Source organism: Brachybacterium sp. AOP25-B2-12 (assembly GCF_052378625.1).
In the GTDB taxonomy this organism is placed as follows: Bacteria; Actinomycetota; Actinomycetes; order Actinomycetales; family Dermabacteraceae; genus Brachybacterium.
The window spans coordinates 1-112,436 of the sequence record NZ_JBQSXW010000006.1 but is presented as its reverse complement, the minus strand read 5'-3'; the positions used below and the strand labels follow the sequence as shown (position 1 = coordinate 112,436).

Genomic DNA, 112,436 nt, shown 5'->3' with positions numbered 1-112,436 from the left:
CTCCTCATGGGCAGGCACGAAGATCGGTGTCCCTCGTGCAATGACAGTGCGATGATCGGTACCGGCCGTGACTTTACCCTCTCTTGACCCCGCCTTGGCAAGACCTAGGGTTGACCGAATCTCGCACGGCCGGACAGGGTCGCGATCATCGACGCGATCCGGGGATCGCGCGCTCGCGGACCGGGTCGCGCGCATGTCGACTCCCCGACGAGAGGCCCAGGGCCAGCATGATCACGCCCAGACCGACCGACGAGCGGGACATGTTGCTCTTCAGCGAGCCGATCCTGCGCATCGTCGCGCGACAGCGATTCCTGGACGACTCCGCCGACCTCGTGAGCTGCTGGGAGTTCGACGGGAACCTGGACGCCGCGCTCGCGTGGTGCGCGCACCTCAGCGAGCGTGTCCTCGAGGGTCCACACCTCGTTGAGCTCTTCGCCTGCACCCCCGACGACTCGCAGCCGCCGCCCCGCGGCGTGCCGTCGCCCCTGATCTGCCTTCTGCTGCGGAGCTGACGCGACGGGTCCGGGATCCCGGTCAACTCCGCCGGGGGTTTCGGAGAGCAGGTTCCCGGCTCCGAGGCGTCCATCGGGGCCTCGATCATCGGACCGTGGACGGATCCGCCGACCTCTTGACGTTCTACAACCATTTGGTTGTATATTGAACGCGTGATCGACGCCGCGGAGGACCGCACGGACGCGCTCTTCCATGCCCTCGCCGACCGCACGCGCCGTGACATCCTGCGCCGCGTGCTCGTCCAGGAGCAGTCGGCGTCCTCGCTCGCGCCGCAGTACGACATGAGCCTGACGGCCGTGCAGAAGCACGTCCAGGTGCTCGAGAGGGCCGGACTGGTCACCAAGCGCCGCCGTGGACGAGAAGCCCTCGCCCGCGGCGACGTCTCGGCGGTCCGCTCGGCTCTGCAGCTCCTCAGGGAGCTCGAACAGCAGTGGCGGGACCGGATCGGGCGCATCGACGCGCTGCTCGAGGCCGAGCCCGCGATCGACACGACTCCCCCCGCCGCCCCTCTCCCGAAGGAACAGCCATGCCCGTCACCTCCATCCACCACGACCTCGACGCCCTCACCCTGACCATCGAGGCGCAGTTCGCCGCACCCGTCGAGCGCATCTGGGCGATCTACGCCGACCCGCGTCAGCTCGAGAAGATCTGGGGCCCGCCGGAGTACCCCGCGACCTTCGTCCAGCACAGCCTGACCCCCGGCTCCCGCTCGACGTACTACATGACGAGCCCCGAGGGAGAGCGCTTCGGCGGCTTCTGGGACATCCAGGAGGTCGACGAGCCGCACTCGTTCACCTACCTCGACGGCTTCGCCGACGCGGACCTGAACCCCAACCCCGACATGCCCACGGCCACCAACGTCTCGACGTTCACCGCGCACGACGGCGGCACGAAGGCCGTGTACGTCGGCACCTACGCCTCCCGCGAGGGTCTGCAGCAGGTGCTCGACATGGGTGTCGAGGAGGGTTCGACCTTGGCGATCAACCAGATCGACGCGCTCGTGGCCTGACCTGCCACGACGTGGGACGGCCGTCGACGGAGCACGGAGCTCGGTCGACGGCCGTCGTGCGTCTGCCGGGCGCGAGGGACGGCGGTCGCGTCGTGGTGAGGTCGTGCGTCCGCGCGACCCGCGGAGTCGCGGAGTCCCGAAGTCCCGAAGTCCCGAAGTCCCGAAGTCCCGGAAGCATCGTGGCGAAGGCGTGCGTCCTCACCGTCGAGCCGTCGGCCGCACCCCCGGGCTCGCGGGCGTCGACCGCGTCCTGGGCTCGCTCCGCCTCAGCCGCGCTCGGACGCCGCGCGAGCGCGCCGCACGAGGTAGCCGCCGGCGGCGATCAGCGCCAGGGCGCCCACCACATACGGTGCGACCTCGAGGCCCGTGCGGGGCAGCGCCCCGCGACCGGAAGCCACGGCCGCCGCACGGGAGGCCGTCGAGCCGGATGCGGAGGGGACGCCCGCGGCGCCCGACGTCGTGCCGGTGTCCGTCGCCCCGGATCCCGTCGGCGTCGCGGCGTCACCGGAGGGCGTCGCACTCGGCGTGCCCTCGCCGTCGCCATCCGTGCCACCCGACGAGCCCTCGGCGCAGTCCACGGTCAGGCGGGTCCCCCGCAGGGAATGCCCATCGGTGTCGTTGTCGTCCGCGAACCACGCCGCGCGCGAGCCGTCGGTGCACTGCGTGGACGGCTCCAGGGCCACCCCCTCGTTCGCGACGTCGGGCATGCCGTCCGGCCGGGCGAGCACGCCGCCGGCCACGACATCGGCGGCGTTCAGGTCGTATCGGACGCTCTGTCCGTGGCAGACCTCGTCGCAGAACGCCCACAGCACCCCGGTCGAGGGGTCGTGGTCGAGCGCCATGAGGCCGGGCAGCGGCGAATCCAAGGTGGCCACGAGCACGGCCGCGCCCTCGGGCAGCAGGTCCAGCGCCAGGACGTCCCCGGTGTCCTCGACGGCCACGAAGGCGTGGGCGACGGGGGCGGCCGCCGCGGCGCGGGCGGCGGGTGCCGCCGTGCGGGGCAGGTGCGCGAAGGCCGATGCCGGGACGATCTCGACGGCCTCGATGCCCCCGTTCGGGGCGGTGGCAGGGATGACGCCGGTGAGGTCCCACTGCGCGGTGGCGGTGAGCTCGGTGGCCGTCGCCTGCGGGTCATAGCGCAGGATCGTGTTGCGGCTCGTGTCCTTCTTCGTGTTGTCGCGCTCGGCGGCGACGTAGATCGCGCCGTCCTCGGCCACCGAGACGCCCTCCGCATCGGGCTGGCCCGTGCCGTCGGCGAAGCGCAGCTGCGCGCCCCCGGTGGGCCACCCCGGGGACTGCACCCAGGGACCCTGCCCGCCGTCGCGCCGCAGCTTCGAGAGCTGGCCGGTGGTGTTGTCGACGCCCCAGAGGATCTGCCCGGAGCCCTCACCCTGGAGGTCGAGGCCCGAGAGGTCCCCGGGCCACTCGTCGGCATGGTCGGCGACGACGGTCCCGCCCACCGTCGCCACCTGCGTCGCCGGTGCCGTGGGCTCCCCGGTCCCCTCGGGCGCCGCGGCGCAGTCGTTCGCGGCGCCGGGGGTGGCGGTGGTCTGCTGCACGGGCTTGCCGTCGCAGAGCCCCAGGCTGGAACGCACGTGGTCCTGCCACGACAGCTCGCTCACGAGCACCCCGTCGGGGGTGAACAGGCGCGCCTGGTCGGGGTTGCCCAGGCCGAAGCCCAGGGCGTCGAAGACGACGTAGCCATCGGCAGGCACGGACGTGCCGGCGGGGATGGTGAACGCGTGGTCGTCCTCGGAGTCCTTGAGGACGTAGCCGCCGGCGTCGACCACGGTGGTGCCGGTGTTGTGGAGCTCGATGAAGTCGGTGCCCTGCGAGGCGATCTCGCTGATGACCAGCGGGGACGATGCCGCGGACGTGGGCGCGGCGGTGGTCGACGGCGCGTCGGTGGGGCCGGAGGTGGTCGGGGACTCGGTGGGGGCGGCGGTGGTCGCCGTGCCGGTGGGCGCCGTGGTGGCGTCCGGGCAGGTGTTGGCCGCGCCCCGCGTCAGCGCGGCCGAGGCCACGAGCCGTCCGCCGCACACGATCCACGAGGTCTCCCGCGCGGTCTCCCAGGCCACGGAGCCCACGGCGGTGCTGCCGTCCGGCAGGAACACCCGCACCTGGTCCGCCTTGCCGAGCCCGAAGGTCAGACCGCCGGGCACCCCCTCGCCGTCGATCACGTCGTAGGCGCCGGGCGCGATGCTCGTGCCGCTCGGCACGGTCCAGGTGTCCTTGTCCTTGTCGTCGCGCACCACCCAGCCGGAGATGTCGACGGCCTCGGTGCCGCTGTTGACCAGCTCGACCCAGTCGGTCCCGTTGACCTGCACCTCGGAGATGTGGACGGGCGAGACGCCGGTGGGGGCGGCGAGCGCCGCGGGCAGGGTCCAGACGCCCGCCGCGGCGAGGCCGACGGTCAGGACACCTCCCGCCGCCAGTGCCGCAGGGAGCCTGCGCGATCGCGGGGCGGAGGACGAGGAGGTGTGAGGGCGCACGCGGGCTCCTGGGTGGGGAGGGGAGGGCTGGGGGGAGGGGCCGTTCCGGCGCGCAGTCCGCACGGGGCCCGTCGCACCCCATCACCACGGCGTGACGCGGAGATGTCGTCCGGGGGAACACCGGGGGTCCTCATCGGGGCGACGGGATCCCGCGGCTGCTCGGCGCAGGGTCACGTGCGCACGGCCTCTCGCGGCGTCCGGGCCGGGGAGGCGTGCGTCCCCGGCCCGGGAGCGATCTCCTGTGCGTCGGCCGGTCGTGGGAGACTCACGCGCATGGAACTCGACGGGCCCTGGCAGGACGCCGCGCGCGGCGCCGGACTCTGGGCGGACGGGCACGTGCTGCCGACGGTGTTCGCACGGATGTCGGCGCTCGCCGCCCAGCTCGGCGCGATGAACCTCGGCCAGGGGTTCCCCGACACCTCGCCCCCGGCCCTCGTCGCGGAGACCGCCCGCGCGGCCATCGCCGACGGTGAGAACCAGTACCCCCCGGGACTCGGTCGCCTCGAGCTGCGCGAGGCCATCGCCCGCCACCAGGAGCGCTTCTGGAGCCTGAACTGGGACCCGGCCACCGAGATCCTCGTGACCACGGGCGCGACCGAGGCCATCGCCGCCGCGGTGCTCGCGCTCGTCCGGCCCGGCGACGAGGTGCTGACCCTCGAGCCCTACTACGACTCCTACGCCGCGATGATCGCGCTGGCCCGCGGCGTGCACCGCACCGTGTCGCTCACGGTCTCCGACGACCGCCCGCACGGCCTCGCGCTCTCGGTGGACCCCGCCGCCGTGCGCGCGGCGATCACCGACCGCACCCGGCTGATCCTCCTGAACACCCCGCACAACCCCACCGGGCTGGTGCTGGGGCGCGACGTCCTCGAGGCGATCGTCGCCGGGGCCCGCGAGCACGACGCGCTGATCGTCTCCGACGAGGTGTACGAGCACCTCACCTACGGCACCACCCACCTGCCGATCGCGGCGATCGAGGGCGCGCGCGAGTGCACCGTCAGCATCGGCTCGGCTGGGAAGAGCTTCTCGGTCACCGGGTGGAAGATCGGGTGGGTGACGGCGCCGGAGCCGCTGGTCAGGGCGATCACCGGGGTCAAGCAGTGGCTCACCTTCGCCACCGGAGCGCCCTTCCAGCGGGCCGTCGCCGCGGGCCTCGACCTCCCCGACACCGAGTTCGCGGCCATCGCCGAGGACCTCCGGGAGCGCCGCGACGCCCTGGTCGGGGTGCTCGCCGCCCTCGGCGCCCGTGTCGCCGTCCCCGAGGCCGGGTACTTCGTCGTCGCGGATCTCGCCCCGCTCGGGGAGCCCGACGCCGTCGCCCTGTGCGAGCGTCTGCCCGCCGAGGCCGGTGTCGTCGCGATCCCCGTCGACGCCTTCTGCCGCCCCGAGGCCGAGGGCGGTAACGCCGAACGCTTCGCATCCCTCGTCCGCTTCGCCTTCTGCAAGGACGACGCGACGATGGACGAGGCCGCCCGCCGCCTGCGCGAGTGGGCCGAGCGGCGATGACCTCCCTCATCGCGCTGACGGTCGCGGCCGTCGTCGTCATCTGCCTGGTCGACGTCGTCTCCCCCAAGGTGAAGGTCGCGCCGCCGCTGGTGCTCGTGGCCATCGGGATCCTCGTGAGCCTGATCCCCGGGATGCCCGCCATCCACATCGAGCCGGACCTCGTGCTCGAGGTGATCCTGCCGCCGCTGCTGTACGCCTCCGCCGTCGCGATGCCCGCGATGAGCTTCCGCCGGGAGTTCTCGAGCATCTCCGGGCTCTCGGTGTCCCTCGTGGTCCTCAGCTCCCTGGTGCTGGGGGTCCTGTTCTGGTGGCTGGTGCCGGACCTCGGATTCCTCTGGGGCGTCGCGCTCGGGGCGATCCTCTCCCCCACCGACGCCGTCGCCACCTCGATCATCAAGGGCCGCGGCGTCCCGGACCGCGTGGTCACGATCCTCGACGGCGAGAGCCTGCTCAACGACGCCACCGCCCTGGTGCTGCTGCGCACCGCCGCCGTGAGCTCCGCCGCGGCGTTCAGCCTGAGGGGCGCGATCGGCACGTTCGCGTACTCGGTGGCCATCGCCCTCGCGATCGGCGGGGCCGTCGGGTTCCTCAACTTCCTGGTGCGCCGTCGCATCACGAGCGCGAGCGTCAACACGATCCTGTCCTTCACCCTGCCGTTCATCGCCTCGGTGCCCACCGAGATGCTGGGCGGCTCAGGACTCGTGGCGGCCGTCGTCACCGGCCTGATCGTCGGGTTCCTGGGGCCGCGGCACCTGCCGCCCATGCACCGCCTGACCTCCGACGCGACCTGGTCGAGCATCCAGCTGGTGCTCGAGGGCGTCGTGTTCCTGACCATGGGACTCCAGCTCAAGGCCGTCCTGGACGAGCTGACCAGCGAGTCCGTGGGCACCGTCGCGGGCCTGGGCATCGCACTGCTGGCCCTTGTCGTCACCCTGCTCGTGCGGGCCGGCTGGGTGGTGCCGATGCTCCGCCACCTCGACGCCCGGGCTCGCCGCAGCCGCGAGATGAAGCCGCGCGTCGACGCGATGAAGAAACGCCTCGCCGCTCACGACGACTCCATGACCACCCACCCGCGGGGCTTCCGGGGCGGCAAGCCGCTCTCGGACCACGACATCGAGCGCTTCGCGACCCGTCTGCGCCGCGCGGGTGCCGACATCGGCTACCGGTTGCGCCAGCCGCTGCGCGGGCGCGACGGCCTGATCATCGTGTGGGGCGGGATGCGCGGCGCCGTCACCGTCGCCGCCGCCCAGACCCTCCCGGAGGACACCCCGCACCGGGCACTGCTCGTGTTCATCGCGTTCACCGTCGCCACCCTGTCGCTGCTGCTGCAGGGCGGGACCATCGGGATGCTCGTGCGGCGGCTGTTCCCCGCAGGATCCGAGGTCTCGGACGACCGCCACCGCGCCGAGGAGGAGGACGCCCTGCGCGGGCTCCTCCGGGCCGCCAACGACAACGTCGAGGAGTCCCTGCCCGAGGGCACGGACATGACCGAGCGGCGGCTCGCAATCGTGCGGGAGCAGCGCACTCAGCTGCTCGACGCCCGTGACGACGGGCTCTTCGACGCCGACACCAACACCACGATGCTCCACAAGCTCGACGCCCTCGAGATGGCGACCCTGCTGCAGGGGCACCGCGCCACCTGAGGTCGCGTGCGGCCCGCTGCCCTGCCTGCCAGCCGCGCTGTCGGCGCGCCGCACACTCGGCCCGCCGCACTCTCGGCGCACCGTGCTCTCGGCCCGCCGTGCTCCTGAGGCAAAGCCCTCGCCCTGCGAACCTCGCGCAGGTCCCCGTGAGCCCTCCTCTCCCGCCGATGATCCTCGCCGTGCCCGTGGTCGTGATCGTGATCATGCTCGTCGGCTGCCTCGTGCAGACGCTCCGGCTCCTGCGGCTCCGTCGCCTCACCACCTTCGGGTCCCGGGTGCTGGGCGTCGTCGTCGCCTCCGAGGTCATGGAGGATCCCGACGGGCCCCGGAACCGCCGCACCTTGTCCCTCAGCACCCGGCGCGAGACCCTCGAGTCCACCACCTCCTCCTGGCGGGTGATCCGCGGCCGGCCCGCGAGCTCCGACATCGGCGTCGTGGACCGCACCGGCATGACCGTCCCGGTGCTCCATGACCCCGGGTCGCCGCAGGTCTTCATCGCCCCCCCCGTGACGGCGAGCGCATCTCCGCCCGACGGACCCTGACCTCGATCGACCTGCAGCTGGTCCTGGCGATCGTGGCACTGGCGTTCCTCGTGATCGCCAGCGCGATGCCCGAACTGTTCGCGGCCGACCCGGGGGGGGCGGCTGAGCGGGACGCCGGGGTGGTGCCGGCGGGCGGGAGCACGGCGCCCGGCGGCATGGTCAGTGCCGTCGGGCGTGGGACGCGAGGGCGCTCGAGCCTGCTCGTTCCCGGCCACACGACGTCACGGGGCCGGCACGGCCTCCTTCACCTTGTAGCCTGCACGGAGTCCGCCGTCCACCGGCGACGTCCCCGCCCTCGCACCGCGATCGTCCTGGAGGTCCCCCTTGGGCTCGAGCTTCGGCCTGATGTTCAGCCTCGTCCCCGTCCTCGTCATCGTGATCGCGGTTGCGGGCTGCATCCGCCCCGCCATCTCGATGGCACGGATCCTGCGGCTGTCCTCGCGTGGGCAGAAGGCGCAGGGCGAGGTCATCAGCTCCCATCTGCAGGAGCATCGCAGCTCCTCGCGCAACGGGCGTACACAGGTCCACCGCTCGATGAGCGAGACCATCCAGTTCACCACCTCCCACGGCAAGGTGGTGCGCGACAACCCTGCCGCCTCCGACATCGGCACCGTCGACCGCACCGGCATGCCGGTCACGGTGATCTACGACCAGGAGCGCCCGGAGATCTTCGTGGCCCCGTGCGACGGCGACCGCGTCACGCCCTGGCAGACCCTGGCTGGGCTCGGATCGCGCCTGGTCATGATCGTGATCGCCGTGGTCCTCCTCGTCGTCGCCGGAGGGATGTCGGAGATGTTCGGGTCCTTCGGGAGGATGGGCTGACCCTGGGAGGCATCCCCGGGAGGTCGCCACGGGCCCGCCTGCTGCCCGGGGACCGACGCGCCTCGCCACCCGGGGAGGCACCGCGTCCGCGGCCCGGCTCCGCAGGTGTCGGCGGGGCCGCGACAACAACCTGACTGTGAGCGCCCATGCCCTCCGAATTCGGAGGGCATGGGCGCTCACAGTCAGGTTCGTGCACGTGCTCCCGGCGATGGGGCGTCGAGGACGCCTCGCGGACCCGGTGTCCGGCCCCCGGCACGGGCGGTCGTTCCGGCGTGACCGGCTGCTCCGGCCCGGCCTGCCATTCCGGCGTGACCGGCCGTTCCGGCACGTCCCGCCATTCCGGCGTGACCGGCCGTTCCGGCCCGGCCGACGGGCCCGGCACCACCGGCCCGACCAGCGCACCTGGCGCACCCGTCCCGCCGGCCGACCGCGTCCCTCACCACGAACCCGGCGCGACCGTCCCGTGCACCGCCCCACCTGCGACACGACGTCAGTGCGAGTCGTGCTCCCACCGGTACCCCGCCGGGAACAGCGGATCCGGGCTGTCCCCGGGGACGTCCTCGCGCGCGGCGCGCACGGCATCCATCGAGCGCGGGAGTTCGATGGGCAGACGACCCTCCGGTGGCGTCGCCCCGGAGATCGCATCGATCCAGGCCGCAGGGCCGACGCCGAACGTTCCGGTCAGCGCGTCAGCGATGGGCAGGAGCGGCGTGAGGACCGCAGCTCTGTCGAGATCGACGTCCAGCACGATCGGGCAGTGCTCGCGGATCCGAGCAAGCCGGACCGCGACCCCGGGCGCGTACTCGAGGGTGCCCTGGTGGAACCAGGCCTCGAGGAAGAGGTCATCGCGCGGCTGGAACGGAGCTCCGATACGGACGAGGGCGATGTCGGCGTCCTCCGGACGGTCGACGACAGTGCCCAGGCGGGAGGCTTCGGCCTTCGGGATGCCCTCGGCGTACACACGACGATCGACACCGGGTCGCAGGGGCAGCACCTCGGCAGTGTGCTGCAGAAGAACGACGGACCGTGCTTGGGTCCGTCGGCCCTCGACCACGTCCTCGGCACGCCCCACGGCGGCCGCGGCAGCGCCCTCGTCGACGAACGGATCGTCGAACAGTCCCAGTCGGAACTTCTCCCGCAGAAGCCTGAGGGCGGACTCGTCGATCCTCTCCTCGCTCACCCTCCCGGACCTCACGAGGTCCAGCAGCAGATCGGTGCATTCCTCCCCTCCGAACTGATCGGCACCTGCGGCAAGGATCGTGACCATGCGCTCGGCCGGGTCCAGCTCCTCGACGCCCCAGGCCCGTGCCGGGAGCACCTGGTCCCCGACGTGGTTGTCGTTGACGAGCTCCCAGTCCGTGACGATCACACCGTCGAAGCCGAGCTCCCCGCGCAGCAGACCGGTGAGCACCTGCTTGTTGTATCCGAAGCCGACGGCCTCGATCTCGACGCCGTCGACGACCAGCCCCACGGGTCGTCCGTAGTAGGGCATGATCGCGGGCGTCCCGGCGACGATCGCCCGGCGGAACGGCGCGAGATGGTCCTCGAAGCGCCCCCCGGGATACACCTGGTCACGGCCGTAGGGGAAGTGCGCGTCCTCGCCGTCGGCCTGCGGACCGGCGCCGGGGAAGTGCTTGGTGGTGGCCGAGACCGAGGGCTCTCCCACGCGGCCCTCGAGTCCCTCGAGATACGCCGCCGTCAGCTCGCCGACGAGGTCGGGATCCTGTCCGAGGCATTCCCGCTGGCGCGCCCAGCGGTGCTCCGTGGCGAGATCCGCAGTCGGGTGCAGAGCCGCACGGATCCCGACCGCCGTGTACTCGCGACGCACGGTATCCGCGAAGCGCCGCACGAGGTCCCGGTCGCCGATCGCCCCGAGACCCAGAGGCTCCGGCCATTGGGAGAAGAACGTCGCCTCCCACGAGGCGCCTGCATTCTGCGCCGAGGCATGCCGTGGATCCGTCGAGATCGTCACAGGGATCCCATGGCCGGTTCGCCGTGCGAGGCGCTGGAGCCGGTTGTGCCATGCGGCGGCCGTGTGCGCGTCGGGGAGGGCGTGCACGTTGAAGTGGTTCATGCGCTTGCCCAGGACCACTGCGCTGGTCGGCGACTTCGAGATCGCGCCGGCCTCCTCGAGCAGCTCCCCGTCCTTCCCGAGCTCGATGACCGTGTGGAACATCAGTCCGACCTTGTCCTCGAGGTCGAGTCTGCCCAGGAGGTCGGCGGCCCTGGCGTCGGGCGCGAGGTTCGGATCCTGGTACGGGAGACCCTGCGGGCGGTCGGTCGAGGCAGTGGAAGTCATGAGTTGTCCCTTCTGTGGACGTCGGGGATCGGCAGGGTCATTTGATGCCGGTGCCTGCGATGCCCTGGACGAAGTGCCGCTGGAAGATCAGGAAGACCACGAGGATCGGAAGCACTATCAGGGTCGCCCCGGCCAGCAGCAGGCCGTAGTCGGTCTGGTTCTCGCCCGTCGAGATCAGCGCCAGCGCCACGGGGAGGGTGTACGTGTCCTGCGACGAGGAGACGACGAGGGGCCACAGGAAGTTGTTCCAGGATCCGAGGAAGGTCAGGATCCCGAGTGTGGCGAAGGCGGGCCCCGCGAGCGGGAGGTAGATCCGGAAGAAGATCGCGATCTCGCCGACTCCGTCGATGCGTCCCGCTTCGAGGAGCTCCCGCGGCATCCCCAGGAAGAACTGGCGCATGAGGAAGACGCTGAACGGCTGGACGAGGAACGGCAGGATCAGCGCCGGCAGCGTGTCGGCCAGACCCATGTTCACGACGAGCACGTACTGCGGGATGAACGTGACGAGCCCCGGGATCATGAGGCAGCCGAGAACCGCGCCGAACAGGATCTTCTTCCCCGGGAACCGGAGATGTGCGAGGGCGTATCCGAGCATCGAGCTCAGCAGGAGGTTTCCGGCGGTGACGACGAGCGCCACGATCGCCGAGTTCGTGAAGAACTTCGCGAAGGGTCGCTCGAACAGGCGACGGAAGTTGTCCCAGGTGGGGTGCTCGGGCAGCCAGGTCGGAGGGACCTGCAACAGCTCCCCCTGGGTCTTGACGCTTCCCAGGACCATCCAGATGAACGGCGTGACGACGAGGAGCAGCAGCCCCGTCATGATCACGTACAGAACGGCGCGATTGCGCAGGGCCATCTCAATCCTTCTCCCGGGTGAGGCGGAACTGCAGGAAGGTCACGACCGCGATGACGATGAAGGTCAGGTAGGCCATCGCGCCTGCGACCCCGTAGTTCCCGAACCCGAACTGCTCGTAGGTGTACATCGACGCCGACACCGTCGAGTCGAGCGGCCCGCCCTTGGTCATGACGAACGGCTCCTCGAAGAACTGCAGGTACCCGATCGTGGTGGTGACCAGCACGAACAGGAGCGTCGGGCGGATTCCTGGGAGCGTCACGTGGAGGAATCGCTTCCAGGCGTTGGCACCGTCCAGGGCCGCCGCCTCGTGGAGATCCTTGGGCACGGCCTGGAGCCCGGCGAGGAAGATGATCATCGACGTCCCGAAGTTCCGCCACGTGGCCATGGCGATGAGGGAGACCAGTGCGGTCCGGGGATCGCCGAGCCAGTTGGGACCGTCGATCCCGATCCAACCGAGCACGGTGTTGACGAGACCGGAGTCCGGTTGGAGCAGGAAGCGCCAGACGACGGCGACCGCGACGATCGACGTGATCACCGGGGTGTAGAAGCCCATGCGGAAGACCGCCCGGAACCGGGTGACGCCCTTGTCCAGCACCACCGCTGCGGCCAGCCCGCACCCCATCGTGAGGGGGACCCCGAGCACGACGAACGCGACGGTGTTGACGGCAGCCCGCCGGAAGACGGGATCCTCGAACGCCGTCACATAGTTGCGCAGACCCACGAAGTCGACGGCGAACGGGGTGCGGATGTCCGTGATCCGCATGTCCGTGAACGACATGAACATCGACTGGAGCACCGGCCACGCGGTGAAGACGAGGAACAGCACGATGAAGGGCAGGCCGAGGATCAGTCCTGCGCGGGCCTCGGCGGAACCTCGCCGCCGCCCTCGTCGCGGACGACGCGCCGAGGTGCCGTCTCCGTCGGAGATGCGGACGGCCGTCATGTCAGACTCCCGTCCCGATCCCCGTGGCCTCCGTCTGGACGGTGGCCAGTGCCTTCTGCGGATCAGCGGCCTGCTTGCAGACCTGCTCGACCTGGGCATCGAGCTTCGAGGCGACCTGCTCCCAGGTCGCGATCGCCGGTGGGGCCACGGCGGTCTGGAGCTGCTTGTGGAAGACGGTGAACTTCTCGTTGCCCGCGATCTCCTGGTCCTCCCACGCCGCCTCGACGGCGGGGAGGTCGGTCGCCTGGTGGAACCATTCGATCTGCGTCGCGGGCTCGGCGAGGAACCGGACCAGCTTCCACGCGGCGTCCCGATTCTTCGACCCCTGGAACACGCCGAGGTTCGCGCCGCCCAGGAAGGAGATCGAGCTCGTCCTCGCCGGGATCTTGAACACCGAGTACTTCTCGGCGAAGCCGTCGCCGCCCAGCTTCTCGATGCTCGACATCATCCACGGGCCCGAGATGAACATCGGCACGGTCCCGGAGACGAAATCCTGTTCTGTCGTCCCGTCGGCGGGGGCCTTGTTCGCCACACCATCGGTGAAGAAGGACTGGTAGTACGCCAACGCGTCGACGTTCGGAGCGTCCTCGAAGGTGAAGGCGGAGTCGTCCTCGGAGACGACGGAGCCTCCGTTGGACCACACGAATGGCATGAGCGACTCCCAGGACCCCGTGCCACCGGGCTGGAGCGCTGTGCCCCAGGTGGCGCCGGCCTTGTCCTTCATGGCCTTCGCCATGGCGGCGAACCCCTCCCAGTCCGACGGGGGCTCCGTGATGCCCGCCTGCTCGGCGAGGTCGGTGCGGTAGTACACAAGTCGCGTCTCGACATACCACGGCACCCCGAACGCCGTTCCGTCGACCTGCACGGCGTCGGCCGCGCCGGCGAAGAACCCGGAGAGGTCGATCTCCTCGGGAGTGGGCTCGAGCGCCTTGAGTCCGACGAACTCGGCCATCCAGGTCGAGCCGACCTGGGCGACGTCCGGCGCGGTGCCCGCTGCGATCGCGGAGGTGAACTTGTCGTGCGCGGAGTCCCACGGGACGGGCGTCACCGTCACGGTGCAGTCCGGGTTCGCGCTCTCGAAGGCTTCGAGCAGCCCGGGCAGCTTCTCGCCCTCGGTGCCCATGGCCCAGACGGTGAGCTCGCCCTCGGCCTTTCCCTCGGCGATGGGCTGTGCCGTGGCATCGGCCGTGTCCTCGGTGCTGCGGCCGCACGATGCGACCACGCCGGTCGCGGCCGTAAGGCCGCAAAGGGTGAACAGGCGGCGGGAGATGGTGTTCATGAGGGCTCCTTCGCTCTCTTCCAGGGTGATGCCGGAGTGTCTCCGTGCGACTCAGTCGCCCGCGCATCCGCACGAGCCGCGGTGCACGATGCGCGACGCCAGGACGGTCGGGACGTCGTCGGGGGCTGTCCCATCGACGAGACCTGTGAGGCGCTGTGCGGCGAGCGCGCCGAGCGCACGCACGGGCTGGACGACGGAGGTCAGCCCGGGACGCACATATGCGGCGGTGGTCGTGTCGTCCCAGCCGGTGATCGCGATGTCGTCCGGGACCTGCACGCCGCGGTCCTGCAGATGTCGCATCACCGCGAGCGCGAGCTCGTCGTTTCCGCAGATGAGCGCGTCGTACGGCATGCCTTCGGACAGGAGGTGCTCTGCGGCGGCGACGCCCTGGTCCTCGACGGGATCGCACGCGAGGAGTCCTGGGGCCGGCAGCCCTGCGGCGGACATCGCGTCGAGCACTCCGAGGTGGCGCATCCCGAGATCAGAACCCCTCTCGGGACGGCCGATGAAGGCGGGGCGGACCCGACCTGCGCCGAGAAGCCTCTCCGTCAGCTCGCGGGCGGTCCTCCGGTTCTCGGAGAAGAGCGCGTCTCGCCCGGGGATCCGTGGACGTGCGATGGTGACCACGGGAAGGCGTGGCGCGGTGCGGGCGATGAGGTCGTCCGTGGCGGCGCTGCGCGCCATGAAGGCGATGCCGTCGACCTTGCTGGCGAGCCCGCGGACGGTGCCCTCGGCGTCCTCCCGGGGGTTGGCGAGCGTGATGACGACCGAGAGCCCCCGGTGGCTCGCCTCGATCTCGAATCCGACGAGCAGTTCTGCGTAGTAGGCACCGTCGACGTGCGGAAGGACGAGTCCGAGGGCGCGGGTGCGTCGTCCGGCGAGCGCGCTCGCCGCGGCCGTGGGGAGATAGTCCAGTTCTCGCGCCGCGGCGATCACCGCATCACGGGTCCCGGGGGCGACCTTGGTGCTGCCCGCCAAGGCACGGGAGACGGTCGCCGTCGAGACGCCTGCACGCTCGGCGACCGCGTAGATCGTCGCGTGGACGACTGGTTCTCGCGCGGATGCCATCTCGTGTCCTCATCGACTCGGTGCGTTGCTCGGAACCGGTTGCGCCTGCCCACCTCCCGACATTGGAAAGTGATGCACTCCTGTGCGCAGCCCGTCTCGCAACCGCTTACATTTCGGATGCAAGCGGTGACACTACGGGCCACGAGCGGGGAATGCAAGCGCTGTCATCCCCGAGAGCATGCCGCGTCGCAACGGGACCACTGGTCCCGTACGGGCTCGGTCCCGGACGCGTAGGCTCGTCCGGCGGCGACGGATCCACGCACCTCGCGTCGTGCCCGATGACGTCTCCGCCGCACCGTTCTGACTCTCTCACCGAGGAGGATCCATGTCCCAGCTCGTCGACCTCATCGACCCCGCCGCCATCCGTCTCGAGGTCGGTGCGGAAGATCGCACCGCTGCGATCCGCGCCGCCGGCGATCTCCTCACCGCGGTCGGCGCCGCCTCCGAGGCCTACACGGAATCGATGCTCAGAGCGGTCGAGCAGCACGGTCCCTACATCGTCATCACCCCGGGCTTCGCGCTGGCCCATGCCCGCCCTGACGATTCCGTGCACCGCACCGCGCTCTCCTTCGTCCGTCTGTCCCGGCCCGTGGAGTTCGGTCACGCGTCCAACGACCCCGTCACGATCGTGATGGGGCTCGCGGCCGTCGACGCCTCCGCACACCAGCAGGCCCTTGCCCAGCTCGCGACCGTGCTCGCCGACCCGGCCTCGCGTGCGGCGCTCGACACGGCCTCGAGTCCCGAGGAGGTCCTCACGACGCTCGCCGGGTCCGCGCAGCCGGAGCCGCCACGCCCGGCTCCCGTCGCGACACTCACGCACACCGGTCCCGCAGAACCCGATGCCGCCGAGCTCGACGATGCCGTTCCGTCCAAGAACCTCGTGCTCACGGTCTGCGGCAACGGGCTCGGGACGAGCCTCTTCCTCAAGAACACCGCGGAGCAGGTCCTCGACCGCTGGGGCTGGTCGCCTTACCTGACCATCGAGGCCACCGACACGATCTCCGCCAAGGGGCGTGCCGGCGAGGCCGACGCCCTCCTCACCTCGGGCGCGATCGCGCAGACCCTCGGGGACGTCGGCGTCCCCGTGGAGGTCGTCGACAACTTCACCTCCCAGGCCGAGGTCGACGCCGCCCTGCGCCGCATCTACGCCGTCTGACCTGCATCCACCGACCCACACCCGTTCGGAGCACCCGCCATGTCCGCGCTCGTCGCTGTCGCCCAGTTCCTCGTCAACGAGATCCTGAGCGTCCCCGCCTACCTCATCGGCATCATCACCGCCATCGGCCTGATCGCACTCCGCAAGAGTGTCGGCCAGGTCGCCGGGGGTGCCATCAAGGCCGTCCTCGGCTTCCTCCTGATCGGCGCCGGCGCCACCCTCGTGGCGGCCTCGCTGACCCCCTTGGGCACGATGATCCAGGGCGCCCTCGGCGCACAGGGCGTCGTGCCCACCAACGAGGCCATCGCGGGGATCGCCCAGGAGCAATACGGAGCACAGGTGTCCTGGCTCATGATCCTCGGATTCGTGGTCGCCATCCTTCTGGCGCGCTTCACGCCTCTGCGGTACGTCTTCCTCACCGGGCACCACCTGCTGTTCATGGCCACGATGATCACCATCGTCATGGCGTCCGCCGGCATGCCCACTCCCGTCGTCGTGATCCTGGGCGCCGTGCTGCTCGGCATCCTCATGGTGTCCCTCCCCGCTCTCGCGCAGCCGTGGACCCGAAAGGTGTCGGGGGACGACTCCATCGCCATCGGCCATTTCGGCACCGCCGGATACATCGCGGCGGGCACCATCGGTCGGCTGGTGGACCCCAAGGGGCGCAGCCGGTCGACCGAGGACATCAAGGTGCCCGAAGGACTCCGCTTCCTGCGGGACTCGATGGTCGCGACCGCGCTCTCGATGGTCCTCATGTACGTCGTCGTCGCCGTCGTGTACCTGGTCAGGGCGGGTGCCGACACCGCCTTCACCGCCTTCGAAGGCGGGGCCACGGACGTGGGCAACTACCTCATGCTCTCGGTCACGCAAGGTCTCCAGTTCGGGATCGCCGTGGCGGTCATCCTGTTCGGCGTCCGCACCATCCTCGGAGAGCTCGTCCCCGCCTTCCAGGGCATCGCCGACAAGGTCGTCCCGGGAGCCGTCCCCGCACTGGACGCACCGATCGTCTTCCCCTTCGCCCAGAACGCCGTGCTCATCGGATTCCTCTCGAGCTTCGCCGGCGGACTCATCGGCCTGCTCCTGCTCGGCACGGTCTTCGGTCCCGCCTTCGGTCTCGCGCTCATCCTCCCTGGCCTCGTGCCCCACTTCTTCACCGGCGGTGCCGCGGGGGTCTACGGCAATGCCACCGGCGGGCGGCGGGGAGCCGTCGCCGGCGGTCTCGTCAACGGCCTGCTCGTGACCTTCCTCCCCGCCGTGCTGCTCAAGGTGCTGGGCAGCTTCGGTTCGGCGAACACCACCTTCGGGGACACCGATTTCGGCTGGTTCGGCATCCTCATCGGATACGGAGCACGCCCGGGTGTCCTGCTCGGATCGAGCCTGCTCGCTCTGATCGGTCTCGTCATCCTCGCCGCCGCGATCCTGGTCCAGCGTCGCGTCGTGGACGGCGGCTGGGATCCTGCCCCCGCGCGTCGCGCAGTCGGGAAGCCCGATGCGTCGGGCGACGGCGCGGCATCGAGATCCCGCGCCGCCGGAGCTGTCGCCTCCCGCCGGAAGGTCGCGCCTCCGACCGGGGCACCTGTGCCCCCGGCGCCTCCGCGGGGCTGAACGCACCCGATGACGCGTCGACGACTGTGGAGCCCGGTCACCGGGGCCCACCGAGTCGTCGCGGTCGTCACCGTTCGCCCCCTGGGGCGATCTGCCCTCTGGTCGCGGCGACAGCGCGACAACGACCTGACTGTGTGCGCCCATGCCCTCCGAAATCTGAGGGCATGGGCGCTCGCAGTCAGGTTCGTGCAGGTGCTCCCGGCGAGGGGGCGTCCACGACGCCTCGCGCACCCGGCGTCCGGCCCCCGGCACGGGCTTTCGCCCCGGCGTGATCGGCCCGACCGGCGCCACCGGCCCGACCGCCTCCCCCGGTGCGCCCTCGCGCCGCTGTACCGCCGGCCTACTCACCTGCCCCCGCCGTGCCCGGCCCGTTCAGCACCGTCGCCGCATCCGACCCATCCGGCGCATGCGGCCCATGCGGCCCGACCGTCGCCGCATCCGTCCCACCCGGCGACACCACCCTGCCCAGCGTCACCACCGGCAGCGACGGTCGCGACCGCCACGGCGTCAGCAGCGCACCGATCCCGAGCAGCAGGACCACCGCGATGATCCCCGCGTGCGTGTCGATCAGCAGGCTCATCTCGCCCACCGTCGCCTCGGTGGCGACCAGGCCCAGCACCGTGGTCCCGGCGACGTTGAACACCGAGTGGGCGATCGCGGCCGGGATGGGGCTGCCCGCGGCGCGGTCCGTGATCGCCCCGAACAGGAGCGACATCCCGATGCACGGGAGGATGAAGAAGGGGATCGCGATCCACCGGTCGATGCCGGCGTAGTTGTAGCCGATGATCATGACGGGCAGGTGCCACAGGCTCCAGATCGCGCCACCGACGATCGCGGCCCGCACCGGTCCGAGAGGCTTCAGGGCCGTCCACAGCCAGCCGCGCCAGCCGATCTCCTCACCGAGGGTGAACGCCGTGGTCACGACGATCCCCGCCACCGTCACGAACAGGATCACCGCGACGAAGACGACTGGGGACACCTCGGTCCCGGCGGTCTCGGCGAACTGCAGCGTGCCGATCTCGAGCCATGTCCGCCCGGTGAGGTCGCCCGGGACCCCGCGCAGCACCATCGCGATCGCGGAGAGCAGCTGGACGGCGAGCACCGCCACGATCCCGACGCCGCTCCACGCGAGGATGCGCAGCCATCGGCCACGGAAACGCAGACCCACCCGAGTGCGCCAGGACGTCTTCTCGACGGCCTTGGACATGATGATCGAGGCGATCGCCGGGGCCCACATCCCCATGCCGATCACCAGCACGAACAGGGGGTGCGCGATCCCTTCGGCGAGGAACCAGAACGGCGCCGCGATCACGGCGAAGATCGCATAGGAGATGAGGGTGAACAGCCCCACCCGACGCCACGGCACCTTCTCGTACCAGAGGATCGGCGCGGGGATCCTGCGGGGCGCTGGGGTGTCGATCGCCGGCGGCGCTGTCGGGACGCCCGTCCCGGGAGCGGAACCGTCCGTGCGGGGCCCGCCGTGCTCGGCCGCCGGCGGCGAGGTCGCGCCACCCGTCCCGTCCGGGCGGGGCTCTCCGCCATCGCCGGTTCGCGGCACGGGATCGTGGCCCGTCCCGCCGAACTGCGGGGCCGACGGCGCCGTCCAGGCGCCTTGGGCGTGCTCGGGTGTGCTGGCTCCGGGTCCCGTCGGCGTGTTCATGGGATCCAGCAGACCCGGGAGCCGCGAGCCCGACAACCGCTGTGGCCGTCCCGCAGACCTCCGGCGCCCGCCCGTCGACGATCGTCGGGGTCTCCGTGCCCCTGTCTCCGGGATCACCGCCGAAGGTCGCGGTCGTCCACGACCAGGAGTCGTCGATCACAATGCAGTCGATGCAACGTTTCACCCCCTGCACTTTTCAGGGAATCCGGCCTAGCATCCCTTCTCGTGCGAGGCCCCTCGCACCGGCTCCTGTCGGCCCCGGCCGCCCAGCAGAATCGAAGACCAGCATGACCGCGACCACTGCCCCCGCTGCCGTGACCGGTACCCGCCCCGGCGGCGCCGTGATGACCCAGCGCCAGATCACCCTCGTCATCCTCGCCCTCATGGCAGGCATGTTCCTGTCGGCGCTCGACCAGACCATCGTCGGCACCGCGATCCGCACGATCGGCGACGACCTCCACGGCCTCGACCAGCAGGCCTGGGTCACCACCGCGTACCTCATCACCTCGACCATCGCGACGCCGATCTACGGCAAGCTCTCGGACCTCTTCGGCCGTCGCCCCCTCTACATCTTCGGCATCGGCGTGTTCATCCTGGGCTCGCTGCTGTCGAGCTTCTCGACGTCGATGATCATGCTCGCCGCCTTCCGCGGCTTCCAGGGCATCGGCGCCGGCGCGCTGATGTCGCTGCCGCTGGCGATCATGGGCGACATGCTCGCCCCCCGCGAGCGCGCCAAGTACCAGGGCTACTTCCTGGCCGTCTTCGGCATCTCCTCGGTCGTGGGCCCACTCATCGGCGGCGTCTTCTCCGGCGCGGACCAGATCCTGTGGATCGCCGGCTGGCGCTGGGTGTTCCTCGTCAACGTGCCCGTCGGGATCGTGGCGCTGGCGATGGTGCTGATCTTCCTGCACCTCCCCCGCTTCCACCGTGCCGAGCGCCCGCGCATCGACTGGTGGGGGGCGACATCGGTGATCGTGGCGCTCGTCCCGCTGCTGCTGGTGGCCGAGCAGGGCCGCGAATGGGGTTGGACCTCGGCGGCCGCGTTCATCTGCTACGCCCTGTCCGCCATCGGCCTCGCGGCCTTCCTCATCGTCGAGCGCCACATGGGCGACGACGCGATCATCCCGCTGAAGCTGTTCGGCTCGCACACCTTCTCGATGGCCACGATCCTGGGCTTCCTGGTGGGCTTCGCGATGTTCGGCGCGATGCTGACCATCCCGCTGTACCTGCAGATCGTCAAGGGCCTGACTCCCACCGAATCGGGCTTCGCGACGCTGCCGATGGTGCTGGGACTGATGATCTCCTCCATCGTCTCCGGCCAGATCGTCGCCCGCACCGGCAAGTACCGGATCTTCCCTGTGACCGGCACGTTCGTGACCGCTGCCGGGTACGTGGTGCTCACCTTCATCACGGTCGACAAGCCGCTGTGGTTCCTCATGATCGGCATGTTCCTGATCGGCGGCGGCCTGGGCCAGCTCATGCAGTCCCTCACCCTCGCGACCCAGAACTCGGTGGCCGGCCGCGACATGGGCGTGGCCACGAGCGCCTCGACGTTCTTCCGGCAGATCGGCGGCACGATGGGCACAGCGGTGCTGCTGTCGGTGCTGTTCACCGTCATGCCCACCAACATCCAGTCGGCCATGGGCGACCGGGACGACCTCACCTCCGCGCTCGATGCCGCCCTGACCCCATCGGTCGCGACGGCATCGGCCAACAAGGGCGTCATGGAGGAGATCTGGACGCCGATCACCACGCCGCTGACCGCGAACATCCAGAAGCAGCTGGACCAGGGCACGACCCAGGCGCTCGGCGCCGCCGACACGGCCGTGACCGATCAGGTCACCCAGGCCGTCCAGCAGGAGGTCGCCGCGGGCCGCGTCCCCGCCGCCCAGCAGCAGGCCGTGATCGACCAGCAGGTCGCCCAGGCCACGCCGCAGGCGCACGAGCAGGCGCTGACCGCCGCCGCGGACAAGACCCACACGACTGTCCAGGACGGCAAGCTCGTCGTGGACTGGTCGAACGAGGGCCAGCGCACCTACTGGGTGGACCAGGTGGCCCCGAAGCTGGCCGACCAGATCGCGGACCGCGACTCCTCGGGCAGCTCCTCGAGCGACCAGTCCAGCGACACGTCGTTCCTCAACGGTGCCGACGCGCGCCTGACCCGCCCCTTCATGACAGGCTTCAACGCCTCGGCCGTGACGATCTACTGGGTGGGTCTGGCCGTGATCCTCGCAGCATTCGTCCTCTCGTGGTTCTTCAAGGTGCCGCCGCTGCGTGACCGTTCGGCGCTGCAGGAGGCGGCCGACAACGCGGCCGTGGGCGACGACGGCGCCGACGACCTCCACGCCGCCGCCGCGCAGGCCGCGGTGACCACCGGATCTCCGGTCGTGCCCAGCACGGGCGAGATCCAGGTCCAGGACCCGGGTGCGAGGGCGGCCGGGGACGACGGGTCGGGTCGGGCCGGCGCCGGCGGGTCGCTGCGGGACACGGCGGGTCGCGACGCATCGCGCGGTGCCGAGGACAAGTCGGCGGACCGACCCGCCGGGACCACCGCGGCCGACGGCGCCTCCGTCACCGGGTCGGCCCCGGCCGCGCCGCACGACGGGACGCACCGCGGCAGCCCGGATCCCGAGGAGGGCGTGCACGCCCCCGCCGACGCGGACTCCCGCCCCGTCGGCACGCACGAGGCGCTGATCGATGCCGTGGACGCCGAAGTCTCGACCGGTGCCGAGACCACGGGACGGGTGCCGGGTGACCTGGACGCGCCGGCCACCGGGAGCTCGGCCCCCGCGCCGGGCAGCGACTCCCCGACCGCCGTGACCGGCGAGCACGCGGACCCGCGTGACCCCGGCGCCGACGACCGCCCGCACGGAACCCACCGGGCGTGATGCGCCCATGACCCACGCGGGTTCCGCACACCCGGCCGGGGCCACCGGCCCCGGCCGCGGCGGCGCGGCGGAGGAGCCCTCCTCCCTGCGCGAGCGCAAGAAGCTCCGCAACCACCAGGCGCTGCACGAGGCGGCCCGGGACCTGGTGCTCGAACGGGGCCTCGCCGACGTCAACATCGACGAGATCTGCGCCCGAGCCGGACTGTCGCCGAGGACGTTCTTCAACTACTTCCCCACCAAGGCCTCGGCCGTCATCGACTACGCCTCCCCCCGGGTCGGTCCCGAGGTGCAGCAGCGCTTCGCGGAGCGCTGCGACGCCGAGGGGCTCCTGGCCGGCACCTGCCTGCTCATCGCCCTGACGCTGCCGCACGACCGGCTGCGCTCCAAGGACCTGATGAGCCACCGCCCGGAGCTGGCCCCCGCGATCCATGCCTGGATGGCCGAGCTGCGCTCCTCCATCCTGGCGACCGTCGCGTCCCGGGCCGACGACGCCACGGCCCGCCTCGCGGTGGCCCTGGTCATCGCGGCGCTGTCCGTCGCGATCGAGCAGGCCCTCCCGGACGAGGGCGAACGCCTGGCCGCGAGCCTGCTGACCACCGTGCGCGCGATGCAGGCGCTGCGGGACTGAAGGGGTGCCCGCGTGCGGGGGGGGGGCAGGGCCTGGGGGCAGTGCCTGCGCCCGCTGGGTTGGTCGGCTCCGGTCGCGCGAGGGCGCTCGGCGCGTGCGTGCCGACCTGGGCGCACGCGGTCCCGGGTCGCCGTGTCGTCCGACGCGCCTCCGACGCGGCAGGCTGCCGTCGTCGCGTGCACGGACCTGACTCCCAGCGCCCGAGGCCCCCGAATTCGGAGGGCATGGGCCTCCACAGTCAGGTTCGTGCACGCATCCGCCGGGAAACCCACCCACGAGCTCGATCCACGAGCCCGATCCACGAACCGTGCCGCCACACGTGGCACGCCCGGTGCGCAGGCCGTCCGCGCACACCCGTACCGGTCAGGCCCCCGGCACCCGCAGGGTCGTCGCCCGCAGGTCGGCCCCCGTCAGGCGCAGGGACTCGCCGGCCGCGGGGTAGACCCGCACCGTCCTCGGCGTGCCGTGCGCAGGCAGCACCTCCACGAGGCTCGCGTCGACGAGCACGGTCACCGCCCCGCCGTCCACCGCGACCACCGTGTCGCGCACCGTGCCGTCGACGCCCACCAGCTCGACGCGCACGCCGTCGCCCGTGTCGACCTGGGCCGCGGCCGGGGTTCCGAGCTCGATCGTCGTCCCGTCGGTGGGCAGGTCCGCGCCGCGGAGGGCGGCGAGCTCGGCCGGGACGCGACTGACCAGCAGATCCCTCTCCAGTGCCAGCTCCCGGGGGAAGGTCAGCGTCCCCGCCCAGCCCTGTGCGTCGGTCTGCTCCTGGGTGCGGGCGGCCCCCTCCCAGGACCAGCCCCACAGCAGCACGCGGTCGCCATCCGCATCGACCACGGCCTGCGGGGCGTAGAAGTCCGGCCCCTCGTCGACGATCCCGCCGGCCGTCGGGGCGTACCGCACCTGCGGCATCCCGTCGGTGGAGCGCTCCACGTGCAGGTCACCGACGAGGTAGGCGACACCGCCGAGGGAGGACCCGCCGGCACGCTCCGGCTCCGTCCAGAGGCTCACCGACAGCACCCAGCGATCACCCAGCCGCACGAGCTGCGGGCACTCCCACAGGTCCGCGGGCGCCAAGCGCGCGGCGACAGCGTCCTCCCCGGTCAGGATCGACCCGAGGTAGCGCCAATGCGCGAGGTCGCTGCGGTCCCACGCGAGGATCGCGGGAATCGGGCGCACCGTGCCGTCGGCCTCGGTCCGGTGGAGCTCGGCGCCCTGGACGGCGAGGCGCAGGCCGTCGACCTCGAACAGGAAGGGGTCGCGGACGCCCACGAGCCCGGGCTCGTCGGGAAGGTCCGCGGCGACGCCGGGGAGCGCTTCGAAGGACGTCAGGTCCGCTCTGCCGCGCTGGACGACGACCCGCGACACGTGGTGATCCGCGCCGCTGACGCCCGAGTAGACGGCGTACGGCACGCCGTCCTCCACGGTCGCGACGCCGCTCCAGCAGCCGTCGGCGTCGGCCTCCCCCGGACGCGGCACGGGCCCCAGCGGCTCCTCGCGCCAGGTGACCAGGTCGTCCGAGGACACGTGCCCCCAGTGGATGCGGTCGTGGCGCGCCGAGTGCGGGTTGTACTGGAAGAACACGTGCCAGCGGCCGTCCACGCGGCAGACGCCGTTGGGGTCGTTGATCCATCCCCGGGGGTGCGTGCGGTGCAGGGCGGGGAAGTACGGGTCGGTCACGGACACTCCTGAGGTTGTCGAGGTGCGGTGCGGCGGTCCGGGAGGACCGGGCGAGGTGGGGGTGGGCGGTCAGACGGGGCAGCGCCTCCGGAGAGGCGGGAGCGACGCGAGGCGGCCGTGTTCCGGTGCCGGGGCGATACCCCGGCGCCGCGCCGGCGTCCGCACGCCGCGTGCCGTCGAACGCCCCGCACCCACCCACCTCACTTCGAGGACCCCGCCGTCAGACCCTCGCGCAGCGACCGCTGGCCGAAGAGGAACACGACCACCGCGGGGAGCATCGAGAGGATCACGCCGGCCAGCACGATGGAGATCGAACCGGTGCCGAGGTTGCCCTGGAGCGTCACCAGCCCCAGCGGCAACGTGTAGTTCTGCTCGGAGATCATGAAGATCAGGGGCCGGAAGAACTCGTTCCAGTGGAAGTTGAAGGCGAGCACCCCCACGATCGCCATGCCGGGGAAGGCCAGCGGCGCATAGATCGAGAAGAACGTGCGCCACGGGCTCGCGCCGTCGATCGATGCCGCCTCCCCCAGCTCGAGCGGCAGCCCGAGGAAGTACTGGCGCATGAGGAAGGTGCCGAAGGCGGTCGGGATCGCCGGCAGGATCAGCGCGAGCAGGGTGTCGGACAGCCCCATGCCGCGGATGATCATGAACACCGGGACGATCGTGACCTGGACGGGCACAATCATGGTGGCCAGCACGATCGCGAACGGGGCGTTCTTGCCGCGGAAGGACATGCGGGCGAAGACGTACCCGGCCATGGCGGCCGTGACCATCTGGCCCACGGCGACGATCCCGGTGACCAGCGCGCTGTTGAGCACCAGCAGCGGCACCTTGATCTGCTCGAACACGGCGGCGTAGCTGGAGAAGTCGGGGCTCAGCGGGAAGAAGCTGGGCGGGAGGCTGAAGGACTCGGAGGCGGGGCGCAGGGACGTGGTGAACGTCCACCACACCGGGCCGAGGGTGAGGATCGCGCAGACCGCGAGGACGGTGTACTTCGCGACGGAGGGCAGGCGGCGCTTCATCGGGGCTCCTGGGACTCGTGCGGGGAGGGCTGGCGGCGGCGGTGCCGGGAGCTCACTGGTAGAAGACGAACCGGCGCGACAGGCGGAACTGCAGCGCGGTGACGAGCATGATGAGGACCATCAGCACCAGGCCGATGGCGCTCGCGCGGCCGAACTCGAGCTCGCGGAACGCGCTCTCGAAGATGACCATGACGGCGGTGCGGGTCGAGTCGCCGGGGCCGCCGCGGGTCAGCACGTACGGTTGGTCGAACACCTGCAGCGCGGAGATCACGGCCATCACGGAGGCCACGAGGATCGTGGGGCTGACCAGCGGCAGCGTGATGTGGCGGAACTGCTTCCAGCCGGTGGCGCCGTCGATCGAGCCCGCCTCGTAGACGTCCCGGGGGATCGCCGCGAGGCCGCCGAGGAACAGCAGGAATGAGAACCCGAAGTTCTGCCAGACGTACACCGCGATGACGACGACCATCGCCCACGTGGTGGAGGTCAGCCAGGGCACGGCGGGGATGTTGACGAGCGACAGGAGCCAGTTGATGACGCCGAACCGCTCGTTGAACAGGTACTTCATGAGGATCGAGACGCTGGCCGCCGAGAGGATCAGCGGGAAGAAGAACGTCGAGCGGAAGAACACCCGCAGCCAGGCGGGCATGCGGGTCTGGACCAGCACCGCCAGCAGCATCGCGACGCCCAGCTGCGCGGCGACGGCGAACACGACGAACACGCCCGTGTTGGCGAAGGCGACGCGCACGGTGCGGTCGGTGGCGATGTCGACGAAGTTGTCGAGCCCCGAGAACTGCGGCGAGGTGATGATGTCCCAGCGGACGAACGCGAGGACCAGCGAGGCGATGATCGGCAGGACCACGAAGATCCCGACGCCGAGCATCGTCGGGGCGAGGAAGATCCAGGTCAGCAGGCCGGACTGGCGGGCGCGGGTCATGAGGGGTCCTCCTCGAGGACGGAGCGCAGATCCGCGTCCAGGGTGCGCAGCGAGGCGGTCACCTGGTCGGGTCCGCCGCTGACGGCGGTCGAGATGTTCTTGATGAGGGCGGTCTCCACGGCGGCCTGCTGCGGGGGCGCGGGGATCGGCCCCGAGGTCGGGAAGCGGTCGAGCGTCTCGTAGAAGCGCTCCCAGTGCTCGGGGCCCTTGCCGGTGTAGAAGCGGTCGTTGACCATCGAGCGCCGCGTGGGGGTGGTGGCGGGCGTGGGGAAGGCGAGCTCCATCGCCTCCTTGGAGGCGGTGTACTTGATCCACTCCCAGGCTTGGTCGGCCTTCGTCGTGGACTTCATGATGGCGTAGCCGGCGCCGCCGAACTGGTGGCGCTGGGAGCGCCAGCGGGGGAAGAACTGCACGTCGAACTGCGCGGGCTTCATGCCACCCTCGGCCAGGCCCTGGACCCAGTAGCCGCCGGCGGGCGTCGAGCCGATGCGCCCGGAGGCGAACAGGCCCACGAGCGTGTTGCCGCCGCCCTCCTCGGGCCGCACGGCCAGCCCCTCGGCGATGAGGGAACGCAGGTAGTCCACGCTCTCGTGCACGGGTTCGCCCGTCGCGTTCGAGGAGGTCCACAGGTAGCCGCCGGAGCGCTCGGTCTCCTCGGGGTAGAAGGTGTCCCAGATCTGTCGTCCGCCAGGCGCCTTCTCCTCCTTCAGGAACGAGGTCTCGTTGACGTACAGCCACGGGACGACGCCGCCGAACAGACGGTTGGTCCAGAAGTACGGCGTGGCGTCGCCCTGCATGCCGCGCAGGAGGTCGGTGAAATCGTCGCGGGTCCAGTCGTCCGGCGGCATCTCGAGGCCGTTGCGGGCCAGCACGTCGAGGTTCAGGTACATGTTGGCGGCGTTGAAGTCCAGGGGCAGCTGGTACAGGCTGCCCTTGTACATGAAGGCCTCGATGAGGCTCGGGTAGACGTCGGAGAAGTAGTCCTGCATGACGTCGGCGTCCCGCTGGACGAAGGTGTCGAGCGGGAGGGCCAGGCGCTCGGCGAACAGCTGCGCACCCTCGGTGGCGGTGTAGACGACGTCCGGGGCGGTGCCCGCGGCGACCATCGTCAGCACCTTGGCGAAGAAGTCGCCCCAGTCGGTGGCCTGGACGGCCAGGATCCGCACGGGGATGTCGGGGTGCTCCTCCATGAAGCGGGCGGCGATCTCCTGGCGGCCCGCGGCATCGGTGGAGTTGCCCAGGATGAGCACGGTCAGGGCGTCGTCGCGGCGACCGGGGATGTCGGCCGCGGTGAGGCGGGGCCAGGAGGCGGCCAGGGCGCCGGCGCCCAGGACGCCCGCGCCGCCGAGCAGGAGGCGGCGGGTCAGAGCGGAGTCGGGTGGCATGGGGTCCTCATCGTCGAGTCGTCCACGGCGCGGCTGCGCCGTCCGTCGCGGGGCGACGGCAGCGACTTGGACACGTGTCCAAGTCCGCCTCGAGAAGTATGCGGACCCAGTTCTACACGTGTCAAGCGATGGTCGGGACGATGACCGCGAATGCCGGCGTGAGCGTGGTCCGCGCGGGCTGCCACACGCGGCGGGACCAGGTCCGAGCAGGCGGCTCCGGCCGCGTGCACCCGGTCTGCGCGGGCGGTTCCGGCCGTGGCCACCTGGTCTGAACGAGCGGCGCCGCAGACTGCAGGTCCGTTCAGGTCACCCCGTGGACAGCGCTCAGGCCGGTTCCGGCGCCGCCGCGACCGTCCCGCGCTCGACGAGCGGGCAGGGCACGACCTCGACCCGAGGGACGGTCGGGCCCGCTCCGCCGTCCTCACCCGCGTTCCCGTCCTCGAGCAGGGTCAGCAGCGCCCGCATCGCGAGCGCACCCATCTCCTCGTGCGGGAGGGCGATCGTGGTCAGCGGCGGCGTGAGCTCCTCGGCGAAGAAGTCCTCGTCGTCGTACCCGATCACCGACAGCTCCCGTGGCACGTCGACCCCCGCGAGGGCGGCGGCATGGATCGCGCCCGCGGCCACACGGTCACGGATGCACAGCACCGCCGTGGGCGGTTCGGCACGCGCGAGCAGGCGCCGGGTCTCGCGCAGGCCGTCGGACATCTGCCATCCGGCCCGGACCACCTCGGGGCTCAGCCCCGCCTCCTCCATCGCGGCGCGGTAGCCCGCCTCGCGCTCGACCGTCGCGACGGCCGCGTCCCCGCTCGAGAGCATCACGATCCGTCGGTGCCCCACGTCCAGCAGACGTCGCGTCGCGCGAACGGCTCCCCCGCGGTCATCGGGCACGACCGCGAGCGCGACCTCGGCGACGCCATCGCCGTCGTGGAGCTGCTCGCCGTTGAGCATGACCAGCGGCAGGCCCTGCGGCACCGGAGGCAGGTCCTTGCGGGCATGACCCATCTCGGCGTAGACGAACCCCTCGACCTGGCGCGCGGCGAGACCGCGCATGGCCGCGGCCACGTCGGCATCGCGCAGGGAGAGGTCCACCGTGAGCACCAGGTAGTCCTGCGCGGCGGCCTCCTGGGCGGCCGCGCGGATCATCCGACCGGCCCACGGCGATGTCGAAATCTCGTCGGTGATGAGGCCGATGGTGCGGGTGCGCCGATCCCGCAGCGACAGGGCGATCGAGCTGCGGGTGTAGTCGAGCTCGGCGGCGGCCCGCAGCACGCGCTCCCGGGTCGCGGGGGCGACCGTCCCCTCGACCCGGCCGTTGAGCACCATCGAGACGGTGGCGCGGGAGACGCCGGCCCGGGCCGCGACGTCGGACGAGGTCGGGCGGCGCGCGGGAGGGGTCACGGCCCCAGGGTACGCAGGCGCCGACACCCGTCGATCCTCACGGCCGCGGCGCGTACGCCGTCACGAGCACGGAGATCGTCACGACCACATGCTCCGGGGACGGGCCCGTGCCCGCGAGGGCGGCGACGTCGAGGTGGCGCGCGCTGGGGGTCATGCCGATGAGGTCCCGAGCCTGCGCCGGGGTGAGGTCGATCGAGCGCTCGAGGGTCCAGGTCCGCTCCGGGACGAAGAGGGGGTCCAGCGCCCGGGCCAGGCGCTCCTCCTTCGCGGGGTCGATCGCGACCATGCCGGGCACGGCGTGGCGGAGCTCCGCGAGGTGGTCGACGGTGGGGCGGGCCACGACGAGCCGGCCGTCCGGACGCAGCACCCGCGCGAACTCGGCGGGGTTGCGGGGGGAGAACACGTCCAGCACCACGTCGACGCTCGCAGCGGGCACGGGGAACGTCTCGAAGGCGTCCCAGGTGGCCGCGAGGGTGCGGGGGTGCGAGCGCGCGGCGACCCGCAGGGCCCGCACGGAGGTGTCCAGGGCGATGCCCCGGGCCGTCGGCACGGCGTCGAGGGCCCCTGCCAGGTAGTACCCGGTGCCGGCGCCGACGTCGAGCACGACGGGATCGGGCGTGCCCGCGGGCACGGGCGGATCCGCGGGAGCTCCCGCGTGGGCGGTGGGTGAGGTGCGCCACGCCGCGCCCGGCGCAGCCGCGAAAAGCCCTCGAGCGGTCAGCGCGGCCGTCACGACGGCGTCGCGGAGAGGGGCGTACGCGCCCGTGGACAGGAACCGCTCCCGAGCCCGGGCCATCTCGTCGTCGTCCCCGCTGACGGCGCGCCGGCCGCCCAGCAGCGAGACGTACCCGTGCCGCGAGACGTCGAAGGTGTGGCGCGAGGGGCAGCGCAGCGCCGTCCCGGCCACCTCCACCCGCGCCCCGCAGACGGGGCAGCGCAGCAGCTCGGATGCGCCGCTCAGGACGCCCGGAACCAAAAGGTCTCCTCCTCGAGCGCCCCGGTGACGCGGAACCGCCCGGACTCGACGCCCTCTGCCGGGACCAGGAACGCCATGTCGAACTCCTGGCTCATGTTCTCGGTCATCTCGCCGTATCCGGCCGACCGTGGCACGGTCACCCACTTCTGGGGGAACTCCTCGCCGCTCTCCGTCTGGTACTCGATCTCCGCCACGGATCCGCCGGTGATCCGCCCCGCCCCGGTGTTGGTGACCTTCACCGGGATCAGGATGTAGACCTCGCCGTCCGGGGCCTCGTCCGTGGTGCGGCTGGCCTTGTGCAGCTCGGGATAGGCATCCCAGTCCGGGGTGCCCAGCTCGATGCTCGCAGTGCCCTGGGACGTCTTGACCGTGACGGCCTCGGTGCCCACCAGGTACGGGTGGGCATGGGTGCCGTCCGGAGGGACCTCCTCCTCGCGCAGGAAGTGCGAGGCACCCGCCCATCCGCCGATCCCCACGCCCAGCACGATCACGAGGCACACGGCGAGAAGTCCGGCGAGGAACCCACGGCTCAGCGGGCGACCCCGAGGGTCGGCACGATGGTCGGCGGTGACCGCCGAGCCCGATCCGTAGGGGTCGCCGTTCCGGGACGCGGCGCCCTGCCAGGCGGGACCGCTCTGGCCAGGAGTCGGTGCCAGCCCCTGCGGGGTGGCCGGGGCCTCGTGCTCGTAGCGCGCGTCGGGAGCCGACGCGGGATCATGGTGCACGGGCTGTTCCCACGTGGGGGCCGCGGCCGGGCGCTGCGGAGCGCTCCCGGGAGGCGGCGCCGAGGCGAGCTGCGCCGACGGGGGCTGGGCCGATGCGGGCTGGGCCGACGGGGGCCGCGCAGGACCGGAGGGGCCGGGCTGGGCAGGATGCGACATGGCGATGGGACGCGCAGGGCGTCACCCTCCTTCCCCCGATGGCGGGTCGTCGGGCCGTCCGTGTCGCGACGTGGGCGTCGAGGGGCGGCCGCCCCCATCGTAGGGTGCGCGATCATGGGGTGCGGGCGCCGCGACGCGGACGTGCGGACGGCCGCGCGCCTCACCCCGCGTCGACGTACAGGTAGTCCCCGTCCCAGGTCGACAGCGAGAGGACGGCCGATCCCGGGTCCAGATCATCCGGGACCTCGACCAGCACCTGCCCGGCGGCCGTCTCCCCGTCGGTGATGCCGCCCTGGCGCCACAGCGGCGCGGGGGCGATCGCGAGCGTCGGGTCGGCCATGTAGAGGTCCTCGTCGGTCTCGATGTCGAGGTAGAGCTGCTCCTCGAGATCGACGTGCCCGGGTCCGACGTAGCTGCCGTGCACGGTCACCAGCACGTATTTCGAGCCCTCGCTCGGGGGTGCGTTGTCGGGAGCGGCGGCGGCGACCGCGGCGACCGCGTCCCAGTCGACGGCATCCACGACGTAGGTGACCGTCCCGCCCTCGGCCAGCGGCCAGCTCAGGCCGTGCTCTCCCATCCGGGCGGGCGCGGTGTAGGTGCCGACTCCGGGCACCTCCTCGCCGTTCTCGTCGACGACGGTGCCCTGCGCGACCGGCAGCTCGTCGCCGCCGTAGTAGTCGTCCTCGAAGGACGTGGAGCCGAAGCCGTAGCCGGCGAAGAACCCGGCGCCGAGCGCCATCGCGCCCACGAACAGCAGGACGACGAGGGACCCGGCGACGATCGCGACGATCCCGCCCGTGCCGATCCGTCCCCGCGGAGGCACGATCGGGGGCGCGGCGACCGGCGGGGCCCCGACCGCGGCCCACCCGGGTGCGAGCGGCTGCGGGGCCGGCGGACCGTAGGGGTTGACGACCTCGGTCGGGTGGGACCGGGAGGTGTCGATCTCGTGCATGGACGTCCTCGTCTCGACGCGGCCACGACGGCCGGCGCGGACGCGTGGTGCGCCGCTGGCCGAAGCGTAGTCAGATCCGGGCCGTGCACGCCCCGTCGTGGCCGGATCGAGACCAGCGCGATGCCGACATCACCGGTCAGTGGGCGAAACGCTCCCCGTGGAAGGTCTGCCCGGTCGCCTCCTGAGAGGCCCCGGTCTGATCGAGGTAGGGCGTCAGACCGCCCCGGTGACGGGGGAACCCGGCACCGAGGATCATCGCGAGGTCGATCTGCTCGGGCCCCTCGATGACGTGCTCGTCGAGCATGAGGCGCGATTCCTCGGCCAGGCCCAGCAGGACCGTGCGCAGGAGCTGCGGGCCGACGGCGGCACCGTCGCCCTGGCCACCTGTCCCGAAGGCCTCGGCGACGCCCGGGGCGACGGTGGGATGCACGGACCCGCTCGCCTTCTGGGTGAAGCGCTCGCTGCGCTCGACCATGGACGACAGCCCCGGGGAGACGGGGAAGCGGTCCTCGCCGAGCTGATCGGCCAGCACCTTGCCCACGTGGTCCGCGACGGCGATCCCGACCAGGTCCAGGAGCTGCAGGGGCCGCATCGGCATGCCGATCTCGTCGAGGGAGGCGTCGACGTCGCTCGGGCGGGCGCCGGCGTCGAGGGAGCGCAGCACCTCCGAGAGCACGCGGAACAGCAGGCGGTTGACGATGAACCCGGGGGCATCTGCGCTGTCGACCGCGAACTTGCGGCAGCGGCGCACCACCTCGGCGCCGGTGGCGAGGACCGCGGCATCGGTGCGGTCGGTGTGGATCACCTCGACCAGCGGCATCTTGGCGACGGGGTTGAAGAAGTGCAGCCCGACCACCCGCTCGGGGTGGGCGAGGTCCTCGGACATCGCGCCCACCGACAGCGAGGACGTGTTGGTCACGAGCAGGGCGTCCGGTGCCAGCACGCCCTCGAGCTCGGCGAACACGGCCTTCTTGATGCCCAGCACCTCGGGGACGGCCTCGAGCACGAGGTCGCAGCCGGCGAGGTCCTGGACGTCGCTCGTGGCCGAGAGGAGACCTGCGACCTGGGTGGCCTGGTCCTCGCGGAGGTGACCGCGGGCGGCGGCCTGGGCGATCACGTCGCGGGCGTGCGCCAGGCCCCGCTGGGCGATCTCCTCGTCGAGGTCACGGAGGATCACGGGCACCTGCAGCCCGAGCGCGAGCTGCGCGGCGATCTGGGCGGCCATGAGGCCGGCACCGGCGACGCCGACGCTCTTCAGCTCGCGGGCGCCCTCGACGGGGCGACGGCCGGGCTTGCCACGGCGCAGCAGCTCGGCGGCGTAGAGGGAACCGGCCGCGGCGTCGCTGACGACGAGCTCGGTGAGCGCCTGCTTCTCGCGGTCCAGGGCATCGGCGAGCGTGGAGCCGGGCAGGGCGTCGAGCAGGGCGAGCGCGCGCGCAGGGGCCGGGGCGCCGGTCGCGGCGAGGCGTGCGACCCAGGCGCGGCGGGACTCGGCGGGGCTGTGGGCGGCGTCGAGCGCGTCCCGCAGGGCGTCGGCCTCCGCGGACCCCTCCTCGGGGATCGGCGAGGGGCGGTCGGTCCAGGTGAAGCCGTCCTCCTCGTGCTCGTCGGCGGCGGCCTGGACGAAGGTGGCGAAGCCATCGAGCGCGGCGTCGAGGTCATCGGCCAGCGCGTCGACGAGTCCCAGCTCGAGGGCCTGGGCGGCCGTGAGCTGCCGGTCTCGGGCGGGATCCTCGAGGATCAGGCGCACGGCGGCCTCGCCGCCGACGACCGAGGTCAGGAGCGTGGTCCCGCCCCAGCCGGGGAGGATCCCGAGGCTGGTCTCGGGCACGGCGATGCCGCGCACGCCGGGGGCGGCGGTGCGCATGTCGGCCATCAGCGCGACCTCGAGGCCGCCGCCGAGGGCCGCGCCGTTGAGGTGGGCCAGGATCGGCACCTCGGCGGTGCGGACACGCTGCTGGAGCTGGTGGGCGAGGTCGGTCATGGGGCCGACGGCGTCGGCGGCCGTGGGGTCGGCGAACATCGACAGGTCTGCGCCCGCGAGGAAGACGCGGTCGGTGCCGGTCAGGACGATCGCCTGGATCGCTCCGGTCTCCCCGCGGTCGAGCGCGGCGGTGATCGCAGTCGCGAGGTTCTCGATGGAGCGTGGGCCCAGCGTGGCGGGGCGGGTCTCGCCCTCGGGCGGCGCGATGGTCAGGACGGCGACGGTGCCGATCCCCTCGTGCTCGCGGTCCTCGCTGAGGACTCGGGTGACGTGCTCGGTGTAGATCGCGGCCATGGCCGTTCCTCTCGTCGTCGACAGGGGGCGGCACACGGGTGTGCCTGATACTCCCAGTATCATATAGGGGGCGGTGGGCCGGGGCGCTCGCGTCGGAGCCGGGACGTGTGCACGGGCCGGGGCGCTCACGGCGGGGCCGGGGGGCGCGTCCCGGCCGCGCGGAGTCAGGCCGGCTCGCGCCACATCCGCGTCATCGTCGGGAGGTCCCGATCGCTCAGGGTGCCGATGCCCCGGAAGCCGAAGCGCTCGTAGTACGGATCGTTCGCGGGCTTGGAGGATTCGAGGTAGGCCGGGAGGTGCAGGCGATCGAGGATCGCGAGGCGGTGGTTCAGCAGGGCCTTGCCGACGCCGCGGCGGCCGGCACGGGGGTCCGCGCCGATGCTCTCGAGATACCAGTGCGGGGACGTGGGGCGGGCCCGCTCCCCCTCGCGTTCGGTGCGCACGAGCCGGCCCAGCAGCGGGCCCGTCGCCCGCACGGCCAGGGCCGCGGCCCGCGTGGTGCCGATCAGGCCGTCGAGGAGTCCGGCGCCGGAGCCCTCCCGGTCCGGCCCCACCCAGATCGTCGCGCCCAGGACCTGCCAGGTCGCGGGATCCACGGCCAGGTCGATCGCGTGAGGGCTCAGGAGCACGCGCTCGAGGTTCGCGCGGAACAGCAGGGTCAGCCGCTCGACGGGACGATCGGAGGGCACGAGCGCGGAGCCGATCGGATCGGGCGCGAAGGCGCGGGCGAGCACGGCGGCCGTCTCGTCGAGATGGGCGCGGTCGAAGGGGACGACGCGCGGGGGCACGGGGTGATCGGTCATGGGGACAGGGTAGGGAGGGGGCGTGGGTGGGGGCTGGGTCCTGGGGACGAGGAGTCCCGGGACGTGCACACCGGACCACCTCAGCACCTGCGCGAGAGCGACATCCACGTCGCGACGGGCCTCACTATCGTCGGGCGAAGGGGAGGCGGTGGCCGTCGCGGATCGTCCACCCGCGCGACCAGGGAGGTGCACGATGACGCACGGCACCGCACACCGCGCCGCCCACGTGCTGGCCGCGCTCTGCATCGTCGCCGGAGCCACGAGCTGCTCGGCGGACCTGTTCGAGGATCCCGAGCTCTTCGGGGATCGCGCGACCGGTCTGCGGGATCCGTCCTCCGAGTCGATCGTGGAATCCGCGGGTGCGCCGATCGACGCGGAGCAGCTCGCGGCCCTGGCGTGCACGCCTCGCGAGCGCTCGGGGCAGGACGTGCTGCAAGTGTGCTTCTCGACGTCGGCCGAGGAGTTCGTCGTCCTCGAGCGGATCTTCTGAGCGCAGCGTGGCCCACGCCAAGATGACGCCGTGCGTCACACCCGGCCATCGGCTCTGGGCGCGAGGGCCCGCGCGGGCCTACCGTGGCTCCACCCACCCGCACGACGCCCCGAGGAGGCCCCTCCATGGCCACTCCCACCCACGACCGCGTGGCCCCTGTGGACACGACCGTCCTGGACAATCCCGCCTGGTCCTCGCTCACCGGCGCGCACGCCCACCTCGCGATCGGCAACGACGAGGTCAGGCACTACCCCGAGGACGTCTCGCCGTTCGTGGGCATCCGGGATCTCGCCGATCCCGGGGTCTGGGACGCGATCCTCGAGGTGTTCGGCCACGATGCGGTCGTCGGCGTCTCCCATGCGGATCCCGTGCTGCCCGAGGGCTGGGAGTGGGAGTTCCGCGTCCCCGGCGTGCAGCTGATCCAGACTGACGCCCTGGTCACGCGGCCCGATCCGGAGGCCGTCGAGCTGGGTGCCGACGACGTCGCCGACATGCTCGCCCTCATCGAGCGCAACCGTCCCGGGCCCTTCGAGCAGCGCACCCGCGAGCTCGGGCGGTACATCGGGATCCGCCGCGAGGGGAAGCTCGTGGCGATGGCTGGCGAGCGCCTGCACCCCGCGGGCTGGACCGAGATCAGCGCGGTCGCCGTGGATCCCGATCAGCGTCGGCAAGGGCTCGCGTCGCGTCTGGTGCTGGACGTGGCCTTCCACATCCAGCAGCGGGGCGACCGTGCCTTCCTGCACACCGCGGAGTCGAACACGGGCGCCATCGCGGCGTACGAGAAGCTCGGTTTCGCGCTGCGGCGTCGGCTGACGTTCGGAGCCGTGCGGACGCCGTGAGGTCGATGGGGCGATGAGGGCTCGCGGCTCCGGGAGCCCTTCCGTCGAATCTGCGATGGCCACCAGACATCGGCCCCATCGGCCCGCGGAGGTCGGGCTCGCCGGACCACGATGTTTCCCGCGTGTCCCGACCCCCCGACCATCGGGCCACTGCCGACTGCCCCACTGCCCCGATGACTCACTGACTCACTGACTCACTGACTCACTGGCTCACTGGCTCACTGACCGCAGGGTGCCAACGCGCCCTCCAGGGACGCGGCACCGGCTCAGCCCTGTGCGCCCTCACCCCGTTGCAGGCTCAGCCCTGTGCGCCCTCATCGCGTTGCACGCTCAGCCCTGTGCGGCCTCAGTCCTGTGCGCGTTCAGCCCTTGACCGCCGAGTACGCGTCGAGCGCCTCCTGCCGTGAGGCCTTGAGGTCCACGATCGGCGCGAGGGCGTCGTCGGTCCCGGCCTCCGGCACCCAGCGCCGCACGTAGGCGCCGTGGGGGTCGAACCGCTCCTGCTGCCGCTCGGGATTGAACACGCGGAAGTAGGGCGCGGCGTCGTCCCCGGTGCCGGCGACCCATTGCCAGTTGAAGGGGTTGGAGGCCTCGTCGGCGTCGACCAGGGTGTCCCAGAACCACTCCTCGCCGCGCCGCCAGTGCAGGCGCAGGTTCTTGGTGAGGAACGAGGCGACGACCATCCGCACCCGGTTGTGCATGGTGCCGGTCTCCCACAGCTCCCGCATCCCGGCATCGACCAGGTCGATGCCCGTGCGTCCGCGCTGCCAGGCCCGCAGCTCCTCGGCGTCCTCCCGCCAGTCGAAGCCGTCGAACTGGGCGCGCACGTTGGCGGTGGCGAGGTCGGGCAGGTGGAACAGGCGGTGCCAGGCGAACTCCCGCCACAGCAGCTCCGCACGGAAGGTCTCGGCGCTGCCCGCGCGGGAGCGACGGCTCGCATGCCGGGCCTCGCGGGGCGACACCTCCCCGAACCGCAGGTGCGGGGACAGGCGGCTGGTGCCGTCGCGGTCGGGGCGATCGCGGTCCTCATCGTAGGTGGCGAGCACGTCGGCGAGGTCATCCAGGCGCGCGCGAGCACCAGCCTCCCCCGGGGTCCACATCGCCCGCAGACCGCCGGCCCAGTCCAGGTGGGTGGGCAGCCAACCGCGAGCATCGAGGCGCTCTGCGAAGTCGCCGTCGCGCAACCACGTGCGGACCTCGTGCCCGGCGACGCGAGTGGTCGGTGCGGGCCCGTCGAGCCGGTCCGGGACGTCTTGGGGCGACTGCGGGGGCGGGGCGTCCGCGCATGCGCGGGCGAACGGGGAGTAGACCTTGTAGGGCTGGTCCGCGCCGGTGCGGACGGTCCACGGCTCGTGCAGGAGGAAACCGGGGACGCTGCGCGCGTCGACGCCGCGGTCGTGGAGGTCTGCCTTGATACGGGCGTCGGCCTCGCGGAAGGGAAGGTGGTAGCGGCGCTGCCAGGCGACCGTGTCGGCGCCCGTCTCCTGGGCGATGCGGAGCAGCTGCTCGTGCGGATCGCCCGAGGCCAGGACCACGGGGATGCCGTGCTCACGGAGGTCCGCGGCGAGGGCGGTGAGGGAGTGGTGCAGCCACCAGCGGGAAGCGCCACCGAGGGGCCGGGCGCCCTCGACCCGCTCGTCGATGTGCACGGCGATCACGGGGCCTGCCTGGGCGGCATGGGCCAGGGCGGCGTTGTCGTGCAGTCGCAGGTCGTCTCGGACCCACCAGATGCTGGTCATGGGACGACGGTAGTGGGTCGGGTCGGCGCGTTCCCCGTGGCGGGCAGCGCGGGCGCTGGCCGCCGACGACCAGCGGCCGCGGGTGTACCCGTGCACCCGATCCAGGGCCGTGGGTGTGCCTGGGCACCCGTTCCTGGGGCCCGCATGCCCGCGGAGCTCGACCCGGCACCACGTACATGCGGCGGGCCTCGCCCCGGGGCCGTCGTCACGGTACCGTGGGCGACACCCAAGCGGGGCTCGCCGTCGCGTCGGGTCCCACGAGGGCCGGGTCTCACGAGGGCCACGATCGCCCCGTCACCCGCACTGCGACGCAACAACCTGACTCCACACGCCCGAGCCCTCCGATTTTCGAGGCCGTGGGCGCTCACAGTCAGGTTGTTGCATCCACCCACCCGCCACGTGCGGCGTCCTCGCACCGCATCGACGGTGGCCCCGCCGCTCGGCGGCACGACCGGGGGCTCCCACGACGTGTCCGGCTGCTGGCGGCATCCGTGCCGCGGGGCCCCAGACGGCGCCCCGAACGCGGCCCCGAGGCCCGATCACCGGCGATCGGCGATCGGCGACCGGCGACAGACCAGAGACCAACGGCGACCTGCGACTGGCAACGGGTAACGAGCAACGACCACACCGTACGGTGAGGCATGCCCGATCGTCCCCTCGCCCTCCGCCCTCCCGCGCTCGTGGTCATCGACGTCCAGAAGGGATTCGATGACGCCAACTTTTGGGGACGTCGGAACAACCCCGAATGCGAGACCAACATCGCCGCCCTGCTGGCGCGGTGGCGACGCCAGGGGTGGCCGGTCGTCCTGGTCCGGCACGACTCCTCGACCCCTGGGTCCCCGCTGACCCCGGGGTCACCGGGTCATGAGTTCCAGGAAATCACCGAAGGGCCGGCGGACCTGGTGGTCACGAAGTCCGTGAACTCGGCGTTCCTGGGGGTGCCCGACCTGAACACCTGGCTCCGCGGCAACGACCTGTCCGAAGTGGTGATCTGCGGGATCACCACCAACCACTGCTGCGAGACCACCGCGCGGATGGCGGGCAACCTGGGGTACGAGACGGTCTTCGCGATCGACGCGACGTACACCTTCGGACGCGTGTCCCCCGACGGCACGGAGATGTCCGCAGACCTGCTCTCGGAGGTCACGGCGACCAACCTGCACGGCGAGTTCGCGACCGTGGTCCACACGGCGGAACTCCTGGGCGGAGGAGTCGCTCAGCACCCGCGGTGACCCAGCGCGACGCACACTCGGGGGCCGGTCGTGACACCCGCGTCCGGCCGCGTTCGCCGATGTCGACCCACGCCGGTCCACGCCTGGCGGCGCATGCCCGCGTCAGCGTGCGTCCAGCGCGCTGGGCACGCTCGCAGGCCGTCGCCCGCGTCCACCCGCGACGACGGATGCCCTGTGGTCGTGTCCGAGTGCGGTCGGCGTCGGCTTCCGGGCGCTGGGGGGCAACAACCTGACTCCACGCGCCCGAGCCCTCCGAATACGGAGGGCTCGGGCGCTCACAGTCAGGTTGTTGTCGCCGCCCTCCGGACTCCCCGCGTCCCGCAGGTTCTCGTCGCCGCCCTCCAGGCTCCCGACGTCCCACAGGTTGCTGTCGCCACCCTCCGGGACCCCCGGAGCCCCGTCAGCTCCGCCGGGGCGCACGGACGATCACACGAACGCCCCGACCCCCGTCACCGCGCGCCCCACGATCAGGGACTGCACCGTGTCCGTGCCCTCGTAGGTGTGCAGGGCCTCGAGGTCGGCCATGTGGCGCACCACGTGGTTCTCCAGGAGGATCCCGCTGCCGCCCAGGAGGTCGCGGGCGTCGGCCGCCAGGACGCGGGCGTTGCGGGTGTTGTGGACCTTGGCCAGCGACGCCTGTTCCGGGGTGAGGGTCCCGGCGGCCTCGAGGTCGGCCAGGCGGCGGCAGTAGAGCTGCATCGCGGTGAGGGTCTGCAGCATCGTGGCCAGACGCACCTGGACGTGCTGGGCCTTGGCCAGCGGTCGGCCGAACTGGATGCGGGTGCGGGCGTGGTGCAGCGCCGCTTCGTAGCAGGCGATCGCGTGGCCCAGCGCCGACCAGGCGACGCCGGCGCGGGTGGCGAACAGCACCGTCGAGGTGTCCTTGAAGGACCGGGCCCCCGGCAGACGGCTGGCGAGCGGCACGCGCACGCCCTCCAAGCGGATCAGCGCCTGATGCAGCGCGCGCAGGGAGACCTTGCCGCGGATCACCTCGGCGTCGTAGCCCTCGCGGTCCTGCTCGACGAGGAACCCGGAGACCTGGCCGTGCAGGGCAGGGTCGCTCTCGTCGTCCACGCGCGCCCAGACGACGCTGACGTGCCCGCCCACGCCGTTGCCGATCCACCGCTTCTGCCCGGTGATCACCCACTCCTCGCCCTCGCGGCGCGCCGTGGTCTCGAGCGATACGGAGTCGGAGCCGTGATCGGGCTCGGTGAGCGCGAAGGCGCCGAACTCGGTGCCTGTGACCAGCGGCTCGACCCAGCGGGCCTTCTGCTCGTCCGAGCCCAGCAGGACGATGGAGCGCAGGGCGAGGCCGCCCTGGACGCCGATCATCGTGCCGACGGAGCCGTCGAGGCGGCTGATCTCCATGTTCACGAGGCCGGCGCCGAGGGGGCTGAGGTGCCGGTGCCCGGGCACCTCCAGACCGTCGGTCAGGAGGTCCACGTCGCCGAGCCTCGTCACGAGGTCGACCGGGTACTCGGCGCGGTCCCAGCAGTCCACGAGGCGCGGCAGGATCTCCGGGGCGAGGGAGCGGGCGGTCTGCCAGGCGTCGAGGTCCTCCCCCGCGACGTCGGCGAAGACGGCGAAGTGGTCCGCGGTGCGGTCCAGGAGCTCGGCGGGGGTCGCCGCACCGGGAGCAAGGCCCGGTGCGAGGGGTTTCTCGGGTGCTGCCGTCCCCGACCCCTCGAACCCCACCCCGCCGTTGTCCGCCGCCATCACTTGATCCTCTCCACGATCAGCGCCATGCCCTGGCCGCCTCCCACGCACAGCGTCGCCAGCCCCAGGTGTCCGTCACGGGCCTGCAGGCCGTTGAGCAGCGTGGTGATCATGCGCGCTCCGGTCGAACCCCAGGGGTGACCCAGGGCGATCGCGCCGCCGTGGACGTTGAGCTTGTCGGCGGGGATGTCGAGGTCCTCGGCGCTGGGGATGACCTGCGCGGCGAAGGCCTCGTTGAGCTCGACGAGGTCGATGTCGTCCATCGTCAGGTGCGCCCGGCGCAGGGCGCGACGGGTGGCGTGCACGGGGCCCAGGCCCATGATCTCGGGGCTCAGGGCGCTCACGCCCGTGGAGACGATGCGGGCGAGCGGCGTGATGCCGAGGTGCTCGGCGCGCTCGTCGGACATGACGATCAGCGCCGCGGCACCGTCGGACAGCGGGCAGCAGTTGCCGGCGGTCACGGTGCCCAGCTCCCGGAACGCGGGGCTCAGCCCGGCCACGGCCTCGAGGGTGACGCCGGCACGCGGGGAGTCGTCGGTCGAGACGACGGTGCCGTCGGGCAGGGTGACGGGGCTGATCTCGCGGGCGAAGAAGCCCTCGGCGATCGCGGCCTCGGCGCGGTTCTGGGAGCGGACGGCGTACTCGTCCTGCGCGGCACGGGAGACGTGGCGCAGCTCGGCGACGTTCTCGGCGGTCTGGCCCATGACGATGTAGGGGTCCGGCAGCTCGCCGTCCTCGCGGGGATCGTGCCAGGGGGTGCGAACCTCACCGCGGGCCCGCTTCTCGGTGCGCTCCATGGCCTGGGCGAACAGGGGGTCGCGCGCGTCGTCGTCCATGAGGGCGCCGGAGGAGTGGCTGATCGACTCGACGCCCGCGGAGATGATGACGTCCGCCTCGCCGGCTCGGATCGCGTGCAGGGCCGAGCGGGTGGTCTCGATGCTCGAGGCGCAGAACCGGGTGACGGTGGCGCCGGGCACGGCGTCCAGACCCAGGCGCACGGCGACGGTGCGGGCGAGGTTGCCGCCCTGGTAGCCCTCGGGGATCGCGCAGCCGAGCTGGAGGTCATCGATGCGGGTGGGGTCCAGCTGCGGCACCTGGTCGAGGGCGGCGCGGATGGTCTGGGCGGCCAGATCGTCCGGGCGCAGCGAGGCGAGCGATCCCTTCCGGGCGCGGCCGATGGGCGAACGGGTGGCGGCGACGATGACGGCCTCGGGCACAGGGACTCCTTCGAGCGGGTCTACGGCTGCACGGGAGGGTCTGCGAGGGCCGGCTCCCGTGACGACTGTTCCTGATACTAGCGGTTTCAGGTATCGGCGCAAGCCCGTCGGCGGCGGTCCGACCGCCACCGCCAGCGTCGTCGTGACCATTTCGTGACCTGGGCCCCCGTTACCACCGTCCGTGCCAGATGCAAGGGCTTCGCCCCGCGATCGGGCGTGCCGTCGAGGTCGACTTCCCTCCCGGCATCCTTCAGCCCTGCGCAGGAGGCACCTCACGAACGGTCGGGAGGACCGGCACGAAGGCGCCCGCGAGCAGGCCCGGGCGGCGGGCAGACACTCCACCATCGCCCCGACCGGCGCGATCAGGTCGCCCTCCGACCGACCACCGCCCCGCCCCGCGACCCCGCGGGCGGACCCGGGCGCCGGGCTCAACGCGGGGCAGCCGTCGACCTCCGTCCACCACGTGCACAGGTCACATTTCGGTAACGCACCCGACCGGACCCCTGCATCATCAATGCCGATGCAGTTCCTCCCGTCGATCTATTTGAGTGAAGTACCGAGTGCGCGGATCCTGGTCCGATCCCGCAAGGGCACCATCCCTCCGACCGAAGGGTCACCCCCATGAGCATCTCCTCGATGCAGGCCCAGAAGGACCTCGCGATCGACCCCCGCACGATGCGCACGAGCGTCATCGCCGGTTCCATCGGCGTCCTCGTCCATTGGTTCGACTGGGCGGTCTACGCCTACATGGCCAGCACGATCGCCGAGATCTTCTTCCCCGAGACCAGCAGCACCGCGGGCCTCCTGGCGACGTTCGGCGTCTTCGCCATCTCCTTCTTCGTGCGGCCGATCGGCGCGATCATCTTCGGCCGGCTCGGAGACCGGCTGGGCCGCAAGCGCACCCTGTCGATCGTCATCCTCGCCATGGCCCTGTCGACCCTCGCGCTGGGCCTGCTGCCCGGCTACGAGACCATCGGCGTGCTGGCCCCCGTGCTGCTGATCGTCACCCGGATCGTGCAGGGGCTCGCCGCGGGCGGAGAGTTCGGCAGCGCGGCCGCCTTCCTCGGCGAGTTCTCCCCCGCGAAGAAGCGCGGCTTCGGGGTGAGCTGGCTCGAGTTCGGGAGCCTCCTGGGCTTCCTGATGGCCTCGTTCACCGTGCTGATCCTCTCCAGCGTCTTCACCCCCGAGCAGATCACGGGCGGGGCCTGGCGGATCGCCTTCCTCATCACGGTGCCGCTGGGGCTCATCGGCCTCTACATCCGACGGCGCATCGAGGACACCCCGGAGTTCAAGGCCCTGCAGGACCTCGAGACGATCTCCGCCTCTCCCGTCCAGGAGGTGTTCCGCCGCAACTGGCGCGAGTTCCTGAAGACCTGCGGCATGGAGATCTTCATGAACGTCACCTTCTACGTGGTGCTGGTCTACCTGCTGACCTACCAGGAGGTGAACCTCGGCTTCGACGCGGGGCGCGCCGCGCTGCTGTCGACGCTGGCCTCGGCGCTCGGGCTGATCGTCGTGCCACTGGCGGGCGCCGCCTCGGACCGCGTGGGCCGCAAGCCGGTGCTGTTCACCGCCGCGATCGCGCTGACCGTCCTGTCGGTGCCGCTGTTCGCGCTCATGCACCTCGGGACCGGCTGGGCCGCGTTCGTCTCGACGATGGGCCTCGCGCTGATCCTGGCGATCATCCTGGGCACCCACGCCGTCACCGTCGTCGAGCTGTTCCCCACCCGCACCCGCCAGACCGGCCTGTCGTTCGCCTACGCCGTCACCGCGGCGCTGTTCGCCGGGACGTCGCCGTACGTGCTGACCTGGCTGATCGACGCCACCGGCAACACGCTCATCCCCGGGTTCTTCCTCGCGGCCGTAGGCATCATCGGGATCGTCACGGTCGCCACCATCAAGGAGTCCCGCGGCATCTCCCTCATCAAGCCGCAGGACCTCGAGGGCACCGACGAGGCGGAGGTGGCGCCGGCGTCCGTGTGAGGCGTGGTCGGTGGGAGAGGACGATGGTGCCATGGAGATCCGAGCCTGCACCGACCTCGACCTCGCGGCGCTGACCTCGCGGTGGCCGGTCCCGGGCGGCGTGCACGAGGCGCACCTCGCACGCAGCCGGGCCGGCCGCGCCCCGTACCTCGTCGCATGGGAGGACGACGAACCGCTCGGTGCGGCGGTGCTCCGCTGCGACGGGGTGATCGGGGACGATGCCCGGGCGGCGTTCCCGGAGGCTGCCGGGCTTTGCCACCTGCAGGTCCGGCCCGAGCACCGTGGCTCGGGCGTGGGCACCGCCCTGGTTGCGGCGGCCGAGCAGGAGGCGCGTCGGCGAGGCCATCCGACCGTGGCGATGGGCGTGGGCGAGGACAACCTCGACGCCCAGCGCCTGTACGCGCGGCTCGGATACCGCGCCACGGGCGTCCGCGACGTCATCGAGTACGACTGGATGGGGCCCGATGGGGCCGTCCACCACGCGCAGGAGCACGACCAGCTCCTGGTCAAGCATCTCCTGTGACCTGCACGCGGTTCGTCCGCTCCGTGTGGACGACGCCGTGGCGGCCGAGGATGCCGGACCTCACCTCCTCGCCCGAGCGTCGGGGGCACGGGGGCGCGGGGGCGCGGGGGCGCGGGGGCGCGGGACCATGCTGGAGCGGGGCAACGGTTCGTCGGAGCTGCGGTTCGCCGGGGATGAGGTTCGTCGGCGATGAGGCGCTAATCGGAGCAGACGCTAATCGAAGATGAGGCCGACCGAAGATGAGGCTGGTCAGCCGAGAAGTTCCCCGGGCCAGAGTTGCATCCGGCCTGGGGGTCCTCGGGCCTGAGGATCATCCGGCCTGTGCTTCGTCACACCCCGGAGGCACACTGGATCATGGCCACCACACCCCGGACCGCCACCCGCTGCTCGATCATCCCTCCGCACCTGCTGCACCGCCTCGCCGAGGACGCGGACCCCTACGTCGCCCGGTGCGCGCAGCACACGCTCCAGGGCCGCATCGGGCTCGAGCCCACCCGCGAGGTGCGCTCCGCGACCGGACCGGGCCGCACCTCCCCCGGCGCCACGGGCTTCGTCCCCCCGCAGCTCGGGGGCCGCACGCAGTCGCTGCGCGCCGACACCGTCCCGGCACCGACCGTCCCGTCGGAGACGTCGACACCGCCTGCCCCGGACCGCTCGATCCACGACGCACAGCACGGGACGGACCTCCCCGGGCCCCTGGCCCGCCGTGAGGGCCAGGACCCGGTGGCCGACGAGTCCGTGAACGAGGCCTACGACGGCCTGGGCTCGACGTTCGAGCTCTTCGCGGAGGTCTATGGGAGGGATTCGCTCGATGGCAGGGGCCTGCCGCTCGTCGCCTCCGTCCACTACGACCGCGACTTCCAGAACGCCTTCTGGGACGGGCGTCAGATGGTGTTCGGCGATGGCGACGGCGAGGTCTTCACCTCGTTCACCGACAGCGTGGACGTGATCGCCCACGAGCTCACGCACGGCTTCACGCAGTACACCGCAGGGCTGACGTACGTCGGGCAGTCCGGGGCGCTGAACGAGTCGGTGTCCGACGTGTTCGGGGCGCTCGTCGCGCAGCGTCTGCGCGGGCAGACCGCCGCGCAGGCCGACTGGCTGATCGGGGCGGGGCTGTTCACCGACCGCGTGCACGCCGTGGCGCTGCGCTCGATGAAGGCACCCGGAACGGCGTACGACGATCCCGTCCTCGGGGTCGATCCCCAGCCCGCCACGATGGCGGACTACCAGGTGCTCCCGCACGACGAGGACCACGACAACGGCGGGGTCCACATCAACTCCGGGATCCCCAACCACGCCTTCTACCTCGCGGCGGTCGCGATCGGAGGGCACGCCTGGGAGGGCGCGGGCCGCATCTGGTACGACGTCATGACGTCCCGGACCCTGCCCAAGGACGCGAGCTTCGCGACGTTCGCGGCGGCCACGGTCGTCAGCGCCGAGGCACGGTTCGGCGCCGGCGGGCGGGAGGCCGATGCGGTCCGCGCGGCCTGGCAGGAGGTCGAGGTGAGCTGAGCACACCCTCGCTGGCCGCGGGCGCCCGGCATCTCTCAGGCGGTCGCGTCCGAGGCGTCCTCGACCGGCGTGGTGGGCAGTCCATCGGCCAGCCAGCGGGTCACGCCGCCGGCGATCTGGTGGACGTTGCGGTACCCGTCCGTGCGCAGCTGGTCGACGATGGGGTCCGATCCGGCCTCGGAGCCGCAGAACACGACGACCTCCTGGTCGAGGTCGCCGCTGAGCTCGGGGATGCGCGTGTGGGAGCGCGGGTCGAGCGCGGCGGGGGCATCCGCCTTGGCCACGGGCACGGCGCCCGCGATGAGCCCGTCCTGGGCCTGGCCCTTCGCGCTGCGCACGTCGATGAGCAGCGCGCCGTCCTGCTGGCGTGCGACGGCCTGCTCGGGGCTGATCAGGGTGTCCTCGTGGAGGATCTCGGGCGTGTTCTCGTGCGTGGCGGTCATGGCTGTCTCCTGGGGTCGAGGGCGTCTCCGACGATGGATCCCACCGTATTGCCGATGCCCGGGGGCGGCACGCAGTGTGACGGCGTGCGGCGCCACGGGCATTCCGGGAGCGGCCCTCGGACCTGCGCGGCCTGCACCGTCTCCGGCTGGTCCCCGGCATCGGAGCCGAGGGCATCCAGCAGGGCGCCCGCCTCCGCATCGGGCTCGGCGCATGTCGCCCACGGTCCCCCGATGTCAGCCCGCCTGACGGCCCCAGTGCTCCTGGAACACCGCGCGCCGCCGTGCCTGCTCGACGGGATCGGGCACGGGCAGGGACGCGATGAGCTTCTGGGTGTACTCGTCCTGCGGGTGCTGCAGGACGTCCGGTCCGCGCCCCTCCTCGACGAGCTCCCCGTGGTACAGCACGCCGATCCGATGCGCGAGGGAGTCCACCACTGCGAGGTCGTGGCTGATGAACAGGGCCGCGAACCCCAGGCGCTGCTGCAGCTCGCGGAACAGCGCGAGCACGGTGGCCTGCACGGACACGTCGAGCGCGCTGGTGGGCTCGTCGGCGATCAGGAGCTTCGGGTCCAGGACCAGCGCGCGGGCCAGGGACACCCGCTGACGCTGGCCGCCCGAGAGCTCGTGCGGGTAGCGCCGGGCGTACTCCCCGGGCAGCTGGACCGCATCGAGCAGCTCCTGCACGCGGGCCCGGCGGGTGGCCGCCGACTGGTCCCGGGCGTGGACGATCAGCGGCTCGGCGATGCACTCCTCGATCGTCAGGTGCGGGTTGAAGCTCGTGGAGGGATCCTGGAAGACGAAGCCGATGTCCTTGCGGGCTGACTTGAACGCCCGCTCCTTGATGCCGAGCATCTCGTGCCCCAGCACCGTGAGGCTGCCGTCGCTGACCTTCTCGAGCCCGGCGATGGCGCGGCCGATCGTGGTCTTGCCCGAGCCGGACTCGCCGACCAGGCCGTACACCTCGCCCTCGCGGATGGTGAGGTCCACGCCGTGGACGGCACGGAACGGCGCACGCCCCAGACGGCCCGGGTACTCGATCACGAGGTCACGGGCCTCGACCACGGACGGTGCCTCGTCGAGGGCGGTCCGCTGGGCCGCGTCGAGAGCCTCCCAGGCGCTGTTGCGACCCAGGTGGGGCACGGCACCCAGGAGCGACCGGGTGTACTCCTCGCGGGGATGGGCGAACAGCTCCGTGACCCCGGCCCGCTCGATGACGCGCCCGTGGTACATCACGGCCACCTCGTCGGCGAGATCGGCCACGACGCCCATGTTGTGGGTGATGATCACGATCGACGTGCCGAAGCCGTCGCGGACGTCCCGCAGCAGCTCGAGGATCTCGGCCTGGACGGTCACGTCGAGCGCGGTGGTGGGCTCATCGGCGACGATCAGCTCGGCGCCCAGCGACAGCGCCATCGCGATCATGATGCGCTGCTTCTGGCCGCCGGAGAACTCGTGGGGGAAGCGTCTGATCGCGCCGGCAGGATCGGGGATGCCGACGGAGGCCAGCGCCTTGATCGCCGTGGCCCGGATCTGCGAGCCGGTGATCTTGGGGTGGTGGGCGCGCAGCCCCTCCCCCATCTGCCACCAGATCGGGAAGACGGGGTTCAGGGCGCTCGAGGGCTCCTGGAACACCATCGACACGTCCTCGCCGCGCAGCGCCCGCAGCCGGGCGCCGTGCAGGCCCACGACCTCGGTGCCCGAGACCAGGACGGCCCCGGACTCCGTCGCCGTCTCCGGCAGCAGACCCAGGATGGAGCGGGCCGTCACCGACTTGCCGGAGCCCGATTCGCCGACGAGCGCGAGGATCTGTCCCGGGGCGACGTCCAGGCTCACGCCCTGCACGGCGTGCACGTCCCCGGCATCGGTCGCGAAATGCACGTCGAGGTCGCGGATCGACAGCCGTGCCTTCGCCGATGCCTCCGACCCTCCGGCGGGGATCGTCGTCTTCTCGCTCATGCGCGGGCCTCCTCGGAGGTGGTCGTGGCCCGGCGGGCGGCGCGGCGCCTCTTACGGGTGCGCAGGCGCGGGTCGTTGAGGTCGTTGATCGACTCGCCGACCAGCGTCACGCCGAGCACCGCCAGGACGATCGCGAGGCCCGGGAACAGGCCCGTCCACCAGATCCCGCTGGTCGCGTCGCTCATGGCGCGGTTGAGGTCGTACCCCCACTCCGACGCCTTGGTGGGCTCGATGCCGAAGCCCAGGAAGCCCAGGGCGGCCAGCGTCAGGATCGCCTCGGAGGCGTTGAGGGTGAAGATGAGCGGCAGGGTGCGGGTGGCGTTGCGCAGCAGGTGCACGCGCATGATCCGTCCGTGCCCGGTGCCGACGACCTTCGCGGCCTCGACGAACGGCTCGGCCTTCAGCCGCACCACCTCGGCGCGGATCACGCGGAAGTACTGCGGCACGAAGACGACGGTGATCGAGATGGCGGCGGCGAAGATGCCGCCCCAGAAGCTCGACTGCCCCTTGGAGATCACGATCGACATGACGATCGCCAGCAGCAGCGAGGGGAAGGCGTAGACCGCATCGGCGATCATCACGAGGATCCGGTCCAGCCAGCCCCCCACATAGCCGGAGACCAGGCCGAGGGCCACGCCCAGGATGATCGAGGCGATGACCGCGCACACCATCACCGCCACGGCGGTGCGGGTGCCCCAGATGACCCGGGACAGCACGTCGAAGCCGGAGACGGTGGTGCCCAGCAGGTGCCCGGGGGTGCCCGGCGGCAGCTGGGTGCCGAAGGCCGTGCCGTCGGCGGAGGTCGCCGAATAGCCGTAGGGTGCCACGAGCGGGGCCAGCAGCGCGAGCAGCAGCAGCAGACCGGTCAGCACGAGGCCCGTGACGAGCATGCCGCGCTGCAGGCCCACGCTGCGGCGCAGGTGGCTGATGATCGGCAGGCGCTTCCACAGGGGGGCGTCGGCGGTCTCGGCGGCACGGGCGCCCTCGGCGGCGAGCGCCGCCTGTGCGGCGTTGTCGTCGCCGGGGGGCGCAGGGGTGGAGAGGGTCATGTCAGTACCTCACGCGCGGGTCGATGAGGGCGGCGATGACGTCGACCAGGAAGTTGGAGACCGCGACGATCACCGCGAGCATCATGACGATGCCCTGGACGGCCACGTAGTCGCGGGCCTGCATGTACTGGGCCAGCATGAAGCCGAGCCCCTTCCATTCGAAGGTGGTCTCGGTGAGCACGGCGCCTCCGAGCATCATCGCGATCTGCATGCCCATCACGGTGACGATGGGGATCAGCGCCGGCCGGAGCGCGTGCCGGGCCACGAGGCGCGGCTCGCCGACGCCGCGGGAGCGGGCCGAGTCCACGTACGGCATCTCCAGGGTGCCGATGAGGTTGGTGCGCACCAGGCGCAGGAAGATCCCGCCCGTCAGCACCCCCAGGGCGATCGCCGGGAGGACGGCGTGGGACAGCACGTCGAGGATCAGCGACGGGTCGCCCAGGCGGATCGCGTCGAGGAGGTAGAACGGCGAGGGGTTCAGGATCTGTCCCATCGACAGCTCGCCGCGGCTCGAGACGCGCCCGGCCACCGGGAACCAGCCCAGCCCCACCGAGAAGATCAGCTTGAGCAGCAGGCCCACGAAGAACACCGGGGTCGCGTACCCGAGGATCGCGAGGATCCGCAGGACGGCGTCGGGTGCCCGGTCGCGGTAGCGCGCAGCGATCATCCCCAGCGGCACGCCGATGACGAGCGCGACGATCACGGCGTACAGCACGAGCTCGGCGGTGGCCGAGCCGTAGGTCGCCAGGACGTGCGTGACGGGCTGCTTGTCCGTGTAGGTGGTGCCGAAGTCCCCGGTCAGCACGCCGCCGAGGTAGTCGAAGTACTGCACGATCAGCGGGCGGTCGTAGCCGGCCTCGGCTCGGCGCGCGGCCAGCTGGTCGGGGGTCAGGCGTCCGCCGAGGGCGGCAGTGATCGGGTCCCCCGTGATCCGCATGAGGAAGAAGACGACGGTCATGAGGATCAGCACGGTGGGGATGATGAGCAGGAACCGCACCAGGATGTAACGGCCCAGACCTCCCCCGCGACGCCGCTTCGCGGCGGGCTTCCCGGGGGACGGGAGCGCGACAGGGTCCGCGCCCCCGTCCTCGGGGGTCTCGATCGCCGAGGTCACTTCGCCAGCGGGACGAAGCGGAACTTGAACGAGGAGTCGAGGGTGACGCCCTGCAGGTCCTTCGTGGAGACGGCGATCTGGGAGCCCTGCAGCAGCGGCAGGGTCGAGATGTCCGCGGCGACCAGGTCCTGGATCTGCACGAACAGCTGCTCGCGGGCGGCCTTGTCGTCGGTGCCGCGCTGCTGGGCGATGAGCTCCTGGACCTGCGGGTTGTCGTAGTGGTTGGCCAGGAAGTTGTCCTTGGAGAAGAACGGGGCCAGGTAGTTGTCGGCGTCGGCGTAGTCCGGGAACCAGCCCAGCTGATAGGCGGGGTAGACGTCGGCGGTGCGGTCCTTGGAGTACTGGACCCACTCGGTGGACTGCAGGTTGATCGTGAACAGGCCGTCCTTCTCCACCTGCGACTTCACTGCGGCGTACTCGTCGCCGGAGGACTCCCCGTAGTGGTCGGGGTTGTACTGCAGGGCGAGGGTCACGGGGATGGTGACGCCGGCGCCCTCGAGGCGCTGGCGGGCCTTGGCGGCGTCGGGCTTGCCCTGGCCGTCGCCGTACTCGGTCTTGAACTGGGTGCCGGCACCCGGCAGGCCGTCGGGGATGTAGCTGTACAGGGGGGTGTAGGTGTCCTTGTAGACCGCGCTCGCGATGGCCTCGCGGTCCACGAGGTCCGCGAAGGCCTGGCGCACGGCGAGCGCCTTGGCGGGATCCGCGCCGTCGGCCTTGGCGCCGTAGGGCATGGTGTCGAAGTTGAAGACGATGTAGCGGATCTCGCCGCCGGGGCCGTCGTGCACGGTGACCTTGTCGTCCTTCTTCAGCGACTCGACGTCGGTGGCCGAGAGCGAGCGGAAGACGACGTCCACGTTGCCCTGCTGGATGTCGAGCTTCATGTTGTTGGCGTCGGCGTAGTACTTCGCGGAGACGCCGGCGGTCTTGGGCTTGCCGAACAGGCCCTTGTAGCCGTCGAATGCCGTGAAGGCGATGAGCTCGTTGAGCTTGAAGCTCGAGATCTGGTACGGGCCGCTGAAGGCCTTGGCCTTGACGATCTCGTCGTCGGTCGCGAGCTTGTCGGCCGGGAACGATGCGGCCTCGACGATCGGGCCGGCGGGGCTGCCCAGGATGTACGCGAAGGTCTGGTCCTTGGGCTCCTTGAGGTGGAACACGACGGTCTTGTCGTCCGTGGCGTCGACGGAGTCGAGGTTGGCCAGGAGGCTCGCCGGGCCGTTGGGGTCGTTGATCCCGAGCTGGCGATCGAAGGTGTGCTTGACGTCCTTGCTGGTCAGCGCGTTGCCGTTGGCGAAGGTGAGGCCGTCCTTGAGGACGACGGTGAAGTCGGTGTCGCTCGTGAACTCGGCGGACTCGGCGAGGTCGGGCTTGGGGATGCCGTCCTTCGTGCCGATCTCGGTGTTCATGAGGTAGCCGTAGCACTGGGTGTGGACCACGGAGGAGCCGTTGTCGTACGCACCCGCCGGGTCGAGGGACGTCACCTTGTCGGTGGTGCCGAAGGTCAGTCCGTCGCCGCCGTCGCCGGAGCCACCGCCCTCGGTGGTCTGCGCGCAGGCCGTCAGGAGCACGGGCACTCCCGCGAGGGCGAGGAGCACGCTGCGACGGCGCGGAGAGAAGAGGGCGTCTGACATGGGGTTTCCTCCCGGTGTGCAGTGCCGCGGCGATCCCTGGGTGGGGGCGCGCCGGGGCCTGGTCTGGACGGCGAGGACGAGGAGTCACGACGCCGTGGTGCTCCGAAAGCTAGCACCGCGCCCGGATGCCCGTGCCGCTCGTGCCCGTCCTGTGACCAGGTGTTGCGGAACCGTGATGTGGAGGGAACGCGGTGACGGCGCGATGCCTACACTCGGCGCATGACCGGCCACGACCGCCCGCAGGACTCCTCCGCGCTCCCCGTCGAGCCCGACGCGGAGGCGCTCCGGCGGGCGCGCCTGTCCACCGAGCACACGGACTATCTCGCGGGCTCCCTGGCCGATGACCCGGGACCTGCGCCGTGGCCGCTGCTGGACCGCTGGGTCGAGGACGCCTTCGCGCGCCGCGAGGAGGTGGGGGACCTCCCCGAGCCGACCGCCGTGGTGCTGTCGACCGTCGACGTGTGCCGCTCCGCGGGCGACAAGGGGCGACCGGCCGCATCGGCCGGACGTCCGCGCTCGCGGACCGTCCTGCTGAAGTCGTACGACCACGCCGGGTTCGTCGTCTACACGAATCAGGATTCCGACAAGGGGCGCCAGCTGCGCGCCGTGCCCTGGGCATCGCTGCTCCTGCCCTGGTATCCCCTGCAGCGCCAGGTCCGTGCCGACGGGCGCGTCGAGGAGGTCTCCGCGGCCGAGGCCGATGCCTACTGGGCCTCCCGACCGCGCCGCTCGCAGCTCGGGGCCTGGGCCTCCCAGCAGTCGCGCCCGGTGTCCTCCCGGGACGCGCTCGAGGCGGCGTACGTGCAGGCCGAGGCGCGGTTCGAGGGCATCGAGGTGCCGCGCCCGGCCTTCTGGGGCGGGTACCGGATCGTCCCGGACCGGATCGAGTTCTGGCAGGGCCGCCGCGACCGGCTGCACGACCGGGTGGTCTACGAGAGGGACCTGCCGGACGGCCTGTGGACCCAGCACCGGATCCAGCCCTGAGAGGTCTGCGCCGCGTCCCGGAAGATCCTCCCGGGCGGGGACCCCGCAGGTCCCCCGGGTGGACGCGCCCGCCTGCCCCGTCGGGCCACGCTGAGGTCATCACCGCAGCGGACCCTCCCGCCGCCGGACTGACAGCCCGGTCACAGCGCGCAGGTCGGATCCGCTCATGAGCAGACAGGAGCATGAGGCCATGAGCACCACCGACCGTCACCCGCAGCCCGACACCGCGACCGATCCCACCGGCGCGGCCCCGATCACCTACCGTCCTCTGGATCCCACCTGGGGCGACGCCGACGAGCTGACCGCCCTGCGGGCACTCCGAACCCAGCGGTGGACGCGCCAGGAGCAGGAGACCGCGCTGATCCTCGCGGCCGACGCCCGGGAGCGGGCACGCCGTCGTGTGCCGACGATGCCGCGGCACCGTGCCGGGCGCGACGCGTGGCGGGTCCTGCCCGTCTGACGATCGTCGCGTGCCCTTCGGGGCGGGGCATCCGTCCACAATGGCGCGGTGAGCACCTTCCGCCTCGATGTCCCCACCGTCGCCGACGCCCCGCTGCTGGCCCGTGTCCACGTGCAGGGCTGGCGCGATGCGTACGCCGACCTCCTGCCCGCGCGGTTCTACGACGAGGCGGCGCTCGCGCGTCGCACGGAGATGTGGGAGCAGATGCTGTCGCGGCGTTCCGCCGAGGAGCTCGCCCGAGCGATCCGCGTGGCCCGCGGCGGGGACGGCGCCGTCAAGGGCTTCGTGGTCCTCGGCGCCCCCGAGGAGCCTGATCCCGCCCGCGACGAGGCGATCAGGATGCTGTACGTCCTGCCGCACCTGTACGGCAGCGGGGCCGGCGCCGCCCTGGTGTCCGCGGTGCTCGGAAGCCGCCCCGCTCAGCTCTGGGTGGCCGATCCCAACCCCCGCGCCCAGCGGTTCTACGCCAAGCTCGGCTTCACCCGGGACGGCCGGGCGCTGTCCGATCCGCGGCTCGACGGGCTGCGGGAGGTGCGGATGGTGCGGTGACCTGCACCGCGGGGGTCCGGTCGATGCCTGTTGCCGTCGTGGGAGCGACGCGATCTCACACCACCTGCCACCGCCCCACCTCGATCACCGCACCGTCCACGATGTCCAAGGGCGCCCGGGATCCCGAGCCGCCGCGCCCCTCCGACGACGCCGTGGCGAGCGTGCCGTCGGCGAGACGGATCCCGGCGGTCTGGGGAGTCGTCGTATCCGCGGCATCCCGGTACCCCGGCCAGGAGAGCTCGGCGGTGGCTCGCGCCCCGGGTGCGAGCAGCACGCCTTCGTAGGGCGCGTCCGAGGGGAGGCCCTGCAGCTCGGGCGGCTCCGGAGCAGGCGTGGTTCCCACCAGCGGCGGACGCGCCGCGGCGGAAGGGATCTCGACGGGCGTCACGACGACCGGATCGGCCTGCGGCTCGGGGACGACCATCCACTCGCCCTGGGACCGCACGTCCTGCGGCGGAGCGGCGACCGGGGACGATGCCCACACCACGAGCAGTGCGAGGACGATCACGGCGGCCGCCTCCCCCACCCGTGCGCTTGGAGCGAGCGACGGGCGTCCCGCAGGCTCGACGGCGTGCGCGATGCGACGCGCTCGCCGTGCACCTGCGATGGCGAGACCCTCGTGCAGCGCCGAGACCAGGATCGCCACGGTCGCCTGCACGAGCACCAGGCGCCACATCTCCAGGCCCGCCGGTCCGATGACCCGCGGCAGGCCGATGACCAGCAGCCCCGCGCCCACTCCCGTCTCGGCGCCTCCCAGGAACCAGGCCGCGCGACGCCCCACGCCGGCCCGCTGCAGCAGGGCGGTCGCGACACCGATGCAGATCGAGGCGAGGACGAGTGCGCCGACCAGCAGCGGGATCGGCCCCAGGAGGAGCAGGACGAGGCCGTGGGTCGACAGCGCGACCATCGCCACGAGCAGCGCACCGGCCCGGACCGCGGTCGCACCGATCCGCGTCCCCGTCGACGGCACGGGGAGGCGGGCTCGATCCGGGGCCGATGGCGCGGATCCGCGGAGGCGCCCGAGGCCCAGCAGCACCCATCCGCCGAGGAACGCCGGGAGGGTCCACAGCGCCACCTCGCGGTGATGCATCCAGGCATCGATCCAGAGGTCCTCGCAGGTCGTGTCGTTGCAGTCGAAGGCGAGCGCGGGGTCGGGGCCCAGCATGGACGTGTTCAGAGCCGCGGCCAGGAGCACGATCACGGCGGCGAGCACCAGGGCGGCGCCGACGGCACCGGGGCGCGGGAGGATCCTCCGGGGAGCCTGGGAGCGGGACATGCCGTCACTCTGTCCAGGCCGACGGGCTCGGACAAGGCTCCGGCGTGCGAGCTCGGTGGAGGGTGCGCACAGGATACGTGGAGGGCCCGCCACCGGACGCCCTCACGCCGTCCTCCGGGTGCCGAACCGGCGGATCCTGTCCCTTCGGACGATGCCCCGGAGCCGTCGGGACACCACGATGGGTCCATGTCCGCACCCAGCGCCTCCACCGCGTCGACTCCCGCACCGCGTGCTCCGGTCTGGGCGCGACTCCTCCTCTCGATCCTCGGACTGCTCGTGGCCGCGCTCGGCGGCGGCCTGACCGTCGCGGCGATCCCCCCGCTGGCCGCGCTGCTGACCTCCTCGGACGACGCGACCGCCCTGCTCGGCATGGCCATCGCCTGCATCATCACCCTCGCGCTGTACCTGCTGACCTCCTGGGCCCTGGTCCGCGGGATCGACCGGCGCCGCTGGCGCGACCTGGGGCTGCGATTCGACGCCCGGGCGCTCGTCGGTCTGCTCCTGGGGGTCGCCATCTCGGTGGGCGTGGGGCTCGTCGTCCAGCTGCTCGCCCGGGCGATGGGGATCGGACGCGAGCTCGGCGACGAGCTGGTGGGCGAGATCGCGTCCGTACCCATCTGGGTGGTCGTCGTCTTCGTGCTGCTGCAGGCGTTCGTGCTGCAGGGCGTCGGGGAGGAGGTGCTGTTCCGGGGGTATCTGCTCTCGAGCCTGTCTGGGCGGCCCGTCCTCGCCGTGCTCGTGGCCGCGGTGGCCTTCGCGGTGCCTCACCTGATCTCCCAGGGCGGCCAGCGCAGCGCTATCGAGCACGTCGTCTACCTGGTGGTCCCCTTCGGCTTCGCGATCAGTGCGGGCTTCCTGGCGGTCGCGATGGGGTCGGTGTGGGCCGCGATCGGCATCCACGGCGGCGTGCACCTGGGGACGGCCTCGCTCGCGGCGGCGGGGCTGATCGCCGATGGGCCGGTGGTGTGGATGCTCCTGGGGGCGGGGCATGCCGTCGCGGGCACGGTGATCGCGCTGCGGATCCGTCCCGATCGGTGGTCGGAGGTCGCGGCGCACGGCCCGTACACGCGGTGATCTCTCCCCGCACCCACCTCGCCCTCACCCGACCGGAGGCACCTCGCGCCTCGTCGGCCCCACGTACTCCGACAACGGCCTGATCAGCGCATTCGCAGCCCGCTGCTCCAGCACGTGCGCGGTCCACCCCGTCACCCGGCTCGCGACGAACAGCGGCGTGAAGGTGGCGGTGTCGAAGCCCAGCAGGTGGTACGCCGGGCCGCTGGGGTAGTCGAGGTTGGGCTTGATCGTCTTGGCGTCGTCCATCGCGCCGGCGAGCGCGTCGTACAGGGCCAGCAGGTCCTCACGGCCGCGCTCGGCGGCCAGGCGGTCCAGCGCCGCCTTCATCGCCGGGACCCGCGAGTCGCCGTTCTTGTAGACCCGGTGCCCGAAGCCCATGATCTTGCGCCTGCTCGCGAGCGCCTCATCGAGCCACGCTGCGGCGCGATCGGCGGTGCCGATCTCCTCGAACATCACCATCACGGCCTCGTTCGCCCCGCCGTGCAGGGGTCCCTTGAGGGCGCCGATCCCGGCGACCACCGCCGAGTAGAGGTCCGAGAGGGTGGAGGTGACCACGCGCGACGTGAACGTCGAGGCGTTGAAGGAGTGCTCCGCGTACAGCGTCATCGACGCGTCGAACACCTCGGTCTCGAGCGCGGTGGGCTCGGCGCCGTGGGTCATCCACAGCAGGTTCGCCGCGAACCCGAGGTCCTCTCGTGGCGGGACCAGGTCCTGGCCCCGGCGTCGCCGCTGGTCGTAGGCGATGATCGCGGGCAGCTGGGCCCACAGGCGCTGAGCGGCGGCGAGCGCCTGCTCGGGATCGGGGTCCTCGGCCCGGGGGTCCGCGGCGCCGATCACGGAGACGGCCGTGCGCAGCACGTCCATCGGGTGGGCCGTGAGGGGCAGCAGGTCCACCACCTGACGCACCCCGTCGTCCAGGGCGCGCGCCGCGCGCTCCGCGGCGGTGAACGCCTCCCGCTGCGCGGGGGTGGGCAGCTCCCCGTGCCACAGCAGGTGGGCGACGTCCTCGAAGGAGCGCTGCTCGGCGAGGTCCTGGACGGGGTAGCCGCGGTACAGCAGCGAGTTGGTGGCGGGGTCGACCTTGGAGACGGCGGTCGTGTCGACCACCACCCCGGCCAGTCCCTTCTGGATCTCGGGGGCGTCGGTCATCATCGGCTCCTGTTCGTCGAGAGGTCGAAGGCCGCGACGTTCTCGTCGAACGCCGCGTACCCGGCGTAGTCCACGAGCTCGTACAGCCGCGCGCGGGTCTGCATGGCGGGGACCTCGGCGTCAAGGGTCCCGTCGGCCGTGAGGGTGTCCAGCGCGCGCTCGGCGGCGCCCATCGCGGTGCGCAGCAGGGAGACGGGGTGGATCACGAGGTTCACGCCGACGGCGGCGAGCTGCTCGTGCGTGAACAGGTCCGACTTGCCGAACTCCGTCATGTTGGCCAGCAGCGGCACGTCCACGGCCGCGCGCATCGCCGCGAACTCCTCGAGGGTGGCCATGGCCTCGGGGAAGATCGCATCGGCCCCCGCTTCGACGAGAGCCCGGGCCCGCGCGCACGCGGCGTCGAGGCCGTCGACGCCCCGCACGTCGGTGCGGGCCATGATGAGCAGGTCCGGGTCGCGCCGGCCGCGGACGGCCGCGCGGATCCGGCGCAGCGCCGTCTCCTCGTCGACCACCTCCTTGCCGTCGAGGTGCCCGCAGCGCTTGGGGTTGACCTGGTCCTCGATGTGGAGGCCGGCGAGCCCGGCGTCCTCGACGAGCTGCACGGTGCGGGCCACGTTCATCGGCTCCCCGAAGCCCGTGTCCGCATCCACCAGCACCGGCAGGTCCGTGACCCGGGCGATCTGCCCGGCGCGCGCGGTGACCTCGGTGAGCGTGGTCAGGCCGATGTCCGGGAGGGCGAGGTCCGCGGCCATCACCGCGCCGGAGACGTACACGGCCTCGAAGCCCTTGTCCTCGATGAGCCGGGCCGACAGCGGGTTGAAGGCGCCCGGGGCTCGCAGCAGCGCACCCGAGGCCAGGGCCTCCCGGAACGCCTGCCGCTTCTCGTGCGCGGGGCGGGCCGATCCGAGGATCACAGCAGGCCCCCGGGCGCGGGCGGCAGGTCGGGCGCCTCGACGGTCAGCTGCCCCACCTCCTCGGGCGTCAGCTCGGGCAGGCGCACGGCGAGGTCGAGGAAGCGGTCCACCTCGGCATCGGGCAGGACCCCGGCCGCGAGCGAGCGGAACTTGGCCACGTACTGCTCGCGGGCGAAGGGGCGGGCGCCCAGCGGGTGGGCGTCGGCCACGGCGATCTCGTCGACGAGGGTGCGGCCGTCCGTGAGGGTGACCTCGATGCGCCCGCCGAACGCCTTCTCGGTGAGGTCCGCCGCATGGTAGCGGCGCGTCCACTCCGGGTCCTCGACCGTGGTGATCCGCTGCCACAGGGCCACGGTGTCCGGCCGCGCGGCCCGCTCGGGGCTGTACGAGCCGATGTGGTCCCAGGCGCCGTCCTGCAGGGCGACGGCCACGATGTACGGGATCGAGTGGTCCAGCGTCTCGCGGCTGGCCGTCGGGTCGTACTTCTGGGGGTCGTTCGCGCCGGATCCGATCACGTAGTGGGTGTGGTGCGACGTGGCCAGCACGATCGAGGCGACCTGCGCGGGATCGCGCACCTCGGGGTGCTCGGCGCCGAAGCGGCGGGCCAGGTCGATCCACGCCTGGGCCTGGTACTCGGCCGAATGCTCCTTGGTGTAGCTGTCGAGGATCGCGCGCTTGGGCTCGCCGGGCTCGGGCAGCGGCACCTCGTACCGGGCGTCCGGGCCGCCCAGCAGCCAGGCGATGACGCCGTCCTCGCCCTCCCAGATCGGCGAGGGGGCGCTCTGGCCGCGCATCGCCCGATCGGCCGCCTCGATCGCCATCTTGCCCGCGAAGGCCGGGGCCGAGGCCTTCCACGTCGAGATCTGTCCCTTGCGGGACTGCCGGGTGGCGGTGGTGGTGTGCAGCGCCTGGCCGATCGCGTGGAACACGACGTCCTCGGGCAGGTCCAGCAGGGTGCCGATCCCCGCGGCGACCGAGGGCCCCAGGTGGGCCACGTGGTCGATCTTGTGCGCGTGGAGGCTGATGCCGGTGACCAGGTCCATCTGGATCTCGTACCCGGTGGCGACGGCCCGCAGCAGGGCGGCGCCGTCGGAGCCGGTGTGCTGGGCGACCGCCAGCAGCGGCGGGATGTTGTCGCCGGGGTGGGAGTACTCCGCGGCCAGGAACGTGTCGTGGAAATCGAGCTCCCGGACGGCCACCCCGTTGGCGTACGCGGCCCACTCGGGGGCGAAGCGCCCCCGGATCCCGAGCACCGTGGCGCCCTGACCTGCGGAGGCGTCCGTGATGGGGTTCGCCTCGGCGGCGCCGCGGGCGGCGAGGATCGGCGCCCGGTGCAGGGAGGCGACGGCGACGGCCGCGTTGTCGATGACCCGGTTGACGATCATCTCGGCGACCTCGGGCTCGACCGCCACGGGGTCCAGCGCCACCCGGGCGATCCTCCCGGCGAGCTGATCGGCGGGCGCGAGGCCCTCGGCGCTGGTGTGCATACGGACGAGATGGCGGCGCACGGGCTCCCCTTCGCGGACGGCGATGTCGTGGGGACGAGTGTAGGGGGGTGGGGTGGGGAGGGGCCGGGCGGTGGGGCAGGCGGGCTCGGCTCGCGGCGCGGCTCGCGACCCGGCGAGGCCGGCCGGTGCCCGGCGTCGTCCGACGAGGCCCGGCCGTGGTCCGCCCCGTGGAGCCGGCTTCCGTCGTGACGCAGGGGTCACGGGACGTCCTCGTTCAGCTGGCCCCTATATGGACCTATCTGAACGAGGACGTCCCGTACTCTCCCGAATCGGGCCGGCGGGGCCTGCGGGTCCGGCGAGGTTGGCCGGGGTCCGGCGAGGTTGGCCGGGGTCCGGCGTCGCCGGGCCTCGCCCCGTGGTGCCGACTTCCGCCGTGACCTCCCGGAACAGCCTGACGCATGGGTTCGGCGCGGGATCGGGAGGATCCGGCCCTCTCCCCGAGATGGCGGGACGTCCTCGTTCAGCTGGGCCCTACATGTGCCTGCCGGAACGAGGACATCCCGCGCCCCGCCGAAGCGGGCCGGACCGCGGCAGGACGCCGTGTCAGGAAGCCGGCACCGGAACCCGATCCAGGCGGCACCCTCTGTCACCGACCCCGGATCGACGCGGCCCTGGTGACCCCGGCCAAGCGACCACGTCCCCGGCCTCGCCCACGCCGTGTCACGGCGCCGGTGTCACCTCAGCGCCGCCCCGTCACCCGCCCCACCCTGACTCGGTCGGCGTCAGCGTCACCTCGGCGAGGTCGAGCGTCTGGTCGATCGACCCCGGCTCGTTCTTGAGGCTCTCCGCGGGGTAGGCGTTGCCCGAGTCCTTCACGTACCCGCCGCTGCGAGCGACCGAGGCCGTGACCTTGATGTCCTTGGCGCCGGCAGGGATCTCCGTCGCGATCTGCACGATGTTGTCCTGGCTCTGATAGTCGTTGTCGGGTCGGGGGACCACGGCGAGCGAGGCGGGATCGACGGGGATCGCCTGACCGTCCACGGTCACCGTGACGCCCGTGACGGTGTACGTCGTGTCCGTGTAGCGCAGGGTCCAGATGTTCCCGGATTCCTTGTACTGGGACGACTCGTCGAAGCTGATCGCGAGGGCCAGGCGGTCCTTGCCCTCGGGCGCCCAGTGGTTCGTCGCGTCCCACGACGTCACCCGCGCGTCGACCTGGTACGTGTAGGTGGTCGAGGCGCCGTTGGACTCGTCGCCGATCAGGACGCTCTGCGGCTTGTTGACCGGCTCGTACTCCTGGTCGATGTAGGGATGACCGCTCGTGAGCTTCTGCTCGGCGAGGGAGACCACCTGGGTGTTGCCGTCGTACTCGATGGACACCGCGGCGTCCTTGCCCGCGGTCGCCACCGCGACGGTCGACGAGCCCTCCGGGATCTCGACCGGCTTGCCGTCCACGGTGAGCACGGCCTCGCTCGTGAAGCCGTTCGGGGCATCGCCGGACTTGGATCGGTCGTACTGTGCGGTGACGAATGCGCCGCCCTTCGGGGCATCGACCCGCGTCGCACCCTCTCCGACGTGGTCGCTGATGCCCAGGGCGGAAAAGGAGTAGGTCGCGTCCGGCGTCGAGATCACCAGCGGCTCGTCCAGGGTCGAGTCCTCCGGCTCGACGCTCGGGGTGTCTCCCACCGCGGCCTTCGGGGCAGCCGGTGCCTTCACCTCCTGGTCACGGTCGGCTTCCTTGCCCTGCGCGTCGAGCAGCTTGTAGTTCGCGTCGAACGTCGTCTCTCCGAAACGGGGATCCGAGGGCGCGACGAGGACGATCTCGTCGGGTTTCGCGGTGCCACGGGCTTCCAACGGCGTCGAGACCCAGAGATTCTTGTCCGACCCGAGCTGACGGATCGGTCCGCAGACGGCCTCGTCCTTGACGTCCTTGTCCTCGTTGACCTGGAAGTAGCAGCGGGCATCCTTGGGCACCGTGGTCGGCACGTCCGAATCCCCGATCGCGGACTTGTACGACGCGGTGAGGCGCTCCAGCGTCGCCTCGACCTCGACCACCTTCGCGCCCTGATGTCGCCACCCCGCGGTCGGTCCGCTGCATCCGCTGAGGACCAGGGCACCTGCCGCGATCATCACCCACGTCGTCCTCGCTCCGAGCACCCGCACACGCATCCCTGCATCCCCCTGTGTTCTCCGTGGTCGTCATCGCTGGTCCCTGTGGACGTTCCGCGACAGCGAGCACGAGTATAGGGGCGATGTGGCGGAGCTCACTGCGCTCACCAACGGGCTGTTCACACGTCGACGGATCACCCGAGCCCGGACCGGGACGAAGCACCTCGCCGTCCAGTTGCCCCCTGCGTGAGCCCCGGCGCGCACGTCCCTCGACCGTCCGTTCCCTGCGCGCACGTCCCTCGGCCGTCCGCTCCCGGCGCGCACGTCTCGCGACCGCCGGCTTCTGCCGTGCCCGGCCGATGCCGGGACGTCCTCGTTCAGATAGCGCGTATATGGGCCTATCTGAACGAGGACGTCCCGCACCCTCCCAAATCGGCCCGACCTGTGCCCAGGCCCTGGACCCTCAGAGCATCCGCACGAACGCCCGTAGTCCCGGCTCGTGGTCGTGGACCTCCGTGAACCCCAGCTCCTCGTAGAACGCGCGCTGCCCGGGCTCGGCGTCGGTGAGCAGGACCTGCTGCCGGACCTCGGCGAACGGCGCGAACGCGGCATCGACCAGCAGCCGGCCCAGCCCGCGACGCCGCCACCGCGGCACGACGAGGACGTCCTGGAGATAAGCGATCACAGCGCCGTCGCCCACCACCCGTGCGAGTCCCACCAGACGTCCACGGTGCCGCGCTGTCACCACCACCGCGGACCCGTCGAGAGCACGCCCGAGGACCGCGCGGTCGCGGGTGTACGTGCTCCACCCGACCTCGTCGTAGAGGACCGCGGCCTCGTCCGCGCCCGGCGTCTCGACGGCGATGTCGACGGATCCTCGGGTCTCGTGGGACGGCCCGTCGCCGAGGTGTCCTTCGCCCAGGAGCCCGCCGCCCACCGAGCCATCGTCCGCGGAGCCGCCGTCCACCGCCCCACCGTCCGGGGTTCCGTCGGCCTCGAGAACATCGTCCCCATACCCATCGTTCCCGGATCCGTCGGCCTCGAACTCGCCGTCCGCGGACCCATCGTCCGGAACCTCATCGTCCGCGCGTCCGCCCGCCACGGCCGACGTCACCGCCTCGCTCCCGCCCACCACGGCCGGCTGAGCACCCTCACCGACGCCCGCGTCCTCGACATGCCGCTCCTCCCACTCCGGGTCGAGCAGCTGGAACAGCCGGCAGTCCCGCCAGGCTCCGCCGAGCCGCAGGTAGCGTCGCGCCAGCCCGTACTCGGTGAACCCGCAGCGCTCGAGCACGCGCACGGAGGCGTCGTTGCCCACCTGCACCTCGGCCTGGAGGCGGTGCAGGCCGATCGCGCCGAAGGCGAGGTCCGCAACCTGGCGCACGGCCTGAGTCGCGATGCCCTGCCCGGCGCGGTCCTGCCGCACCCAGTAGCCCAGGCTCGCGGACTGGAAGGCGCCGCGCACCACGGCGTTCAGGCCGATGCGGCCGACCAGCTCGCCCCCGGCCTCGATGACGAGCGGCACGGCGCGGTCGGCGCGGAGGTCGCCGATCGCCTGGGCGATCACCTGGCGCTGGCCGCGCACGCTCACCCAGTCGTCGCTGCGCCGGGGCGCGCCGGCCTCGAGATACCGGCGGTCACGGGTCTCGATCGAGGACAGCACCCTGGCGTCGCGTGCGGAGATCACCCGCAAGGTCACCTCGGGGGCGTCCTGTGCACGGACCGCATTGGCCGATGGCGTGGCCTGTCGCTCCTGGGAACTCATGCCCCTCATCCTGGCCCATCGGCCCCGCACCCCTGCCGGACCGTCCCTCGTCCGGTCGTCCGGGCACGGCCGCCGGACCGCCGCCCGCCCCCTCAGAAGTACACGGCCAACGGCCCGTCCGGTCCCTCGATGACCTGCACCTCGGTGTCGAAGACCTCGCTGAGCACCTCGGGCCGCATGATCTCGGCGCTGGGCCCGTAGTGCACCACGCGACCCTCCTTCATCGCGCAGATCCGGTCGGCGTACTTCGCGGCGAAGTTGATGTCGTGCAGGACGATCACGATCGTGCGCCCGAGCTCCTCGGCGGCGCGCCGGAGGTGGCGCATCATCTGCACGGAGTGCTTCATGTCGAGGTTGTTCAGCGGCTCGTCGAGCAGCAGGTAGTCGGTGTCCTGCGCCAGCACCATCGCGACGTAGGCCCGCTGGCGCTGGCCGCCGGAGAGCTCGTCGAGGTAGCGGCCCTCGAGCTCGGTGAGCTCGAGGAAGTCGATGGCCTCGGAGACCATGGCCTCGTCCTGCACGGTCAACCGGCCCCTGGAGTGCGGGAACCGGCCGAAGCCCACGAGCTGGCGCACGGTCAGCCGGGTGACGAAGTGGTTCTCCTGGCGCAGGATCGACACGATCCGCGCGAGCTCGGTCGAGCGGGTGGTCGCCACGTCGTGCCCGGCGATCGAGATGCTGCCGGCGTCGAGGTCCTGCAGGCGCCCGGCCATGGTCAGCAGCGTCGACTTCCCGGCCCCGTTGGGACCCACCAGGGCGGTGATCCCGCCGGCGGGGATCTCGAGCTCCACGGGGCCGATGGACACGTCCCCGGCGCTGGAGCGGTAGTCCTTGCGGACGGCGGACAGGGTGATCACAGGCGTCCCTTCTTCAGGATGACCAGCAGGAACACGGTGCCACCGACGAGCTCGATGATGATGGACACCACCCCCTGGGCGTAGAACACGTTCTTCATGACGACGTAGGCGCCCGCGAGCACCACGAAGCCGGTGAGCACGGCCACGGGCAGCACGAACCGGTGGTCGTAGGTGCCCGCGACCTGGTAGGCGAGCGTGGCCACGAGGAAGCCGAAGAACGTCATCGGCCCCACCAGCGCCGTCGAGACGGCGATGAGCACCGAGACGAGCAGCAGCACCACGATCACCTCGCGCCGATGGGAGACCCCCAGGTTCACCGACGTCTCGCGTCCCAGGGCCACGACGTCCAGGCGCCGGGAGCGCAGCAGGATCAGCGCGCCCGCCGCCAGGGCCAGCGGGATCGCGATGGGCAGGTCCTCGGGATCGGCGTTGGTCACCGAGCCGAACAGCCGCGCCGAGAGCACGTCGAACTCGCTCGGGGAGAGCATGCGCTGCATGAACGTCGCCACGGCCCCGAGGCCGCCGCCCAGGATGATCCCGACCAGCAGCATCACCTGCATGTTGCCCCGGCGGCCCGTCAGCAGCCAGCCGTACAGGAGGGCGGCCAGGACCACCATGAGCGCGACCTGCAGCACGAACTGCACACGCCCCTGGAGCGCGACGATCCCCACCACGCCCAGCAGGTACACCGCGCCCGTCTGGACCACCCGGTACAGGGACTCGAAGCCCATGATCGACGGGGTGAGGATCCGGTTGTTCGTGACGGTCTGGAAGGCGACCGTCGCCAGCGCCTGGCAGAACGCGACGAGCAGCATCACGGCGACGGAGGTGACGCGCAGCCTGGCGATCAGCCAGAAGCCGCGGGAGCCGGGGGGCATGGGGTTGTCGGCGGCCAGCAGCGCGAAGGCCGAGCCCGCCGCCAGCACGAGGAGCACCGCCACCACGATCGCGTAGCGGACCTTCGCGCGACGTGTCGGCAGCGCCCCGGAGCCAGGGCGAGCCGTCGTGGCGGTGCGCGGGAGGGTCACGGGCTCAGCCACGGCGCCACCGCACGAGGATCAGCGCGAGGAACACCGCGGCGCCCACCACCCCGAGGATCAGCGACACCGGGATCTCGAAGGGCGCGATGATCGTGCGGCCCACGAGGTCGCACACCGTGACCACGGCGATCCCCAGCAGGCACACCCACGGCAGGTTCGAGCGCAGGTCGTCGCCGCGGAACATCGAGACGAGGTTGGGGACGATGAGTCCCAGGAACGGCAGGTTGCCGACGATCACGGTGACCACGCCGGTGGTGATCGCCACGAGCCCCGTGCCCAGCAGCACGATCCGCTCGTAGTTCAGCCCGACGTTCGTCGAGATCTCCTTGCCCAGCCCCGCGACGGTGAAGCGGTCCGCGACGACGAACACCGCCACGGCCACGCCGAGCACCACCCACAGCGGCTCGTACTGGCCCTTCAGCACCGAGGTGAAGGACCCCGCGAACCACACGCCGAGGCTCTGCAGCATGTCGGTCTGCAGCGCGATGAACGTGGAGATCGAGCCGACCACGGCCCCGAGCATGATCCCGATGATCGGGACGATGAGCGAGGAGCGCAGGGTCACCCGGCGCAGGAAGGCGAAGAAGATCATGGTGCCGACGAAGGCCGCGAGGATCGCCCCGAGCATGCGCGGCATGATGCCCGAGGTCGGGGCGATGATCATGACCGCCAGCAGTCCCAGGCCCGCCCATTCGGTGGTGCCGGTGGTGGTGGGCTCGACGAAGCGGTTCTGGGTCAGCAGCTGCATGATCAGGCCCGACATGGCCATCGCGGCGCCCGCGAGCACGAGGGCGATGGTGCGGGGGACGCGGGTGACCTCGAACATCTGCCGGCCGTCCTCGGCACCCAGGATGTCGTACTGGCCGGTCGCGAGGGAGAGGACGAGCAGGCCCGTGACGCCCGCGACCCCCAGCAGCAGCCAGGGGTCGAGCAGGCGTCGCCGGGCGCCGCGCGCCGACCCCGGGGAGGGGGCCGGCGCAGGCTCGGCGGAGCGGGACGTCACTTCTGGGCTTCGAAGGCGTCCGCGAGGGAGCCGATGTACTCCGTGTAGGTCTGGATGCCCTCGTTGGTGTAGGTGTCGGCGGGCATGTAGAGCACATGGCCCTGCTGGACGGCGGTGACGCCCTGCAGCGCGGCCGAGCCCGAGATGACCTCGTCGGCGGGCTTGTAGCTCGGGTCGTCCGCGGAGACCGCGGCGTCCCGGTCCATGACGAGGATCCACGCCGGGTTGGACTGCGCGATCGCCTCGACGGAGATGTCGTCGCCCTGGTGGTCGTCGTCGGCGCCCTCGACCTTCAGCGCCGGGGTCAGGCCCAGGACGTCGAACAGCGGGCCCATCGTGCGACCGACGGTCGGGGCGACGTAGCCGATCTCGCCGCCGGAGACGATGACGGCCATGACCGTGTCCTCGGCCTTGTAGGCGGCCTTGGCACGGGTGACGGCGTCGTCGAGCGCGGTGCCCAGTGCCGCGGCCTCCGTCTCCTTCTGGAACACCTGGCCCAGCACGGAGACCTGGCGCTTGAGCTCGGCGTCGAAGGGCTGGTCGTCCCGGGGATCCAGCTCGAGGATGGTGGCGTCCGGGGCGAGCTGGGCGAACTGGTCGTGGAACTGGGAGAAGCGCTGCCCGTTGACGATGAGGTCCGGCTCGGCGGCGACGACGGCCTCGAGGTTCGGCTCGCGGTGGTTGCCGAGGTCGACGATGCTCGTGTCGTCCTTGTAGGCGATGGTCGAGGGCATCAGGGCGACCGCGGCGGCCGAGAGCTTCACGTCCCAGTCCGAGAGCGTCTCGAAGGTGCGGTTGTCGGTGGCGACGACGGACTTCGGGGGCAGGGCGATGGTGTGCGCGCCGTTGTTGTCCTCGACCTCGACGCTCGAGGCGCCGCCGGCGTCGCTCGCGCCGCCGGAGGCCGCGTCGTCGGTGCCGGAGTCGTCGGCGCAGGCGGCGAGGCCGAGGCCCAGCGCTCCTGCGGTGGCGGCGAGGCCGAAGCGGCGGCGGGTGATCGAGGACATGGTGGCTCCTGTTCTGCGGGGGGTGGGGGCCGCCGATGGCGACGCGGTAAGGCTAGCCTGCTCTGACAGAATTACGAAACGCTGTTGCCGTGAAATGGGACGGGCGCCGCATCGCCTCGCACCGTGGGACCATCGACTGCCGGGCGGCGCGGGGCGCGCCCGCCGCCTCCGATGTCCCGCACGAAGGAGCCCGCGCCGATGTCCCCTCGCCTCACCGATCTCGAGGACCTCGATCGCACCGATCCGGCCCTGCGCGCCTGGGTCGCCGAGCGCGTACGGCGCCTGGACGCCGATGCCCGGCGCAGCGCCGACACCCATCTGCTGCGACTGGAGCTCCCCGCGGACTGGGGCATCGACGTTTACCTCAAGGACGAGTCCACCCACGTCACGGGCAGCCTCAAGCATCGCCTGGCCCGCTCCCTGTTCCTGTATGCCCTGGTCAACGGCTGGCTGCGACCGGGGATGCCCGTCATCGAGGCGTCCTCGGGGTCCACCGCCGTGAGCGAGGCGCACGTGGCCAGGATGCTCGACGTGCCGTTCGTGGCCGTCGTGCCCCGCAGCACGAGCGCCCGCAAGATCGCCCTCATCGAGGCCCAGGGCGGCACCTGCCACCTCGTGGACCGCGCGGACGAGATGACGTCGGAGTCCCAGCGCCTGGCCGATGAGTGCGGCGGGCTGTTCCTGGACCAGTTCACCTATGCCGAGCGCGCGACCGACTGGCGCGGCAACAACAACATCGCCCGCTCGATCCTCGAGCAGCTGGCCCTCGAGCCCCACCCGGTCCCGCGCTGGGTGGTGGTCGGGGCGGGCACCGGCGGCACCAGCGCGACCATCGGCCGCTACCTGCGGTACCACCGCCTGCCCACGGGGCTGTGCGTCGCCGACGTCGAGAACTCCGCGTTCTTCGAGGGCTGGCGCACCGGGGACCGCACGGTCACCACCGACACCGGGTCCCGGATCGAGGGCATCGGACGCCCGCGCGTCGAGCCCAGCTTCCTGCCGGACATCGTGGACCGGATGGTGCGCGTGCCGGACGCCGCCTCGATCACGGGCGCCCGCTTCCTGTCGGCCCGGATGGACCGCCGGGTGGGCGCCTCGACCGGCACCAACCTCGTGGCCGTCGCACGGCTGGTCCAGGAGATGCGATCGCGCGGGGAGACCGGGTCGATCGTGACGCTGCTGTGCGACAGCGGCGACCGCTACGCGAGCACCTACTACGACGACGACTGGGTGACGGCGCAGGGCTTCGACCTCGCGCCGTGGGACGCCGTGCTGCACGAGGCGCTGCCGCTGCCCGGGCGGTGACGGGACGGACCGCGCACCGGCCCGGCCATCCGCACGACCCGCCCACGCACCGTCGCGCCGATCCGCGCGATCCACCTGCGCCCCGGCCCGGACGGATCTAGCATCCGACGATGGGACCCGTGCGCTACTCGATCAACATCACCGTCGACGGCTGCTGCGATCATCGTGCGGTCGAGGCCGACGCCGAGCTGCATGCCTTCCACGCCGCCAATCTGGCTCGCGCGGACGCGATGCTGCTGGGCCGCGTCACCTACCAGATGATGGAGGATGCGTTCCGCCCGGTACCGGGCGCCGAGGCCGCGGACGACCCCTTCACCCGCGCGATCCACCCGCTGCGCAAGCACGTCGTCTCCTCCACCCTCGAATCCGTCGACTGGAACGCCGAGCTGGTGCGCGGGGATCTGACCGCCGCCGTGACGCACATCCGGGAGCAGTCCCCGCGCGGCGTGATGCTGGGTGGCGTGCGGCTGCCGCTGGCCCTGGCCACTCTGGGACTGATCGACGAGTACGAGTTCGTGGTCCATCCCCGCATCGCGGGCCACGGACCTCGGATCCTCGACGGGCTCCCCGAGGGGATCGACCTGGAGCCCACCGGACGCAGCGACCTCGCCTCGGGCGCCGTCGTGCTGCGATACGTACCGCGACGCTGAGGGCAGGGGTGGGCGGGGGCGTCGCCCCCATCGACCCTGCGCCCCCATGGGGAGTTCTCCCCAGGGAGTCCTCCCCATCGCCGCAGGCCATCGGCCTCTTCTACGCTTCTGGGACCGACGCGGCACGCCCCGTGGCCGCGACACCCCCGGACGAGGAGATCCCATGACCACCACGACGGCACGACTGACTCGACGCGGCGCCCTGGGGGCTCTCGGGGCCCTGGGCGTGCTGGGACTGACCGCCTGCGGAGGCTCGGGCTCCGTGACGACCGGAGGCGAGGGCCGCGGCACGACCGAACCCGCCGAGAAGGGCACGGGCGGCTCCGACGACGGGGGCGCCACGCCCGCCCCGAGCGAGGACGAGACCTCGGACGCCGCCGAGGGCGCGAGCGCCGGCGCCGGCCCCTCGGCGGAGCTTCCCGTCGGCGCCGAGCTGCGGGACGAGGCGCTGGGCGACACGATCACGATCGTCTCCGTGCTGCGCGACGTCGCCACCGAGCGTCAGGCCCGCGCGGTCGAACGCGGCGGCGAGGTGATCTACGTGCAGGTCGCGGCCACGCCCGGGACGCAGTACGGCGGGTCGATCACCCCGAGCGACTTCCACATCAACCCCGGTCAGCCGGACGAGGACAACACCACGCTGACCCTGGAGCCCGAGATCACCGCGGCCGGGCTCACCGCCTTCGACAGCGCACCGCGCCGCGATGGCGGGAACCCGAGCGGCTGGATCGCGTTGGTCGCCGAGAAGCGCAAGGACACCTACACCGCCGCCTACATCCGGCCCGAGGCCAAGGTGCTGGGCAAGGACACGGTCATCCCGGAGTTCCGCGGCGAGTTCACCATCCCCGCAGCCTGACCGGGGTGAGCCCCGCCGCGGCCCGCGGTGCGGCTCACCGGGCCGAGTGCAGCACCTCCGAGAGCACCTCGCGGGTGCGCTCGGGCTGCTCGATCCAGGGCAGATGCCCCGCATCCTCGATGATCCGCTTGCGGGGGACGGCGGCGCGCGCGGCGAGGTCCATCACCGGAGCGACCGGTCGCGGGTCCGCGGCACCATGGACGAACCAGCTCGGGCCCTCGAAACCGGCGAGCGCGGCGATGAGGTCCGCGTCCTCGACCCTCAGCGCCGCGTGGGCCGCGGCATTGATGGGGAGGTCCTCAGCGGCCATCTCGCGGGCGCGGACGCGTCCGATCACGGGGTCGGCGTCGTCGGTGACCCAGCACAGGGTGCGCCACGCGATCTCCTGCTCGCGGGTGCGGGGGTCCAGCGCCTCGAGCTCCTGCCTTCGGGCGGCGTCCTCACCCTCCCGACGTGCCCGCTCGGCGCGGTGGGCGGTGCGCCAGTCCCCCACCCCGGTGCCGTCGAGGTAGCCGATGGCCGCGACGGCCTCCGGGTGGGCACCCGCGTACGCCACGGCGAGCGCGGCACCCGCCGAATGTCCGATGACGATCCACCGCTCGTGCCCCCAATGGGCCCGCAGCTCCTCCAGATCCTCGATGGACCGCGGGATCGAGATCTCCTCCGGATCGACGGCCGAGGAGCGACCGCACCCGCGCTGGTCGTAGCGGTGGACGAGGGTCTCGCCCTCGAGGAGCGCGGCGAGGTCGCCGAGGTGGTCCCACAGCCCGGGGCCGCCGTGGACGAGCACCACGGGAAGCAGCTCGCGCAAGGTGCCGGTGGTCCAGGTCACGAGGGTGGCGCCGTCTGCGAGGGTGAGGTCTTCGCGCATGGGGACGACCGTACCGGCAGGTGGTGGCCATCCTCTCGCCGTCGCCGAGGTGCCGCGCCTCCTCGTGCCGCGGTGCGTCCAGGACTTCTCGCAGGCCGCCGGCCCCTTCGACGGCCCGCAGTCGACGACGCGGCGCAGCGTCCTCGCGTCCCCCGCACCGGGTACCACCCTCCGGTGCTCGGCACGCACGACCCGGCGCCCGGATACGGTGGCGCGATGACCTCCACGCCCGCGCCCCTCACGATCGCCCCGGTGGACCTCGACGATGCCGAGGTCCAGGGGTTCATCGCCTCGCACCTGCGGGACATGAGCCCCACGGCGCCGCCGGAGAGCCAGCACGCGCTCGACCTCGACGGACTCCGCGATCCCGCGGTCACCGTGTGGGGCGCACGGATCGGGGATCGCCTCGTCGGCACGCTGGCGCTCAAGGACCTGGGCGATGGTGACGCCGAGCTCAAGAGCATGCGGACCGACCCGGCGTTCCGGGGCCGGGGCATCGCCGCGGCCCTGCTGGCCCACGCCCGCGACCACGCCGTCGGCTCCGCGCACCACCGGCTGCTGCTGGAGACCGGGTCGATGGAGTTCTTCGCGCCCGCCCGGCGCCTGTATGCGCGGTACGGCTTCGTGGAGCGGGGGCCGTTCGCCGACTACGGCCCGGACCCGCTCAGCACCTACATGGAGCTGCGCCTGGGGTGAGGCCGACGGGGGCATGACGGGCCGGGCCGCGGCCGAGGGAACGTGGCGGTCCCGCGTGAAGCCGACGGGACGTGGCGATCCGGCGTGAGGCCGTCCGGGCCGGAACCGTCCGGAAGAGGGCGGCCCGCGGCACAGCGATCCACGGCGATGCCCACGCGTCACCGCCCCGAGGCCGGGTCCCCGTCCTCCTCCAACCGGTCCAGCCGGTCCCGGGCCCGTGCCTGCCGCGCCGCCGGATCCAGGTCCCACCAGGGCTCGCCGCGCTCCCCCAGGCCCTCCTTGGCCAGCTGGACCTGGCGACGGGCCCGCGACCGCGCCTCGTCGTCCGCCGCCCGACCGACCGCGGAACGCGCCCGGCCCAGGCGGGAGCGCAGGGCGTCGGCGAGGTCCTCGGACAGCTCCGGGTCCGTGGCGCGCCACCGCCTGCCGCGCACGACGATCCAGCGGCCATCCTCGGTGCGCTCGGGGCCGTCCGCCGCGGGCGCGGCCTCCACGCCGGAGCGCTCAGGGTTATCCGCAGTGCGTTCGGACCCCTCGTCAGAGCGCACGGGGCCGTCGTCAGCGCGCTCAGTTCCATCCGCGGTGCGTTCGGATCCCTCGTCAGAGCCCGCAGGGCCGGATGCGCCCGCGGACCGCGTGGTCGCGTCCGACCGTCGCGCAGGCGCCGCGCCTCTCACAGCTCCGTCGTGCCGGAGGTCCCGCTGGGTCGCTCGCCCTTGAGCCGGGCGGCCACGAGGTCCAGGAGCGCACCAGCCCGGCCGCCGGGGCTGCCCCAGAACTGCGCGGACTCCCCGTCGACGCGCAGCAGGCGCACGGTGGGGTCGTCGATCCCGTCCTCGAAGTACACGCCGATCCGGTCGTTCCAGAGGTCCTCGAGCTTCGCGCGGTCATCGACCACACGGATCCGGCCGGACACCGAGAGCCACGAGCCCGTCTCGGCGAAGGAGAGGTTGACCTCGGCGCCCTCGACGAAGGTCTCGTAGAGTCCGCTGGTCGAGCTCGTGATGAACCAGGTGTCCGCCTCGGCGGTGACGTCCAGCGGGGTCATCGGGTGGGAGACGATCTTGCCGTCGGCGGTGACGCTGGACAGCATCACGAAACGCTCGCCGCGCATGAGCTCGATGACGCGCTCGGGGGTCAGGTCCTGCTCGTGCTGATCGGTCATGGCCGTGCCTTCCTCTGGGATGCGCGCGGCGACCGGGGGTTCCGGCATCGCTGCACGTCTCGTGTCCGCTCCTCATCGTGCCCGAGTGCCGCCGGCCTGTCGATGCCGCGCGGCACCCTGCCCCGGATCACGGTGTCCGGCCCGTCACGGACCCAAGCGATTCTTTTGCCCCGTCCTCGATGAGCTTTCTAGGCTGTCGGCCGTGAACTCCTCGACCTCCTCCCCCACGACCGATCCGGCGGCAGCGCCGGAGTCCCCTCGACGCTCCCGCAACCCGCTGCGGGCGATCGCCCGGATCCCCTTCGGCGTCCAGGTCCTCATCGGCCTGGTGCTGGGCGTCGCGCTCGGCCTCGTCGCCGCCCAGCTCGGCACCGTGCCCGGCGCGGGCCCCGACGGGGAGGCCGGTGACAACTGGCTGACCACCACGCTGGACACGATCGGCACCACCTTCGTCACCCTGCTCAAGGCCCTCGTGCCGCCGCTGGTGTTCCTCGCGATCGTCTCCTCGATCGCGAACCTGCGGAAGGTCACCAACGCCGCCCGCCTGGCCTGGCAGACCCTGCTGTGGTTCGCCATCACCGCGCTCATCGCGGTGAGCATCGGCATCGGGCTGGGCATCCTCACCAGCCCGGGCTCGCGCAGCAGCGTCGACGCCTCGGCGGCCCAGGCCTCCTCGACCCAGGGCTCGTGGCTCGACTTCCTGATCGGCCTGGTCCCGGCCAACTTCCTGGCCATCGAGGGCTCCGGCGGGGACGACGGCAGCGTGTCGCTGGGCTTCAACACCCTGCAGATCCTCGTCATCTCCATCGCCGTGGGGATCGCCGTGCTGTCGGTGGGCGCGAAGGCCGAGCCGTTCCTGGCGGTCGTCCGCTCGCTGCTGGAGATCGTCCAGAAGCTCCTGTGGTGGGTGATCCGGCTGGCGCCGATCGGCACCATCGGCCTGCTGGGCAACGCCGTGGCCAGCTACGGCTGGGACGCGATCGGCTCGCTGGGCTGGTTCGTGGCCGACATCTACATCGGCCTGGCGCTCGTCGCGCTCGTCGTCTACCCGGTGCTGCTGCGTCTGAACGGGCTGGGCGTGCGCTCGTTCGTGCGCGGCGTGTGGCCGGCGACGTCGCTGGGCTTCGTCTCGCGCAGCTCGCTGGGGACGATGCCGGTCACCCAGGCCGTCACCGAGCGGATGGGCGTCCCGCGCCACTACGCCTCCTTCGCGGTCCCGCTGGGCGCGACCACCAAGATGGACGGCTGCGCGGCGATCTACCCGGCGCTCGCGGCGATCTTCGTCGCCAACTTCTACGGCATCGACCTGACGCTCGTGCAGTACCTGCTGATCGTCGTCGTCTCCGTGCTGGGCTCCGCGGCGACCGCCGGCATGACCGGGGCCACCGTGATGCTCACCCTCACGCTGTCGACGCTGGGGCTGCCGTTGGAGGGCGTCGGCCTGCTGCTGGCGATCGATCCGATCATCGACATGGGTCGCACCGCGGTCAACGTCACCGGGCAGTCGCTCGTGGCCGTGATCGTCGCGGCCCGCGAGAAGATCCTGGACCGCCCGCGGTACGAGGCGGCGCGGCGCGAGCCGTTCCGCGGCCTCCACGCGGCCGATGCCGACGCGTCCTCGGCCGCCGCCGGTGACCGGGCCGGGGCACCGACCGGCGTCCGCGACGGGGCACCCGCGACGGCCTGAGCCCGGCGTCGCGACAGGGCCGCCGCCCCGGGAGGTCCCCGGGCCGCCCCACCCCCGGCATCACCCCACGAGCAGGCAGAACGGATGGCCCTCGGGATCCGCGAGCACGTACAGCGGCTCCTGCGGGTCGTCCGTCCTGTCGTGCAGCACCTGTGCCCCGAGCTCGACGGCGCGGGCGGTCGCCGCGCGCAGCGCGTCGGCATCGGGCAGGGCCATGTCCAGGTGCAGCTGCATCGGCACCTCCTCCGAGGGCCAGGTGGAGCGACGGAGCTCCGCCTTGGCCTGGATCGCCAGGACGCGGCCACCGGCGGCGTCGGTCAGGACCAGCCAGTCCGCGTCGTCGGCCGAGCCGTCCGCGGGGGGGGGGCTCGTCGCCCGGACGGTAGTGCAGGTCCAGGAGGAGGCGGTAGAACTCGGCGAGCCCGCGGGCGTCGCGCGCGTCGATCGCGGTGTGCAGGATCCGGGGTGTCGCCGTCATGGCGCACAGCGTAGGACCGAGGTCCGACGCACGAACATCAGACGGACGAGCGCCGGGACCTACTCGAGGGTGTGGCGCAGCTCCTCGTACTGCTCGCGGGTGATCTCCCCCGTGGCCAGACGCCGGTCCAGGATCTGTCGGGCGTCGGGGCCCTGCGACGGGATGCCGTGGACCTCCGGTGCCACGGCGGCGCTGCCGCCCCGCCTCCGCGAGACGAGCACGACGATGACGACCACCACCGCGACGGCCACGAGGACCATGGCCGCGAAGGACAGCAGGATCACGAGATGCCAGGGCTTGAAGCCAACCATGGGAGCCTCCAGGGGATCGGGGTCAGTGCGTGCGTCCGTCCACGCTAGCGCAGGTGGCGCGCCACCCGGCATAGCTGCCCTCGAGCTCGGTCACGGCGATCCCGTGGTGCCGCAGCGCCTGCGCGGCGATCAGGCTCCGCGCACCGCTCTGGCAGTAGACGACCACGGGACGCTCTGCGGGCAGGGCCGCCCGCTCGGCCAGCACCCGTCCCGCACCGATCCGTCGCGAGCCGGGCACGTGCCCGCTGGCGTGCTCGGAGGGTCCGCGCACGTCCACCAGCACCGCCTCGGCGGGCAGGGCGTCCGGCGCAACCGTCGCCGTGGGGGTCAGCGCGAAGCCATCCAGGTCCCGGATGAATCCCGCCACGCCGTCGATGCCGACCCGCACGAGGTGGTCGCGCAGGGTGCGGGCGTGCTGCTCGTCATCGGCCACGAGCACCAGCGGGGTCCCCACCGGCTCGAGCTCGGGGTCCAGGGCCCAGGCGCCCCAGGCGGCGGTGCGGCCATGGCCGGAGATCGCGAGGGATCCCAGGACCGCGCCCGCACGGACGTCCTGGGCGGCTCGCGTGTCCACGAGGACGGCACCGGCATCCATCAGGGCCTGGGCTCCGACGGCGTCGAGCTCCGCGACCGGTCCGGTCTCCGAGCGCAGGGCGGGGCCGTCCCTGTTGTCGCGCTTCATGCGGGCGAAATACGCGTGCGCATCGGGCTGGCCGTCCAGCAGGCGCTCCACGAAGCCGTCGACGTCCCCGGCCTCGACGTACGGCGCCCACCAGGCGACACGACGCTCGTAGCCGATGGTGCTCGAGGCGAGCGCCCCCAGGTTCTTGCCGCAGGGGCTGCCGGAGCCGTGGGCGGGGAAGACCTGCGCGTGGTCGGGGAGCTCGGCGAGGACCCGGGCGAGGCTCTCGAAGAGCATGCGCGCCGCAGGGCCCCAGGTCTCGACCCCGTCGGCCACGCGGTCCAGGAGGTCCGGGCGGCCCACGTCACCCACGAACACGAGGTCGCCGCTGAAGAGAAAACCCTCGTGGTCGGCGGCGCAGGTGTCCGTGACCGCCAGGACGATGTGCTCGGGCGTGTGGCCAGGGGTGTGCAGCACCCGCAGGCGCACCGCCCCCACCTCGATCGTGTCCCCGTCGTGCAGACGGCGCGCCGCGTACCCGTACTCCCAGCCGTGCCCGCCCTGCCCGGGGACCATCGCGACGGCGTCGGCGGCATGGGCCAGCTCGCGGGTGCCCGAGAGGTAGTCGGCGTGGATGTGGGTCTCGGCGACGGCGACGATCCGCAGCCCGTGCGCCGCGGCGAAGGCGAGATACTCCTCCACGTCACGGCGGGGGTCGAGGACGACCGCCTCCCCGGTGGACTGATCGGCCACGAGATAGCTGGCCTGGGAGAGGTCGTCGTCGTAGAAGCGTTCGATGAGCACGGGGGCCTCCTCGTCGTCCGTGCTCGGAGGCTATCGAGCGGATCTGCCGGGACGGCCGACGAGGAGGGATGGCCCCGTGATGGTCGAGAAGCTCTCGCCCGCTCGTTCCCGGGTGTTCACCGGGGGCACCTCGGGGGACACCCCGGCAGGAGTCGAACCTGCGACGCGTTCCTTATGAGGGAACTGCTCTGCCACTGAGCTACGGGGCGGCGCGGCCTCGGGGACGTCCCGCCATGGCCGAGGTCCCATCGTGCGGGGTGCGATGGCGCGGGCACCAGGGGGATGTCATGGGCCGACCGGGCACGACGGCGGGGGACACGGGGCGTCACGAACGGACGCGACCGGGATCCTGCGGGCCCTGCTTGTCGAGGTAGGAGTGCGCGGCGCGGCGGGCGCTGTCGACCTTCCCGGAGTGGCGGGGGCCGACGACCCGCCCGGCGGCATCGGCGGCCCTGTCGGTGAGCCCGCGCCCGGCGTCGCGGCCCTTCTCGGTGCCCAGGGCCGTGCGGGCGAGGCGGACGATGTCGGTGAGTCGCATCGGCCCATCACAGCGGAGAGACCTGGACGCACCGTGCGAGGACCCTCCGAGCCGGCGCCCTGTCGTGTCCGTGCCCTCCCTGTCGGTGGCCTGTCCGGCGGCGCTCGTCCGTCGGCGCCCCGTCTGTCGGAGCCCCTTGCGAGGATCCCGGCATGCGCACCGTCTACTACACCGCGACCACGCTCAACGGCTATCTGGCCGACGAGGACGACTCCCTGGACTGGCTGTTCACCGTCCCCGAGCCGGCCCCGGACACCGCCCCGTTCGACGCGCAGGTCACGGCGCTGGCGGTCGGGGCGACGACGTACGAGTGGGTGCTGTCCCATGCGGGCCTGCTCGAGGACTCCGCGACGTGGGAGCAGTACTTCGGGCGGCGTCCCCTGTTCGTCTTCACGCATCGCGCGCTGCCCGTCCCCGAGGGTGCCGACGTGCGCCTGGTCAGCGGCGCCGTCGCCGATCATCTCCCCGCGCTGCGCGAGGCCGCCGGGGACGGGGTGCTCTGGGTGCAGGGCGGCGGGGACCTCGCAGGGCAGTTCGACGACGCCGGCGCGCTGGACGAGATCGTCCTGTCGATCGCCCCGGTCGCGCTGCCCGCCGGGCGACCGTTGCTGCCGCGCCTGCTGGACTCCACGCGCCTGCAGCTGACGGAGGTGGAGCACGTGGGGCAGTTCGCGGTGCTGACCTACCAGGTCGCGCGCCCCTGACGGCAGGGCGGGTGTGCCCGCGCAAACCGATTGCCCGTCCCCGCCACCCGCTCTACGGTCGGGGCCATGACCCACAGCCCCTCACCGCAGACCTCCGCACCCTCCACCGGCGGCGTGCCGCGCACGGCGCTCGTGACGGGCGTCGGCCGGCGTCGCGGCATCGGCGCGGCGATCGCCCGGGGCCTCGCCGAGGACGGGTACGACCTCGCCCTGTCCTTCCACGAGCCCTATGACCAGCGCGTCCACGGGCAGCGCGCGGATGTCCAGGAGCTCGCGGACTCGCTGCGTGCAGCCGGACGCCAGGTGGTCCTCGTCCCCGGTGACCTGGCCGATCCGACGGTCCCGCGCCGCCTCGTCGAGGCCGCCCGAGAGGCATGGGGTCCGATCGGCGTGCTGGTCATGGCGCACTGCGAGAGCGTGGACTCCTCGATCCTCACCACCACCGTCGAGAGCTTCGACCGCCACTACGCGGTGAACGTGCGCGCGACCTGGCTGCTGCTCAAGACCTTCGCGGAGCAGGTCGCACCCGGCACGGACGCTCCCGGCGGGGTGGCGCTCGCGCTGACCAGCGACCACACCGTGGAGAACCTGCCGTACGGCGCGACCAAGGGAGCGCTGGACCGTCTGGTCCTCGCCGGGACCCGGGAGCTCGCCGACCGCGGGATCCGCACCAACGTCATCAACCCCGGCCCCATCGACACGGGCTGGATGGACGACGCCGTACGCACCGCGGCCGCCTCACAGACCCCGGGCGGTCTGCTCGGCGGCACCGACACGGTGGCCGACCTCGTGCGATTCCTCGTCTCGGATCGCGGGGCGTGGATCCGCGGCCAGCTGCTGCTGTCCAACGGCGGGTTCGCGACCCCGGCGGTCTGAGGCGCGGGGCCTGATGCGTGGCGATCGGGGGCATCCCGATCGCACGCCCTGTCGTCCTGACGGCACGCGCCGGCATCCCGACCCTCTCCCCGCCATGTGAGTCTGCCCACGGAACACCGTCCCACCAGGCACGGTCCTCCGTCCTCCCCGCGCGCATCGGACCATTTACGGCACATCGGCCTTGGCGCACGGGATTAGGTGCCCCTAACCTTCACGCATGGCCCCCGACGATCATCCGGCCCCCGCGCCCACGTCCGCGCGCTGCACCGCCACCCGCTGCGCCGACGGCGCGGCCCTGTGCATCCACCAGGTCTCCCTCGCCTACGACGGCACGGCCGTGGTCCACGAGGTCGACGCGCACGTCCGCGACGGCCGCATCACCGTGTTCATCGGCCCCAACGGCAGCGGCAAGTCCACCCTCATGCGCTCGATGTCCGGTCTGCACGGCTGCGCCGACGGGACGATCGCCCTGGACGGCTCGCCGCTGTCGGACCTGGGTGCCCGGGAGCGGGCCCGCCGCCTGACCCTGCTGGCCCAGAACCGCCCCACCCCCGCCGGGTTCACCGTGCGCGACGTCGTGGGCTTCGGCCGTCACCCCCACCGCGCCCCCCTGACCGGCCGGGACGACGACGGCCCCCGCGCGATCGCCGAGGCCCTGGAGGTCACGGGCCTGGCCGACCTCGCGGACCGTCCCGTCGAGACGCTGTCCGGCGGGCAGGTCCAGCGGGTGTGGCTCGCCTCGTGCCTGGCCCAGGACACCCGGATCCTGCTGCTGGACGAGCCCGCCAACCATCTCGACCTGCGCTACCAGGTGGACCTGCTGCGGCTGATCCGCCACCTCGCGCGCGATCGCGGGCTGGCCGTGGGCGTCGTCCTGCACGACCTCCAGCAGTCCGCCGTGATCGCCGACGAGATCGTGCTGCTGTCCGAGGGGCGCGTCGTCGCCGCGGGCGCACCGGCCGACGTCCTGACCCCCGAGCGCCTTCTGGACGTCTACGGCGTCGAGGTGCACGTCGCGCGGGACGCCGCGACCGGCCTGCTGCGCGTCGAGACCCTCCCGGCCCTCGCCGACCTCGCCGAACGCGAGGACACGCACCCCGCCGCGGTCGCCCCGGGCGTCACGGCGGCCTGACACCCGGCCCCGATCCCACCGACCCGACCCCCGGACGCGCCTCGCCTCCGCCCTCCGCCAGAGACCCCCTCGCGGCATCCGCCGCCCCGACGCGGCACGTGCCGCCCTCCCCCACGCGGCACCCGCCGCACCGACGCACCACCCAGGAGAACCCATGACCGACGCCCGTCACCTCGCCCGCCGCACCCTGCTCGGCGCCGTCCCGCTCTCGGCCCTCGGCCTGGGCCTGGCCGCCTGCGGCACCACCGACCCCGCCGCCGACGAGACCTCCGCGGCCTCCGGCGCGAAGATCTCGCTGACCGACGGCACCGGCAAGACCGTCGAGCTCGACGGCCCGGCGAGCAAGATCGTCGCGCTCGAGTGGTCGAACATCGAGGACGTCATCACCACCGAGGGCACCCTCGTGGGCGTCTCGGACACCAAGGGCTACACCGCCTGGGACACCGCAGCCCCGCTGCCCAAGGACGTGACCGACGTGGGCCAGCGCAGCGAGCCCAGCGTCGAGACCATTGCGGGCCTGTCCCCCGACCTCATCGTCGGCATCGACGGCTCGATCCCGGACACGGCCACCGAGCAGATGGCCAAGATCGCCCCCGTGCTGATCCTGACCAGCGCCGATGCGACCAAGCCAATCGATGTCATGCGCGGCAACCACACCACGACCGGCAAGGCCACGGGCCACGAGGACATCGCGAAGAAGAACCTCGAGGAGTTCGACGCCAAGATCGCCTCCTCCAAGGAGAAGCTCGCGACCGCGGCGGAGACCCCGTACGTCTTCGTGGTGCCCTACGTCGAGGGCGGCCAGGTGACGTTCCGCGTCCACGGCGAGCGCTCGCTGCCCGGTGCCGTGCTCAAGGAGGCCGGCCTCAAGAACGGCTGGACCGAGCCGGGCGACGACGGCTGGGGCCTGGGCAACCTGGACCTCGAGGGCATGGCCGCCCTGCCCGCCGAGGCCAACATCATCTACTGGGGCGACCCGGACGGCGACCCCATCAAGGAGGACCTCGCGACCAACGACGTGTGGACCTCGATCGCCGCCGTCAAGGACGGCCGCGTGTTCCGGATCCCCGAGGGGATCTGGGTCTACGGCGGCCCCACGTCGCTGGTCCAGTTCCTGGGTGCCGTCGAGGACGTCCTCGCGTGAGCGCACCCGCCCCGGCGCGCCGTCCCGACGGCGCAGCGGCCGAGCCGGAGGCCCCCGCGGCCACCGGCTCGGCCCGGTCGGGGCCGGGTGCCTACCTGCTGTTCCTGCTGGTGCTCGGCGTGGCCGCCGCGATCCTCGCGATCGCGGATCTCACCCAGGGCACCTCCGACATCGGCCCCCTGGACGTCGTCGCGGCCCTCTTCGGCCAGGCGAACGACCAGGTGGGCGCGATCGTCGGTTCCAACCGCATGCCGCGGATGCTCGCGGGCCTCATCATCGGTGCCGCCCTGGGCGTCTCCGGCGCGGCCCTGCAGATCCTCACCCGCAACCCCCTGGCCTCCCCCGACACCCTCGCCATCAACGCCGGCGCCTACGTGAGCCTCACGGTCGCCTCGGTGCTGGGGGTGTCCCTCGGCGCCCTCGGCGGCACGGGGCTCGCGTTCCTCGGCGGTCTGGTCGGCGCCGGCATCGCGATGCTCCTGACCCGGGGCGGCGGCGACCCCGTGCGCCTGGTCCTGGGCGGCACCGTCCTGGCGATGGGCCTGGGCTCGATCACCTCCGTGCTGATCCTCATGAACGCCCAGGCCACGACCGGGCTCTACGCCTGGGGCTCCGGCACCCTCGCCCAGTCCTCCTCCGACCCGCTGTGGCGGGTGATCCCCTTCGTGCTGGTGGGGACCGGCGTGCTGCTGGCCCTGTCCCCGCGCCTGGACGTGCTGGCCCTCGGCGACGACTCCGCCCGCATGCTCGGGATCCGGATCGGCCGCCTCCGGGTCGGAACGGTGCTGTGCGCGGTCCTGCTGGCCGCCGCCGCCGTGTCCGTCGTGGGACCGCTGGGGTTCGTGGGCCTGGCCGCACCGGCCGCCGTGCGCCTGCTGCGCAGCCGCATCACGACCCTGCGGCGGTCGGCGGCGTTCATCGTCGCGGCGGCCCTGGCCGGTTCCGTGGTGAGCCTCGGGGCCGATGTGGGCCTGCGGGCGCTGATCGGCGCGACCGGCGCCGTCGCCGTCCCCACCGGCATCGCCACCAGCCTCCTGGGCGCGATCGTCATGGTGATCATCGCGCTGCGCTTCGCCTCCCGCCGCGCCGGCGGCACCGTCTCGACCCTCACGAACTCGACCCGCGCGGCCCGCGAGCACCGCTTCTGGGACCGGCGCCTCACCGTGGCGCTCGGCATCGCCCTGGCGCTGGCCGCCGTCGCCGGCGGCGTCCTCGTCGGCGACGCCCAGCTGCTGCTGGGCGACGTCGTCAACTGGCTGCGGGGCGCCGCGAGCGGCCGCATCGAGCTGATCCTGGACTCCCGATGGCCGCGCGTCGCCGTCGCCGCGATCGCGGGGGGATCGCTCGCCCTCGCGGGCGCCCTCGTCCAGGCGATCACCCGCAACCCCCTGGCCGATCCGGGCCTGCTGGGCGTCAGCGCCGGCGCCGGGACGGGCGCGATCATGGCGCTGCTCGTGATCCCGGGCTGGGGCTTCGGCGCCGTCGTCCTGGGGGCGCTCCTCGGCGCCGCGATCGCCGGGGCCCTCGTGCTGGGCCTGGGCCTGCGGGGCACGTCCGACGACTCGACCCGCCTGGTCCTCGTGGGCCTGGGCGTGGGGACCGCCGCGCTGTCGCTGACCTCGCTCGTCATCGTCGGCAGCGATCCCTGGAACCAGACCAAGGCGCTCACCTGGCTCGCCGGCTCGACGTACGGCGCGAGCTCTCAGCGCGTGGTCCTGGGCCTCGTCGTGCTGGTCCTGGCGCTCGTGATCACCCATCCCCTCGCCCGCACCCTCGACGTGACCCAGCTGGATCCCACCACCCCTCGGGTGCTCGGCATACGGCCGGGTCGCCTGCGCGCGGGCGCGCTCGTCATCGCCGTGCTGCTGACGGCGTCCGCGACTGCGATCGTCGGCGTCATCTCCTTCGTGGGTCTCGTCGCCCCGCACGCCGCGCGGATGCTCGTGGGTCCACGCCACCGGCTGCTCATGCCGCTGTCGGTGGCCCTCGGGGCGTTCCTGGTGGTCACGGCCGATGCGATCGGCCGCAGCATCATCGCCCCCAACCAGCTCCCGGCGGGCGCGACCACGGCGATCCTGGGGACGCCGTACTTCCTGTACCTGCTGGCTCGCACGGGCGGGGTGCGGATCGCTCGGCGACGCGCTCGATAGTCGCGGCGGGATGAGAGCCTGCGTCCATCCGACGGGACACCGAGGAGGTGGTGGGATGGGCTGTGATCACGGTGAGAGCACCGCGGCCGTCCGGGACACCATCGACGTCGAGTACGCGCGGCAGCTCGCGATCCACGGGAACGAGGTGCGCGCCGTCCATGCGTGCGCGGCAGAGCTCGCCCTGAGCCTGGACGACTGTGTCCACGTTCTGGGGCTCACGGGGCTCGACGGCGTGCAGAGCGGCACGTGGCGTCTCGAGGACCCGCCGTCGACGCCCCATCGACCCGGATGGGACAGTGGAACCATGACCACCACCTATCGCAAGCAGCGCTCCGGAGCGCCTGCCGGGTTCTTCGCGGCCGAGGCCGCGGGACTGCGCTGGCTCGCCGAGCCGCGCGTGGTCCCCGTCGTCGAGGTGCTCGACGAGGGGCCGGACCACGTGGACCTCGAGCGCCTGGAGTCCGTCCCGGCATCGAGCACCGCCGCACGCCGCTTCGGCGCCGAGCTCGCGCGCCTGCACGACTCCGGCGCACCCGGCTTCGGCTGGACACCCTCGGACACCGCCTGGTTCGGTCCCCTGGACGCCCCGTTCCCCGTCGCCACCACGCCCCGAGGGGACTTCACGACGTACTGGGCCACCGACCGCCTGGCCCCGCTGGCCGAGGCCGCCGCCCGCCACCTCGACGCCGAGGGCCGCCGCGCCGTCGATGCGGCCCTGACCGCGATCGGCACCGGCGCCTTCGCCGGCATCGCGGGCGAGGGCACCGAGACGCCGTCCCGACTCCACGGGGACCTGTGGTCCGGCAACGTCCTGTGGACCCCCGAGGGCACCACGCTCATCGACCCCGCGGCCCACGGCGGTCACCGCCTCGAGGACCTCGCGCTGCTGGAGATGTTCGGGACCCCGCACCTGGCCGACATCCAGGCCGGCTACGAGGAGCAGCACCCCCTGCCGCGCAGCTGGCACGAGGACGTGCCCGCCCACCAGCTGTTCGCGCTCCTGGCGCACGTGCGGATCTTCGGCTCCGCCTACGCCGCGCCCACCGCCGAGGCCGCCCGCGCCGTCTCGCGCCGCGCCCACGAGCTGGGGGCCCGATGAGCACCGTGCCGCCCTCCCCCGGTCGCCGCGCGATCTTCCTCGACATCGACGGCACCTACGCCGACCACGGCATCGTCCCCGACGCGCATCGGGCGGCGGTGCACGCCGCCCGCGAACGCGGTCACCTCGTGTTCCTGTGCACCGGGCGCGCCGAGGTGATGATCCCCGAGGCCGCCTGGTCCGGCGTCGACGGCGCCGTCTCCTCCGCCGGTGCCCGTGTGCGGATCGACGGGGAGGTGCTGTGCGACCACCGCTACCCGGCCGAGCTCGCCGCCCGTGCCGTTGACGTGCTCCTGCGGCACGACGCCGCGTTCATCCTCGAGGCGCCCGATGCGCTGTTCCGCTCCGGCGGCGACGAGGCCGCGCTGCGCGGCGCCGCCTTCGCCAAGATCACCGTCGAGGACTGCGCGACACCCGTGGACGTCCTCGCCGCCGAGATCGGCACCGGGGTGCGCGCCCTCCCCAACTCCGTGGACGTGGGCGCGCCGCGCTCGGGGGAGCTGCAGCTGGCCGACGTCGACAAGGCCGACGGGATCCGCCTCGTGATCGCTCGTCTGGGGATGACGCCCGCCGACGTCGTGGGCGCCGGCGACGGGATGAACGACGTCGGGATGCTCGAGCTCGCCGGCACCGCCGTCGCGATCGAGGGCGCCCCCGCCCCGCTGCTCGCCCTGGCCGACCTCGTGGTGCCCGGTCCGCGGCACGGCGGGCTCGCCGACGCGTTCCGCACCCTCGACCTGATCTGAGAGGCTCACCCCATGGCTCCCGCACTCCCCCAGCTCCCCGACTCCGCCTACCGGGCGATCGAGTCGGCCGTCGCCCCGCTCGGCCGCTACCTCGCGGACCGACGTCGCGGCAGCGCCGGGAGCATCGTCCACGCCCCTGTCCTGGACGTCCCCGAGACGATCACCGTCACGTCCCCGGCCTTCGCGGCCGGGCAGGAGCTGCCGGAGCGGTTCTGCGGGATCGGGATCGGCCTGTCCGTGCCGCCGCCCCTGAGCTGGGCGGACGTGCCCGAGGGGACCCAGCGCCTGCTGCTGGTGCTCGAGGACCTCGACTTCCCCTCCGAGCGCCGCACGGGGCTGCACACCGTCGCCGTGTTCGAGCCCACCGGCCCCTCCGGCACGATCGTCGAGGGCGAGCTGGTGCGCGGCAACCCGCGCTTCACGTTCCTGCGCGAGCAGGGGCATCGTCCCGGCTACGCCGCGCCGCGCCCGCTGCCCGGGCACGGGACCCACCGGTACGTGTTCCACCTGTTCGCGCTCGCGGCGCCCATCACGCCGCCGCCGGATGCGGGCCTCGCCTCGCTGCTGCGCCTGCTCACCGGGCAGGTGCTCGCGCGCGGGGCGCTCATGGTGACGCGCACGGCCTGAGAGCTCGGGCCCGCCGTGCGGACGAGGGGCCGACGCCCCCGCCCCGTCATGCCCGGGCGATGATCTCCCCGTGGAGCACCGAGAACCAGCCATCCGGGTCCTCGGCCCAGCGGCCCCACGAGGCCGCGATCCGGTCCAGCTCCGCCTGATCGGCCCAGCCCTCCCGGAGGATCTGGCGGCCGAGCGCCGTGCCGCTGATGCGACCGGCCCACGACTCCGCCCACCACGCCCGATCTGCCGGTGTCGCATAGCACCAGGTCCCGGCGCCGGGCGTCACGTCCTCGAAGCCCGCGGCGTGGGCCCAGGCCAGCAGGCGGCGACCCGCATCGGGCGCCCCGCCGTTGGCGCGGGCGGCGCGCACCGTCAGCTCGAGCCAGCGGTCGAGGTCCGCGACGTCCGGGAACCAGCGGAACGCCGGGTAGTCGGCGTCGCGCGCGGCGACGATCCCGCCGGGGCGGGTGACCCGACGCAGCTCGGCGAGCATCGCGACGGGATCGGCGACGTGCTGGAGCACCTGGTGGAGGTGCACCACGTCGAAGGTGTCGTCGTCGAAGGGCAGGTCGTGGGCATCGGCCACCAGCACCTCGGTGGTCGTGAGGCCCTGGGACGCGAGCTCGGCACAGGTGAGCTGCGCGGCCTCCTCACCCACCTCGACGGCCGTCACCGCGCCCGGGGCGACCGCCCGCACCAGGTCCGCGGTGATGGTGCCGGCCCCGGACCCCACATCGAGCAGCCGCTGGCCGGGACGCAGCAGCGGCAGCAGGTGCGGGGCGCTGTTGACGGCGGTGCGGCGGCGGTGCCCGCCGAGCACGGCGGGGTCGTAGCCGTGGGTATAGACGTGCGGGGAGTCGGGCGTCCGGGCTGGTGTCGAGGCCATCGCTCGACCGTATGCCCGCCGGACGGGGCCGGGCGACGGCGTCTCAGGGCGCTGGGCCGCCGGGGCCCATCGACCAGGCGCTCAGCCCAGGAACCCCCGCAGCAGCTTCTCGGTCCCGTCGAGGTGCTCGGCCATCGCCGCGGCGGCGTCGTCGGGCCGCCCTGTGAGCACGGCGGTCACGATCCGCTCGTGCTGCTCGTCGGAGTGCACCAGGTTGGGGACCAGCAGCGGGATCCGGTCGAGGTAGGCGTTGATCCGCATGCGGACGTCCGCCAGCTGGGTGACGAGCTGCGGCGCGCCGACGAGCTGGCCCAGCAGGAGGTGCAGGTGCGTGTCATGCCGGCGGTAGTCCGCGGGCTCGACCGCGCGCAGCGTCTCGTGGGTCCTCCACAGCAGGTCCCGGTCGGCGGCCGTGAGGTCCATCGTCGCGACCCGTCGGGCCGTGCCCACCTCGAGCACCGAGCGCAGCGCCAGGGTGTCCTCGAGGGAGGCCGTCGAGGCCTGCCCGGTCGCCAGCCCCTGCGACAGCGAGGATCCCTGTCCCGGCGTGCCGTCGGCGGCCATGGGACGCCGCACCACGAAGGTCCCCCCGTACCGGCCGCGCCGGGACACGAGATGGCCCGCGGAGGCCAGCGCCCCGATGGCCTCGCGCACGGTGTCGCGGGAGACGCCGAGCATCGTGGCCAGCTCCCGCTCGGCCGGCAGCCGCTCGCCGGGCCCCACGAGCCCCAGCTGGACCGACTGCACGAGGCGATGCACGGTCTCCTCGAAGGCGTTGACGGTGACCGCGGGCCGCTCGAGCAGCGCGGAGGACAGCAGGCGCGAGAGCTCGTCGTCCCCCGCGCCCTCCGGGACGCCCTCGGTGTCGGCACCGGGCGCCGCGGGGTCGCCGACGGACGCCCGGGCATCAGGATCGCCCGGGGCGCTCCCCTCGTCCGCGCGCATTCCGCTCGTCGTCCCCATGTCCGTCACGATCGCACATCTTCGCCTCCCTGCCCGCCCTCGGCCTCCGGCGGGCCGTGCGGGTCACAGCGGGGTGACGTACGCCGAGCTGAGCCCGCCGTCGACCAGGAACGTCGAGGCCGTGATGAACGAGGCGTCGTCGCTGGCCAGGAAGGCCACGGCCGCGGCCAGCTCCTCCGGACGGCCGAAGCGTCCCACGGGCACGTGCACCAGCCGACGCTGGGCACGCTCCGGGTCGTCGGCGTACAGCTCCTGCAGCAGGGGGGTCGCGACGGGCCCCGGGCACAGCGCGTTGACGCGGATGCCCTGACGGGCGAACTGCACGCCCAGCTCCCGGCTCATCGCGAGCACCCCGCCCTTGGAGGCGGTGTAGGAGATCTGGGAGGTCGCCGACCCCATCACCGCGACGAACGACGCCGTGTTGATGATGGAGCCGCGGCCCTGCCGCGTCATGTGCCGCAGGGCGGCGCGGGAGCAGAGGTACACCGAGGTGAGGTTCACGTCCTGCACGGTCTTCCACGCGGGCAGCTCGGTGGTCTCGATCGAGTCGTCGTCCGGCGGCGAGATGCCGGCGTTGTTGAACGCGATGTCCACCGAGCCGTACACCCGGGCCGCCTCGTCGAAGAGGTGGTCGACCTGCTCCTGGTCGGTGACGTCCACGGGCACGAACAGGCCCTCGACCTCGGCCGCGGCACGCTCGCCGGCGGTGCGGTCGAGGTCGCCGATCACCACCTGCGCACCCTCGGCCCGCAGGCGCCGGGCCGTCGCGAGCCCGATCCCGCTGGCCCCGCCGGTGATCACCGCGACCCGGCCGCGCAGGCGCTGGGTCAGGTCCACGGGGGCGATGGTCGGCGCCGTGCCTCCCGGGCGCGGCACATCGGGCTCCGCCTGGAGCTTCTCGGGGGCGCCGATCTCGTCGCCCAGGGAGCGGTCGTCGGTCGGGGTGTCGTTCATGGTTCCTCCTGGCACGGGGGTGAGCTGGTGGGCTCGCGGCAGCTCAGCTGTCCGCGAGGAAGACGTTCTTGGTCTCGGTGAAGGCGTAGGGGGCGTCGGGGCCGAGCTCGCGTCCGATCCCGGACTGCTTGTAGCCGCCGAAGGGCGTGGAGAAGCGGACCGACGAGTGGGAGTTGACCGAGAGGTTCCCCGCCTGGACGCCGCGCGAGACCCGCAGGGCACGCCCCACGTCCCGCGTCCAGATCGAGCCGGAGAGCCCGAAGATGCTGTCGTTGGCCAGCGCGACGGCATCGGCCTCGTCCTCGAAGGGCAGGACGACCACCACCGGCCCGAAGATCTCCTCGTGCACGGTGCGGTGCTCGCGCGGCGGGAGGAGGACGGTGGGCGGGTACCAGAACCCCGGACCCTCGGGGCACGTGCCGCGGAAGGCGACGATCGACTCGTCGTCCACGAAGGACGCGACGCGCTCGCGGTGCGCCGCGGCGACCAGGGGCCCGACCTCGGTGGTCTCGGAGCGGGGATCACCGACGGCCACGGCGCGCACGGCGGGCTCGAGGAGCTCGAGGAAGCGGTCCAGCACCCTGGCCTCGACGAGGATCCGCGACCGGGCGCAGCAGTCCTGACCCGCGTTGTCGAAGACGCCGCCGGGAGCGCTGGCCGCCGCGAGCTCGAGGTCCGCGTCGGCGAAGACGATGTTCGCGCTCTTGCCGCCGAGCTCCAGGGTGACGGGCTTGATGTTCTCGGCGCACCCGGCCATCACCCGGCGTCCGGTGGCGGTGGACCCGGTGAACACGATCTTGCGCACCTCGGGGTGGGACACGAGGCGCTCGCCGACGACGTCGCCGCGCCCCGGGAGGACGGTCAGCACCCCCTCGGGCAGTCCCGCCTCGCGGGCCAGCTCCCCCAGGCGGATGCTCGTCAGGGGCGTCCACTCGGCGGGTTTGAGGATCACCGCGCAGCCGGCGGCGAGCGCCGGGGCCACGCCCCAGATCGCGATCGGCAGGGGGAAGTTCCACGGGGAGATCACGCCGACCACGCCGATGGGTTCGCAGAACGTGACGTCCCAGCCGCCGGCCACGGGGATCTGGGATCCCGTCAGGCGCTCGGGGGTCGCCGCGTAGTAGCGCAGCACGTCGGCGACCGCCTGCGCCTCCCCGCGGGCCTGGCCGATGGGGTGCCCGGCATTGGCGACCTCGAGGTCGGCGAGCTCGGGGACGTGCGCCTCGACCATGTCCGCGATGGCGCGGAGGTGGGCGGCGCGCGCGGCGGGGGCGAGCGCGGCCCAGGCCCGCTGGGCGACGACGGCCCGCGCGACGGCGGCGTCCGTCGCCTCGCGGTCGGCGAACTCGACGTGCGCGACGACGGTCTCGTCGGCCGGGTTGATGATCGCGGTGCTCATGCGGGCTCCTCTCGTCCCGGGTGGGGCCCGGGATCCTCGGTGGACGGGGTGCGTGCGGCCGGGGTCTCGCCCCCGGGGGAGGTCGTGCCTGCGGCGGGAATCGTGACCCCGGGGGAGGTCGTGCCTGCGGCCGATGGCGTGCCCGGGGGGCGGCTGGCGGTGGTCCGGGCGCCCGCGCGCGCGGCATCGACGAGTGCGGCCAGCAGCCGGCGGTCCTCCGTCTGCTCCTCGGGGTGCCACTGGACGGCCAGGCAGAAGGGATGGTCGTCGAGCTCGACGGCCTGGACCGTGCCGTCCGCGCAGCGCCCGGTGACGTGCAGGCCCGCGCCGAGCCCGCCGATCGCCTGGTGGTGGTGGACGGGGACCGCGACGGGCCCGGGCCCCAGGATCCGCGCGAGGCGCGACCCGGGGACGATGGCGACGTCCACGGTGCCGAAGCGGCCCGGGGACGGCTGGTAGCGGTCGTCGCCGACGACGTCCGGGAGGTGCTGGACCAGGCCGCCGCCGAGCGCGACGTCGAGCACCTGCGCGCCGCGGCAGATCCCGAGGACGGGGGTGCCGTCGTCCAGGGCCACGCGGAGCAGCGCCTCCTCCCAGGCGTCCCGGTCGGTGCGGGGGGCGCCCGTGCGCGGGTGGGCCCGCTGCCCGTAGAGGGCCGGGTCGACATCGGCCCCGCCGGCGATCACCAGGCCGTCCAGGCGCCCGAGCACGGTGCGGGCCTGGTCGTCGGCGCACGGCTGGGGCGGCAGGAGCACGGGGATCCCGCCGGCCTCGAGCACCGCGTCGAGGTAGACGTGCTGGAGGAAGGCCGCGCGGGTGTCCCAGACGCCGCTCGTGGCGCGTTCGAGGTAGGTGGTCACGCCGATGACGGGCCGCGCGGCGACCGTCGGGCGGGCAGGAGCCAGGACGTCAGAGCCGTTCGAAGCCACGGACCCTCTCCCAGTCGGTGACGGCGGCGTCGAAGGCCTCGATCTCCACGCGGGCGGCATGGACGTAGTGGTCGACCACGGCGTCGCCGAAGGCCGCGCGGGCCACCGTCGAGGCCTCGAAGAGGTCCGCGGCCTCCCGGAGCGTGGAGGGCACCCGCGGCTTGTCGCTCGTGTACCCGTTGCCCGCGAGGGCGTCCTCGAGCTCCAGCTCGTGCTCGACGCCGTGCAGACCCGCGGCGATCATGCCGGCGATCGCGAGGTACTGGTTGACGTCGCCCCCGGGGACCCGGTTCTCGAATCGCAGCGAGGCGCCGTGGCCCACCACGCGCACGGCGCACGAGCGGTTGTCCAGGCCCCACGCCACCGTGGTGGGCGCGAACGATCCCGCCTGGTAGCGCTTGTAGGAGTTGATGGTGGGCGCGAAGAGCAGGGTGAACTCGCGCATCACGGACAGCAGTCCCGCCATGAAGTGATCCATGACGGGACTGCGCCCCCCGCCCCCCGCGGGATCCGCGAACACCGGCGTGCCGTCGGTGCCGCGGAGGCTCATGTGCACGTGGCAGCTGTTGCCCTCGCGCTGGTCGTACTTGGCCATGAAGGTGATCGCCTGGCCGTGGGCGTCGGCGATCTCCTTGGCCCCGGAGCGGTAGATCGAGTGGTTGTCGCAGGTGCGCTCCGCCTCGTCGTACAGGAAGCCGATCTCCTGCTGGCCGAGGTTGCACTCCCCCTTGACGCCCTCGCAGTACATGCCCGCGCCGTCCATCGAGCGGCGGATGTCCCGCAGCAGCGGCTCCATCCGGGTCGAGGCGTGCAGGGCGTAGTCGATGTTGTAGTCGCTCGCGGGCACGAGCTCGCGGTAGCCCTTGCGCCAGGCCTCGCGGTAGGTCTCGTCGAACACGAGGAACTCGAGCTCGGTGGCGGCCAGCGCCTCCCAGCCGCGCTCGGCGAGGCGTTCGCGCTGCCGGCGCAGGACCTGCCGCGGGGACGGCTCGATGGGATCGCCTTCCAGCGAGGTGAGGTCCGCGGTGACCATCACGGTGCCCTCGATCCACGGGATGGCCCGCAGGGTCGGGAGGTCCGGGACCATCGCCATGTCGCCGTAGCCGGTCTCCCAGCTGGAGATGGCGTAGCCGTCGACGGTGTTCATGTCGACGTCGACCGCCAGCAGGTAGTTGCAGCACTCGGCGCCGTGCTCGACGACGGACTCGAGGAAGTGGCGCGCGGCGATCCGCTTGCCCACGAGGCGTCCCTGCATGTCCGTCACAGCCAGCACGACGGTGTCGATCTCCCCGTCGCGCACCCCGGACTCGAGCTGCTCGAGGCTGAGGAATCCGGTCGGTGTCGCCATGTCCGCTCCCATCGTCGACCACAATGTCGGGTCCTTCCGACCATTAGAGCACGCGGCGGCGGCGCTGGCCGTGCGGCCGCGTCAGGTCTCGGTTCGGTTACGAAAACTCAATGGACTGACCTTCCGACCTTCCGGATCTAGCCTGAGGCATCCCGTCCAGCTCCCCGCGCTCCCTGGAGGCTCCCCATGTCCGACGAACCCCGCCGGGTCTCCGGCGTCACCTACCGGAGCGAGGACGCCTCGTACTTCGCCAAGCGGCAGCTCAAGCGCTCGGCCGGGGTGATCGGGCTGTGGGGCCTGGCCGTCGGCGCCGTCATCTCCGGGGACTTCTCCGGCTGGAACTTCGGCATCGACTTCGCGGGGTTCGGCGGCATGCTGATCGCCTTCGCGATCCTCATCGTCATGTACTACGGCCTCATCTTCTCGATCGGCGAGATGGCCGCGGCGATGCCCCACACCGGCGGCGCGTACTCCTTCGGCCGGGCCGCGCTCGGCCCGCTGGGCGGCTTCGTCACGGGGCTCGCCGAGACCATCGAGTACGTGGCCACCACCGCCGTGATCGTCTACTTCTCGGGTCAGTACGCCGACGCGGTCACCTCCGAGCTGCTGAACTTCTCGCTGCCGGCACCCGTGTGGTGGATCATCCTGTACGCCGCCTTCGTGGGGCTCAACTCCGCCGGTGCCGCGATCTCCTTCCGCTTCGCGATCGTGGTCTCGATCATCTCGATCCTGATCCTCGTGGTCTTCGGCGTCATGGCGCTGGTCAGCGGCGCGTTCTCGTGGGACGCGCTGTGGAACATCCCGGCCGACGGCAGCGCGTCCTCGAGCACCTTCCTGCCCCACAGCGTGCTGCCGATCCTCTTCGCGCTGCCCTTCGCCATGTGGTTCTTCCTGGGCATCGAGGAGCTGCCGCTCGCGGCCGAGGAGGCGCACGATCCGGTGCGCGACATCCCGCGCGCCGCCCTCTGGGCCCGCTTCACCCTGATCCTCACCGGCCTGCTCGTGCTGTTCCTCAACACCGGGGTCACCGGCGCCGAGGACATGGCGACCTCCGGGGAGCCCCTGCTGGACGGCTTCCGCCTCATCGTCGGGGACGGCGTCGCCGCGGTCCTGGCGCTGTTCGCCCTGATCGGCCTGCTCGCCTCGCTGCAGGGGATCATGTTCGCCTACGGCCGCAACATGTACTCGCTGTCCCGGGCCGGGTACTACCCCCGCTTCCTGTCCCTGACCGGGCGCCGCCGCACCCCGTGGATCGCGCTCATCGCCGGGGCCGTCATCGGCTTCGTGGCCCTGTGCATCGTCCAGGTGGCAGGGGGCGCCGACGGCGTCGCCGGTGCCATCGTCCTGAACATCGCGGTGTGGGGCGCGGTCGTCGCCTACCTCCTGCAGATGATCTCGTTCCTGGTGCTGCGCAAGAAGTACCCCAACGCCAAGCGGCCCTACCGCTCCCCGTGGGGACGCTTCGGGGCGATCGCCGCCGCCGCCGTGTCCGTGCTGATCTTCATCGGTTTCCTGCTGAACCCCACGTTCCTGCCGGCGATCATCGCGATCATCGTGGTCTACGCGATCATGCTCGCGGTCTTCGCCCTGTGGGGTCGCCATCGGCTCGTGCTCAGCCCCGAGGAGGAGTACGCGCTCTCGGGCGCCCTGGACGTCGTGGACCTCGACGACCTGGTCGAGAGCGCCGAGCCCTCCGCGGAGGACGACGCGACGGCGGGTGCGGCCAAGGGGTGACGGGTGGCCGGAGTGGCCGGGTGACGGGCGGTCGGGTGACCGGGGCGGCCTGTTGGCCGGGCTGGCCGGGTGACGGGAGGCCGGGTGTCTGGGTGTCCGGGCTGCCGGGCGACCGCGTCCCCGGGACGGCCTGGGTGGCTCCGCGAGGCCTCACCGCGCCGCGCGCCACCGCCGCCACAGCACCGGCACCACCACCACGGCGAGCCCCATGGTCACGCCCAGCACGGTCTCGACCACCCGGGCCTCGAGCATCGCCGCGACCGGCTGCGGGTGGGCCAGGTGCACCATGAGCAGGGCCATCGGCGTGATGAACAACAGCGACAGCGAGTAGTTGCGCAGCACGTACAGCTCGGTGAGGAACTGCAGGACGACGACGAACACGATCACGAGCCACGCCGGTGCGGAGAGCCCGAGCAGCAGGGCCGCGAGGACCACCCCGAGCCCCGTGCCGATCACCCGGTGCAGGCCGCGTTCGATCTGGTCACCGCGCCGCGGGGCCGACAGCGGCACGACCGCGGCGATCTGCGCCCAGTACGGGGACGACATCCCCGACAGCATTCCGGCGCAGCCCCCGAGGAAGCACGCGAGCGCGTAGCGGAAGAACTCCGCGGCGCCGTCACGGCGCGGGAGGTCGACCGGGAGTCCACTCGCATCGGCGTCCGGGTGGGCCTCGCCCAGCCAGTGCCACAGCACGCCCAGCAGCACGCACCACGCGGCCGACCCCGCCGCGACCAGCAGCGCCACCCACACCGGGGCACTCGCACCGGCCGTCGCGACGGCACCGACGGCGAACACGGCGAACAGCGCTCCGCCGGGCCGGATGCCCCGCCACCGCACGAGCAGCGCCACCCCGCCCGCGACCAGCGGCGGCACGAGCAGGTGCAGGGCCACGGTCAGCGCCGCGCCGCTGGCCGCGCCGAGGTGCGCGACGAGGGACCCTGCGACGACGCACGCCGTGAGGACCGAGCCCATCAGCACCTGCCGCCGCAGGCGCAGCCGCGTGGGCTCGTACCGCGAGTAGATGCTGGTGAACGCGCCGAAGGACGCGAACAGCGCCCAGGACAGGTGGTCCGTCGCGAGCAGCACGAACAGGGGTCCGGCCACGCCCACGGCGATCCGCGCCGCCGGGATGTGGTCGGCGCGCGCGGGGGCCACGCGCAGCAGTCGACGGGACCAGTGCCGGGCGGTGCCGACGGGAAGGGGGGGACGCACGAGTCCGGAGTACCAGGTCCGGAGGGATCGCGCACGTCGGGGAGGGGCGCGGCGGACACCCCCGAAGCCCGTGGCGGGGACGGCGCAGGTGGCGGTGGCGCAGGGTCGGGCGTGCGTCCCCGCGTGCCGTGGGCCGGACGTGCCGCGCGCCGCGTGGCGCGGACACCGCGCATGCCGTCCGCGCGCGGGCCGTGCGCGCACGGGGCCCGTGCACCGCGAGGACCGCGCAACAACCTGACTCCACGCGCCCGAGCCCTCCGATTTCGGGGGTCACGGTCCGCTGGAGTCAGATTGTTGCGCGGTGCCTGCTCGGCGAGGTCCGATCCGGTGCACGGCGCCGGCCAGGTATGGCCCGGCTCCGGGGCGGTGCACGACCCCGGCCCTGCGCCCGACCCGGCCCGGTGCCTGTCCGGTGCACGACGCCGGCCCTGCGGACGGCACCTGCCGGAACCGCGTCCACATCGCGCGGGCACAGGCGCCGTTCCTATGTCCACCGCGAGCCCACGACACGTCGACCTGTGCGTCCCCGTGGGACACTGTGCCCCACCCGATCCCCGCCTGACCCTCACCCTCGGAGGCGACCGTGTCGTCCGCTCCCCCGCCTGCGCCCTTCGCCGTTCCGGGCGCCTCTGAACCCGCCCGTCCGGGCCTCGTCGAGACGACCGGGATCGAGGTGATCGCCGAGTCCGAGCGCACCGCGCGCCCCCGGGACCTGTTCTGGCCGTGGTTCGCCGCCAACGTCTCCGTGTTCGGCATGAGCTACGGCAGCTACCTGCTGGGCTTCGGCATCTCGTTCTGGCAGGCCACGATCGTGGCGGTGCTCGGGATCATCATCAGCTTCGCGCTGTGCGGGCTGGTCGCGATCGCCGGCAAGCGCGGCAGCGCCCCCACGATGGTCCTCTCGCGCGCGGCCTTCGGCGTCCAGGGGCAGAAGCTGCCGGGCGTCGTCTCGTGGCTTACCTCGATCGGCTGGGAGACGTCGCTCGCGATCACGGCGGTCCTCGCGACGGCCACCGTGTTCCGCGCCCTGGGCGTCGACGGCGGGGGCGTCGTCACGGTGCTCTCGGCGATCCTCATCGCGGCGCTGATCGTCGGCGCCGCGGTGCTCGGCTACCACACGATCATGCGCCTGCAATCGATCCTGACCTGGGTCACCGGTGCCATGACCGTGCTGTTCATGATCCTGACGATCCCCCACATCGACCTCTCCACCGTCCTCGCCGCGCCCTCGGGTCCGGCCGAGAACATGATCGGCGCGCTGGTCATGGTGATGACGGGCTTCGGTTTGGGCTGGATCAACATCGCCGCCGACTGGTCGCGCTACCAGAAGCGCTCGACGTCCGACGGCTCCATCGTCGCGTGGAACGTGATCGGCGGATCCTCGGCGCCGGTGATCCTCGTGATCTTCGGACTGCTGCTGGCGGGCTCGGACCAGTCGCTGTCCGAGGCGATCAGCGGCGACCCGATCGGCGCCCTCATCTCCATCCTGCCGATCTGGGCGCTCATCCCGTTCTGGATCGTCGCCGTGCTGACCCTGGTCTCCGGCGCGGTCCTGGGCATCTACTCCTCGGGCCTGACGCTCCTGAGCCTCGGGATCCGGATCCCCCGCCCCGCGGCCGCCGCGGTCGACGGCGTGATCCTCACGATCGGCACCATCTGGGTGGCGTTCTTCGCGCAGGACTTCGTGGGCCCATTCCAGAGCTTCCTCATCACGCTGGGCGTGCCGATGGCCGCATGGGCCGGCATCCTCATCGCCGACATCCTCAGCCGCCGCACCGACTACGACGAGGCGGCGCTGTTCGACGCCCGTGGCCGGTACGGCTCGGTGGACTGGCTGTCCGTGGGGACGATGCTCGTGGCGACCGTGCTCGGCTGGGGCCTGGTCATCAACAACTTCGCGGACGTCGCCGCGTGGAACAACTGGCAGGGCTACCTGCTGTTCCTCGTGGGCGGCCGCGAGGGCACCTGGGCGTACGCGAACCTCGGGGTGCTCGTCGCGCTGGTGCTGTCGTTCGTCGGGACGCTGATCGGGCGTCGCGCGAGGATCCGCCGTCAGGAGGAGGGGCTGGTGCGTCGTGGGGCGTGACGGGACCTGGGCCGATGGCGCGGGGAGGGAACGCGCCCCTGCATCCTCGTTCGAAGCCGACGGCACCACGATGACGGTCGTCCCGGCATCTCCCGGCGGTACGTCCGACGACCGCTCCTGGCTCGTCGTCATCGACCCCCAGCGGATCTTCGCAGACCCCTCCTCGGAGTGGGCGGCGCCGACGTTCCCCGAGGCCTTCGCGGTCATCGAGCGCCTCTCCGCCCGCCTCGGACCCGAGCGCACGATCGTGACCCGCTGGTTGCCGACGGCCGACCGGGACGGCGCCTGGGGCGGCTACTTCCGCGCCTGGCCCTTCGCCGACGTCCCTGCCGACGACCCCCTGTATGCCCTGGTCCACGGGGCCGCGGCGCTGACGGCGCACCCGACGCTCGACGAGCCGACGTTCGGCAAGTGGGGCCCCCAGCTCGCGACCGTCGTCGGCCCGCACCCACGGCTGGTGCTCGCCGGCGTCTCGACGGACTGCTGCGTCATCGCGACGGCGCTCGCCGCCGCCGATGCCGGGGTGTCGGTGCGGGTGGTGACCGATGCCTGCGCGGCGTCGACGCCGGACAACGGGGCGGCGGCCCTGCACGTCATGGGGCTGTTCGGGCCGCAGGTGGAGCTGGTCGAGAGCGGTGCCGTGCTCGAGGGCGTGGCCGACCGCTCGGACCGCTCGGACCGCTCGGACCGCTCGGACCGCTCGGACGCATGATGTCCGAGATGCCCCTGCCGCTCGGCACCGACGCGCTGACGCTGGCGGTCGGCGAGGAGGTCCAGGTCGCGCTGACCGCCGTCCGTCCCGGGGTGGGAGAGGCCTGGGGAGTCGTCTCCGTCGACCCTCCCGACGTCGCGACGGCGCAGGTGGTCCACGGTGCCGCGGTCACGGGTCAGGACGCACCGGAGGCCGGCCGTCGCCCCCTGGTGGGCGGCCCGGTCGCCACCGCGGTCGCCGTCCAAGCACTCGCACCCGGGACGGCCACGGTACGGATCCTGTTCTGCTACCGGTCCGCGATCGAGGAAGGGTGCGACCAGGGCCAGGCGTACGGCCTCGATCCCGTGGATCCCGTCCTGATCACCGTGACGGTGCGCTGACCCGGCACCCCGCCGCGCGCATCGCCCCTGCATCGCGTCCCTGGCGGGGGCCATGGGGAGTCGTCCCCATCGCCCCCGGCGCCCGGCCCTGCTGGAATGTCGAGGTCAGCTCCCGCGGCGTCGGGCCGGGCCGTCATCCGGGTATCGCTGGCCGAGACCCGGCGATACCCAGGAGGTCCCCATGCGTCGATCGATCGCCCGCACCCTCGTCACCGTGCCGTCGGCGCTCGCGCTCGCCCTGGGGGCGGCCGCCTGCGATCCCGGGAGCGACCCGACCCCGACCGAGGGCCCCTCCACGACGCTCGCGCCGGGGACCACGGAGGTCGAGCTCGCCGTCGGCGACACCGAGCAGGTGGGGATCGGTGATGTCTCGCCAGGCATCGGGGACGCGTGGGGGGTCGTCGCGCGTTCGGACGAGTCCGTCGCGGACGCGGAGGTCGTGCTGGCCGAGAAGGTCGCGGGTGTCGAGAAGGACGATGCGACCGAGCCGGCCGAGGTCGGCCGTCCGACCGAGGCCGCCGTCGCGATCACCGGACGTACGCCGGGAACCACCACCGTGCGGGTCGTCTACTGCTACCGCACGGCCATGGCCGAGGGTTGCGACCAGGGGCCCGACGGGCCGGTCGAGCCCCTCGAGATCACCGTGACCGTGCGCTGACGCCGACGTCGCGCACGCGCGGCGAGCGCTCGGGCGCTGTCCGCTGACGATCCCCCACAGGTCGCACCTCGTGTCCCAGGAACTCCCACCGCCGGTCGATGCCGGGCCCAGCGGCGGTGCTTAGGCTGAGGACATGCGCACCATCATCTCGCTGATCCTCAACATCATCTGGCTGCTCACCGCAGGGTGGGTGCTGTTCCTCGGCTACGTGCTGGCCGGGATCATCGCCTGCATCTTCATCGTGACCATCCCCTTCGGCGTCGCCTCGTTCCGGATCGCCGGGTTCGTGCTCTGGCCCTTCGGGCGCGAGGTCGTCGACCGGGGACGGGCCACCGGGGTCGGGACGGTCGGCAACGTGATCTGGTTCGTGGTGGCGGGCTGGTGGCTGGCGCTGGGTCACGTGGCGACCGCCGTGGCCCAGGCCCTCACGATCATCGGCATCCCGCTCGCCTGGGCGAACCTCAAGCTGATCCCCGTGACCTGCTTCCCGTTCGGCAAGGAGGTCGTCTCCAGCAGCGACGCCCGCGCCCGGATGTTCCCGACCGCCCGGCCCTGACCGGATGCCGGACCGCGGCGGGGCGATGACGAGCCCCGTCGGCGGAGCGCCCGGCCGGGCCGACACGGCGGTGGGACCCTGGACCCGCGAGGCCGGACTCCGCACCGCAGCGGCCATCGCCATCCATGTCGCCCACCCCATGCGCGGGGGCCACCCGCCCCTTGGCACGTGCCCGCCGACCGCCCCCCCCGGTCGACCAGCGACTCGCCCCGGGCTGGGTGCCGATGCCCGCCATGCAACAACCTGACTCCCAGCGCCCGAGCCCTCCGAATTCGAGGGTCTCGGGCTCCCTGAGTCAGGTTGTTGCAGCCACCCCGCCCGGCCAAGCTGGTGCAGCCGCCCCGTCCCGACCCCCCAAGCTGGTGCAGCCGCCCCGCCCCAACCCCCTCAGGTGGTTGCGTCCGCCCCACGCCACCGCCCCGTATCCGACACCGCCTCCGCCGCGCCGGCCCCCCACCGCGCCCGGCGGCCCGGTGCCGTCAGCGACCCCGGCTCGCCCGCCGCATCTCGCGCTGGATCTGGTCCTCGGTGGTGCGGGGCCCGAAGGCGGCCATGCCCTGCCAGAAGATCGCGAGCCCCCAGAAGAGGAGCGGGAAGATCGGCCAGAAGAAGCCGCCGCTGCGCGACCAGATGACGACGAGGAACGCGTTGATCACGATCCACATCGCCGCGCTGGCGACGAAGGCGCGGCGCGCATTGAGCCGCTGCACGGCCTGTCGGCGGAGGTCGGGGTCGTCGGCGGCGGTGGACGGGGTCAGCTTCTCGGACATCTCGGTCTCCTCGTCGTGGTGAGCATCTGATGTCCTCGACGCTAGGCCGCGCGGGGCGCAGCGCCCCCTGACGTGTGTCACGTCCTCACCCAGCACACGTCATGACCTCGCGTCCCGCGCTCCGCGACGGCGGTCGACCTCCGCATCAATCCCGTCGACCCCCCGCGCACCGCATGGCAGGCTCGCACGCATGCCCCATCGCCGCACCTGGTCCGACCTCCCACCCGCCGTCCGCGCCCGCGTCGAGATGACCCTCGGCGGCGGGCCCCGCTCGGTGCGGTCGTGCGAGGGAGGGTTCTCCACGAGCACCGCGGACGTCCTCACGGGCCCCGCGGACCGCGAGGTCTTCGTCAAGGCCGTGCGCCGTCAGGACAATCCCGGGGCGTGGGACATGAACCACCGGGAAGCGGATGTGCTGGCGTCGATCCCGCACGCCGCGCCTGTTCCCGACCTGCTCGACGTGTTCGAGGACGGCGACTGGTTCACCCTCGTGACCACCGTGGCCCCGGGCCGGATGCCCGAGCAGCCCTGGCGTCCCGAGCACCTCGATGCGACCTTCAGGGCGCTCGACCTGGTGCAGGGGGCCGCGACGACGGCATCCGTCGCCCACCTGCCGTCGGTGCCGGAGGTGCTGGGCCACGACCTGCGAGGCCTCGAGCGGGTGGCCGCAGATCCCCCGGCGGACCTGGACCCGTGGATCGCGGCGCGCCTTCCCGCGCTCGCCGAGTCGGCGGTGCGCGGCATCCCCGCTCTGGACGGCGATCTGCTGTGCCACTGCGACCTGCGCGCCTCGAACCTGCTGGTGGCCGAGGACGGCACGGTCACCGTCGTCGACTGGGCCTGGGCCGGACGCGGCAGCCACCTCGCCGACCCGGTCCAGCTCCTCGCCTCGATCGAGGACCCCACGGGCGACCTCGGCCTCAGCGCCCGGCTGGACCGTGTCCTGGACCGCCACGCCATCGCGCGGAGCGTCGGCACCGACGCGCTCGTGGGGATCCTCGGCTTCTTCGTCGACGCGGCCCGGTTCGAGGACACGGAGGTGGCGGGCCTGCAGGCGCATCGCGTGCGCCGCCGCGATCTGCTGCTCCCGCTGGTGCGCCGGCGCTGGGAGGACCAGGGCGCCTGAGGAACCTGGCCGATGGGTGGTGAGCCCACCCGATTGCGGGCCACGGATCGGGTGGGCTCACGACCCGATCCGTGGCCCGCATCGGCACGGGCCCGGCTCCCGGAGCACTCGGGACGACGGTCGGCACGGCACCGTCGCCCGCCCCACGCCCGACGCACCACGCCCCACCTGCGAGGATGGCCCCCATGCGACTGTGGAGCCTGCACCCGTCCCTGCTGGACCGCGCCGCCCTGGTGGCGTCGTGGCGCGAGGCGCTCCTGGCGCAGAAGGTGCTCGCGGGCGGGACGAAGGGCTACACCCGGCACCCTCAGCTGGTGCGCTTCCGCGCGCACGACCGTCCCGAGGCCGCGATCGGCGCCTTCCTGGTGGCGCTGCAGCGGGAGGCGACGGCGCGCGGGTACCGCTTCGATCCGACGAGGATCATGCGCCCGATGGACCCGCTCTCGCTCACGCCCATCCCCGTGACCGACGGGCAGCTCGCCTACGAGCTCGCGCACCTGCGGGCGAAGGTGACGGAGCGTTCGCCCGCGTGGCTGGAGCGTCTGCCCGCCGAGGGCGGACCCGCCTCGATCCGGCACCACCCGCTGTTCTCCCCGGTCCCGGGCGACGTCGAGGAGTGGGAGGTCCGCTGAGCACAGGAGCGCCCCACCGCCATGATGGCGATGGGGTGCTCCTCCTCACGATCGAGGTCGGGTGGCCGTCCGGGGCCGAGTGGTCGACCGCTGCACACCCTGCCGAACCCCGTGCTCCCGGTCAGCGGCGCGCTCAGTGCCCGCCGTCGCTGCTGCCGTGGTCGTGACCCTCGTGGTCGTGGTCCTCATGGCCCTCGCCCTCGTGGTCCGCGTGCGCGCCGCCTGCATCGGACGCCTCGCCCCCGCCGACCTTGACGCTGCCGGAGGCATCGCCCGAGGTCACCTGGATCTCGTGGGGCACCACGTCGAGGTCGAGCTCGCGGTACTTCTCGCCGCTGGCGATGTCGACGAGCACGAGCTTCTTGGCCTCGGGGTCGACGACGAAGGCGGTGCCGTCGGCCACGGCCATCATCGGGCCGGGCTCCTGCCACTCCTCGGGCTCGGTCCAGGGCTGGACCACGGGCACCTCGTGGGTGACCGCGCCGCTGACCGGGTCGAGGATGTTCAGCTCGCCGTCCCCGGTGATGACCAGGGCCTCGCCGTTCTCGCCGCGGTCCAGGGAGCGGAACCAGTAGGGCGAGCCGAGGTCCACGGTGCGCATGGTGTCGTTCGTGGTGTCGAGCAGGCCGATGCGGGTGGGGTGCTCGGTGCCGCCGGCGGGCTCCTCCTCGACCTTGTAGTCGGTCAGGACGATGGGCGAGACAGGGCTGCCCTTCTGGTTGCCGGAGCGCTGGTAGGCCTCGGGCACGGAGACCTTGTGGAAGGCGCCGTCGCGGTAGACGACGGGACCGTTCTCGCAGCCCAGGCTCACGACGTCGCCGCCGGAGGCGGTCGGCTGGGCCCCCGCCTCGCCGTGGACGCCGGGGCAGTCCGTGGTCTCGGCGGTGACCTTCCCGGAGGCGTCCTGGACCTGCACCGTGTGGCGCTCGTCCTCGGCGCCCTGGGTCAGCAGCACGGCGTCGTCCTGCAGGGGGACGGCCACGCCGTGGTGGGGTGCGTCGGCCTTGACCTCGGTGGGGGTGCCGAGCTCTCCATCGGCCAGCGCGTCGGTCTCGAAGATCGTGATCTCCCCGGTGCCGTCGGAGAACAGGGCGGTGTGGCCGTCGTGGGGAACGACGTGGCCCGGCTCGGGGGCCTTGACCGTGATGTCGGTGAGCGCGGGGCTCTGCTCGTAGTAGTGGTAGTGGTCGCCGTGCGCCTGGGCGATGAGGCCCGTGTCGTAGGCCTGGAAGCCCTGGGAGGTGCTGACCATGACGTGGCGGCCATCGCCCGCGGCGTTGAGCCGCGCATAGCCCTTGACCTCGGTCGTATCGAGCACCTCTCCGTCCTCGGAGTCGATGGTCGTGACGCCCTTGTCGTGCGCGAGGACGATGCGCGGGGTGAGCCCGCCGACCTCCGTGCGATCGGACTCCGCGGCGGCGGAGCTCGAGGCCTCCTCGGCGCTCTCCCCTCCCCCGCTGCATCCGGCGAGCGCGAGCACCCCGATGCCCGCGAGCGCGAGGCCCTTGTTGCGAATGGTTCCCATATCAATCATGAGGCGAACCGTAGCAGTATTTGCGAATGATTCTCAAACTGGGCCGCGGGGCGGTCCCGTGGGTGCCAGGACCCGGCGGACAGGTCCGCGCAGGGACCCTGCGGATGGATCCGCGCCGGACCCCAACGGACGGGACCGAGCCGCCCCCCCCGCCTCAGCCCACGACCTCCCGCACGCCCGTGAACAGCCCCACCACACCCAGCAGCACGGCGAAGGCGAGGACCAGGGTCGAGGGACGCACGCGCGCGGACAGCGGCCCGCCCAGGGCCCCGCCGGCCATCGACCCCGCCGCGAACAGCAGCGTCACGGGCCAGTCGACGTGCACGCCGGTCCCCGCGCGGCCCGCGAGGCTCGCGGCGGTCGCGATGATCATGACCAGCAGGGACGTCCCGGCGGCCCGGCGCATCGACAGCCCCAGGACCAGCACCAGCATCGGCACGACGATGAACCCGCCGCCCACCCCGAAGAAGCCCGTGAGCAGGCCCGTCGCGGTGGCCGCGAGGAGAAGCCGGGCGGTCGAGGGTCGCAGCGTCGCAGGTTCCGCCGGACTCCCGGAGCCCCTGATCTCGACGGCGTCGGCGTCGACCGCGCCGTCCCGAGGATCGGCATCGAGGCCATCACGGGCATTTCCGAACCTGGCACCATCACCTCCGTCGTCCTGCGTCCGGGCGCCCGCGCGTTCGTCGGCCCTCTCCGCCGCCCGACCCCGGATCGCGCTGCGCAGCATCACCGCCGACACCCCCAGCAGCAGCACGGCGAACAGGATCATCAGCAGGTGGGAGGGCACGAGGGCCGAGGCCCGCGCGCCGATCAGCGCCGCGAGCACCGACCCGAGCCCGAACAGCAGGCCGTCGCGCCAGGCCACGGTCCCCACCCGGGCGTGGTGGGTGAGGCTCGCGAGCGCGGTCAGGCCCACGATCACGAGCGAGCTCGCGGTGGCCTCGTGCGGGTCCTGCCCCAGCACGTACACGAGCACCGGCACGGCGAGGATCCCGCCGCCGGCCCCGAGCGCGCCCACGACCACGCCGATGCTGAGGCCCACGAGCACGGCCAGGACGATGATCTCCATGCGCTGAATCCTCCAGGTGGTGGGACGAGTGGCGGTGGTACCAGAGGGGGGCCAGAGGCGGTGGGACACGATGCGGTCTCCGGCGCGAGGTCCGGCTGAACCGGCCAGCACGTCCATCTTGCCCCCGGGAGATGATGTCCCGATGACGGACGCGACGGACGCCGCCGCCGACCCCGAGGTGGGTCGGCGGATCCTCGCGGCCTGGCGGGACGGCACGCTCGTCCCCCGCGGACCGGACACCCCGGGCCCGCGCCCCGCCGAGGACTCGGGCATCGAGGTGATCGGCGTCGGCGAGTCCTTCGCGGCCTGGGCCATCTGCTCCCCGGGCCATCCCGGCGTCACCGTCCGCGTGCCCTGGCGCGACCCCGAGGATCTCGCGCAGCCCCTCGGACGGGAGATCGCCGCGCTGCGCCACGTGCCGCCGGGGTTGGGCCCGCTGCCGCTGGCGCTGTGGGACGACCCCGCGAGCAGCCCCATCGGCCGCCCCTGTCTGGTGACGGCCTTCGTGCCGGGCCGCGTGCTGGCGCCGACGGACTGGAGCCCGCGCCATCTGCGGGCGCACGCCCGCGCCCTCGCACGGCTGCACACGGCGTCGATGCCGGGCCGCGGCCCGCTGCTCGGCGCACCGGACACCGCGGGGCTCGCCCCCGGGCCGATGTCGATCCTCGCCGAGGCCGACGGCGCCTTCGCCTGGTGGCACGAGCACCACCCGGAGGTCGCGGACCGCGCGGACGTCGCCCCGCTGCTCGCCGCCGCCCGAGGCCGCTGCGCCCAGGCCGAGCCGGCCTTCGCCCGCAACGATGCGTACGTCCTGGCGCACGGGGACCTCTGCGCGACCAACGTCGTCTGGGAGGACGACGCCGAGGGCGCACCCCGCCCCCGCTTCATCGACTTCGAATGGGCCCAGGCCGACGACCGCGCGCGCGACCTCGCGATCATCGGCGGCCCGGTCCACGGCGGCCCCTGGTACGTGCCGCTGGACGACGGGGCGCTCGAGGACCTCCTGCGGACCTACGTCGACGCCGCGCGCGGCTACGACCCGACGGCGATCCCGGACGTCGACGACCTGCGCGCACGGCGCGACGCGTGGGTCGCCTACGAGCGCACCGCGATGCTGCTGCACGTCACGCGCCGTGCCGCCGAGGGCGATCCCGCGCATCGCGCCGCGCTGCCGGTGCTGCGGTCGAGCCTCGCCGAGTGGCTGGGAGCCTGACGGATCCTGCGGAGCTGTGCGCGATGTTCGCGACGTGGCTGGGTGCCAGAACGGCGGCGCCACCCGAGCGGCGGCGGCTCGGAGCTCCCTGCGTGGCCGGGTGCCCGACCGGCGGCACCGCCCGGGCCCGGCCACCCGGTCCCCAGCTGCGCTCGGCCCGCCGCACCGTCTCTAGGATCTGGGCATGAGCACGACTCCCGCCGCCCCGCCGTTCACCCGGGTCGTACTGCTGCACGGCTTCGGCGCTCACACCGCCAACCACTGGTTCCCATGGCTGGCCCGGCAGGTCCCCGTGCTGGACCGGGTGGAGCTCCCGGATCCGCAGGCCCCCGACGCCGAGTCCTGGATCGCCCTGGCCGCGGCCGCGATCGGCCCGCTCGACGAGAGGACCGCCCTGATCACGCACAGCCTGGGCGGGGTCACCGGGATCCGCGCCCTCCAGCGTCTGGCCGCGGCGGACCCGGGCGGCGGTCGCCTCGGTGCCCTGGTCGCGGTCGCCCCGTTCACCGAGCAGCTGCCCGTCAGCGGCGACCCGGAGCTCGACACCTTCGTCCGGGACCTCGCCCCCGCCTTCACGGACGGCGCGGATCCCGCCGCGGTCGCGGGCCGGATCGCCCGGGCCACCGTGATCCGCTCCGACGACGACCCGGCGGTGCCCGCGTGGGCCTCGGATCACCTCGCGAGCGCGCTCGGTGCCGACCTCGTGGTGGTGCCGGGCGCGGGGCACTTCCTCGGATCGGGCGGGATCCTCGAGCTGCCCGAGGTGCTCACGGCGCTCGGGGACGGCCGGGGATGACCGCCCTCGTCCCCGAGCTGGTCGTCGCCGATCTGGGCCGCAGCCTGGCCTTCTGGTGCGGCGTGTGCGGCTTCGCGGTGCGCTACGACCGCCCCGAGGAGGGCTTCGCCTACCTGGTGCGCGAGGGTGCCGAGGTCATGCTCGACGAGGAATCACGGGGCCGCACCTGGGCCACGGGACCGCTGGAGCGGCCGCTGGGGCGGGGGGTGAACCTGCAGATCGCCGTCGCCGAGCTCGACTCGCTGCTGGCCGCCTTCGCGCACGCCGGCATCGTCCCCTTCGAGGGCCCGGAGGAGCGCTGGTACCGGATCGGTCCCGGCGAGGAGGCCGGTGTGCACCAGGTGCTGGTGTGCGATCCCGACGGATACCTGCTGCGCTTCCAGGCGTCGCTCGGGCATCGGGTGGGCCCGGCGACGGGCGCGTGACCGCTGGGTTCCGCGTCCAACCGGGTTCTTGCCCGTCCGCGTCCCCGCATGACGGTCGCTGCCCGCGCCGACGCCGCGCCGCCGATAGCCTGAGGACCATGCCCAGCATCGCCATCGTCGTCACCCATCCTGAGGTCTACACCGACCTCGACACCGACCGGGACACCCCCCGCATCTCCGCCGCGCTGCGGGACCGCAGTGCGCACGCCGAGAGCGTGAACTGGCACGATCCCGCGGTGGACTGGACCCGCTTCGACCTGGTCCTGATCCGCAGCCCGTGGGACTACACCGTCCATGCCGCGGACTTCGCCGCGTGGATCGACCGCCTCGAGGGCGCCGGCGTGCAGGTCGCCAACGATCCGGCGGTCCTCCGCTGGAACAGCGACAAGACCTACCTCGCGGACCTCGAGCGCGCGGGCGTGCCGGTGGTGCCCACCGCCTACCTGCGCACCGAGCCGGAGGTCGCGGCCTCCCTCGCCGCCGCCGGGGGCGACCACGTCGTCATCAAGCCCGCGGTCAGCGCCGGCAGCGACCGCACCGGGCTTTTCGCAGCCGCGGATCCGGCCGCCGCGGCGCTCGCGCAGCGGATCCTCGGCGCCGGCGGCACCGTCATGCTGCAGCCCGAGGTCCCCGAGCTCAGCGCGGGCGCCGAGAAGGCGCTGTACCTCATCGACGGGCGCTTCACGCACGCGATCGCCAAGGGCGCCCTGCTCGCACGGGGCGGCGGCCTGATCGGCGGCGTCTACCAGGAGCATCGGGAGATCGTGCCCACCACGGACGCCGAGCGGTCGTTCGCGGCGGCCGCGCTGCGCGCCGTCGCCGAGGTCACCGGGCGGCCCGTGCCGCTGTACGCGCGGATCGACCTCGTGGACACCGCCGCCTACGGCATCGTGCTGCTGGAGGCCGAGCTCATCGAGCCCTCGCTGAACCTCGACCTGGCGCCCGAGGTGGCCGACGTCGTGGCCGAGGCGGTGCTCGCGCGTGCCCGACGGTGAGGGCGCACCTCCCCGGAGCGCTCCGGAACCCCTGCCGCGGATCGCGATCGCCGGGGTCGGCATCGAGTCGAGCACCTTCTCCCCGGCCCGCACCGAGGCGGCGGCCTTCCATCCCGTGCGCGGCCCGCAGGTGCTGGACCGCTACCCGTACCTCGCCCCCGGCACGCCGTCGCGCGGGGCCGCACGCTGGGTGCCCGTGCTCGTGGGCAAGGCCCTGCCCGGTGGGATCGTCACCGCGGAGGCCTTCGCGTCGCTGACCGGCGAGCTCCTCGCGGGGCTCGCCCACGCGGTCGCCGAGGGACCGCTCGACGGACTCCACCTGGACCTCCACGGTGCGATGAGCGTCGAGGGCCTCGTGGACGCCGAGGCGGTGCTCCTGTCCCGCATCCGCGCCGTGATCGGCCCCGATCCCCTCGTCTCCGCCTCGCTGGACCTGCACGGCAACGTCTCCCGCGCACTCGTCCACGCCTGTGACCTGCTGACCTGCTATCGGACCGCCCCGCACATCGACGTCGACGAGACCCGCGAGCGCGCCGTGCGCCTGCTCGTGGACCGGATCGCCGCGGGCGGACGGCCGGTCAAGGCGTGGGTCCCCGTGCCGGTGCTGCTGCCCGGGGAGAAGACCTCCACGCGGATCGAACCCGCCCGCGGGGTGTACGCCGGCATCGACGCCGTGACGGCCGATCCCGGGGTGCTCGATGCCTCGATCTGGGTGGGCTACGCCTGGGCCGATGAGCCGCGCTGCCACGCCGCGGTGGTCGTCACCGGCGCCGACGAGCTCGCGGTGGCCGCCGGTGCCGAATGCCTGGCCAGGGCGTTCTGGGACGCGCGGGAGGACTTCGCCTTCGTCGCCCCGACCGCGCCCCTCGACGAGGCGATCGACCGCGCGCTGGCCTCGCCCGCCCGGCCGTTCCTCGTCTCGGAGTCCGGGGACAATCCCACGGCGGGCGGCGCGGGCGACGTCACCTGGACGCTCGCCCGCCTGCTCGCCCGACCCGAGTTCCGCGCCGCCGACGGGCCCACCCTGATCTACGCGTCGATCCCGGGGCCCGCGGCGATCGACATCGCCGTAGCCGCGGGGATCGAGGCGCACGTGACCGTCACCGTCGGGGCTGCCGTCGACGACCGAGCCGAAGGTCCCGTGACCCTGACCGGAGAGGTCCGCGCGATCCGCACCGGAGACGTCCACGCGGGCACCGAGGTGGTGCTGCGGACCGGGAGCATCGACGTCATCGTGACCGCTCGCCGCAAGCCCTACCACCTCGCCTCGGACTTCACGGCGCTGGGCCTGGATCCGCAGGCGACGGACGTCGTGGTCGTCAAGATCGGCTACCTCGAGCCCGAGCTGCACGCGATGGCCGCCGACTGGATCCTGGCCCTGACCCCGGGCGGCGTGGACCAGGACCTCCTGCGGCTGGGGCATCGGCACATCCAGCGGCCGATGTTCCCCTACGACCCCGACATGGCCGAGCCCGACCTGCGCGCCCGGCGGATCCCCCCGAGCGACGTGGCGGACGGGGAGACGGACCGCTGAGGACGGGTCCGGGCAGGATCTGCCCTGCCCGGGTCGACCCCGGACGGAGCGAACCCGCCCCGCGCCAGCCTCAGACGACGCCGAAGGCCATCATCGCGTCGGCCACCTTGCGGAACCCCGCAACGTTCGCGCCCAGGACGTAGTCCCCGGGGCGGTCGAACTCCTCGGCGGTCTCGAGGCACGTCGTGTGGATGGACCGCATGATCTGGGTCAGCCGCTCCTCGGTGTACTCGAAGGTCCAGGTGTCCCGCGAGGCGTTCTGCTGCATCTCCAGCGCCGATGTCGCGACGCCCCCCGCATTGGCCGCCTTGCCCGGGCCGAAGGCGATCCCCGCCTCGCGGAACAGCGCCACCGCTTCCGGGGTCGAGGGCATGTTGGCGCCCTCGGAGACCGCCTCGACGCCGTTGCCCAGCAGGGTGCGGGCCGCGTCGGCGTCGAGCTCGTTCTGGGTCGCGCAGGGCAGGGCGATCCCCACCGGCACGTCCCACACGGACCCGTCGGCCACGAAGCGCGCCCGACCTCCGCGTCGCTCCTCGTACTCGCCGATGCGCCCGCGCTCGACCTCCTTGATCTGCTGCAGCAGCTCGAGGTCGATCCCGTCCTCGTCGACCACGTAGCCCGAGGAATCCGAGGCGGTGACGGGGATCCCGCCGAGCTGGCGCACCTTCTGGATCGCGTAGATCGCGACGTTGCCGGAGCCCGAGACGGACACCCGGCGCCCCTCGACGCCGGTGCCGCGCGCCCGCAGCATCTCGTCGGCGAAGATCGCGGCCCCGTAGCCTGTGGCCTCCTTGCGCACGAGCGAGCCGCCCCAGTCCAGGCCCTTGCCAGTCAGGACGCCGCCCTCGTAGCGGTTGGTCAGCCGCTTGTACTGCCCGAACAGGAAGCCGATCTCCCGCGCGCCCACGCCGATGTCCCCGGCGGGCACGTCCGTGTACTCGCCGATGTGGCGCCACAGCTCGGTCATGAACGACTGGCAGAACCGCATGACCTCGCCGTCGGAGCGGCCGTGCGGATCGAAGTCGGAGCCGCCCTTGCCGCCGCCGATCGGCAGCCCGGTCAGGGAGTTCTTGAAGATCTGCTCGAAGCCCAGGAACTTCACGATCCCCAGGTTCACGGAGCGGTGGAAGCGCAGCCCGCCCTTGTAGGGACCCAGCGCCGAGTTGTACTCGACGCGGAAACCGCGGTTGACCTGCACCTGGCCGTGGTCGTCGACCCACGGCACACGGAAGATGATCTGTCGCTCCGGCTCGCACAGGCGGGTGATGATCCCGGCGTCGGAGTACTCGGGATGACGGGCCTGCACCACCTCGAGGGACTCGAAGACCTCGCGCACGGCCTGGTGGAATTCGGGCTCGCCGGGGTTGCGGCGCAGCACCTCGTCGAACGTCGACTGCAGAGCGGTATCGATCATGTCCGTCCTTCCGTCACCGGAGTGCCCGGCATCGGGTGGCGACGGCGTCGGCGCGCGTCGCGGGGGGTCGTGGTCGCGCCGCGGGGGCGGCGGTATGGCCACTCTATGGACAGTCGTCTCAGGATGCGCGCGCGGTCCCGTGGGTGGACGGGCGCGTGGGTGGTCGGGTGGGAGGTCGAACCGCCAGCTGGGTGGCCGGACGGGTGGGTGGCCGGACGGGTGGGTGGCCGGGCGGATGGGTGGCCGGGCGGATGGGGTCGAACAGCCAGCTGGGTGCCGAGGTCCGGGGAGCCGCGCCGGAGGGAGCGGGCCGCACGGGTCGGAAGGGGTCACAACGGGCCGAGTCCTGGCTGTTCCCGGGG

100 protein-coding genes and 1 tRNA gene are annotated in these 112,436 nt (G+C 72.6%); 47 read left to right on the top strand and 54 right to left on the bottom strand.

Annotation, left to right across the window (positions count from 1 at the left end; genetic code table 11):
* Positions 1-260 precede the first annotated feature (260 nt).
* The 3 genes from ACT3TZ_RS06430 to ACT3TZ_RS06420 all read left to right on the top strand — a co-directional run bounded on the left by ACT3TZ_RS06430 (position 261) and on the right by ACT3TZ_RS06420 (position 1,522).
* A complete protein-coding gene (locus ACT3TZ_RS06430; protein ID WP_444582571.1) occupies positions 261-512 on the top strand; it encodes a hypothetical protein in 252 nt (83 codons plus the stop codon).
* A gap of 153 nt (positions 513-665) precedes the next feature.
* Positions 666-1,085: an ArsR/SmtB family transcription factor gene (locus ACT3TZ_RS06425; protein WP_444582570.1), complete on the top strand. Its 420-nt coding sequence runs from the start codon at positions 666-668 to the stop codon at positions 1,083-1,085.
* The gene (locus ACT3TZ_RS06420; RefSeq protein ID WP_444582569.1) at positions 1,040-1,522 is read left to right on the top strand and encodes an SRPBCC family protein; all 483 of its coding nucleotides are present in this window, start codon (positions 1,040-1,042) and stop codon (positions 1,520-1,522) included. The genes ACT3TZ_RS06425 and ACT3TZ_RS06420 overlap by 46 nt, the downstream gene beginning before the upstream one ends.
* A 266-nt stretch (positions 1,523-1,788) precedes the next feature.
* On the opposite strand, the gene ACT3TZ_RS06415 is transcribed toward ACT3TZ_RS06420, so the two are convergent.
* On the bottom strand, positions 1,789-4,014 hold the full coding sequence (locus tag ACT3TZ_RS06415; RefSeq protein WP_444582568.1) for a lamin tail domain-containing protein: 2,226 nt from the start codon (positions 4,012-4,014) through the stop codon (positions 1,789-1,791).
* A 273-nt stretch (positions 4,015-4,287) separates the two neighbouring features.
* Here ACT3TZ_RS06415 and ACT3TZ_RS06410 point away from each other — a divergent pair, with 273 nt between their 5' ends.
* From ACT3TZ_RS06410 to ACT3TZ_RS06395, 4 genes are all read left to right on the top strand, one after another.
* Complete coding sequence (locus tag ACT3TZ_RS06410) at positions 4,288-5,520, top strand: aminotransferase class I/II-fold pyridoxal phosphate-dependent enzyme (protein WP_444582567.1); 1,233 nt, start codon at positions 4,288-4,290, stop codon at positions 5,518-5,520.
* Entirely contained in the window at positions 5,517-7,163 is a 1,647-nt protein-coding gene (locus ACT3TZ_RS06405; protein WP_444582566.1) for a cation:proton antiporter, read from the top strand. Before ACT3TZ_RS06410 ends, ACT3TZ_RS06405 begins: the two co-directional genes overlap by 4 nt.
* A gap of 146 nt (positions 7,164-7,309) precedes the next feature.
* The gene (locus tag ACT3TZ_RS06400) at positions 7,310-7,705 is read left to right on the top strand and encodes a hypothetical protein (RefSeq protein ID WP_444582565.1); all 396 of its coding nucleotides are present in this window, start codon (positions 7,310-7,312) and stop codon (positions 7,703-7,705) included.
* Positions 7,706-8,029: 324 nt separating this feature from the next.
* Positions 8,030-8,527: a DUF3592 domain-containing protein gene (locus ACT3TZ_RS06395; RefSeq protein ID WP_444582564.1), complete on the top strand. Its 498-nt coding sequence runs from the start codon at positions 8,030-8,032 to the stop codon at positions 8,525-8,527.
* Positions 8,528-9,017: 490 nt separating this feature from the next.
* On the opposite strand, the gene ACT3TZ_RS06390 is transcribed toward ACT3TZ_RS06395, so the two are convergent.
* The 5 genes from ACT3TZ_RS06390 to ACT3TZ_RS06370 are packed head-to-tail and all read right to left on the bottom strand — an operon-like array spanning position 9,018 to position 14,969.
* Positions 9,018-10,826 carry a glycoside hydrolase family 3 protein gene (locus ACT3TZ_RS06390; protein WP_444582563.1) on the bottom strand — a complete coding sequence of 603 codons (1,809 nt, stop codon included), beginning with the start codon at positions 10,824-10,826 and terminating at the stop codon, positions 9,018-9,020.
* Positions 10,827-10,863: 37 nt separating this feature from the next.
* Entirely contained in the window at positions 10,864-11,679 is an 816-nt protein-coding gene (locus tag ACT3TZ_RS06385) for a carbohydrate ABC transporter permease (RefSeq protein WP_444582562.1), read from the bottom strand.
* 1 nt (position 11,680) lies between these two features.
* Positions 11,681-12,622: a carbohydrate ABC transporter permease gene (locus tag ACT3TZ_RS06380; protein WP_444582561.1), complete on the bottom strand. Its 942-nt coding sequence runs from the start codon at positions 12,620-12,622 to the stop codon at positions 11,681-11,683.
* Position 12,623: 1 nt separating this feature from the next.
* Positions 12,624-13,901 (bottom strand): sugar ABC transporter substrate-binding protein, encoded by a 1,278-nt coding sequence (locus ACT3TZ_RS06375; RefSeq protein ID WP_444582560.1) that lies wholly within the window; start codon positions 13,899-13,901, stop codon positions 12,624-12,626.
* A gap of 51 nt (positions 13,902-13,952) precedes the next feature.
* On the bottom strand, positions 13,953-14,969 hold the full coding sequence (locus tag ACT3TZ_RS06370; RefSeq protein WP_444582559.1) for a LacI family DNA-binding transcriptional regulator: 1,017 nt from the start codon (positions 14,967-14,969) through the stop codon (positions 13,953-13,955).
* A 325-nt stretch (positions 14,970-15,294) separates the two neighbouring features.
* On the opposite strand from ACT3TZ_RS06370, the gene ACT3TZ_RS06365 reads away from it, so the two are divergent.
* Together ACT3TZ_RS06365 and ACT3TZ_RS06360 are read left to right on the top strand one after the other, a co-directional pair.
* Complete coding sequence (locus ACT3TZ_RS06365) at positions 15,295-16,125, top strand: PTS sugar transporter subunit IIA (RefSeq protein WP_444582558.1); 831 nt, start codon at positions 15,295-15,297, stop codon at positions 16,123-16,125.
* A 39-nt stretch (positions 16,126-16,164) separates the two neighbouring features.
* Entirely contained in the window at positions 16,165-17,730 is a 1,566-nt protein-coding gene (locus ACT3TZ_RS06360) for a PTS ascorbate transporter subunit IIC (RefSeq protein WP_444582557.1), read from the top strand.
* Positions 17,731-18,070: 340 nt separating this feature from the next.
* Here ACT3TZ_RS06360 and ACT3TZ_RS06355 read toward each other — a convergent pair whose 3' ends face one another.
* A complete protein-coding gene (locus tag ACT3TZ_RS06355) occupies positions 18,071-19,390 on the bottom strand; it encodes a CPBP family glutamic-type intramembrane protease (RefSeq protein WP_444582556.1) in 1,320 nt (439 codons plus the stop codon).
* Positions 19,391-19,677: 287 nt separating this feature from the next.
* Between ACT3TZ_RS06355 and ACT3TZ_RS06350 the strand changes: the two genes are divergently transcribed.
* Positions 19,678-22,278 carry a DHA2 family efflux MFS transporter permease subunit gene (locus ACT3TZ_RS06350; RefSeq protein ID WP_444582555.1) on the top strand — a complete coding sequence of 867 codons (2,601 nt, stop codon included), beginning with the start codon at positions 19,678-19,680 and terminating at the stop codon, positions 22,276-22,278.
* 7 nt (positions 22,279-22,285) lie between these two features.
* Positions 22,286-22,906 carry a TetR/AcrR family transcriptional regulator gene (locus tag ACT3TZ_RS06345; protein WP_444582554.1) on the top strand — a complete coding sequence of 207 codons (621 nt, stop codon included), beginning with the start codon at positions 22,286-22,288 and terminating at the stop codon, positions 22,904-22,906.
* Between the two features lie 363 nt (positions 22,907-23,269).
* Here ACT3TZ_RS06345 and ACT3TZ_RS06340 read toward each other — a convergent pair whose 3' ends face one another.
* From ACT3TZ_RS06340 to ACT3TZ_RS06295, 10 genes are all read right to left on the bottom strand, one after another.
* Positions 23,270-24,589 carry a glycoside hydrolase family 32 protein gene (locus ACT3TZ_RS06340; protein WP_444582553.1) on the bottom strand — a complete coding sequence of 440 codons (1,320 nt, stop codon included), beginning with the start codon at positions 24,587-24,589 and terminating at the stop codon, positions 23,270-23,272.
* Positions 24,590-24,789: 200 nt separating this feature from the next.
* Positions 24,790-25,611 carry a carbohydrate ABC transporter permease gene (locus tag ACT3TZ_RS06335; RefSeq protein WP_444582552.1) on the bottom strand — a complete coding sequence of 274 codons (822 nt, stop codon included), beginning with the start codon at positions 25,609-25,611 and terminating at the stop codon, positions 24,790-24,792.
* Positions 25,612-25,663: 52 nt separating this feature from the next.
* Positions 25,664-26,545, bottom strand: coding sequence for a carbohydrate ABC transporter permease (locus ACT3TZ_RS06330; protein ID WP_444582551.1), 882 nt, complete (start codon positions 26,543-26,545; stop codon positions 25,664-25,666).
* Positions 26,542-27,930, bottom strand: a complete 1,389-nt coding sequence (locus ACT3TZ_RS06325) for an extracellular solute-binding protein (RefSeq protein ID WP_444582550.1) — start codon at positions 27,928-27,930, stop codon at positions 26,542-26,544. Before ACT3TZ_RS06325 ends, ACT3TZ_RS06330 begins: the two co-directional genes overlap by 4 nt.
* A 324-nt stretch (positions 27,931-28,254) precedes the next feature.
* The gene (locus ACT3TZ_RS06320) at positions 28,255-29,328 is read right to left on the bottom strand and encodes a LacI family DNA-binding transcriptional regulator (protein ID WP_444582549.1); all 1,074 of its coding nucleotides are present in this window, start codon (positions 29,326-29,328) and stop codon (positions 28,255-28,257) included.
* 37 nt (positions 29,329-29,365) lie between these two features.
* Positions 29,366-30,304 carry a putative RNA methyltransferase gene (locus tag ACT3TZ_RS06315; RefSeq protein ID WP_444582548.1) on the bottom strand — a complete coding sequence of 313 codons (939 nt, stop codon included), beginning with the start codon at positions 30,302-30,304 and terminating at the stop codon, positions 29,366-29,368.
* On the bottom strand, positions 30,286-31,029 hold the full coding sequence (locus ACT3TZ_RS06310; protein WP_444582547.1) for a hypothetical protein: 744 nt from the start codon (positions 31,027-31,029) through the stop codon (positions 30,286-30,288). The genes ACT3TZ_RS06315 and ACT3TZ_RS06310 overlap by 19 nt, the downstream gene beginning before the upstream one ends.
* Positions 31,030-31,345: 316 nt before the next feature.
* Positions 31,346-32,137 (bottom strand): hypothetical protein, encoded by a 792-nt coding sequence (locus ACT3TZ_RS06305; protein WP_444582546.1) that lies wholly within the window; start codon positions 32,135-32,137, stop codon positions 31,346-31,348.
* A gap of 136 nt (positions 32,138-32,273) precedes the next feature.
* Positions 32,274-34,415, bottom strand: a complete 2,142-nt coding sequence (locus ACT3TZ_RS06300) for a 3-hydroxyacyl-CoA dehydrogenase NAD-binding domain-containing protein (protein WP_444582545.1) — start codon at positions 34,413-34,415, stop codon at positions 32,274-32,276.
* A gap of 164 nt (positions 34,416-34,579) precedes the next feature.
* The gene (locus ACT3TZ_RS06295; RefSeq protein WP_444582544.1) at positions 34,580-35,218 is read right to left on the bottom strand and encodes a GNAT family N-acetyltransferase; all 639 of its coding nucleotides are present in this window, start codon (positions 35,216-35,218) and stop codon (positions 34,580-34,582) included.
* Positions 35,219-35,411: 193 nt separating this feature from the next.
* Here ACT3TZ_RS06295 and ACT3TZ_RS06290 point away from each other — a divergent pair, with 193 nt between their 5' ends.
* Positions 35,412-35,708, top strand: a complete 297-nt coding sequence (locus ACT3TZ_RS06290; protein ID WP_444582543.1) for a hypothetical protein — start codon at positions 35,412-35,414, stop codon at positions 35,706-35,708.
* Between the two features lie 125 nt (positions 35,709-35,833).
* Entirely contained in the window at positions 35,834-36,547 is a 714-nt protein-coding gene (locus ACT3TZ_RS06285) for a GNAT family N-acetyltransferase (RefSeq protein WP_444582542.1), read from the top strand.
* A 362-nt stretch (positions 36,548-36,909) separates the two neighbouring features.
* Here the strand turns inward: ACT3TZ_RS06285 and ACT3TZ_RS06280 are convergent, their stop codons facing one another.
* On the bottom strand, positions 36,910-38,286 hold the full coding sequence (locus tag ACT3TZ_RS06280; protein ID WP_444582541.1) for a cryptochrome/photolyase family protein: 1,377 nt from the start codon (positions 38,284-38,286) through the stop codon (positions 36,910-36,912).
* A 641-nt stretch (positions 38,287-38,927) separates the two neighbouring features.
* On the opposite strand from ACT3TZ_RS06280, the gene ACT3TZ_RS06275 reads away from it, so the two are divergent.
* Positions 38,928-39,518: a cysteine hydrolase family protein gene (locus ACT3TZ_RS06275; RefSeq protein ID WP_444582540.1), complete on the top strand. Its 591-nt coding sequence runs from the start codon at positions 38,928-38,930 to the stop codon at positions 39,516-39,518.
* Between the two features lie 426 nt (positions 39,519-39,944).
* Here the strand turns inward: ACT3TZ_RS06275 and ACT3TZ_RS06270 are convergent, their stop codons facing one another.
* Positions 39,945-41,234, bottom strand: a complete 1,290-nt coding sequence (locus ACT3TZ_RS06270; RefSeq protein ID WP_444582539.1) for an acyl-CoA dehydrogenase family protein — start codon at positions 41,232-41,234, stop codon at positions 39,945-39,947.
* Positions 41,234-42,451 carry an acetyl-CoA C-acetyltransferase gene (locus tag ACT3TZ_RS06265; protein ID WP_444582538.1) on the bottom strand — a complete coding sequence of 406 codons (1,218 nt, stop codon included), beginning with the start codon at positions 42,449-42,451 and terminating at the stop codon, positions 41,234-41,236. Before ACT3TZ_RS06265 ends, ACT3TZ_RS06270 begins: the two co-directional genes overlap by 1 nt.
* Positions 42,452-43,072: 621 nt before the next feature.
* Here ACT3TZ_RS06265 and ACT3TZ_RS06260 point away from each other — a divergent pair.
* The 3 genes from ACT3TZ_RS06260 to ACT3TZ_RS06250 all read left to right on the top strand — a co-directional run bounded on the left by ACT3TZ_RS06260 (position 43,073) and on the right by ACT3TZ_RS06250 (position 46,472).
* Positions 43,073-44,434, top strand: coding sequence for an MFS transporter (locus ACT3TZ_RS06260; RefSeq protein WP_444582537.1), 1,362 nt, complete (start codon positions 43,073-43,075; stop codon positions 44,432-44,434).
* 31 nt (positions 44,435-44,465) lie between these two features.
* Positions 44,466-44,957, top strand: a complete 492-nt coding sequence (locus tag ACT3TZ_RS06255; protein ID WP_444582536.1) for a GNAT family N-acetyltransferase — start codon at positions 44,466-44,468, stop codon at positions 44,955-44,957.
* A gap of 354 nt (positions 44,958-45,311) precedes the next feature.
* On the top strand, positions 45,312-46,472 hold the full coding sequence (locus ACT3TZ_RS06250) for a M4 family metallopeptidase (RefSeq protein WP_444582535.1): 1,161 nt from the start codon (positions 45,312-45,314) through the stop codon (positions 46,470-46,472).
* A 35-nt stretch (positions 46,473-46,507) separates the two neighbouring features.
* On the opposite strand, the gene ACT3TZ_RS06245 is transcribed toward ACT3TZ_RS06250, so the two are convergent.
* From ACT3TZ_RS06245 to ACT3TZ_RS06225, 5 genes are all read right to left on the bottom strand, one after another.
* Positions 46,508-46,915: a rhodanese-like domain-containing protein gene (locus ACT3TZ_RS06245; RefSeq protein ID WP_444582534.1), complete on the bottom strand. Its 408-nt coding sequence runs from the start codon at positions 46,913-46,915 to the stop codon at positions 46,508-46,510.
* Between the two features lie 234 nt (positions 46,916-47,149).
* Positions 47,150-48,871, bottom strand: a complete 1,722-nt coding sequence (locus ACT3TZ_RS06240; protein ID WP_444582533.1) for a dipeptide ABC transporter ATP-binding protein — start codon at positions 48,869-48,871, stop codon at positions 47,150-47,152.
* Positions 48,868-49,920, bottom strand: coding sequence for an ABC transporter permease (locus tag ACT3TZ_RS06235; RefSeq protein WP_444582532.1), 1,053 nt, complete (start codon positions 49,918-49,920; stop codon positions 48,868-48,870). The genes ACT3TZ_RS06240 and ACT3TZ_RS06235 overlap by 4 nt, the downstream gene beginning before the upstream one ends.
* Before the next feature lies 1 nt (position 49,921).
* Positions 49,922-51,034, bottom strand: coding sequence for an ABC transporter permease (locus tag ACT3TZ_RS06230; protein WP_444582531.1), 1,113 nt, complete (start codon positions 51,032-51,034; stop codon positions 49,922-49,924).
* Positions 51,031-52,662 carry an ABC transporter substrate-binding protein gene (locus ACT3TZ_RS06225; RefSeq protein WP_444582530.1) on the bottom strand — a complete coding sequence of 544 codons (1,632 nt, stop codon included), beginning with the start codon at positions 52,660-52,662 and terminating at the stop codon, positions 51,031-51,033. Before ACT3TZ_RS06225 ends, ACT3TZ_RS06230 begins: the two co-directional genes overlap by 4 nt.
* A 219-nt stretch (positions 52,663-52,881) precedes the next feature.
* Here ACT3TZ_RS06225 and pdxH point away from each other — a divergent pair, with 219 nt between their 5' ends.
* The 3 genes from pdxH to ACT3TZ_RS06210 all read left to right on the top strand — a co-directional run bounded on the left by pdxH (position 52,882) and on the right by ACT3TZ_RS06210 (position 54,655).
* A complete protein-coding gene (gene pdxH, locus ACT3TZ_RS06220) occupies positions 52,882-53,646 on the top strand; it encodes a pyridoxamine 5'-phosphate oxidase (RefSeq protein ID WP_444582529.1) in 765 nt (254 codons plus the stop codon).
* Between the two features lie 190 nt (positions 53,647-53,836).
* Positions 53,837-54,106, top strand: coding sequence for a hypothetical protein (locus ACT3TZ_RS06215; RefSeq protein WP_444582528.1), 270 nt, complete (start codon positions 53,837-53,839; stop codon positions 54,104-54,106).
* A 48-nt stretch (positions 54,107-54,154) separates the two neighbouring features.
* Entirely contained in the window at positions 54,155-54,655 is a 501-nt protein-coding gene (locus ACT3TZ_RS06210) for a GNAT family N-acetyltransferase (protein WP_444582527.1), read from the top strand.
* Between the two features lie 55 nt (positions 54,656-54,710).
* Here the strand turns inward: ACT3TZ_RS06210 and ACT3TZ_RS06205 are convergent, their stop codons facing one another.
* A complete protein-coding gene (locus tag ACT3TZ_RS06205; RefSeq protein WP_444582526.1) occupies positions 54,711-55,931 on the bottom strand; it encodes a hypothetical protein in 1,221 nt (406 codons plus the stop codon).
* Between the two features lie 186 nt (positions 55,932-56,117).
* On the opposite strand from ACT3TZ_RS06205, the gene ACT3TZ_RS06200 reads away from it, so the two are divergent.
* Positions 56,118-57,005: a CPBP family glutamic-type intramembrane protease gene (locus tag ACT3TZ_RS06200; protein ID WP_444582525.1), complete on the top strand. Its 888-nt coding sequence runs from the start codon at positions 56,118-56,120 to the stop codon at positions 57,003-57,005.
* 24 nt (positions 57,006-57,029) lie between these two features.
* Here ACT3TZ_RS06200 and ACT3TZ_RS06195 read toward each other — a convergent pair whose 3' ends face one another.
* From ACT3TZ_RS06195 to ACT3TZ_RS06155, 9 genes are all read right to left on the bottom strand, one after another.
* Positions 57,030-58,154, bottom strand: coding sequence for a bifunctional 2-methylcitrate synthase/citrate synthase (locus ACT3TZ_RS06195; RefSeq protein ID WP_444582524.1), 1,125 nt, complete (start codon positions 58,152-58,154; stop codon positions 57,030-57,032).
* Positions 58,154-59,065: a methylisocitrate lyase gene (gene prpB / locus ACT3TZ_RS06190; protein WP_444582636.1), complete on the bottom strand. Its 912-nt coding sequence runs from the start codon at positions 59,063-59,065 to the stop codon at positions 58,154-58,156. Before prpB ends, ACT3TZ_RS06195 begins: the two co-directional genes overlap by 1 nt.
* A complete protein-coding gene (locus tag ACT3TZ_RS06185; protein ID WP_444582635.1) occupies positions 59,065-60,555 on the bottom strand; it encodes an MmgE/PrpD family protein in 1,491 nt (496 codons plus the stop codon). The genes prpB and ACT3TZ_RS06185 overlap by 1 nt, the downstream gene beginning before the upstream one ends.
* Before the next feature lie 714 nt (positions 60,556-61,269).
* Positions 61,270-62,649: a hypothetical protein gene (locus ACT3TZ_RS06180; RefSeq protein ID WP_444582523.1), complete on the bottom strand. Its 1,380-nt coding sequence runs from the start codon at positions 62,647-62,649 to the stop codon at positions 61,270-61,272.
* A gap of 439 nt (positions 62,650-63,088) precedes the next feature.
* Entirely contained in the window at positions 63,089-64,390 is a 1,302-nt protein-coding gene (locus ACT3TZ_RS06175; protein WP_444582522.1) for a GNAT family N-acetyltransferase, read from the bottom strand.
* Between the two features lie 92 nt (positions 64,391-64,482).
* Positions 64,483-65,247: an iron ABC transporter ATP-binding protein gene (locus tag ACT3TZ_RS06170; RefSeq protein WP_444582521.1), complete on the bottom strand. Its 765-nt coding sequence runs from the start codon at positions 65,245-65,247 to the stop codon at positions 64,483-64,485.
* The gene (locus ACT3TZ_RS06165) at positions 65,244-66,287 is read right to left on the bottom strand and encodes an iron chelate uptake ABC transporter family permease subunit (RefSeq protein WP_444582520.1); all 1,044 of its coding nucleotides are present in this window, start codon (positions 66,285-66,287) and stop codon (positions 65,244-65,246) included. The genes ACT3TZ_RS06170 and ACT3TZ_RS06165 overlap by 4 nt, the downstream gene beginning before the upstream one ends.
* Positions 66,280-67,290: an ABC transporter permease gene (locus ACT3TZ_RS06160; RefSeq protein ID WP_444582519.1), complete on the bottom strand. Its 1,011-nt coding sequence runs from the start codon at positions 67,288-67,290 to the stop codon at positions 66,280-66,282. The genes ACT3TZ_RS06165 and ACT3TZ_RS06160 overlap by 8 nt, the downstream gene beginning before the upstream one ends.
* On the bottom strand, positions 67,287-68,297 hold the full coding sequence (locus tag ACT3TZ_RS06155; RefSeq protein WP_444582518.1) for a siderophore ABC transporter substrate-binding protein: 1,011 nt from the start codon (positions 68,295-68,297) through the stop codon (positions 67,287-67,289). The genes ACT3TZ_RS06160 and ACT3TZ_RS06155 overlap by 4 nt, the downstream gene beginning before the upstream one ends.
* A gap of 198 nt (positions 68,298-68,495) precedes the next feature.
* Here ACT3TZ_RS06155 and ACT3TZ_RS06150 point away from each other — a divergent pair, with 198 nt between their 5' ends.
* From ACT3TZ_RS06150 to ACT3TZ_RS06140, 3 genes are all read left to right on the top strand, one after another.
* Positions 68,496-69,602, top strand: coding sequence for a PLP-dependent cysteine synthase family protein (locus ACT3TZ_RS06150; RefSeq protein ID WP_444582517.1), 1,107 nt, complete (start codon positions 68,496-68,498; stop codon positions 69,600-69,602).
* 110 nt (positions 69,603-69,712) lie between these two features.
* A complete protein-coding gene (locus ACT3TZ_RS06145; RefSeq protein WP_444582516.1) occupies positions 69,713-70,252 on the top strand; it encodes a dihydrofolate reductase family protein in 540 nt (179 codons plus the stop codon).
* Between the two features lie 163 nt (positions 70,253-70,415).
* Positions 70,416-71,108, top strand: a complete 693-nt coding sequence (locus ACT3TZ_RS06140; RefSeq protein ID WP_444582515.1) for a hypothetical protein — start codon at positions 70,416-70,418, stop codon at positions 71,106-71,108.
* Between the two features lie 34 nt (positions 71,109-71,142).
* Here the strand turns inward: ACT3TZ_RS06140 and ACT3TZ_RS06135 are convergent, their stop codons facing one another.
* Positions 71,143-71,979: an alpha/beta fold hydrolase gene (locus ACT3TZ_RS06135; protein WP_444582514.1), complete on the bottom strand. Its 837-nt coding sequence runs from the start codon at positions 71,977-71,979 to the stop codon at positions 71,143-71,145.
* A 216-nt stretch (positions 71,980-72,195) separates the two neighbouring features.
* Between ACT3TZ_RS06135 and ACT3TZ_RS06130 the strand changes: the two genes are divergently transcribed.
* Complete coding sequence (locus tag ACT3TZ_RS06130; RefSeq protein WP_444582513.1) at positions 72,196-72,675, top strand: GNAT family N-acetyltransferase; 480 nt, start codon at positions 72,196-72,198, stop codon at positions 72,673-72,675.
* Between the two features lie 158 nt (positions 72,676-72,833).
* Here the strand turns inward: ACT3TZ_RS06130 and ACT3TZ_RS06125 are convergent, their stop codons facing one another.
* Together ACT3TZ_RS06125 and ACT3TZ_RS06120 are read right to left on the bottom strand one after the other, a co-directional pair.
* Positions 72,834-73,223 (bottom strand): biopolymer transporter Tol, encoded by a 390-nt coding sequence (locus tag ACT3TZ_RS06125; protein ID WP_444582512.1) that lies wholly within the window; start codon positions 73,221-73,223, stop codon positions 72,834-72,836.
* 125 nt (positions 73,224-73,348) lie between these two features.
* Positions 73,349-73,840: a pyridoxamine 5'-phosphate oxidase family protein gene (locus tag ACT3TZ_RS06120; protein WP_444582511.1), complete on the bottom strand. Its 492-nt coding sequence runs from the start codon at positions 73,838-73,840 to the stop codon at positions 73,349-73,351.
* 202 nt (positions 73,841-74,042) lie between these two features.
* Between ACT3TZ_RS06120 and ACT3TZ_RS06115 the strand changes: the two genes are divergently transcribed.
* Positions 74,043-75,527 carry a dicarboxylate/amino acid:cation symporter gene (locus tag ACT3TZ_RS06115; RefSeq protein WP_444582510.1) on the top strand — a complete coding sequence of 495 codons (1,485 nt, stop codon included), beginning with the start codon at positions 74,043-74,045 and terminating at the stop codon, positions 75,525-75,527.
* A 60-nt stretch (positions 75,528-75,587) separates the two neighbouring features.
* Here the strand turns inward: ACT3TZ_RS06115 and ACT3TZ_RS06110 are convergent, their stop codons facing one another.
* The 5 genes from ACT3TZ_RS06110 to ACT3TZ_RS06090 all read right to left on the bottom strand — a co-directional run bounded on the left by ACT3TZ_RS06110 (position 75,588) and on the right by ACT3TZ_RS06090 (position 78,280).
* On the bottom strand, positions 75,588-75,848 hold the full coding sequence (locus ACT3TZ_RS06110) for a VOC family protein (protein ID WP_444582634.1): 261 nt from the start codon (positions 75,846-75,848) through the stop codon (positions 75,588-75,590).
* A gap of 216 nt (positions 75,849-76,064) precedes the next feature.
* Positions 76,065-76,316, bottom strand: coding sequence for a hypothetical protein (locus ACT3TZ_RS06105; protein WP_444582509.1), 252 nt, complete (start codon positions 76,314-76,316; stop codon positions 76,065-76,067).
* Positions 76,317-76,338: 22 nt separating this feature from the next.
* Positions 76,339-77,742 carry an MBL fold metallo-hydrolase gene (locus tag ACT3TZ_RS06100; protein WP_444582508.1) on the bottom strand — a complete coding sequence of 468 codons (1,404 nt, stop codon included), beginning with the start codon at positions 77,740-77,742 and terminating at the stop codon, positions 76,339-76,341.
* 137 nt (positions 77,743-77,879) lie between these two features.
* Positions 77,880-77,951 (bottom strand) — tRNA-Met (locus ACT3TZ_RS06095).
* A 116-nt stretch (positions 77,952-78,067) separates the two neighbouring features.
* Positions 78,068-78,280 (bottom strand): hypothetical protein, encoded by a 213-nt coding sequence (locus tag ACT3TZ_RS06090; protein ID WP_444582507.1) that lies wholly within the window; start codon positions 78,278-78,280, stop codon positions 78,068-78,070.
* A 152-nt stretch (positions 78,281-78,432) separates the two neighbouring features.
* Between ACT3TZ_RS06090 and ACT3TZ_RS06085 the strand changes: the two genes are divergently transcribed.
* From ACT3TZ_RS06085 to ACT3TZ_RS06050, 8 genes are all read left to right on the top strand, one after another.
* Positions 78,433-78,984 (top strand): dihydrofolate reductase family protein, encoded by a 552-nt coding sequence (locus ACT3TZ_RS06085; protein WP_444582506.1) that lies wholly within the window; start codon positions 78,433-78,435, stop codon positions 78,982-78,984.
* Between the two features lie 66 nt (positions 78,985-79,050).
* Positions 79,051-79,860, top strand: coding sequence for an SDR family oxidoreductase (locus tag ACT3TZ_RS06080; RefSeq protein WP_444582505.1), 810 nt, complete (start codon positions 79,051-79,053; stop codon positions 79,858-79,860).
* A gap of 217 nt (positions 79,861-80,077) precedes the next feature.
* Positions 80,078-80,992, top strand: a complete 915-nt coding sequence (locus ACT3TZ_RS06075; protein WP_444582504.1) for an ABC transporter ATP-binding protein — start codon at positions 80,078-80,080, stop codon at positions 80,990-80,992.
* Positions 80,993-81,146: 154 nt separating this feature from the next.
* Positions 81,147-82,136, top strand: coding sequence for an ABC transporter substrate-binding protein (locus tag ACT3TZ_RS06070; RefSeq protein ID WP_444582503.1), 990 nt, complete (start codon positions 81,147-81,149; stop codon positions 82,134-82,136).
* On the top strand, positions 82,133-84,286 hold the full coding sequence (locus ACT3TZ_RS06065; RefSeq protein ID WP_444582502.1) for an iron ABC transporter permease: 2,154 nt from the start codon (positions 82,133-82,135) through the stop codon (positions 84,284-84,286). The genes ACT3TZ_RS06070 and ACT3TZ_RS06065 overlap by 4 nt, the downstream gene beginning before the upstream one ends.
* Before the next feature lie 55 nt (positions 84,287-84,341).
* Complete coding sequence (locus ACT3TZ_RS06060; RefSeq protein WP_444582501.1) at positions 84,342-85,385, top strand: fructosamine kinase family protein; 1,044 nt, start codon at positions 84,342-84,344, stop codon at positions 85,383-85,385.
* On the top strand, positions 85,382-86,131 hold the full coding sequence (locus ACT3TZ_RS06055; protein WP_444582500.1) for an HAD hydrolase family protein: 750 nt from the start codon (positions 85,382-85,384) through the stop codon (positions 86,129-86,131). Before ACT3TZ_RS06060 ends, ACT3TZ_RS06055 begins: the two co-directional genes overlap by 4 nt.
* A 12-nt stretch (positions 86,132-86,143) precedes the next feature.
* The gene (locus ACT3TZ_RS06050; RefSeq protein WP_444582499.1) at positions 86,144-86,758 is read left to right on the top strand and encodes a YbhB/YbcL family Raf kinase inhibitor-like protein; all 615 of its coding nucleotides are present in this window, start codon (positions 86,144-86,146) and stop codon (positions 86,756-86,758) included.
* 46 nt (positions 86,759-86,804) lie between these two features.
* On the opposite strand, the gene ACT3TZ_RS06045 is transcribed toward ACT3TZ_RS06050, so the two are convergent.
* From ACT3TZ_RS06045 to ACT3TZ_RS06020, 6 genes are all read right to left on the bottom strand, one after another.
* The gene (locus ACT3TZ_RS06045) at positions 86,805-87,635 is read right to left on the bottom strand and encodes a class I SAM-dependent methyltransferase (protein WP_444582498.1); all 831 of its coding nucleotides are present in this window, start codon (positions 87,633-87,635) and stop codon (positions 86,805-86,807) included.
* Between the two features lie 81 nt (positions 87,636-87,716).
* Entirely contained in the window at positions 87,717-88,580 is an 864-nt protein-coding gene (locus tag ACT3TZ_RS06040; RefSeq protein WP_444582497.1) for a FadR/GntR family transcriptional regulator, read from the bottom strand.
* An 81-nt stretch (positions 88,581-88,661) separates the two neighbouring features.
* The gene (locus ACT3TZ_RS06035) at positions 88,662-89,435 is read right to left on the bottom strand and encodes a 3-oxoacyl-ACP reductase (protein WP_444582633.1); all 774 of its coding nucleotides are present in this window, start codon (positions 89,433-89,435) and stop codon (positions 88,662-88,664) included.
* A 160-nt stretch (positions 89,436-89,595) separates the two neighbouring features.
* Positions 89,596-90,951, bottom strand: coding sequence for an aldehyde dehydrogenase family protein (locus ACT3TZ_RS06030; protein WP_444582496.1), 1,356 nt, complete (start codon positions 90,949-90,951; stop codon positions 89,596-89,598).
* Positions 90,948-91,880 (bottom strand): gamma-glutamyl-gamma-aminobutyrate hydrolase family protein, encoded by a 933-nt coding sequence (locus tag ACT3TZ_RS06025; protein ID WP_444582495.1) that lies wholly within the window; start codon positions 91,878-91,880, stop codon positions 90,948-90,950. The genes ACT3TZ_RS06030 and ACT3TZ_RS06025 overlap by 4 nt, the downstream gene beginning before the upstream one ends.
* Positions 91,861-93,228: a glutamine synthetase family protein gene (locus ACT3TZ_RS06020; RefSeq protein WP_444582494.1), complete on the bottom strand. Its 1,368-nt coding sequence runs from the start codon at positions 93,226-93,228 to the stop codon at positions 91,861-91,863. The genes ACT3TZ_RS06025 and ACT3TZ_RS06020 overlap by 20 nt, the downstream gene beginning before the upstream one ends.
* A 186-nt stretch (positions 93,229-93,414) precedes the next feature.
* Here ACT3TZ_RS06020 and ACT3TZ_RS06015 point away from each other — a divergent pair, with 186 nt between their 5' ends.
* Positions 93,415-94,962 (top strand): amino acid permease, encoded by a 1,548-nt coding sequence (locus ACT3TZ_RS06015; protein WP_444582493.1) that lies wholly within the window; start codon positions 93,415-93,417, stop codon positions 94,960-94,962.
* Positions 94,963-95,112: 150 nt separating this feature from the next.
* On the opposite strand, the gene ACT3TZ_RS06010 is transcribed toward ACT3TZ_RS06015, so the two are convergent.
* Positions 95,113-96,174, bottom strand: a complete 1,062-nt coding sequence (locus ACT3TZ_RS06010) for an FUSC family protein (protein WP_444582492.1) — start codon at positions 96,172-96,174, stop codon at positions 95,113-95,115.
* Positions 96,175-96,757: 583 nt separating this feature from the next.
* On the opposite strand from ACT3TZ_RS06010, the gene ACT3TZ_RS06005 reads away from it, so the two are divergent.
* The 5 genes from ACT3TZ_RS06005 to ACT3TZ_RS05985 all read left to right on the top strand — a co-directional run bounded on the left by ACT3TZ_RS06005 (position 96,758) and on the right by ACT3TZ_RS05985 (position 100,566).
* Entirely contained in the window at positions 96,758-98,260 is a 1,503-nt protein-coding gene (locus ACT3TZ_RS06005; protein ID WP_444582491.1) for a purine-cytosine permease family protein, read from the top strand.
* 70 nt (positions 98,261-98,330) lie between these two features.
* A complete protein-coding gene (locus ACT3TZ_RS06000) occupies positions 98,331-98,972 on the top strand; it encodes a cysteine hydrolase family protein (protein WP_444582490.1) in 642 nt (213 codons plus the stop codon).
* An 8-nt stretch (positions 98,973-98,980) separates the two neighbouring features.
* Positions 98,981-99,352: a hypothetical protein gene (locus ACT3TZ_RS05995; RefSeq protein ID WP_444582489.1), complete on the top strand. Its 372-nt coding sequence runs from the start codon at positions 98,981-98,983 to the stop codon at positions 99,350-99,352.
* Positions 99,353-99,533: 181 nt separating this feature from the next.
* On the top strand, positions 99,534-100,010 hold the full coding sequence (locus tag ACT3TZ_RS05990; RefSeq protein ID WP_444582488.1) for a hypothetical protein: 477 nt from the start codon (positions 99,534-99,536) through the stop codon (positions 100,008-100,010).
* Positions 100,011-100,143: 133 nt separating this feature from the next.
* Positions 100,144-100,566, top strand: coding sequence for a YccF domain-containing protein (locus ACT3TZ_RS05985; protein ID WP_444582487.1), 423 nt, complete (start codon positions 100,144-100,146; stop codon positions 100,564-100,566).
* Positions 100,567-101,045: 479 nt separating this feature from the next.
* Here ACT3TZ_RS05985 and ACT3TZ_RS05980 read toward each other — a convergent pair whose 3' ends face one another.
* On the bottom strand, positions 101,046-101,336 hold the full coding sequence (locus ACT3TZ_RS05980) for a 2TM domain-containing protein (RefSeq protein ID WP_444582486.1): 291 nt from the start codon (positions 101,334-101,336) through the stop codon (positions 101,046-101,048).
* A gap of 190 nt (positions 101,337-101,526) precedes the next feature.
* Here ACT3TZ_RS05980 and ACT3TZ_RS05975 point away from each other — a divergent pair, with 190 nt between their 5' ends.
* Positions 101,527-102,462, top strand: coding sequence for a phosphotransferase (locus ACT3TZ_RS05975; RefSeq protein WP_444582485.1), 936 nt, complete (start codon positions 101,527-101,529; stop codon positions 102,460-102,462).
* Between the two features lie 185 nt (positions 102,463-102,647).
* A complete protein-coding gene (locus ACT3TZ_RS05970; RefSeq protein WP_444582484.1) occupies positions 102,648-103,094 on the top strand; it encodes a pyrimidine dimer DNA glycosylase/endonuclease V in 447 nt (148 codons plus the stop codon).
* Positions 103,095-103,227: 133 nt separating this feature from the next.
* Here ACT3TZ_RS05970 and ACT3TZ_RS05965 read toward each other — a convergent pair whose 3' ends face one another.
* Together ACT3TZ_RS05965 and ACT3TZ_RS05960 are read right to left on the bottom strand one after the other, a co-directional pair.
* The gene (locus ACT3TZ_RS05965) at positions 103,228-104,628 is read right to left on the bottom strand and encodes a hypothetical protein (protein WP_444582483.1); all 1,401 of its coding nucleotides are present in this window, start codon (positions 104,626-104,628) and stop codon (positions 103,228-103,230) included.
* Between the two features lie 154 nt (positions 104,629-104,782).
* A complete protein-coding gene (locus ACT3TZ_RS05960) occupies positions 104,783-105,697 on the bottom strand; it encodes a sulfite exporter TauE/SafE family protein (RefSeq protein WP_444582482.1) in 915 nt (304 codons plus the stop codon).
* A gap of 142 nt (positions 105,698-105,839) precedes the next feature.
* On the opposite strand from ACT3TZ_RS05960, the gene ACT3TZ_RS05955 reads away from it, so the two are divergent.
* From ACT3TZ_RS05955 to ACT3TZ_RS05935, 5 genes are all read left to right on the top strand, one after another.
* Positions 105,840-106,910 carry a phosphotransferase gene (locus ACT3TZ_RS05955; protein ID WP_444582481.1) on the top strand — a complete coding sequence of 357 codons (1,071 nt, stop codon included), beginning with the start codon at positions 105,840-105,842 and terminating at the stop codon, positions 106,908-106,910.
* 184 nt (positions 106,911-107,094) lie between these two features.
* Positions 107,095-107,706: an RBBP9/YdeN family alpha/beta hydrolase gene (locus ACT3TZ_RS05950; protein ID WP_444582480.1), complete on the top strand. Its 612-nt coding sequence runs from the start codon at positions 107,095-107,097 to the stop codon at positions 107,704-107,706.
* On the top strand, positions 107,703-108,131 hold the full coding sequence (locus ACT3TZ_RS05945) for a bleomycin resistance protein (RefSeq protein ID WP_444582479.1): 429 nt from the start codon (positions 107,703-107,705) through the stop codon (positions 108,129-108,131). Before ACT3TZ_RS05950 ends, ACT3TZ_RS05945 begins: the two co-directional genes overlap by 4 nt.
* A 98-nt stretch (positions 108,132-108,229) precedes the next feature.
* Entirely contained in the window at positions 108,230-109,126 is an 897-nt protein-coding gene (locus tag ACT3TZ_RS05940) for an ATP-grasp domain-containing protein (RefSeq protein ID WP_444582478.1), read from the top strand.
* The gene (locus tag ACT3TZ_RS05935) at positions 109,113-110,660 is read left to right on the top strand and encodes a M81 family metallopeptidase (RefSeq protein ID WP_444582477.1); all 1,548 of its coding nucleotides are present in this window, start codon (positions 109,113-109,115) and stop codon (positions 110,658-110,660) included. The genes ACT3TZ_RS05940 and ACT3TZ_RS05935 overlap by 14 nt, the downstream gene beginning before the upstream one ends.
* Before the next feature lie 70 nt (positions 110,661-110,730).
* Here the strand turns inward: ACT3TZ_RS05935 and gdhA are convergent, their stop codons facing one another.
* Complete coding sequence (gdhA, locus tag ACT3TZ_RS05930; protein ID WP_444582476.1) at positions 110,731-112,074, bottom strand: NADP-specific glutamate dehydrogenase; 1,344 nt, start codon at positions 112,072-112,074, stop codon at positions 110,731-110,733.
* Between the last annotated feature and the right edge of the window lie 362 nt (positions 112,075-112,436).

Excerpts from the sequence above, each read along its gene's own strand:
- ACT3TZ_RS06430 (WP_444582571.1), top strand. The coding sequence starts at position 261 with ATGTTGCTCTTCAGCGAGCCGATCCTGCGCATCGTCGCGCGACAGCGA.
- ACT3TZ_RS06420 (WP_444582569.1), top strand. The coding sequence starts at position 1,040 with ATGCCCGTCACCTCCATCCACCACGACCTCGACGCCCTCACCCTGACC.
- ACT3TZ_RS06410 (WP_444582567.1), top strand. The coding sequence starts at position 4,288 with ATGGAACTCGACGGGCCCTGGCAGGACGCCGCGCGCGGCGCCGGACTC.
- ACT3TZ_RS06405 (WP_444582566.1), top strand. The coding sequence starts at position 5,517 with ATGACCTCCCTCATCGCGCTGACGGTCGCGGCCGTCGTCGTCATCTGC.
- ACT3TZ_RS06390 (WP_444582563.1), bottom strand. The coding sequence starts at position 10,826 with ATGACTTCCACTGCCTCGACCGACCGCCCGCAGGGTCTCCCGTACCAG.
- ACT3TZ_RS06385 (WP_444582562.1), bottom strand. The coding sequence starts at position 11,679 with ATGGCCCTGCGCAATCGCGCCGTTCTGTACGTGATCATGACGGGGCTG.
- ACT3TZ_RS06380 (WP_444582561.1), bottom strand. The coding sequence starts at position 12,622 with ATGACGGCCGTCCGCATCTCCGACGGAGACGGCACCTCGGCGCGTCGT.
- ACT3TZ_RS06375 (WP_444582560.1), bottom strand. The coding sequence starts at position 13,901 with ATGAACACCATCTCCCGCCGCCTGTTCACCCTTTGCGGCCTTACGGCC.
- ACT3TZ_RS06370 (WP_444582559.1), bottom strand. The coding sequence starts at position 14,969 with ATGGCATCCGCGCGAGAACCAGTCGTCCACGCGACGATCTACGCGGTC.
- ACT3TZ_RS06365 (WP_444582558.1), top strand. The coding sequence starts at position 15,295 with ATGTCCCAGCTCGTCGACCTCATCGACCCCGCCGCCATCCGTCTCGAG.
- ACT3TZ_RS06360 (WP_444582557.1), top strand. The coding sequence starts at position 16,165 with ATGTCCGCGCTCGTCGCTGTCGCCCAGTTCCTCGTCAACGAGATCCTG.
- ACT3TZ_RS06355 (WP_444582556.1), bottom strand. The coding sequence starts at position 19,390 with ATGAACACGCCGACGGGACCCGGAGCCAGCACACCCGAGCACGCCCAA.
- ACT3TZ_RS06350 (WP_444582555.1), top strand. The coding sequence starts at position 19,678 with ATGACCGCGACCACTGCCCCCGCTGCCGTGACCGGTACCCGCCCCGGC.
- ACT3TZ_RS06345 (WP_444582554.1), top strand. The coding sequence starts at position 22,286 with ATGACCCACGCGGGTTCCGCACACCCGGCCGGGGCCACCGGCCCCGGC.
- ACT3TZ_RS06335 (WP_444582552.1), bottom strand. The coding sequence starts at position 25,611 with ATGAAGCGCCGCCTGCCCTCCGTCGCGAAGTACACCGTCCTCGCGGTC.
- ACT3TZ_RS06330 (WP_444582551.1), bottom strand. The coding sequence starts at position 26,545 with ATGACCCGCGCCCGCCAGTCCGGCCTGCTGACCTGGATCTTCCTCGCC.
- ACT3TZ_RS06325 (WP_444582550.1), bottom strand. The coding sequence starts at position 27,930 with ATGCCACCCGACTCCGCTCTGACCCGCCGCCTCCTGCTCGGCGGCGCG.
- ACT3TZ_RS06305 (WP_444582546.1), bottom strand. The coding sequence starts at position 32,137 with ATGCACGAGATCGACACCTCCCGGTCCCACCCGACCGAGGTCGTCAAC.
- ACT3TZ_RS06300 (WP_444582545.1), bottom strand. The coding sequence starts at position 34,415 with ATGGCCGCGATCTACACCGAGCACGTCACCCGAGTCCTCAGCGAGGAC.
- ACT3TZ_RS06295 (WP_444582544.1), bottom strand. The coding sequence starts at position 35,218 with ATGACCGATCACCCCGTGCCCCCGCGCGTCGTCCCCTTCGACCGCGCC.
- ACT3TZ_RS06290 (WP_444582543.1), top strand. The coding sequence starts at position 35,412 with ATGACGCACGGCACCGCACACCGCGCCGCCCACGTGCTGGCCGCGCTC.
- ACT3TZ_RS06285 (WP_444582542.1), top strand. The coding sequence starts at position 35,834 with ATGGCCACTCCCACCCACGACCGCGTGGCCCCTGTGGACACGACCGTC.
- ACT3TZ_RS06280 (WP_444582541.1), bottom strand. The coding sequence starts at position 38,286 with ATGACCAGCATCTGGTGGGTCCGAGACGACCTGCGACTGCACGACAAC.
- ACT3TZ_RS06275 (WP_444582540.1), top strand. The coding sequence starts at position 38,928 with ATGCCCGATCGTCCCCTCGCCCTCCGCCCTCCCGCGCTCGTGGTCATC.
- ACT3TZ_RS06270 (WP_444582539.1), bottom strand. The coding sequence starts at position 41,234 with ATGGCGGCGGACAACGGCGGGGTGGGGTTCGAGGGGTCGGGGACGGCA.
- ACT3TZ_RS06260 (WP_444582537.1), top strand. The coding sequence starts at position 43,073 with ATGAGCATCTCCTCGATGCAGGCCCAGAAGGACCTCGCGATCGACCCC.
- ACT3TZ_RS06255 (WP_444582536.1), top strand. The coding sequence starts at position 44,466 with ATGGAGATCCGAGCCTGCACCGACCTCGACCTCGCGGCGCTGACCTCG.
- ACT3TZ_RS06250 (WP_444582535.1), top strand. The coding sequence starts at position 45,312 with ATGGCCACCACACCCCGGACCGCCACCCGCTGCTCGATCATCCCTCCG.
- ACT3TZ_RS06245 (WP_444582534.1), bottom strand. The coding sequence starts at position 46,915 with ATGACCGCCACGCACGAGAACACGCCCGAGATCCTCCACGAGGACACC.
- ACT3TZ_RS06240 (WP_444582533.1), bottom strand. The coding sequence starts at position 48,871 with ATGAGCGAGAAGACGACGATCCCCGCCGGAGGGTCGGAGGCATCGGCG.
- ACT3TZ_RS06235 (WP_444582532.1), bottom strand. The coding sequence starts at position 49,920 with ATGACCCTCTCCACCCCTGCGCCCCCCGGCGACGACAACGCCGCACAG.
- ACT3TZ_RS06225 (WP_444582530.1), bottom strand. The coding sequence starts at position 52,662 with ATGTCAGACGCCCTCTTCTCTCCGCGCCGTCGCAGCGTGCTCCTCGCC.
- pdxH (WP_444582529.1), top strand. The coding sequence starts at position 52,882 with ATGACCGGCCACGACCGCCCGCAGGACTCCTCCGCGCTCCCCGTCGAG.
- ACT3TZ_RS06215 (WP_444582528.1), top strand. The coding sequence starts at position 53,837 with ATGAGCACCACCGACCGTCACCCGCAGCCCGACACCGCGACCGATCCC.
- ACT3TZ_RS06205 (WP_444582526.1), bottom strand. The coding sequence starts at position 55,931 with ATGTCCCGCTCCCAGGCTCCCCGGAGGATCCTCCCGCGCCCCGGTGCC.
- ACT3TZ_RS06200 (WP_444582525.1), top strand. The coding sequence starts at position 56,118 with ATGTCCGCACCCAGCGCCTCCACCGCGTCGACTCCCGCACCGCGTGCT.
- ACT3TZ_RS06195 (WP_444582524.1), bottom strand. The coding sequence starts at position 58,154 with ATGACCGACGCCCCCGAGATCCAGAAGGGACTGGCCGGGGTGGTGGTC.
- ACT3TZ_RS06185 (WP_444582635.1), bottom strand. The coding sequence starts at position 60,555 with ATGCACACCAGCGCCGAGGGCCTCGCGCCCGCCGATCAGCTCGCCGGG.
- ACT3TZ_RS06175 (WP_444582522.1), bottom strand. The coding sequence starts at position 64,390 with ATGAGTTCCCAGGAGCGACAGGCCACGCCATCGGCCAATGCGGTCCGT.
- ACT3TZ_RS06155 (WP_444582518.1), bottom strand. The coding sequence starts at position 68,297 with ATGTCCTCGATCACCCGCCGCCGCTTCGGCCTCGCCGCCACCGCAGGA.
- ACT3TZ_RS06150 (WP_444582517.1), top strand. The coding sequence starts at position 68,496 with ATGTCCCCTCGCCTCACCGATCTCGAGGACCTCGATCGCACCGATCCG.
- ACT3TZ_RS06145 (WP_444582516.1), top strand. The coding sequence starts at position 69,713 with ATGGGACCCGTGCGCTACTCGATCAACATCACCGTCGACGGCTGCTGC.
- ACT3TZ_RS06140 (WP_444582515.1), top strand. The coding sequence starts at position 70,416 with ATGACCACCACGACGGCACGACTGACTCGACGCGGCGCCCTGGGGGCT.
- ACT3TZ_RS06135 (WP_444582514.1), bottom strand. The coding sequence starts at position 71,979 with ATGCGCGAAGACCTCACCCTCGCAGACGGCGCCACCCTCGTGACCTGG.
- ACT3TZ_RS06130 (WP_444582513.1), top strand. The coding sequence starts at position 72,196 with ATGACCTCCACGCCCGCGCCCCTCACGATCGCCCCGGTGGACCTCGAC.
- ACT3TZ_RS06120 (WP_444582511.1), bottom strand. The coding sequence starts at position 73,840 with ATGACCGATCAGCACGAGCAGGACCTGACCCCCGAGCGCGTCATCGAG.
- ACT3TZ_RS06105 (WP_444582509.1), bottom strand. The coding sequence starts at position 76,316 with ATGGTTGGCTTCAAGCCCTGGCATCTCGTGATCCTGCTGTCCTTCGCG.
- ACT3TZ_RS06090 (WP_444582507.1), bottom strand. The coding sequence starts at position 78,280 with ATGCGACTCACCGACATCGTCCGCCTCGCCCGCACGGCCCTGGGCACC.
- ACT3TZ_RS06085 (WP_444582506.1), top strand. The coding sequence starts at position 78,433 with ATGCGCACCGTCTACTACACCGCGACCACGCTCAACGGCTATCTGGCC.
- ACT3TZ_RS06080 (WP_444582505.1), top strand. The coding sequence starts at position 79,051 with ATGACCCACAGCCCCTCACCGCAGACCTCCGCACCCTCCACCGGCGGC.
- ACT3TZ_RS06075 (WP_444582504.1), top strand. The coding sequence starts at position 80,078 with ATGGCCCCCGACGATCATCCGGCCCCCGCGCCCACGTCCGCGCGCTGC.
- ACT3TZ_RS06070 (WP_444582503.1), top strand. The coding sequence starts at position 81,147 with ATGACCGACGCCCGTCACCTCGCCCGCCGCACCCTGCTCGGCGCCGTC.
- ACT3TZ_RS06060 (WP_444582501.1), top strand. The coding sequence starts at position 84,342 with ATGGGCTGTGATCACGGTGAGAGCACCGCGGCCGTCCGGGACACCATC.
- ACT3TZ_RS06055 (WP_444582500.1), top strand. The coding sequence starts at position 85,382 with ATGAGCACCGTGCCGCCCTCCCCCGGTCGCCGCGCGATCTTCCTCGAC.
- ACT3TZ_RS06050 (WP_444582499.1), top strand. The coding sequence starts at position 86,144 with ATGGCTCCCGCACTCCCCCAGCTCCCCGACTCCGCCTACCGGGCGATC.
- ACT3TZ_RS06045 (WP_444582498.1), bottom strand. The coding sequence starts at position 87,635 with ATGGCCTCGACACCAGCCCGGACGCCCGACTCCCCGCACGTCTATACC.
- ACT3TZ_RS06040 (WP_444582497.1), bottom strand. The coding sequence starts at position 88,580 with ATGCGCGCGGACGAGGGGAGCGCCCCGGGCGATCCTGATGCCCGGGCG.
- ACT3TZ_RS06030 (WP_444582496.1), bottom strand. The coding sequence starts at position 90,951 with ATGAGCACCGCGATCATCAACCCGGCCGACGAGACCGTCGTCGCGCAC.
- ACT3TZ_RS06020 (WP_444582494.1), bottom strand. The coding sequence starts at position 93,228 with ATGGCGACACCGACCGGATTCCTCAGCCTCGAGCAGCTCGAGTCCGGG.
- ACT3TZ_RS06015 (WP_444582493.1), top strand. The coding sequence starts at position 93,415 with ATGTCCGACGAACCCCGCCGGGTCTCCGGCGTCACCTACCGGAGCGAG.
- ACT3TZ_RS06000 (WP_444582490.1), top strand. The coding sequence starts at position 98,331 with ATGACGGTCGTCCCGGCATCTCCCGGCGGTACGTCCGACGACCGCTCC.
- ACT3TZ_RS05995 (WP_444582489.1), top strand. The coding sequence starts at position 98,981 with ATGCCCCTGCCGCTCGGCACCGACGCGCTGACGCTGGCGGTCGGCGAG.
- ACT3TZ_RS05990 (WP_444582488.1), top strand. The coding sequence starts at position 99,534 with ATGCGTCGATCGATCGCCCGCACCCTCGTCACCGTGCCGTCGGCGCTC.
- ACT3TZ_RS05985 (WP_444582487.1), top strand. The coding sequence starts at position 100,144 with ATGCGCACCATCATCTCGCTGATCCTCAACATCATCTGGCTGCTCACC.
- ACT3TZ_RS05980 (WP_444582486.1), bottom strand. The coding sequence starts at position 101,336 with ATGTCCGAGAAGCTGACCCCGTCCACCGCCGCCGACGACCCCGACCTC.
- ACT3TZ_RS05975 (WP_444582485.1), top strand. The coding sequence starts at position 101,527 with ATGCCCCATCGCCGCACCTGGTCCGACCTCCCACCCGCCGTCCGCGCC.
- ACT3TZ_RS05970 (WP_444582484.1), top strand. The coding sequence starts at position 102,648 with ATGCGACTGTGGAGCCTGCACCCGTCCCTGCTGGACCGCGCCGCCCTG.
- ACT3TZ_RS05965 (WP_444582483.1), bottom strand. The coding sequence starts at position 104,628 with ATGATTGATATGGGAACCATTCGCAACAAGGGCCTCGCGCTCGCGGGC.
- ACT3TZ_RS05960 (WP_444582482.1), bottom strand. The coding sequence starts at position 105,697 with ATGGAGATCATCGTCCTGGCCGTGCTCGTGGGCCTCAGCATCGGCGTG.
- ACT3TZ_RS05955 (WP_444582481.1), top strand. The coding sequence starts at position 105,840 with ATGACGGACGCGACGGACGCCGCCGCCGACCCCGAGGTGGGTCGGCGG.
- ACT3TZ_RS05950 (WP_444582480.1), top strand. The coding sequence starts at position 107,095 with ATGAGCACGACTCCCGCCGCCCCGCCGTTCACCCGGGTCGTACTGCTG.
- ACT3TZ_RS05945 (WP_444582479.1), top strand. The coding sequence starts at position 107,703 with ATGACCGCCCTCGTCCCCGAGCTGGTCGTCGCCGATCTGGGCCGCAGC.
- ACT3TZ_RS05940 (WP_444582478.1), top strand. The coding sequence starts at position 108,230 with ATGCCCAGCATCGCCATCGTCGTCACCCATCCTGAGGTCTACACCGAC.
- gdhA (WP_444582476.1), bottom strand. The coding sequence starts at position 112,074 with ATGATCGATACCGCTCTGCAGTCGACGTTCGACGAGGTGCTGCGCCGC.